Here is a 102,124-nt window from a genome sequence, read left to right on the forward strand (position 1 = left end):
CTTGCCGCCTTCGACGCCCATGCGGAACATCTTCATGGAGTCCGACAGCGACTCGACGTCGCCGCCGATCTTCTTGTGCATGGCGTCGCGCGCGTCGGCGCTGCCCAGGTGCGTCAGGCCCGTGCCGGTGACGTAGGTGTGGGCGGCGTCCGGGTGGTCGATCGGGGCCAGCACGCGGCCTGCCTGCGCGATCGCTTCGTAGGAATCTTTGTCGCCGGTGGCGGATGCGTCGGCCAGCGCGGCGAGGCTCTTGCCCTGCGCGATGGCGGCCTTGGCCAGTTCCAGCGTGGTGGCGTAGCCGGTGATGGCGGTGACGGTGTCGCCGTTCAGGATGCCGACGCGGCGGTCGCCGGCGGCGGATTTGTATTGGATGAGCAGCATGGTGGAATCCGTTCGTTCAGAATGAACAGGACGCGGGAACGGCCAAACCGTTCACGCGTCCAACGTCGATCAATCAATGGGAATGCTTGGGCACAGCCGAACCGCGGCAGCCGACGAGGAAGTCGAAGTCGCAACCCTCGTCCGCCTGCAGCACGTGATCCAGGTACAGGCCCGCGTAACCGGTACGCGGCGCTTCCTTCTGGTTCTCGGCGCGGTCCGCGAGACGGGTCTTGATCTCGTCTTCCGGCACGTCCAGGTGCAGGCGTCCGGCCTTGCAATCGAGTTCGATGAAGTCGCCGTCCTTGACGATGCCCAGCGGGCCGCCGGCCATCGCTTCCGGCGCCACGTGCAGCACGACGGTGCCGTAGGCGGTGCCGCTCATGCGCGCGTCGGAGATGCGGACCATGTCGGTGATGCCCTTCGCCAGCAGCTTCGGCGGCAGCCCCATGTTGCCCACTTCGGCCATGCCCGGGTAACCCTTCGGACCGCAGTTCTTCATCACGAGGATCGAGTTCTCGTCGACGTCCAGGTCCGGATCGACGATGCGCGCCTTGTAGTGGTCGAAGTCCTCGAACACGACGGCCTTGCCGCGGTGCTTCATCAGGTGCGGCGATGCGGCCGACGGCTTCAGCACGGCGCCGCGCGGGGCCAGGTTGCCGCGCAGGATGCAGATGCCGCCGTCGTCGATCAGCGGGTTGTCGATCTTGCGGATCACTTCGTCGTTGTAGATCGGCGCGTCCTGGACGTTTTCCCAGATCGTCTTGCCGTTCACGGTCAGCGCGTCCTTGTGCGGCAGCAGGTTGCTTTCGCCCAGGCGGCGCAGCACGCCCGGCAGGCCGCCGGCGTAATAGAACTCTTCCATCAGGTAGCGGCCGGACGGCTGCAGGTCGACGATGGTCGGGGTGCCCTTGCCGACGGCGGTCCAGTCTTCCAGTTCCAGCGGCACGCCCATGCGGCCGGCGATGGCTTTCAGGTGGATCACGGCATTGGTCGAGCCGCCGATCGCGGCGTTCGTGCGGATCGCGTTCTCGAAGTTCTCGCGCTTGAGGATCTTCGACAGCTTCAGGTCTTCGTTGACCATCTCGACGATGCGCATGCCCGACATGTGCGCCAGCACGTAGCGGCGCGCATCCACGGCGGGGATCGCGGCATTGTGCGGCAGCGAGACGCCGAGCGATTCGGCCATGCAGGCCATCGTCGACGCAGTGCCCATCGTGTTGCAGGTGCCGGCCGAGCGCGCATGGCCGGCTTCGGCGGCGAGGAAGTCGTGCATCGAGATCTGGCCGCCCTTGGCCTGCTCGTGCAGTTTCCAGACGGCGGTGCCGGAGCCGATGTCCTGTCCGTTCAGCTTACCGTTCAGCATCGGGCCGCCGGTGACGACGATGGCTGGAATGTCGACGCTCGCGGCGCCCATCAGCAGGGCCGGCGTGGTCTTGTCGCAGCCGACCAGCAGGACGACGCCGTCCATCGGGTTGCCGCGAATCGATTCTTCGACGTCCATGCTGGCCAGGTTACGGGTCAGCATGGCGGTCGGGCGCAGGTTCGACTCGCCGTTCGAGAAGACGGGGAATTCGACCGGGAAGCCGCCCGCCTCCAGGATGCCGCGTTTGACGTGCTCGGCCAGCTTGCGGAAATGGGCGTTGCAGGGCGTGAGTTCGGACCAGGTGTTGCAGATGCCGATGATCGGCTTGCCCTGGAATTCATGATCGGGGATACCCTGGTTCTTCATCCAGCTCCGGTACATGAAGCCGTTCTTGTCCTGGGTACCGAACCACGCTGCGGAACGCAGGGTGGGCTTCTTTTTTGTCTCGGACATTCTTCCTCCGTCGTTTTTGTAATCTGAGCGACCCTTGTCGTCGTCCAGCTCAGCGATGAAGGAAGTCTAAAGGCCGCTAAGATAACTTTCCAATCAATTTTTAGCAGCAATCGATATCGTTATCGACATCGCTGTTACCGCTATCGGCGCCGACCAGCGAATTTAACCTCTGCCAAGCCCTTAATTGTTAGCAATTTTGCAAACACACCGCCCGATTTTGGTGCATCCGCCAGTTGGCCGGCGCGCAGGCCGACTGTTGCGGAAGTGACATACAACATGTCCAGGCCGGGGCCGCCGAACGCCGGGCAGGTCGGCTGCGGCGCCGGCAGCGTCAATACGCGGTCGACGGTGCCGTCCGGGGCGAAGCGCACGACCTGCCCCGCGCCCCAGCGCGTGCTCCACAAATAGCCGTCCGCATCGATCGTCGAGCCGTCCGGATCGCCCGGGGCCCCGTCGGCCGCCGCGAATTCGCGCAGGTTAGCCACTGCGCCGGTGTCCGGGTCGTAGTCGCAGCAACGGATCTCGCGCGTGCCGGAGTCCGCGTAATACATCGTGCGGCCGTCCGGGCTGAAGCAGATGCTGTTGGCGATGGCGACGCCGCCCAGCGGCAGGCGCTCCAGCGACAGGTCGTGGTTCAGCCGGTAGAAGCCGCCGATGGGATTCTTCGGGTTCTCGGCCTGGTTGAACACGCCGAACACGAAGCGGCCCTGGCGGTCGGTGCGGCCGTCGTTGAGACGCGTGGTGGGCAGTTCTGCCTCGACGTCGCAGATGCGGTCGAGGTCTCCGCTGGCGAGATCGAAGAACGCGAGGCCGGAGGCGAGGCCCAGCAGCAGGCGGCCGTCGTCGTGCGTCAGCGCCATCGAGCACAGGCGCTCGGGCAGCGGCCAGCGCTGCAACGCGCCTGTCGCGGGGGCGTGCGACCACAGTTCGCTGCTTTCGATATCGGTCCAGAACAGGCGCGCGCCCTTGTCGTCCCAGATGATGCCCTCGCCGAGTACATTTCGGCCATCCACCGCCAGTTCCATCATGTAGCGTCTCTCCTGATTGACTTATTGCGCCACCGAGAAGCGGAAGCGCGATTCCGTTTCATAGACCTCGCCCGGACGCAGGATCGTGTTCGGGTACGTCGGCTGGTTCGGCGAATCCGGGTAGTGTTCCGGCTCGATGCAGAAGCCGCTGCGGAAAATCCAGGGATGGCCCTTGCCGCTCAGCGAGCCGTCGAGGAAGTTACCGCTGTAGAACTGCACGCCCGGTTCCTGCGTGAACAGTTCGAGCACGCGGCCCGTCGTGGGCTCGAACACGTGGACGGCGCGCTTCAGGCCCTTGTCGCCCAGGTGCTTGTTCAGCACCCAGCAATGGTCGTAGCCGGTGCCGTGGCGCAGTTGCTTGTCCGGTTGCGTGATGCGCTCGCCGATCGCGCGCGGCTTGCGGAAATCGAACGGCGTGCCCGTCACGGGGGCCAGTTCGCCGAACGGGATGGATTCCGCATCGATGGGCACGAATTTATCCGCGTCGATCGTGATCTCGTGGGCGAGGATGTCGCCCTGCCCTGCTCCGGCCAGGTTGAAATAGCTGTGCTGGGTGAGGTTGACGGGGGTCGGCTGGTCGGTGACGGCGTGGAAGCGCACGACGATCTCGTTGTCGTCGGTCAGCACATACGTGGCGGTGGCGTCGAGGTTGCCGGGATAGCCCTGCTCGCCGTCCGGGCTGTGGTAGCGCAGGACGAGGCTGTCGCCTTCGGCAGCGGCCGTCCACAGCACCTTGTCGTAGCCCGGGTCGCCGCCATGCAGGTGGTTGTTGCCGTTGTTGGTCGTCAGCTGGACCTCCTTGCCGTCGAGCGTGAAGCGGCCCTTGCCGATGCGGTTGCCGTAGCGGCCGATCAGCGCGCCGAAATACGGGCTGTCCTTGACATAGGGCCCGAGCGTTTCGAAGCCGAGCGCGACGTCGGCAAAGACGCCATCGCGGTCCGGGACGTGGATCTCGGTGATGATGCCGCCGAAGTCCAGCACCTTGACGACCATGCCGTTATTGTTCTTGAGCGTGTACTGGTTGACTTGCCGACCGTCGGGCAAGGTCCCGAACGGCGCTTGGGTAATTCCGTTTTGCACGTTGTTATTCCTCAGAGGGTAGATGGCCGCCCGAATACCGGCATGCCGTTCTCGTCCCAACGCAGCGGTTTGACGAAGGTATGGCGGTCCGGGTTCCACAACGGATCGCCGACGATTTCCGTATAAGTGCGCGCGTGGTAGACGAGCATGACGGTGTCGCCATCTTCAGCATAGGTAAAGCTGTTGTGGCCGGGTCCGTAGATGCCGTGATCGTAGCATGTACGGAACACGGGCTCGCGCGACTTTGTCCATACGGCCGGATCGAGCAGGTCCGCATTCTCGTCGGCCCACAGCAGGCCCATCGCGTAATTCTCGTCGGTGGCGCTGGCGGAATACGAGATGAAGATCTTGCCGTTGCGGCGCAGGACGGACGGGCCTTCGTTGACCCAGAAGCCGCGGATCTCCCAATCGTGTTCGGGCTTCGACAGCAGCACGGGCTTGCCTTCGATCTGCCACGGCGTCTTCATCTTCGCGATGTACAGGTTCGAATTGCCTTCGATCTCCTTGTCCTTCTGCGCCCACAGGTAGTACAGCTGGCCGTTGTGGTTGAACGTGGTCGCGTCCAGGCAGAACGTGTCGATGCCCGTGTCGACCTGGCCCATGAATTCCCACGTGCCTTCGAGCGGATTCGCGTTGGTATTGCGGATCGCGTACATGCGGTGCTGGAACAGCTTGTACTTGATCTCGCGGCTCGGCGCGGCGGCGAAATAGACGTACCACGCGCCCATGTTGAAGTGCAGTTCGGGCGCCCAGATCAGCTCGCTGTACGGGCCCGTGTCCGGCTTGATCCACGCGTCGACGGTGGGCGCGGCGGCCAGTTCCGCGATCGTCTTCGCGCGGCGCAGCTCGATGCGGTCGTATTGCGGGACCGAGGCGGTGAAGTAGTAATAGCCGTCCGTGTGCTTGTAGATGTACGGGTCGGCGCGTTGTTCGATGAGGGGTTTCAGTACGGTGTCTTGCATGATGTTTTCTCAGAGTTTGCTTCAAGACCGTCGTTCCCGCAAAGGAGGGAACCCAAGTTTTGCGGCCTGGCCGAGGAACTTGGGTCCCTGCCTGCGCAGGGACGACGTCGGTTAAGTCGCCTGGCTCGCCCGCAAATCTTCCTTGACGGTAGAGTAATACTCATCGCTGATACGGTACTTGAACATCAGCGCGCCCATCAGAAAATGGAAGAAGCCGGGAATGACGGACAGCATCAGCGCGATGCCTTGCAGCGCCAGCGCGCTCTGTTCCTGGTTCGGCTGGTAATGGAAATAGTTCAGCAGCAGGCCCACCATGCCGCCCGCGAGTCCCATGCCCGCCTTCTGCGCGACCGAGATGCCGCCGAACGCGAAGCCCGATACGCGCTTGCCCGTTTTCACTTGACCATAGTCGATGGTCTCAGCGATCGCGGACCAGAACACCGGCGCGTGCAGGTCGACGACGAGCGACAGCAGGAAGTACAGGAAGAAAGCCAGCGCCGTGTCGCCCGGCTTGACCAGGAAATAGATCATCACGGACAGCACCGCCACCATCAGCTGCGTGTAGCGGAACAGTTTGACCTTGCAATAGAACTTGGTCACCCACGTCGACACGACCATCGCGATGATCGCTGCCGCGACGCCCGTCGACAGGAAGGCGGACACGGTCTCCGTGTCGCCGTGCAGATAATACTTGGCGTAATAGATCGCGACGGAGCCGCGGATCACGTAGCCGATGGTGCCCGTCACGCAGACCGCGCACAGGATCAGCCACTGATCGTTCCGGGCCAGCACCGCGATCTGTTCCAGCAGCGGCTGGCGCTTCGTTTTATAGACGACGCGTTCGGTCGTCGTGAAGAACGTGAACAGGAACAGCACGACGCCCAGCACCGCCATCAGGGCCATCGCCGCCTGGTAGCCGGCGGCCTGGTTGCCGTGGCCCCAGCGCTGCGCGAGGATCGGCACGACGATCGTGACCATGAACGCGCCGACCTTCGCGAGGAACAGCCGGTAGCCGTTGGCCGACAGGCGCTCCTGCGGGTCGCTCGTCAGGCCGCTGATCAGCGAGATGTACGGCACGCCCACGCCCGACGTCATCAGCGTCATGATGACGTAGGTGGAATAGGCCCACACGAGCTTGGCGTCGTAATTCCAGTCCGGCGTGCTGAACACGGCGTACACGGACAGGCCGTACGGGATCGCGAGGAACAGGAAATACGGCCGATAGCGGCCCCAGCGGGACAGGAAACTGTCCGTCATCTGGCCGACGACCAGGTCGGACATCGCGCCCACGATCTTGACGAGCACGAACAGCAGCGCGAGGTCGGTCGTCTTGAGTCCATAGACGTCCGTGTAGAAGAAAGTGATGATCAGCATCATCGATGAGATCACCACGTTGAGCGCCATGTCGCCGGCGCCGAAGCCGACTTTTTCGAGCGTGGAGAGTTTCTGGGTGTGCATACGGACCTCTTTCCAAACGACGAAGGTGCTACCCGGATTCGTTCCGCGCAGCACCCTGATTATTGCCTAGTGATTAGAAACCTGAATCAGTGTTTCCAACGGAGGGCAAAGCCCACGATTCTGTCGTAACGGCCCGATGCAAAGGTGCGGGCGGCGGGCGCGAAACGGCCCGATGCGGAGGGTTCCATATCGTCTCCAATTTCCATATAAGTATTGTTATGTTTTCGAAGCCCTGAACGGCTTCTGAACTGGCATGCTCATCGGTAATGTTAGGCGCAACATCGAGAACGATCCAATCAATTTTTCCGCAACTTCGATATCGTTTTTTATATGTGTAGGCGCGGATCGGGCAGTATGACAACGATTTCACGTGGCACAATGCGAGGTATCCTCACTTTTGACAATTTCATGCAGGCGACCTTTTCCACGTTCCGCGACCTCATCCTGGACACCGATCCCGACCTCGCGACCACGCCCGCCCAGATCCCGGCCGGCTTCCTGCTGGCGCGCGCGGGCACCATCAGCGCGCACTACATCCCGTTCGATTACGTGAACCACGGGGCGCGGCTCGTCCTTGTCGGCATCTCGCCCGGCTTCGTGCAATGGAAGAACGCCGTGCGCGAGGCGCGGCGCCTGCTGGCGCAAGGTGCCGCGCAGGACGAGGTGCTGAAGGCGGCCAAGTACACCGGCGCGTTTTCCGGGGCGATCCGGCCGAACCTCGTCGCCCTGCTCGACCACGTGGGCCTGCAGCGCTGGCTCGGCATCGCCAGTTGCGCGTCGCTGTTCGGCGCGCACGCGCACCTGATGCACGTGACGGCCGTGCTGCGCCACCCCGTGTTCGTCAAGGACAAGAACTACAACGGCGCGGCGCCGAACATGCTGACGACGCCGCTGCTGCAGGCCCAGCTGCTCGACTATTTCGCGGCCGAAGCGGCGTCGCTGCCCGATGCGGTGTACGTGCCGCTGGGCCCGAAAGTCGGCCTCGCGCTCGACTGGCTCGCGGCGCGCGGCGTGCTGGATGCGGACCGGATCCTGCACGGCATCCCGCACCCGTCCGGCGCCAACGCCGAGCGCATCGCGTACTTCCTCGGCCGCAAGGACAAGGCCGCGCTGTCGCGCCAGACGAACGGCGCGCAGATCGATGCGGACCGGCTGGCGCTACGGGCGAAAATGGCGGCGCTTGGCGTGGATTGAACCGGTCCCATCCCATAGGCAACAACCTGCGGACGCCGCTGTCTTTCGTGCTGCATGCCGGCCTCAGGCGGCGTTACACTGGTAACGTCCAGCGCCAAGGTAGACGATCATGCAGAATTGTTCTCCCGAAGAAGTCCGCTCCCTCCTCGACAAGATCGAACAGTTGCCGGTGCCGTTCTTCAAGCGACTGATCGAGGCGAGCAACACGGGCATCATCATTTCCGACGCGAGCCTGCCGGACAATCCCATCGCCTACGTCAACCCCGCGTTCGAACGGATGACGGGTTACGCGCTGTACGAAGTCGTCGGCCGCAACTGCCGCTTCCTGCAGCGCGACGACCGCGACCAGCCCGAGATCGCGCTGATCCGCCACTGCGTCGAGCGCGCCGAGATCTGCACCGCGCTGCTGCGCAACTACCGCAAGGACGGCACCCCGTTCTGGTGCCGCATGCACCTGTTTCCCGTGCGCGAGAACGGGGACACGCCCACCCACTTCGTCGCCTTCCTGCAGGACGTGACGGAAGTCGTCGAAGCCGAGCAGGCCGCCGTGCAGGCGCGCGAACGCCTGAGCACCGTCCTGGAGAGCATCTCCGACGGCTGCGTGTCGCTCGACCGCGAGTGGCGCTTCACGTACGTCAACGCGCGCGGCGCGGCCTGGATCGACCGTCGCCCGGAAGACCTGGTCGGCAAGAACATGTGGACTGAGTTCCCGGAAGCCGTCGGCGGCCCGTTCTACGACGCCTACCAGCACGCGATGCACGACCGCGAAGTCGCCCGTTGCGAGAACTTCTACGCGCCGCTGGGCATCTGGCTCGAATTGCGCGTGTACCCGTCGCGCGAAGGCGTCACCGCGTTCTTCGCCGACGTCACCGAGCGCAAGGAAGCGGAGACGCGGCTGCTGCACCTGGCCACGCACGACAGCCTGACGGGCCTGCACAACCGCCTCAGTTGCCTGCGCGCGCTCGACGAGGCGCTGGCACGTTCGGTCGAGGACGAGCGCCCGGTCGGCGTCCTGTTCGTCGACCTCGACCACTTCAAGGAAGTCAACGACGCCCATGGCCACCGCGCGGGCGACATGGCCTTGCAGGAAATCGGACGGCGCCTGGGCAGCCTCGCCGGCGCCGGCATCACGGTCGCGCGCATCAGCGGCGACGAGTTCGTGGTCGTCCTCGAAGGCATGAACGCCGATGGCGCGAAGGGTGTGGCCGCGGCCGTGCTGCAGCACCTCGCGACGCCCATCGCCGTCGACGGCCATTACGTGACGGTGGGCGGCAGCATCGGCATCGCGATCGGCAACGGCCGCGAGTATTCGGCCGACGAGCTGCTCAACAACGCGGACGCCGCGATGTACGAGGCCAAGGACAATGGCCGCCACACATACGCCATCTTCTCGACGGCCGCGCGCCACCTGCTCAAGCAGCGCCTGGAACTGCGCCAGGACGTGTTCTCCGCCCTCGAACGCCGCCAGTTCGTGCTGTTCTACCAGCCGCAGGTGAGCGCCGTGAACGGCGCCGTCGTCGGTGCGGAGGCGCTGCTGCGCTGGCAACATCCGCGCCTCGGGCTGCTCGCCCCCGACCTGTTCCTGCCGATGCTGGAAGGCTCGCCCGCCATCACGGCCGTCGGCGCCTGGGTGTGCGAAGAAGCGTGCCGCCAGGCGCGCGAATGGGAATTGCTGGGCTACCGGCTGCGCATGGCGGTGAACGTCTCGCCGCGCCAGCTGACGGACGAAAACCTGCCGCCGCTGCTGAAGAACCTCGTCAACCGCTACGACCTGGACCCCGAGTGCATCAAGCTGGAAGTCACCGAGAGCATGCTGATGCAGGACATCGACAAGGCGGCGGCGGTGCTGCGCTCACTGCAGCGCGACGGTTTCCGCATCGCGCTCGACGACTTCGGCACCGGCTATTCGAACCTGTCGTACCTGCGCACCTTGCCGATCACCGCGATCAAGATCGACCGCTCGTTCGTGCGCGAGATCGAGCAGGACCGGCGCTGCCTGGACATCGTCAACGGTGTCATCGCCTTCGCCAAGTCGCTCAAGCTGGACGTGATCTGCGAGGGGATCGAGACGGAGCTGCAGAAGGAAGCGATCCGCTCGACCGGATGCGACGTGTTGCAGGGCTATTTGATCGGCAAGCCGATGCGGTCGGACGATTTCCGGGCGCTGCTGCTGGCGCAGACCGCGGCGCCAAACCAGGCCGGTCCAGGATGTAAGCCCTAGGACCATGAAAAAGGGCGTTGCGGGTATGAACCGAGCAACGCCCTGTCCGGCTGGCGGGGTCGTTCGACCCCAGGGTCTTACAACTTCCAGCGCAGGCCAACCGCGACCGAACGTCCAATCTGGAGCGTACCGAAATTGGTCAGCTGCGCGTTACCCGCGGTACCGAAGTGGTAATAGGCCTGCTGCACTTCGTTGGTCAGGTTGACACCACTGATGTCGAGCGTCGTGTTGTCGTTGATCTTGTAGGAGATCTGCATGTCCACGCTCTTCTCCGGATGACGCCAGATACCGATCGGATTGGCAAACAACGCGGCTTCGTTGCTGGCCAGGAAGCCGGAGCGCCAGACCTGCGACAGGCGCGCGCTGACCGGGCCTTTTTCGTACGCCAGCGTGGCGTTGTAGGACTTGTTGGACACGCCGAAGAACGGTGTCTCGAGCTGCGAGACGATGTCGCCGGCATCATTAACCTCGGGCACGTTCTGCGACGAGGTGAGGCGCGTATAGCTGGCCTGGATGCCGAAGCCGTCCAGCGCGCTCGGCAGCCACTTCGGGAAGTAGATCAAGCCGAGTTCGGCGCCCTTCATGGTGCCGTTCGAGGCGTTGGTCGGCGAGTTGATGACGTAGTCATAGCCGTTCGTATGGTCGCCACCCGAGGTCGAGTTGCGGAACGGATCGTTCGCCGGATCGACGTGGACCTTGCGACGCAGGGGCACGACCAGGCCGTCGATCTTGCGCTTGAACAGCGTGCCGTAGAGTGCACTGTCCTTCTGGAAATACCACTCAGCCGTCAGGTCGAGGTTCTTGGACTGCGTCGGTTTCAGGTCGGGATTGCCGCCGCTGCCCGAGCCGTAACCCACCTTCGACACGTCGTCGGCGAGTTGATAGACAGGATTCAAATCACCGAAGCCCGGGCGGCGCAGGGTTTCGCCATAGTTGAAGCGCAGCACGACGTCCTTGGTCGGATCGTAAATCAGGGTCATGCTCGGCAGCAGCTTGCTGGTCGACTTGCTGGCGCCGGTCGCGGTGACCGCCTTCGTGGTGGGATCGACCTTGTAGAAGCTCATGTCGGTCTTGACCTTGACGTAGCGCACGCCGAAATTGCCGCGCAGGCGATGGCCGAACAGGTCGTTCTGGGTATTCCCCATCAGGAAGAGGTTGGTCGTCTTTTCATCGACATCGAACGTCTTCTGCAGGCGCAGCTGGTCCGTCGTCTGGAAGTTCGCATCGACCGAGTTGTAGAGCTTGCGCCAGTCATCGATATGATCGCGGATGTAGTAGGCATTGGGCTCCACCCACGAGCGCGGAACGTCCGAGATCGCCGTACCGAAGCTCGAGTTGACGATGGAATACTCCGGCCCCAGCGAGGCGAGGTTGCGGTTCAAGGCGGCCGATTGCGTCCGGTTGGCTTCCGACGCCTTGCGGTCGTCGAAGCGTGCACCGAACTGGATCGTCTGCAGCGCGCCCCAGTCGGCATCGAAGACGCCCGCCAGGCTGGCCGTCGCGGCGCTGCCCTTGTTGCGGTTGGCGTTATCGAAGAACTGCGCGACATTCCACTTGCTCGGGTCGGTCAGGTCGGCATCGTTGTTGAAATGGAACGCCGTGTTGTTGTTGCCGTCATTGAACTTGACGTTGATGGACGGTGCGACCCGATCGATCCGGGTGGCCGTGAATTCCGAGTGATACGTACTCGTCTGGTATGACACGTCACCTTCCAGCTTCAGGCGGTCGCCAAGGTCCCATTTGCCGTTCAGGGCATACACGTAGGAATCGGTTGCCGAGGTGGTGTAGTCGCCGCTGTTGAAGCCATAGACGTTGTTGACCGTACGGCTCTGGATGATGTTGGTTCCCGGGAACGTCGTGATCGAGCCCGCAGGATTGCTGCCGAGATCACCCCACCAGTCGACAAAGCTGAACAGCAACTTGTTGAAGGCCTTGTTACGATAACCGTTGTACATCGATTCGAAGGTGTAGACCGAATCGCTGTTCGGTTTCCACTGCAAGGCGATATTGGCCGAAGGACGTTCCCGCTCGCCCTGAAGGTCGCTCTGGAAAACGGCGTCGCGCGACAGGTAGTACGGATACGCCTTGCCGTTGAAATCCAGCGTCGAACCCGCCGCGGTCGGCAAACCGGTACGCGTACCGGGCGTCCAGACACTGTTGTCGAAGATGCGCTGCAAGGGCGTATAACCTGCGGGATCTTCTGCGGCATTGGGGCTGGCGAACGGTACCATCGCACCCGGCGTCACGCTTTCATTGCGGTATTTCGTCTTGGTATCCGACAGATTGACCAGGGCACCGAATTCGCCGTAGCCGGTTTGCCAGCGGTTGCTCAACATGCCGCTGAGCTGCGGGTTCCCCTTTTTCGCGGGATCGAGATAGGTTTCACGCGCCGACAGCGAAATTTTCGAACCCTTGAAATCGAACGGCCGCAGCGACTTGACGTCGACCTGGCCGGCGATCCCGGTTTCCAGCTGGCTGGCGTCGCGCGTCTTGTAGACGTCGATCTGGCGCACCAGGGTCGACGGAATGTCCTGCAGCGCGACCTGCGTGCCGGAGGCGGTAAAAATGGTGCGGCCGTTCCAGGTGGTCTGCACGTCGGGCATGCCGCGGATGGACAGGGTGCCGACTTCGCCGCCGGCGCGGTCGGTGACCTGAATGCCCGTCACGCGCTGCAGCGCTTCGACGACATTGTTATCTGGCAGCTTGCCGATGTCGTCGGCAACGACCGATTCCACGACCTGGTCGTTGGTGCGCTTGATCGCCAGGCTCTTGATCAGCGAGGCCTTGACGCCGGTGACCACCACGGTCTCGACCGGCTCTGTCTTTTCGGGGGCCGCTTGCGCCCATACCGAGGCGCTGGTGAGCAGGCCGGCGCCCATCAACGCAGTCACGGACACCTTCAGGGCCAAAGGACGTGCAGATAATTGCGATTTCATACGTCTCCTGTGTTTCTAGTTATAGAAATATTGACTTCTCAACTGGCATGTTTTGAATGTTAGAGACCCGGCAATGATCGATCCAATGATTTTTTCTGGCTTTCCCATATCGGTTTTGATATCAAACCAAACTTAGTGACAACAAATTGGGACTCGATTTTGCGCGCGATCAAATGGCGCAGAAAGCTGTTTCCCATAGGGAAAACGTAGTGGAATGGGCGGGAAAGCGGAGACGATCAGCCGTACATGCGGGGGCGATCACGAGGCGGCACAGGAAATGCCGCCATCAGGAAAGGACAGGTCAGAACGTAGCGGATCAGCAACAAAGATGTTCTTGCGGATCCGTGAAGCAAGTCAAATCAACTCGTGCGGCCGGGCCGTCCAGGCCGCGCCGGCGGTCTTTTCCACCTGCCGCTTGAACGCATGCAGGCTCACCACCATCAGCACGATCGGCACGAGCGTCAGGTAGAACGCGAAGTGCCCGTTCACGTGCCCGAACACATACCCCGTGATCAGCGACCCCGTGGTGCCGCCGAGGGCCGAGAAAATCACGAGCAGGCCCGTCATCGGTGCGTGCTGGTGGCGCGGCAGGGAACTCAGCATCACGGAATTGATGCCCGGGTAGATCGGCGCCATGAACAGGCCGATGAGCGGGAACAGGAAAGCGGCGACAGGTGCCGTCGACCACGTCACGTTCGGATCGTGATTGACGCCGTGCGTGAGCGGCAGCGTAAGAAGAACCGTCGCGCCCATCGCCAGCATGCACGCGGTCAGCACGGGATACCAGTTCAGGCGGCGCATCACGACGCCGGCCAGCAGGCGTCCCACCGCGAGGCAGCCCGCGAAGATGCTCGTCACCTGCACGCTCATCGTGGCGGGCAGCATCAGGATCTCGTTGTTGAACGTGGGGAGCCAGGAACCGATCGCCTGCTCGACGAGGACGGACAGGAACGCCGTCAGCACGAACACGTACACGAGCGGCCGCACGAACAGGCGCAGCATCTGCAGGAAGTCGGCCGCCGGCCCGCGGCTGTCCGGCGGCGCGGCGCCGACTTCGTCGAAGGTCGTCGCCAGCACGAGCGCAAACGTGGCCGCGCACAGGACGGACAACAGCCAGTAGACGTTCAGCCAGCTCGTCGACGCGGGATGCTCGGCATCGATGAAGAAGCCGAAGATCCAGTACGCCGACAGCACGCCGACCATGAAGAAGCCCTCCAGCATGTTCGTGATGCCCGCATGGTGCTTGCGGTCGCGCGCGACGAGGCCAATGGTCGAGTACACGGACACCTTCACCAGCGCGAATGCGACGCCCACGCACAGGAACAGCAGTTTCGCCGTCGCGAAGGCCGGGATCAGCGGCATCGCGAGCGTGGCGGCGGCGACGATCGCCAGCGCCACCAGCATCGCCTTCTTGTAGCCGAAGCGCGGCAGGATCGACGCGACGAAGAACGACACGATCGCGATCGGCAGGTCCTTGAACCCTTCCAGCACGCTCGCCGCGCCCTTGTCGACGCCGTAGGTGTGAATGACCTGCAGGATCACCGTCCCCACGCTGTTGAGCAGGATGGCGAACACGAAATAAATCATGAACAGGGCGAGCAGGATGCGTCGTTGGTTCATGTTGTCTCCAGTTTTATAGTGGTTTTTTTAGTAGTCCTGCAGCCGGAACGCTTCCATCGACGGTATCACACGGTCGGCGCGATGCAGCACGTCCGGACTGCCGACACCGACGGCGAACATGCCCGCATCCTTGATCGACGCGACGCCCGCCGCGGCATCTTCCACGCCGAGGCAATCCCCGGGATCGACGCCCAGGTGCGCGGCCGCGGTGAGGAAAATCTCGGGATCGGGCTTGCCGTTGACGATGGTCGCGGCGTCGACGACGTCGTCGAAGCGGTCGCGGATGCCCAGGCGGTCCAGCACCGTGAACGCGTTGCGGCTGACCGACGCGAGGCCGATATGGAGTCCGGCCGCGCGCACCTCTTCCAGCGCGCGCAGGGCGCCCGGCAGCAAATCGTCCGGGGTCATCGTCGCGATCAGTTCCTGGTAATGCGTGTTCTTCGCATCGGCCAGCGCGCGCTTGTCCTCGGGCGTGTACGTGCGCGGTGCGCGCGCGAGGATCAGGTCCAGGGACCCCATGCGGTCGACGCCCTTCAGTTGTTCGTTGAACGCTTCGTCGAAGGGCGCATCGACGCTGTCCGCGAGGCGCTTCCACGCCAGGTAGTGGTAGTGCGCCGTGTCGGTGATGACGCCGTCGAGGTCGAAGATGACGGCTTTGAATCGTGAAGTCATTGTGGGTTCTCCATGCGGATGTGGGCGCGCTGCGCGTCCAGGGCGATCGTGGTGCCGGCGTGCGCGAAGGTGAGGCTGGCGCCGCGCAGCAGGCGGTAGTCGGTGCCGGTGCCGTCGACCGCGACTTCCAGCAGCGCACCGCGCACCTGCGCCTTGAAGCGGTAGCCCGTCCACCGGTCGGGAAGCGTCGGCGCGAAGCGCAGGCCCGCGTCGTCGAGACGCATGCCGGCGAAGCCGTAGGCGACGCCGAGCCACGTGCCGGCCATCGCGGCCGTGTGTACGCCGTACTGCGTGTTCGCGTGCGTGTTGTCGAGGTCCAGGCGCGCCGTCTCCATGAAGTAGCCGTACGCCTTGTCGCGGTAGCCGATCTCGCTCGCGACGATGCTGAAGATGCACGAGGACAGCGAGGAATCGTGCGTCGTCACGCCCTCATAGAAATCGAAGTCGCGGCGCTTGTCGTCGAGCGAGAACTGGTTCGACAGCAGCAGCAGCGCCAGCACGACGTCGGCCTGCTTGCACACTTGGTGGCGATAAATCACCAGCGGGTGGTAGTGCAGCAGCAACGGGTAATTCTCCTTCGGCGTGTTCGCGAAATCCCACGGTTTCTTGGACAGGAAGCTGTCGTCCTGCTCGTGGATGCCGAGCGCGTCGTCGTACGGCAGGCGCATCGCGGCGCTGGCCGCGCGCCAAGCCTGGATCTCGGCGTCCTCGAGGCCGATGGCGTGCGCCACGCGCGCGTAGTCGGCTGGACGCTCGGCACGCAGGCGCTCGGCGACGTCCGCCGCGAACGTCATGTGCATGCGCGCCATTGCGTTCGTGTAGTAGTTGTTGTTGACGATGGCCGTGTATTCGTCCGGTCCCGTCACCGCGTTGATGCAGAAGCGGTGCGCGCGGTCGTAGCTGCCGATGCCCGTCCAGATGCGCGCCGTTTCCAGCACGATCTCGGCGCCCTGCTCCGCCATGAAGTCGAAGTCGCCGGTCGCCAGCAGGTATAAACGGATCGAGTACGCGACGTCCGCGTTGATGTGGTATTGCGCCGTCCCGGCCGGGAAGTAGGCCGAGCATTCCTCGCCCGCGATCGTGCGCCACGGGTACAGCGCGCCTTTCGCATGCGCCATCTGGCGGGCGCGCTCGCGTGCCTTCGGCAGGCCGTTGTAGCGGTACTGCAGCAGCGCGCGCGCGATCTCGGGACGCGAGTACAGGAAGAACGGGAAGACATAGATTTCCGTGTCCCAGAAATAGTGGCCTTCGTAGCCTTCGCCGGTCACGCCCTTGGCCGCGATATTCGTCTTGCCGTCGCGGCCGACCGATTGCAGCAGGTGGAACTGGTTGAAGTGCACGCCCTGCTGCAGGGCGTCGTCGCCGGCGATGGCCACGTCGGCGTCTTCCCAGAAGCGCGCGAGGTACCCGGCCTGTTCGCGCGCCAGCGCATCGAAGCCGGCGGCGCGGGCCTGCGCCAGCTCGGCGCGCGCGTGCGGGCCGACGGCGTCGGCCGCCATGTCGCGCGAGCTCGCGTAGGCGACGTATTTGTGCACGGTGAACGTGGCGCCCTGCGCGACATCGGCATCGAACGCGTGGCCCAGTCCGACCTGCTCGACGCGGGCGGCGCTGGACGGCACGGCATCCGTCGCCGTGGCCAGCGTAAAACCGCTGTGGCGCGTGCGCTGCAGCAGCAGCACGTCGTGTGCGCCGGGCTCGCTGCCCACCTTGCGCTGCGTCTCGATCAGCGACGCCCCCGTCAGCGCGGAACCGACGCGCGGGTCGTCGCCGGCCTGCAGGTTCGTCACGTCCGCATCGATGTCGGCGACGATGCGCACGGCGCCCGAGAAATTCAGTGGCGTGACGGCGTATTCGATCGCGGCGACGTGCTTGCGGCCGAGGGACACGAGACGGCGGCTGGCGATGCGCACGCGCTTGCCGCTGGCGGTCTCCCATTCGACCGTGCGCTCGAGCAGGCCGGTGCGGAAGTCGAGCGTACGTTCCCACGCGAGCACGTTGCAGGCGTCCAGCGCAAAGCGTTCGCCATCGATGACGGCCGCGATGCGCTTGGCGTTCGGCACGTTCAGCATGAATTCGTTGATGCGGGCGAGGCCGTAGGCGTTTTCCGGATAGCGGATCGCTTCGGTGTCGTGGAAGCCGTTCAGGTACGTGCCTTCCAGGGTGTCGCCCGCGCCGCCGACGGTGCCCTCGTCCGGCGTGCCGCGCATGCCGATCCAGCCATTCCCCAGGGTGAACAGGGTCTCGTGCAGGAAGGCGCGCGAAGACTCCAGCGTATCTTCGCGGATGCGCCACGGCTCGGCCGCCAGTCCGCTATTGTTATCGATGTCATTAGTGTTATCGATGTCATCTTTCACTTCAGTTTCCTCGTCTCGTGCGCGGAGCGCGTTCTTCAAGCTTATGGGTGATGTAGCGTGATCAGGTGTGGCGTACGATCAGCGTGGTCGGCAGCATTTCCGATTGCGCCGGCCGGCCTTCGATCATGGCCAGCATTTTTTTCGCGAGCAGCACGCCGCCGTCGCGCAGGTATTGGTGGACGCTCGTGAGCGGCGGCACGAAGCTGGCGGCGCCCGGCGTGTCGTCGTAGCCGATCACGGAAATATCGTCGGGCACGCGCAGGCCCGCTTCCGTCAGCGCGCGGATGGCGCCCATCGCCAGCAGGTCGCTGGCGGCGAACAGGCCGTCGATGCTGTGGCCGTTCTTCTTTTTCAGGATCGACGTCACGCAGTCGAAGCCCGCTTCGAACGTGAACGCCTTCGGACGCAGGATGTGCACGGTGGCGCGGCCGGACAGCGCGTCGATGAAGCCGGCGCAGCGTTCCTGCACCTCGGCGTGGTCGACGTCGCCGACGAAGATCAGCTTGCGCCGGCCCTGTTCCAGGAAGCGCTCGGCGACGCTGGCGCCGCCCTTGCGGTTGTCGGATCCGACGACCGTGTACGTGGCGCCCTCTTCCGGCGCGCCCCATACGACGAGCGGCAGCGTGGTCTGCTGCAAGGCCTTCACCGCCTCGCCGTGCGAGCCCTGGCCCAGCAGGATCAGGCCGTCGGCGCCCTGTACCGGGGCCGTGTCGAGCAGCTGCTTGGACGTGAGCACGACGCTGTAGCCGGCGGTGGTGAGTTCCTGGGTGATGCCGCCCAGGAGTTCGAGCGGATACGGGTCGGACATCGGCCGGCCCTTCACGGGCGTCATCTCGACGACGACGGCGACGGAATACGACCGGCGCATGCGCAGGTTGCGGGCGCTGATGTTGAAGCGGTAGCCCTGCTCCTGCGCGATCTTGCGGATCTTTTCCCGCGTGTTTTCCGTCACGAGCGGACTGTCGCGCAATGCCCGCGACACCGTGATCGTGGAGACCCCGGCGATCTTCGCCAGGTCTTCCATCGTCACGGCGGTATCGCCGGGCTGGTTTTTTTTCGCTTGCGCCATGTCGTTCGTGAGCAATAGGTCGTGAGAAATAAGCTTGGGGTAGCGGTAACAGATTACTTGAGCGGGATGGATTATGACAGATTTTTTTGTCGTGTCGACAAAAAATGACATCGATAGCATTTCGATTGACATCGATGTCAATCCGATGTTTCAATTGCCGCAGTTTCCTTGTCGAACCATCAATCGCCAGGAAAACCGGGGAGGAGACGCCCCGCAGCCGGTTCCCAATCACAAGAGAGCACAACATGAAAAACACCATGCAGTTCCCGCAACGGTCGGCAGTTGCCCTCGCTGTCCTCGCCCTCGTTGCCCAGTCCCAGGCGGTCGCTCAGGACAATGTCCAGAAAGAAATCCAGCAAGTCGTCGTGACCGGTACGGCATCGGCCTCCGGCACGCGCAAGATCGACACGAGCTTCTCGATCACGACCGCGACCGAAGAACAACTGAAGCAGGCCGCGCCGTCCAGCACGGCCGACGTGCTGAAGATCGTGCCGGGCGTGTATGCCGAAGCGACGGGCGGCCAGTCCGGCGCCAACATCGAAGTGCGCGGCTTCCCGTCGGGCAGCGACTCGCCGTTCGTCTCCGTGCAGATGAACGGCAACCCGATCTTCCCCGTGCCCGTGCTGTCGTTCTTCGAAGGCTCGTCCGCGTTCCGCCTGGATGACACGATCGAGCGCGTGGAAGTGCTGCGCGGCGGTCCGAGCACGATTTACTCGAGCGGCCAGCCGGGCGCCACGATGAACTTCATCATGAAGAAAGGCGGCGACGAGCCGGAAGGCAGCCTGCGCTTCACGACCGGTACCGGCAGCCTGCGCCGCTTCGACGGCGTCTACAGCGGCAAGATCGCCGACGGCTGGTACGGCATGATCGGCGGCTTCTACCGCACGACGAACGGCGTGCGCGACGCCGGCTTCCCGGCCGACGACGGCGGCCAGCTTTCCGCCTCGCTGACCCGCAAGCTGGACCAGGGCGAACTGACGGTCTACGCCCGCTCGACGTCGGACAAGAACGCCTTCTACACGGGCGTGCCGCTGATCTCGTCGAACAACGGCCACACGATCTCGTCGTTCCCCGGCTTCGACCCGCTGCGCGGCACCCTGATGAGCAACGAGATGCGTAACTTCACGGTGGAAGCGGGTCCGGGCAAGACCCTGACGTACGACCTGGGCGACGGCCGCGGCCTCTCGTCGAACCTGGTCGGCGCGGACTTCCAGCAAAAGCTCAACGGCTGGGACGTGTCGAACAAGTTCAACTACTTCAAGGGCGACCTGAACACGATCGCCATGTTCACGGGTAACAACCCGCTGAGCGCGGCCGACTACGTGAGCCAGGCCATCACGTCCGCCAACGGCAATGCGGCCGTGGTCGCGGCAGCAGGCGCGCCGGCTACCAGCGGCGCCATCACCTACACGAACGGCGGCGGGACCGTCGCGGGCAACCAGCAGGTGGTGCAGGCGGGCCTGTGGGCCGTCGAGAAGAAGCTGCGCTCGTTCACGGACGAGTTCCGCGTCTCGAAAGACATCGGCAACGACAACACGATCACCGCCGGCGCTTACATCGCGAACTACTCGTCGCACGACGTCTGGTATCTGGGCAACAGCCACCTGATGACGGCGACGCCGAACGCGCGCCTCATCGACGTCAAGCTGAACAACGGTGCCGTCGTCTCCAGGAACGGCACGGACGGCAACGTGTTCTACGCGCCGATCGCCTCGTACGACGGCCGCAACACGGCGGTGTTCATCGCCGACGAATGGCGCATCAACGACCGCATCAAGGTCGACGCCGGCATGCGCCACGAGAAGCAGCACATCTCGGGCTCGATCTCGAACCTGACCTCGGTCGATCCGGACAACAATGCGCTGACGGTCTACAACAACGGCACGTCGACGCCGAGCGGCAGCTTCACGGGCCTGTCGCGCGACGACACCGCGAACTCGTTCACCGCGGGCGGCCTGTACAAGCTGACCAAGGATTCCAGCGTGTTCGTGCGCGCCAACCAGGGCCACACGTTCATCTACTTCGACGACCTGCGCAACGCCGGCACGCAGGATGTCGTGAACGACCGCAACCGCGTCCCGACGCCGAAAGTCACGCAGTACGAGATCGGCTACAAGACGGCGACGCCGCTGTACAGCGCCTACGTGAACGCATTCTTCACGGACTTCACGGGCATCTCGTTCCAGCAGATCACGACGTCGGGCGTGCTGTATTCGGTGAGCGGCTCGCACGGCAAGGGCGTGGAATTCGAACTGGCCCTCCGTCCGCTCAAGGGCCTGCAACTGCAGCTGACGGGCGACTGGCAGGATTCGACGTACAAGGACAATCCGACCATCGCCGGCAACCAGGTGCAGCGCCAGCCGAAGTTCCAGTACCGCTTCTCGCCGAGCTACCGCCTGCCGATCGGCGACTACGCGCTGCGCTTCTACGGCACCTACTCGCACATCGGCGCGCGCTGGGCGGACCAGCAGAACACCCAGTACCTGCCGTCGTATAACACGCTGGACCTGGGCATCCTGGCCGAGCTCTCCGACAAGCTGGAATTCCGCGTCACGGGCACCAACGTGAACAATTCGCTGGGCCTGACGGAAGGTAACTCGCGCCTCGTCGGCGCCAGCACCGGCCCGATCAACGCCCGTCCGATCTTCGGACGCGCGTGGGAGGCGTCGCTGACCTACCGCTTCTGATGTAACGCTTTACCTCCTCTTCTGCTGTACCCTCTTGGCGGGACTTCGGTCCCGCCCTTTTTATGGCTGCGCGCCCCGGCAATAGGTCCGAGGCAGTTATCGTGCAGGCTGAAAAGTCCGTTGGCTTTCATGAGCATCCATGCTCGTTTGCCAGATTGCGTCGAAGCGTTTTCGCGCGCGTGCGATTTCATCCGGGCTGAGATTTGCAAATTGATTCGTGTTGCCGCCCCATACTGGGTTATCGCTATCGCCGACTTTTTCCGCTACCAGCCGCCAGGCGTAAGCTTCCACAAGATCGTTCTCGTCAAAACTGTGTTTCGCGAGTACAGATGCAGCGCGGCTGAAACCAGCGCCAAAGGCATCGGTCAAATACTGCTTGGCGATGACTTTGGGATCCCCGTTCTTCGGAAACTCGGGATCGGAATAGATGATATTTGCCTCGTTATAATATTGCTCAGCGAGTTGCAGCATGGCATCGCCATCGTGCAGCGTGGCCAGCTTTTTTAACGTCTTCAAATCCATCTCGTAGTATTCGGGAGGCGACCCATATCCAAGGCTTTCCATCTTCTTTTGGCGGGCGTGGATATGAGCGGGTTGCGGTGGTGCGCTCGTTGCATCGGCCTGGCCGAATCGTGCGTCCAACCAGGCCAGCGATCCATGGTCTGTCGAACGTGGTTGCTCGACATTGCGTGGGGCTACCGCTGCGATATCCGCATCGGCAGCGGCGCGTTGCGGCGCGTCCGTCCCATGAAAGAACCATGCGATAAGTGCTACGAACAGGGCGCCTGCACAATAGATTTTCTTTGATGTCATGGCGGTTTGACACATGTGTTGCAAACGGCAGGCCACATGGCAATCGCCGGGCCTGCATCGTCGATCTGACCGCGAGCGGGTCGCAGATCAGTGGCACGTCCCCATCACGGCACCGGCGTTCACAAACTGGCTGGCCAATACTTGCGCCTGTGCATAGGTACATGCGTAGACATAGCTGTTGGACTGATAATTCGTCCCTGGACGCATGCAGATCGGGTAAGCCGTCTTGGCATTACCGTCCGGACACACAGTACTGTCACCAGGCGTGGACCAGTAAGGCACGCCCTGCGAAGTCGATGTCATCAGCGTCAGCTTTCCGTCCGGCCAAATCGTCAATCGTGCACTGGGGTCGTTAACGCCCGCCTGGCCCGTGCCGGATGACCATGCGGCCGTCCCAAAAGCCGGGTAAGGACCGCTATACACGACAAAATTCTTGTCGGTCTGAACGACGGCCCAGGCGCCAGCGCCGGCCGGCTTTCCGGTCGTCCAGATCACTTTCCCGTCCGCCTTGCGGTAGACGACCAGGTTGCCGTCCGTGCCCTGCATGACGAGCATGTATTTTCCGTTGCCGGATTCCAGCGTCTGACCAGCCGTCAGGGGGACGAGCGCACTCAGCGAATCACCTGCTTGAGCAAAACCGGTAGCGGCCATGGCAGCGGCGAAAACGCCCCCCAAAATTAAGCGTTTCATAAATCTCACTTTCAAATCGCGGTTGAATAAATGTGTCCAGTCCGACCAAAGTCGGCGCCGAGATTGTTACACAAAAATATGAATTTCTTCCGCAATTTGATTCATGGATTTTACGTTTTTATTCGCTGTCCGCGATTATTTGTGAGATTCAGGAATACCTTTTTCAATCTGAATTTCACATTATCCAATAGCACAGGCGCGATTATCGACTACAGCGACATTCACAAATAGTTTCAGTTGCCAGACAAATGGGAATACAGCCTTTTTTTGTCTTTCAGGATTCGCGCGTCAGCGCCACGGCCGCGGCCAGCACGACGATCGCCGCCACCGCATACGGCGCACTCGCCGCGACGCCGTACAGCCAGGCCGACGCCAGCGGACCCGCCGTCCGGGCGATGGCCTGCTGCGCCTGGTTTGCGCCCTGCACTTCGCCCTGCCGTTCCGCCGGCGCGGCATTGGCGATCAACGCGCTCGCGGATGGCTGGAACAGGCCGTCGCCGAACGTGAAGATCGCGATCCCGGCCGCGAGCAGCGGCACGATGGCGTGCAGCGGCAGCAGCGCGACGATGGCGAGGCCGAGTCCATTGATCGCGAGGCCGGCAGCGGCGACGCGGCGCTCGCCGAAGCGGGTTTGCAGCCGCGGCGCGGCGAAGCCCTGGCTGACGATGTCCATCGCGCCGACGCCGGCCAGCACCAGCCCGATGCTGCCGGGCTGGAAGGCCAGCAAGTCCTTGAGCAGCACCGTCAGGTTCGCCTGCAGCACCGTGCCGCCCAGCGCGAAGCAGAACACGACCGCGAACAGCAGGCGCAGGCGCGATTCGCGCAGCGCGCGCAGCAGTTGGCCCACGGCGTTGAACTGGCCCCAATGCAGGCGTGCGCTGCGGCGCGCGTGCGGATGGCTTTCCGGCATGCAGGACCAGACGAGCACACAATTCAGCAGCGCCACGGCGGCAGCGCCATACAGCGGCGCCGCCAGCGACACCTGGCCGAGCGCCCCGCCGAGGATGGGCCCCACCATGAATCCAAGCCCCCCGGCAGCGCCGAGCATGCCGAACGCCGGGCCGCGTTCGGCGGGGCCGTGGGTGTCGGCGACATACGCATACAGTGCCGAGATGCTGCCGGCCGTCAGGCCTTCGATCACGCGGCCCAGTACCAGCACCCATAACGCGCCGCCGACGCCGAACACGGCGAAGCCCAGGGCGGAACCGCACAGCGACACCAGCATCACCGGCCGCCGCCCGAAGCGATCGCTCAGCGCGCCCAGCACGGGCGCGGCGACGAACGAACAGAGCGCGTACAGGGCGAGGATCAGCGACACCCACCAGGCGACGTCCGGTGCCGCGACGTAACGCGCCACCGAAAACGGCAGCACGGGAATGATCAGGGTAAAGCCGGCGAAATTGAAGAAGACGGACACGGCGATGATGCCGGTACGTCCGGTGAAACGGGGGATGATTGAGGATGACGATGCGTCCATGGACTGCTCCTTGATCGTCTGTTCGACCGGAGCAGTGCATCGACATGACGACCACACGGACGAACAGTTGGCGCCAACCGGCGCCAGTGTTCGTCGAGGGTTCGCATGCGCGGACGCATGAAACAGAGCTTTCGTTTCCGAAAGGACTTGGGCCTACCTATAACCAAGTCTGCCTTTTCCGACTCTGCGAGTCTAACGTGGTTTTGCTTACCCGGCAATCAGAAGCCGACCTTCACCCCCGCCGACCACACGCCCGCGCGCGCGCCGAAGTCCTTGCGCTTGCCGTAGTTCTCGTACTCGCCGACGAGGGACAGCGTGTCGTTCAGCTTGTACTGCGCGCCCACGCCGGCATACACGTCGTTGTCGTTCTCCGTTGCCGAGTAGCCGATGTCGTTGTTCCACTTGCGCTGGCTGTGCGCGAGGCCCAGCTTGCCGTACGCGGAAAAGCGGTCGGTGATGGGCACCGTGTACTTCGCGGCGACGTACGCGCCGTATCCCTTCGTCGTCGTCTTCACGCCGCCCGGGACGCCCGTCAACGCTTCCGAATACTGGCGGTCGCGGCTGGAGAAATTGACGTAGCCCGCTTCCACGCCCAGGTTGTTCGAGAAGTCCACGCCGCCGAAGATTTTCGCGTCGGCATTACGGCTGTCGGTATCCCGGTTGCTGGTGCTCGCGACGCCCGCGCCGATATACGGCCTGAACGTCGTCGACTGCTGCGCGTGGGCGGCGGTGCCGGCAACAAGCGTGGCAGTGGCGAGGGCGAAGGTCAGTGCTTTCATTGCTATCTCCTGTGGTGGTGTGAGGCCGCCACGATAGCAATGTGTTCAAGAACGAAATATTGGGGATTGGTAAGGATCTGTTACCGCTGTGCATATAGATGACCCGCAGATCAAATATGCATGCAGACAAGCAAAAGTGCGTTGCAAGCCGTAGCGCGGCGTTGGCTGCACGATCCCAGCCATACGCCGACGCTACTTCTGTTTCACTTGCTTACGATTGTGAGGATCATTTAACGCCATTGCTCACGTTAATGAACGGGACCGCGCCACTGGCCACGCTGGGCAGCTTGCCATCCCACTTCTCGATGGCCATGCGCTGGTTTTCCATCTCGCGCAGGCGGATCAGTTCCGGCGTCACCTGCTGGCGCTGCACGGCCAGCGATTCGGCTTCGGCCCTGGCCTGGGCGACGCGCTGCTTCGCCTCCACCTCGATGCGCTGCAGGTCGCGTTCCGCCTTCAGCTTGAGCTGTTCGGCCGTCGTCTTCGCTTCGATCGCCTCATTGAACGAGCGCGAGAAATTGAAGTTCACGATCGAGAACTCGTCCACCACGATGCCGTGGCGCGCCAGCCGTTCGCGCAGCTGGGTGACGATCTGGTCGCGCACCTCGGTACGCTTGGCGATCAGTTCCTCGGCCGTGAAGCGGGCCGTGACGGCCTTCACCGCTTCCTGCACGGCGGGGATGATGATGCGCTGGCCCGGCTCGTTGCCCAGGTCGCGGAACACCGTCATCGCGGCATCCGGACGGACATGGTAGTTCAGCGCCACGCGGGTGTGCACGGTCTGCAGGTCGCGCGAGGCGGCATCGCCATCGCCTTCGCCCTTCTGGATCGAAACGTTGACGAGGTTGAGCTTCTGCGCGATCGGCACGCGGAAGTGGATGCCCTCGCTCAGCACCTGGTCGCTCGGGCTGCCGAACGTCGTCATCACGCCGCGATGGCCGGCCGGCACCGTCCCGAACGGCGCCAGCGCGAACAGCAGGATCAGCACGACGACGGCGATGACAAGCTTCACGCCCGCGTTCAATGACACTCGATTCATTTCAATTCCCTTTCAGCTCTGGTTCCGCCGATCGACTCTGGATCGGCAGGTCGTCTTATATTGACGACGGACAAAGTGTAAAGCTGTCAGAGGAACAATAGAATCAGAAATATCAGAAGCAGAAGTTCGGGAAAGCCGAAGCGCTGGATTCAGGCCGCCGCGATGGCAGCGGCGAAGGCGCGATAGCTGCGCAGCGGACGGCCCAGCAGCGCGGTCAGTCGTGCGACGTCGCCGGCTTCCGGCACCATGCCGTCGGTGGCGAAGCGCTCGCTCATCAGGCGCATGTCGTAGGCCATCCAGGCCGGCATGAACTGGCGCAGGTTCTGTTCGAAGGCGGCCGTGTCGTCGCCGCCGTACGCGATCGGACGCTGCAACACGTCGGACCAGATCGCGGCGATGTCGGTCCCCGTCAGCGTGTCCGGGCCGACGACGTTGATGCGTTCGAGCGGCAACGGCTGCGCGGCATCGTGGCGGCGGATCAGCTCGATGGCGGCCACCTCCGCGATGTCGCGCGCATCGACCATCGCGAGGCCCCTGGCGCCGACCGGCATCGGATACACGCCGTAGCCCAGCACCACGTCCTTGATCGTGACGTCGTTGTCGATGAAATAGGCCGGACGCAGGATGGTGGCGGCAAAGCCCATCTGCTCGATCATCCGCTCGACGCCGAATTTACCGGCGAAGTGCGGCACGTTCACGTACAGGTCGCTGTGGATGACGGACAGGTAGACGACGCGCTGCACGCCCGCTTCCCGCGCCACGTTCAGCGTCACGAGCGCCTGCGTGAATTCGTCGGGGACGACGGCGTTCAGCAGGAACAGGGTCGATACGCCGTCGAATGCGCGGCGCAGGGCATCCACGTCGAGGAGGTCGCCCTGGACGACGTCGACGCCGGCCGGAAAGTCGGCCTTGGCGGGATTGCGGACGAGTGCGCGCACGGGGGCGCCGCGCTGCACGAGCTGGTTGACGACGTGGTGGCCGATGTTGCCGGTGGCGCCGGTGACGAGAATGGTCATGATGTGTGCTCCTGTTGGGTTGTGAAAAGTGTCGGTTGACGCTTCACAGATTAACCATCCCGCAGGCGGACCGATAGACGGTAATATTGGACATCCGGTCTCACAGGTGGAACACATGGACTTGCTTGCCCTCGCCGATTTCAATCTCGTCGCCCGCCACGGCGGCTTCGGCCGCGCCGCCCGGGAGACGGGCCGGCCGAAGGCGACCCTGTCGCGCCGCGTCGCGGAGCTGGAAGCGGATCTCGGCCTGCGCCTGTTCGAACGGGGCGCGCGCCTGCTGAAGCTGACGCAGGAAGGACGCGCGCTGTACGAGCGGACCGGGGCACTCCTCGCGGAGATCGACGAGACGGCGGCAGCCCTCGCCTCGGGCGGCGACCGGCCGCGCGGCCGGCTGCGCATCAGCGCCCCGCTGCTGTTCTCGCAGACGGCGATGGGCACGCTGGCCGCAGGCTTCGCGCGGGCGTATCCCGACGTGCGGCTGGAGGTGACGACGGAAGACCGGCCGGTGGACATGGTCGAGGAAGGCTACGACCTCGTCATCCGCGTGAATCCCGATCCGGACGAAAACCTCGTCGGCCGCATCTTCCTGCGCGACCGGCTCGTCGTCGTGGCGGCACCGCATCTGGCGCGGCCGGCCGATGGGGCGCCCGTGCCCGCCGTCGTGCGGCCCGTGGGCGACCAGGCGACGTGGCAAGTGGCGGGCGCGCCGGACATCGCGATCGACCCGATACTGCGCCTGTCGTCGCTCGTCATGGTGCGCGACGCGGTGCGGGCCGGCGTCGGTGCGGGCTGTTTGCCCGCGTCGGTCGTCAGTCACGATCTCGCGGCGGGGCGGCTGGTGCGCTGGGGCGACGTGGCCGGGCCCGAGATCGCGCTGTGGGCGCTGTACCCGTCGCGCAGGCTGCTGAGCGCGCGCGTGTCGGCCTTCCTCGATTTTCTGAAAGCGGCGTTTCCGAAAGGGACGCCGGACGAACTGGCTGCCTATCTCGCGCCGTGATCAGCGCACGAGCCGCGGTGCCACGCCTTCGTTCGTCATGACCACGGGCCGGATCGTGCCGTCGTCGTTGAAGTAGAGGCGCTCGACGGCCAGCTCGCGATGGTTGCCGTCGGTCTCGCCCAGCGGGCGGCGGTGGTAGGCGATGTACCACTCGTCGGTGCCGGGCACGTTGACGATCGAGTGGTGGCCCGCGCCACGCGCGATCTTGCCATCCTGCGCGAGGATCGTGCCGATGCGCTTGAACGGTCCGAATGGCGACGGGCCCATCGCATACGCGACGCGGTAGTCCGGCCCGGTCCACTCCCCTTCCGACCACATGAAGTAGTACACGCCACGGCGCTTGGCCATGAACGGACCTTCCACGTAGTCCGGATCGGGCGTGATGTCCTTGTACGTGGTCCCGTCCGGGAGCGGCACGACACCGAGCAGGTCCGGCGCGAGTTTCACGACGTTGGCGTGCTTCCAGCCGCCGTAGACCATGTACGCCTGGCCGTCGTCGTCCTTGAACACCATCTGGTCGATCGGCTGCGCGCCATTGTGGATCCGGCCGATCAGCGGCTTGCCGAGGGCATCCTTGAACGGACCATCGGGCCGGTCGCTGACGGCCACGCCGATGCCGCCCAGCTGGTCGTTGCTCTTGATGTCGTTCGCGCCGAAGAACAGGTAGTACTTGCCGTCGTGCGCGATGGCCGACGGTGCCCACACGGCGTACGCGGCCCAGGCCACGTGCGCGACGTCGAGCACGCGCTCGTGCCGCGCCCAGTGCACGAGGTCGCGCGACGAGAACGCGTCGAGGAAGGTCTGCTTCAGGAACGGCGCCCAGATCAGGTCCGAGCGGGCCCGCATCCGTTGCTGGTCCGGCGTGAAGGCCGTCGGCCGCGCCGGTTGTTCGTAGTCCGCGGAATACGTCGGATAGATCCAGTACGTGTCGCCGAACAGGCGGATTTCCGGATCGGCATACCAGCCCTTGACGATCGGGTTGGCCGCCTGCGCGTGCAGCGCGACGGCGGCGGCCGTGGCCAGCAAGGCGCGCTTCATCGCGGCAGCGTGAAGCGGAACGTGGGTTCGATGCCGCGCGCGTGCAGGACGCGAACGATGTCTTCCAGCGTCGCGTCCTCCAGCAGCAGGCCGTCGGCGGCAAGAGGCGGCGGCGCGGCGGCAGGTGCAGCGGGGGTCTCGAGCCGCGCCAGCGCGGCGCTGAACTGGCCGGGCGCGATGCTGTCCAGGCTTTCCAGGAACGCGACCTGCCCCGCCGCGGGCGGCGCCATGTCGAGCCCGGACTCGTCCGCGAACGACGCGCCCATGCCCGGATGGATGAACGCGGCCCACGTCCCGGCCGCCGCGTTCGGGCACGGCGGCAGTTCCACGGGGACGCCGATGGTGTCGGCGGGCGGCAGCGTGTCCGGCCACAACAGGCCCAGGCCGGCGACGAAGCGGCGCGCGTCGGCGACTGGCACGGGCGCCGCCAGCGACAGCCACAGCATGAAGCCGCCGGTGCTCGTCACGCTCACCGCGGGGGCCGGGAAGCCGAAGTCGGCCTGCAGTCCGTTCGCGACGGTGCACAGGTGTTCCCAGTGCTGGGCGTCCGCGCCGGGCGCCTTGCGGAACGGGATCGCGATGGCGCGCACGAGGCCCGCGCCGGAGACGAGGTCCGCGGCCGGGCCGGGGCCGCGCTGCGCGGCCGGGCTGTCCGGCAGCAGGTACAGGCGGTTCAATTCAGAGAGCAGTTTATCCATGCCCGCGATTGTGACACAGGCTCAGAAACCCATCTTGAACCTGGCCTGCAGGCCCGAGTTATTGGTCTCGCTGCCCCATTTCTTCGCGCTGTTGCCGTACTGCTCGTAGCCCGCCGTCACGGACGCCTTCTCGCTGACCCGGTAGCGCGCGCCCATGCCCACGTACGGGCCCAAGTCCGTGTCCGACACGGTATTGCGGAGACTCTTGTCGTGGGCCACCCGCTCGCTGACGGCGACGCCCAGCTTGCCGTAGGCGGAGAACTGGTCGTTGACGGGCACGTTGAGCCGCGCCGCCAGGTAGCTGTTCGCGCCCTTGGTGCCGAGCGCGCCGTTCACCTCGTCGGGCCGGGCGTAATCGGCGAAGTGGAAGCCGCGCGTGTACAGGTTCGCGTAGCCCGTCTCGATGGCGAAGTTCGGCGCCAGGTTGACGCCCGCGAACAGCTTGGGATCGGAGACGTAGACGCCGAACGCGCTCTTGTCCCGGTGGCGCAGGCCATCGGTTTCCGCCGCATTGCCCATGTACGTGCGCGGGACGGGCTGGATCTTCGCGAACGGCGGGGACAGCGTGCGCGTGGCCGACAAGTCCTTCGATGCCGCCGCGCCGTCCAGCAGCTGCGCGTGCGCGCCGCCGGCGGCGAGCAGCCCAGCGGCCAATGCGAGATGGATGGTGTTCATGCGTGTCCCCTTTGTCATGGAAGCCTCCGATCAGGATAGCAGTCCGTGTTCAAGATCGCATCATCCGGCGCGTAAGCGTTTGTGACTAAAAATATGCATTATTCAAGGGTGGTCGGCCAGTTTGCCGCGCAGCATGTCCAGCTGCCGCTTGAGCGCAGCGAGATCGGACGGTTCGCACGCGGTGGCGCACAGCACGCCGTCGTGGATCGCGGCGGCTTCCTGCTCCAGCGCGCGGCCGGCGGGACTCAGGGCCACGACGACCTGCCGTTCGTCGGCGGCGGAACGGGTCCGGTTCACCAGGCCGGCCGCCTCCAGCCGCTTGAGCAGCGGCGTCAGCGTGGCCGAGTCCAGGAACAGCCGGGCGCCGATCTCGGACACCGTCTGCTCGTCCTTTTCCCACAGCACCAGCATGACGAGGTATTGCGGGTAAGTCAGGTCCAGCTTGCGCAGCAGCTTGCGGTACACCTTGTTCATCGCCAGACCGGTCGAATACAGCGCAAAGCACAACTGGTCGTCGAGCAGCGGGGTCCGCTTGCCTTGCTTGGTCGATGTGTCGTTCGCTTCCATGGTTTGCCTATCGGATCGAGGCAGCCTCCACATCAGTGTAGACCTTTTACGGCCGGCCAGCGCACGGCATCACGCGGCCGCCTCGTGTCCCTCGCGCGACACGACGCGGTTGCGGCCGGCATCCTTGGCCTCGTACAACAGTCGGTCGGCCACGTCGACCCAGGCCAGCGGATCGTCGCGCTCGGCCAGCGCCGGATGGCCCACGTACAGGCCCATGCTGAGGGTGACGCGGCCGGTCGGGTTGTCCGCGTGGCGCAGGTCCAGGTCCACCACGGCCGCGCGGATCGTGTCGGCCACCGCGTTGGCGCCGGTGAGGTCGGTGTCGGCGAGGATGATGGCGAATTCCTCGCCGCCGTAGCGCGCGGCCAGGTCGCCCGGCCGCCGCGCTCCGCTCTCGATGGCACCGGCCACCTTGCGCAGGCACTCGTCGCCGGCGGGGTGGCCGTAGCGGTCGTTGTACTGCTTGAAGTGGTCGACGTCGGCCAGGATGAGGGCGAACGGCGCCCCGTTGCGGCGCGCGCGCTCGTATTCGCGCACGAGGCGGTCTTCGAACAGGCGGCGATTGGCCAGGCCCGTCAGCGCGTCGCTGTCGGCCAGGTTCTGCAGCGACGCGTTGTGGCGCCTGAGCGAGACGCCCACGCGGACCAGGTCGCGCTCGAGCCGTTCGCGGACGCGGATCTGGCGCACGAGGATCACGCCGCCGCACGCCAGCAGGAGCATTGCCGCCGCGCCCAGGATCGCCGTCTGCACCGTGGTGCGGCGCCATCCGGACAGGATCTCGTCCGTCGCCTGGCCGCTGGCGACGAACAGCGGATAGCCCACCAGGTGCCGGTAACTGTACAGGCGCTCGACGTTGTCGATCCGGGGCGTCGCCACGATCGAGCCGGCCTGGCCGTCGCGCTGGATCTGCTGCCAGATGGTGCCGTTGCGGATGTCCATGCCGACCTGGTCGTCGTGGAACGGCCGGCGGTAGATCAGCGTGCCGTTGTCGAGCGCGAACAGGATCGTGCCGTTCTCGCCGACATCGAAACTGTCGTAGAAGCGGCCGAACCACGCCAGGTTCAGCGTGGCCAGCACCACGCCGGCAAAGCTGCCGTCGGGTGCTTCGAGGCGGCGCGACAGTGGCAGGATCCACACCCCGGTCGACCGGCTGCGCACGGGCACGCCCACGTGCGTCCCGCGCCCGCTGTGCAGCAGGTGGAACTGGAAGTATTCGCGGTCGAAATTATTGCCCTGCATGGGGCGCGGCAGCGACGATGTCAGCCACTTGCCGTCCGGCCCGTACACGAACAGGCCGTGCAGTTCGCCCATGTCGTGCGTGATCGCGCGCAGCCGTCCCGTCAGGCGTGCCGTGGCGGCCTCGCCCAGGCCATCGTGCTCGACGCGCTCGACCATCTCGGTCAGCACGGCGTCCCCCAACCGGATCGACGTCTCCGCATGCGTCGCGAGCGCCCGCGCCATATTGGCCGTGGCGACGCGGCTGTCTTCCCGTTCGGCCTCATAGGCATGCCAGGCGCTCCAGCCCTGCAGGCCGCCCAGCAGCAGGCAGAAGCAGGCGAGCAGCCCGACAGCCAGCGCGACCAGCGGCCGGCGCTGGCCGTCGGGCGCGGACAATCCCTGGCCGTCGTGGTCGGCGGCGCTGTGGTTGGCATCGTGCATGGTGCGGACTCCCCTCCGGCTCCAGCTTATCCGCGTCGGCGCCCGCCGTCCACATTCGCACGAGCGGCGCCGCTAGATTTCCACCTGCGTGCCCAGCTCGATGACCCGATTGGTCGGAATGCGGTAGTAGTCGGCGGCATCGCGGGCGTTGCGCTGCATCGCGACGAACAGGTGCTCGCGCCACGGCGCCATACCCCCGCCCGGCGTCGAGATCACGGTCTGGCGCGCGACGAAGAACGAGGTCTGCATCATGTCGAACGCCAGGCCATGCGCCGCGCACTGGTCGAGGATGCCGGGGATGTCCGGCTCGTCCTTGAAACCGAATTTCACGTCGACCTGGTGGCAGCCGTGTCCAAGATCGGTAATGCGGATCCGGGACGCCGCATCGACGTACGGCTCGTCGGCGATGTACACGGTGAGAAACACGACGCGCTCGTGCAGCACCTTGTTGTGCAGCAGGTTGTGCAGCATCGCATGCGGCACGCCATCGCTTTCGCCGCGCAGGAAGATGGCCGTGCCGGCGACCCGCGTCGGCGGCGCGATAAACAATGATTCGAGGAAAGCGTCGAGCGGGATGGCGTGCTTCTGCAGGTTCTCGAACATCTGCGCGCGGCCGCGGCGCCACGTGAGCATCAACGTGAACAGCAGCACGCCCAGCGTCAGCGGGAACCAGCCGCCGTGCAGCAGTTTCAGCACGTTGGCCGAAAAGAACGCCGCGTCGATCACGAAGAAGAAGCCGGTCGCGCCCAGGCACAGCAGCAGATTCATGCGCCAGCGGTAGCGGATCACGAAGTAAGTGAGGATCGTCGTCGCCAGCATCGTCGCCGTGACCGCGATGCCGTAGGCGGACGCCAGCGCGTCGGACGAGCCGAACCCGACGACGGCCAGCAGCACGGCGATCAGTTGCAGCCAGTTGATGACGGGGAGATAAACCTGGCCGATCTCGCGCTCCGACGTGTGCACGGTGCGCATGCGCGGCAGGAAGCCGAGCGCGATCGCTTCCTTCGTCATCGAGAACGTGCCCGAGATCGTCGCCTGCGACGCGATCACGGTGGCGATGGTGGACAGCACGACGAGCGGATAGACGCTCCAGCTGCCCAGTTGCTGGTAGAACGGATTGGCGATCGCGTCCGGCCGCGCGAGCAGCAGCCCGCCCTGGCCGAGATAGTTCAGCGCGAGGGCCGGAAAGGCGACGGCGAACCACGCGAGCCGGATCGGTGTCCTGCCGAAATGGCCCATGTCCGCATACAGCGCCTCGGCGCCCGTGAAGGCCAGCACGACCGCGCCCAGCGCCAGGAAGCCGAGGCCGCGGTTGTCGAGGAAGAAGCGCACCGCGTGCCACGGATTGAGCGCGACGAGGATGCCGGGATTGCGCACGATGTTCAGCACGCCCATCGCCGCCAGCGCCGCGAACCACACCAGCATGACGGGGCCGAACCAGCGGCCGATGCCGGCCGTGCCGTGGCGCTGCGCCGCGTACAGGCAGATCAGGACGACGATCGTCAGCGGCACGACATAGGGCTGCAGCGCCGGGGTCGCGACTTCGAGCCCCTCGATGGCGGACAGCACCGAGATCGCGGGCGTGATCACGCTGTCGCCGTAGAACAGCGACGCGCCGAACACGCCGATCAGCAGCAGCCCGAGGTGCATCCGCCTGCGGTCGCCGACGGCGCCCAGCGCGAGCGCCAGCAGGGCCATGATGCCGCCCTCGCCGCGGTTGTCGGCGCGCAGCACGAGCGTCACGTACTTGAACGAGACGATGACGGACAGGCCCCAGAAGATCAGCGACACGACGCCGACCAGGTTGGCGGGCGTGAGGGGCAGTCCGTGCGCCGGGTCGAAGACGGTCTTCAGCGAATACAACGGACTCGTGCCGATGTCGCCGTACACGATGCCGACGGCGGCCAGCGCGAGGCCGGCGATGTTCTTGTTCTGCGTATCCAACCAGGTTCTCCAGCAATGATCGTGCTGGCATCGTACCGGCGGGGCCGTAAAGATTTTGTAAAAAGGGCGCCGCCCGGCCTAATGCCGGTCAGTTAGGCGCTGCTGAATCGATCGCAGGGTGGACTCCCGAGCCCATAAAGCGCATGCGATCCGCAAACGTGTGGCGGGCACGGGGTGCCCACCCTACGGCTCTCCTTAACTGACTGGCATTGGCCGCCCAGCCCCATAAACGACGCCTTTATCCAGACCCGTCGTCTTTTTAGAAAATTTTTACGTGGCGTTTTCTACACTTCCTGCATCGCAATCGACGCCCAAGGAGCTCACATGCACGCCGTGCGGTCCAACGTGGACAGACATCCGATCGGAGCGCCACGGCCATGAACGTCACGATCGTTCCCGCCGCTCTGCGCGCCGTACGCGGCCCCGGTTTTTCCGCAGAAGGAGAGCGCATCGCCCCGCCCCGTCCATGCGGCGGGACGGGTCGCTATTGGAAAAATAAGACAAGAACAAGGAATCAACGTCAATCATGAAAAACATAGTCTTCACCCTGGCTTCGCCATTCATCCTCGCGGCGCTGGCGGCACCGCTGCACGCCCAGGAAACCCAGGCGGCCCGGACTGCCCAGCCGGACGACACCGTGACATTCAACGCCGCGCTCACGTCCGATTACCGCTACCGCGGCATCTCGCAGACGCGCCTGCAGCCCGCGCTGCAGGGCGGCGCGGACTGGACGCACGATCCGACCGGCGTGTACGCCGGCACGTGGCTGTCCACCATCAAGTGGACGAAGGACGCGGGCGGCGGCGGCGGCGTCGAGTGGGACTTGTATGCCGGCAAGCGCGGCCAGCTGACCACCGACGTGAGCTACGACGTCGGCGTGCTGGGCTACGTCTATCCGGCCAACGGCCTGAAGGACGTGCCCGGTTCGGCCGACGCGAACACGGCGGAACTCTACGGCCAGCTCGGCTACGGTCCCGCGTACGTGAAGTATTCGTCGGCGCTCACTAACCTGTTCGGCTTCACCGACAGCCGGCATAGCGGCTACCTGGACGTCGGCGCCAACGTCGACCTGGGCAACACCTTCACGCTGAACCTGCACGCCGGCCGCCAGGACGTGCGCCACCACGACGCCGCCAGCTACACGGACTACAAGATCGGCGTCACGAAGGACTTCGGCATCGCGAGCGTGACGGCGGCCCTCGTCGGCACGAACGCCGGCGAGGCGGCCTACGCGTCGCCCGCGAACGGCAGGTTCCTCGGCCGGAAGGCGCTCGTCGCCAGCGTCGGCAAGACATTCTGATCAACCCACACGAGGTCACCATGGATATCGTCTTCATCGGCGCGATCGTCCTGTTCGCCGTGCTGATCGCCGGCATGGCGAACGGCTGCGCCAAACTGGGAGAACGAAAATGACACTGTTCTACTTGATCGGCGCGCTCGCATCGGGCGCGCTGCTCGCGTACCTGCTGTACGCCATGTTCTGCGCGGAGGATTTGTGATGGACATGCATTCGCTGGCGCTATTGGCGCTGTTTTTCGTGATCCTGCTTGCCCTGTCGTGGCCGCTCGGCATCCTGCTCGCGCGCGTGGCCGAAGGCGGTCGCGTGCCCGGCGTCGGCTGGCTGTATCGCATCGAGGCCGCCTTGTACCGCGCCGCCGGCGTCGCCGCGGGCACGGGCATGCACTGGAAAACCTATGCGCTGTCCCTGCTCGCATTCAACGCGCTCGGCACGCTGGTCGTCTACCTGCTGCAGCGGGTCCAGGGCTGGCTGCCCTTCAATCCCCAGGGCCTCGCCAACATCGGCCCCGATTCGGCGTTCAACACCGCCGTCAGCTTCGCCAGCAACACCAATTGGCAGGGCTATGGCGGCGAACAGACGATGAGCTACCTCACGCAGATGCTCGCCTTCACGTGCCAGAACTTCTTCTCGGCCGCCACCGGCATCGCCGTCGTGTTCGCGCTGATCCGCGGCTTCTCGTCGAAGTCGGCGCGCGCCATCGGCAATTTCTGGGTCGACCTCGTGCGCACCACCCTGTACGTGCTGCTGCCGCTGTCGCTCGTGTTCGCCGTGTTCCTGATGGGCCAGGGCGTCATCCAGAATTTCTCGGGCTACCAGGAGGTGCAGTTGCTCGAACCGCTCACCTACACGCAGCCGAAGGCGGGCACGCACGGCCAGCCCGTGCTCGATGCGCAAGGCCAGCCCGTGACGGAGTCCGTGACCACGACGACGCAGACGATCGCGATGGGCCCGGTCGCCTCGCAGGAAGCGATCAAGATGCTGGGCACGAACGGCGGCGGCTTCCTCAACGCGAACTCCGCGCACCCGTATGAAAACCCGACCCCGCTGTCGAACCTGTTCCAGATGGTGTCGATCTTCCTGATCCCGGCCGCCCTGTGCTTCGCGTTCGGCCGCCTCGTCGGCGACCGCCGCCAGGGCTGGGCGATCCTGGCGGCGATGACGGTGCTGTTCGTCGTGATGACGGCCGGCGTGATGACGGCCGAGCACCAGGCCCACCCGGCGCTGGCCGCGCTGGGCGTCGACCAGAACGCCGGCGCCCTGCAGGCGGGCGGCAACATGGAGGGCAAGGAAACGCGCTTCGGCATCGACGCCTCCGCGCTGTTCGCCGCCGTCACCACGGCCGCGTCGTGCGGCGCGGTCAACGCGATGCACGACTCGTTCACGCCGCTGGGCGGCGCGGTGCCGCTCATGCTGATGCAGTTCGGCGAGGTCATCTTCGGCGGCGTCGGCTCCGGCCTGTACGGCATGCTGGTCTTCGCGATCATGGCCGTGTTCATCGCCGGGCTGATGATCGGCCGCACGCCGGAATACCTCGGCAAGAAGATCCAGGCCTACGAGATGAAGATGACGTCGGTCGCCATCCTCGTCACGCCCGTGCTGGTACTGGCCGGCACCGCCATCGCCGTGCTGGCGGCCGCGGGCAGGGCCGGCGTCGCCAATCCCGGCGCGCACGGCTTCTCGGAAATCCTGTACGCGTTCAGCTCGGCCGCCAACAACAACGGCAGCGCGTTCGCGGGCCTGTCCGCCAACACCCCGTTCTACAACTGGATGCTGGCGATCGCGATGTGGTTCGGACGCTTCGGCGTGATCGTGCCGGTGCTGGCGATCGCCGGTTCGCTCGCGGCCAAGCAGCGCCTGCAGACGACGGCCGGCACCATGCCCACGCACGGCCCGATGTTCGTGGGCCTGCTGGTCGGCGTGGTCGTGCTGGTCGGCGTGCTCAACTACGTGCCGGCGCTCGCGCTCGGCCCCGTCGTCGAACACCTGCAACTGTTTACCAAATAACCCGGAGTCGCCATGAACCAAATGAAATCCCCGGCGACGGCGCCCATCGCCGCGCCGGCCGACGCGGCGCCGGGCCGGCACCTGTCGATGTTCGACACGACGCTGGCCGGCCCCGCCCTCGTCGACGCCTTCAGGAAGCTCGGCGTGCGCACCCAGCTGCGCAGCCCCGTCATGTTCGTTGTGTACGTCGGCAGCATCATCACGACGCTGCTGTACGTGCAGGCCCTGGCCGGCACGGGCGAAGCGCCTTCCGGCTTCATCCTCGCCTGCGCCGTGTGGCTGTGGTTCACGGTGCTGTTCGCGAACTTCGCGGAAGCGCTGGCCGAAGGCCGCAGCAAGGCCCAGGCGGCCTCGCTGCGCGGCCTGAAGGAAGCCGTCACGGCGAAGAAGCTGGCGGTGCCGAAGCACGGCACCACATGGCTGCCCTGCCCCGCCGGCGACCTGCGCAAGGGTAACCACGTGCTGATCGAAGCCGGCGACGTCGTGCCCATCGACGGCGAGGTCGTCGAAGGTGTCGCATCGGTGGACGAGAGCGCGATCACGGGCGAATCCGCCCCGGTGATCCGCGAATCCGGCGGCGACTTTTCCGCCGTCACGGGCGGCACCCGCGTGCTGTCCGACTGGCTCGTCGTGAAGGTGACGACGAACCCGGGCGAGACCTTCCTCGACCGCATGATCGCGATGGTCGAAGGCGCCAAGCGTAAGAAGACGCCCAACGAGATCGCGCTGACGATCCTGCTGGTGGCGCTCACCATCGTGTTCCTCGTCGTGACGGTGACCCTGCTGCCGTTCTCGCTGTACGCGGTCGACGTCGCCAAGGCCGGCACACCGGTTACGATCACCGTGCTGATCGCGCTGCTCGTGTGCCTGATCCCGACGACCATCGGCGGCCTGCTGTCGGCCATCGGCGTCGCGGGCATGAGCCGCATGATGCGCGCCAACGTGATCGCGACGTCGGGCCGCGCCGTGGAAGCGGCCGGCGACGTCGACGTCCTGCTGCTCGACAAGACCGGCACCATCACGCTCGGCAACCGCCAGGCGGCCGCGTTCCTGCCCGCTACCGGCGTGGCCGAGCGCGACCTGGCCGACGTGGCGCAACTCGCGTCGCTGGCGGACGAGACGCCGGAAGGCCGCAGCATCGTCGTGCTCGCCAAGCGCTTCGGCATCCGGCAGCGCGAGCTGGAAAGCCTGCACGCCGTGTTCGTGCCGTTTTCCGCGCAGACCCGCATGAGCGGCGTCGATTGCGGCGAGCGCCGCATCCGCAAGGGCGCCTACGACGCCGTGCGCCGCCACGTCGAATCGCTCGGCGAAACGTTCCCGGCCGACGTCGTGCGCAGCGCGGAAGACGCCGCGCGCCGCGGCAGCACCCCGCTCGTCGTGGCCGAGGACGGCCGGGTGCTGGGCGTCGTGGAGCTGAAGGACATCGTCAAGGGCGGCATCAAGGAACGCTTCGCGGAACTGCGCCGCATGGGCATCAAGACCGTCATGATCACGGGCGACAACAAGCTCACGGCCGCCGCCATCGCCGCCGAGGCCGGGGTCGACGACTTCCTCGCCGAGGCCACGCCGGAGGACAAGCTGAAGCTGATCCGCACTTACCAGTCGGAAGGCCGCATGGTGGCGATGACGGGCGACGGCACCAACGACGCCCCGGCGCTCGCGCAGGCCGACGTGGCCGTGGCGATGAACTCGGGCACGCAGGCGGCCAAGGAAGCGGGCAACATGGTGGACCTCGACTCGAATCCGACCAAGCTGCTGGAGATCGTCGAGATCGGCAAGCAGATGCTCATGACGCGCGGCGCGCTGACCACGTTCTCGATCGCGAACGACGTGGCCAAGTATTTCGCGATCATCCCCGCCGCCTTCGTCGGCACCTATCCGCAGCTGCGGGCGCTCGACGTGATGCACCTCGCGAGTCCGGCGTCGGCGATCATGTCCGCGCTGATCTTCAATGCGCTGATCATCGTGTTCCTGATCCCGCTCGCGCTGCGCGGCGTGCGCTTCCGCGCGATCGGCGCCACCGCCCTGCTGCGCCGCAACCTGCTCGTCTACGGCGTCGGCGGTATCATTCTGCCGTTCATCGGCATCAAGCTGATCGACATGCTGCTCGCGGCGCTGAACCTCGTCTGAACCTGGAGACCACCATGACCTCCCTGTTTCGTCCCACGCTCGTCCTGTTCGGCGCCCTGACGCTGCTGTGCGGCGTGCTCTACCCGGCCGCCGTCACCGGTATCGGCCGCGCCGTCTTCCCGCACCAGGCCGGCGGCAGCCTGATCGAAGCGAACGGCAAGGCCGTCGGCTCGACCCTGATCGGCCAGCCGTTCTCCGCGCCCGGCCATTTCTGGGGCCGCCCGTCGGCCACTGCGCCGATGGCGGACAATGCGGCCGGCTCCGGCGGCTCCAACCAGGGGCCGACCAATCCCGCGCTGCTGGACGCCGTCAAGGCCCGCATCGACGCGCTCACGGCGCTCGCCCCCGGCAACCATGCGCCCATCCCCGTCGACCTCGTCACCGCGTCCGCCAGCGGCCTCGATCCCGAGATCAGCGTGGCGGCCGCCGAATACCAGGCCGCGCGCGTCGCCGCGGCGCGCAGGCTGCCCGTGGCGCAGGTGCGCGCCCTGATCGACCGCTACCGGCAGGACCCGGCCCTGGGCTTCCTCGGCGAGGCGCGCGTCAACGTGCTGGCGCTGAACCTCGCTCTGGACGGCAAGGCACCATGAGGACGAAAGCGTGAGCGTGCCCGGGGACGAGGTGCGGCGCGATCCGGACGCGTTGCTGGCCCGCGTGCAGGAAGAAGAACTGCGCGCGGCGCGCGGCCGGCTGCGCATCTACTTCGGCGCGTCGGCCGGCGTCGGCAAGACGTACGCGATGCTGTCCGCGGCGCGCCAGCTCGCCGCCACGCGCGCCGTGCTGGTCGGCGTCGTCGAGACGCATGGCCGCGCCGAAACGGAAGCGCTGCTGGACGGCCTGGAGGTCCTGCCCCGCCGCCAGATTGCCTACCGCGGCAAAGTGCTGCCGGAATTCGACATCGACGCTGCGCTGGACCGGCGCCCGGCACTGGTGCTCGTCGACGAGCTGGCGCATTCGAATGTCCCCGGCTCGCGCCATCCGAAGCGCTGGCAGGACGTCGACGAGCTGCTGGCCGCGGGCATCGACGTGTTCACGACGGTGAACGTGCAGCACCTGGAGAGCCTGAACGACGTGGTCGGCGGCATCACGGGCGTGCGCGTAGGCGAGACGGTGCCGGATTCCGTGTTCGACGCGGCCGACGAGGTCGTGCTGGTCGACCTGCCGGCGGACGAGCTGCTGGCGCGCCTGAAACTCGGCAAGGTGTACCAGCCGGCCCAGGCCGAGCGGGCGGGCCGCAATTTCTTCCGCAAGGGGAACCTCATCGCGTTACGCGAACTGGCGTTGCGGCGCACGGCGGAGCGCATCGGCGACGACGTGCGCGCCTACCGCGTCGAACAGTCGATCGATGCCGTGTGGCGCACCGGGACGGCATTCCTCGCCTGCGTCGGCCCCGGACCGGGCGCGGAAGGGATCGTGCGCAGCGCCGCGCGCCTCGCGGCCCAGTTGGGCGCCGACTGGCACTTGGTCTACGTCGAGACGCCGGCCCTGCAACGTCTCGACGCGGCCCGGCGCGAGCGCATCCTGGACACGTTCAAGCTGGCGCGCAGCCTCGGCGCGGTCACCGCGGTCCTGTCGGGCGACAGTGTGGAAGCCACGGTCGTCGACTACGCGCGCGACCACAACCTGGCCCGCATCGCGCTCGGCCGGAGCCAGGCGCGCTGGCCGTGGCAGGTCGCGTGCGGCCGGCGCATCGCCCGGCTGGCGCCCGACGTCGAACTGCTCGAAGTCGCCGTGCTGCCGGCACCGACGCCGGACACCGTCCGGCCGGTCCCCGTCGCGCGTTCCGCCGACGTCCGCGCCGCCGTCGCGGCCCATGGCGCGGCGGTCCTGTCCAGCCTCGGCATGGCGCTCGCGTTGACGCCCGCCGTGGGCCACCTGGACCTGGCCAACATCGCCATGCTGTTCCTGCTCGTCGTGCTGCTGGTGGCGGTGCGCCTCGGACGCGGTCCGTCCGTCACCGCGACCTGCGTCAGCGTGGCCTGCTTCGACTTCTTCTTTGTCCCGCCGCGCTTCACGTTCGCGATCTCGGACATCCAGTACCTGGTGGCGTTCGGCGTGATGCTGGCGGTCGGCCTGATCACGGGACACCTCACGGCCGGCCTGCGCTTCCAGGCGCACGTCGCCGCGCGGCGCGAAAGCCGCACGCGCGCGTTGTACGAATTCGCCCGTGCCCTGTCCGGCGTGCTGCAGACGGAGCAGATCCAGGAGGCGACGCGCGACGCCATCGGACGCACGTTCGGCGCACGCACGGTCCTGCTGGTGCCGGACGCGGCCGGTCGCATGACCGTGTCCGGCGGCGACGCCATCGCGGCGCTCGACACCGGCATCGCGCAATGGGCGTTCGACCACGGCGCCAGCGCGGGCATGGGCACCGACACCCTGCCCGGCAGCCCCGTCTTCTACATGCCGCTGGTCGCGCCCATGCGCACGCGGGGCGTGCTCGCGATCGAGGCGGCCACGCCGCACTGGCTGACGGCGCCGGAGCAACGCCAGCAGCTCGACACGTTCGCGGCGCTGGCCGCCATCGCGCTGGAACGGGTGCACTACATCGAGGTCGCTCAGGACGCGCTGGTCCGCATCGAATCGGAGCGGCTGCGCAATTCGCTGCTGGCGGCGCTGTCGCACGACCTGCGCACGCCGCTCACGTCGCTGATGGCGCAGGCCGAGGCGCTGGCGGGCTCCGCGCCACCGCTGGCGCCCGGACAGCGCGCGATGGCGGACGCGTTGCGCGAGGAAACGGTGCGCATGGGGCGGCTCGTCACGAATCTGCTCGACATGGCGCGCATCGAGAGCGGCGACGTGAAGCTGAGGCTCCAGTGGCAGCCGGTCGAGGAAGTCATCGGCAGCGCCCTGGCGGCCAGCCGCGGCGCGCTGGCCGGCCGCGTCGTGGAAACGCACGTGCCGGCCGACCTCCCGCTCGTGCAGTACGATGCCGTGCTGGTCGAACGCGTGCTGTCCAACCTGCTGGAAAACGCGGGCAAGTACACGCCACCCGGCAGCACGGTGGCCGTGTCCGCGGAACGGCACGGGCAGTGGCTGAACGTCGCGGTGACGGACGACGGCCCGGGCCTGCCGCCCGGCCAGGAGGACGCCGTGTTCGAGAAATTCACGCGCGGCGAACGGGAATCGGCCAAGCCCGGCGTGGGGCTCGGCCTGGCCATCTGCCGTGCGATCGTGGGCGCGCACGGCGGCACGATCCGCGCGGCCAACCGCCCCGGAGGCGGCGTCGCGTTCACGTTCGCGCTGCCGCTCGGGACGCCCCCGGCACTGCCGCCGGACGACGACATGGAGGACGGCGATGAGTGATTTTACCGGCACGGCCCTGCTCGTGGAAGACGAGCCCCACATCCGCCGCTTCGTGCGCGGCGCGCTGGAACGGGAAGGCTGGCAGGTGCACGAGGCCGCGACGCTCGAACGCGGCCTGACGGAGGCCGGCACGCGCAAGCCGGACGTGGTCATCCTCGACCTCGGCCTGCCGGACGGCGACGGCACCGACTTCATCGCCGACCTGCGCAAGTGGTCGGGGGTGCCGGTCATCGTGCTGTCGGCCCGCGTGAACGAGGACGAAAAGATCCGCGCGCTCGACCGCGGCGCCGACGACTATCTGACGAAACCGTTCGGGGTCGGCGAACTGCTGGCGCGCGTGCGCGCGTCGCAACGGCGCCTGCGCGGCCCCGCGACGGGCGGCGACGGCAAGGTGAGGTTCGGGGATGTCGTGGTGGACGTGCAGAACCGGCGCGTCACGAAGGGCGGCGCCGCCGTCAGATTGACGCCGACGGAGCATCGCCTGCTGGCCGTCCTCGTGGCCAACGCGGGCAAGGTCATGACGACGCCGCAGCTGCTGCGCAGCGTGTGGGGACCGAACCAGTCCGACCATGCACACTACCTGCGGATCTACATGGGCCACCTGCGCCACAAGCTGGAAGACAATCCGGCCCAGCCCCGCTACCTCGTCACCGAGACCGGCGTCGGCTACCGGTTCCAGCTGCCGTGATTCAGGCGCCCGCGACGAGCACCGACGCCGTATCGCGTCCCGCATGCTTCGAGCGGTACAACCCGTCGTCCGCCGCATGGGCCATTGCGGCCTGCTCCGGCCGCGCGCTCCACGCGATGCCGATGCTGCTCGTGACCGAAAGCAGATGCCCGTCCAGCGCGAACGGGGCGCGGATCGCGTCGAGCAGCTTGGCCGCGATGCGCTCGCACTCCAGCGGCGAGCCGACCTGCTCCAGCACGATGACGAATTCGTCGCCGGCCAGGCGCGCCACCGTGTCCGTGGCGCGCACCGTGGCGCCGAGGCGGCGCGCGAACTCGCGCAGCACGGCGTCGCCCACCGCGTGGCCGAGGCTGTCGTTGATCTGCTTGAAGTGGTCGATGTCGAGGTAGGCCAGCGCCAGCGGCGTGGCGCCGCGGCGCGCGCGCGCGATGGCCTGCGCGAAGCGCTCCTCGTAGCTGCGCCGGTTCGGCAGGCCGGTCAGGTGGTCGGAATGGGCGAGCGCGTGCAGCTGGCGCTCGTATTCGCGCGCGGAGGTCGCATCCGTCGACAGCACGTAGATGCCCTGCACGATGCCGTCGCGGATGTGCGGCAGATAAGTCGAGCTGATCACGCGCGTGCGGCCGCGGCGCTGCTCCTCGATCTCCAGGTGCGACGCGTGCCCGGCCAGGCAGCGCTCCAGCGCTTCGCGGCGTGATGCGTAGAACCCCTCTCCCATCGCGTCCAGCACCGTCCTGCCGATCATGTCGCTGGTCTTCACGCCGAACCATTCGCGATAGCGTTCGTTGGCGAAGCGGTAGCGCATGTCGGTGTCGACGTAGGCGATCAGCGCCGGCACGTTGTCGGCGATGGTGCGCAGCCATTCGCCGCTTTCGGCCAGGCGTGCGCGCGACGCATCCAGTTCCGTCACGTCCTTCATCGCGACGACGGCGCCCAGCGGCTCGCCGGTGGTGCCGTGCAGCGCGCGGCCGCTCGCGAGCAGGCGGCGCGGCGCCTCGCCCGCCACGTGGATCGTCATGCCGGCGTCCTTCACGCGCTCGCCACGCAGCGCGCGCACCAGCGGGACGTCGTCCGCTGCCAGCGGCGTGAGGCCATCCTCGCCGTACAGATCGTAGTGCGCGGGCCAGGCGGCCTGCGGCAACGCGCTGTCCGCGTCGAGGCCGTGGAAAGCGCGCGCCGCGCGGTTGAACAGCATCAGGTGGCCGTCGGCGTCGCACGCGACCACGCCCACGTCCACCGTTTCCAGCACGGCGTCCAGCAGTTCCTGCTTCTGGCGCAGGGCCTGCTCGGCCGTCTCGCGCAGCCGCATCGTCAGTTCGAGCGTGGCGTTCTTGTCCTGCAGTTCGCGCGTGCGGTTGGCGACCAGCACGTCGCGGTTCAATTCGTCCTGCACCAGTTGCGCGAGGTCGCGCAGCATGCGCCGGTCGGCGTCGCCGAAGGTGCGGGGACGCCTGTCGATGATGCACAGGGTGCCGAGCGGCTGGCCGTCCACGCTGTGCAGCGGCTGGCCGGCATAGAAGCGGATGCGGGGCGCGCCCGTCACGTGCGGGTGCGCGGCGAACCGCTCGTCGAGGAGCGTGTCCGGCACGACCAGCATGTCGTTCAGGGCGATGGCGTGGCTGCAGAAGGCGAGCGAGCGCGGCGTCTCGCAGTAGTCGAGGCCCGCCTGCGACTTGAACCACTGGCGCTCGCGGTCGACGAGCGACACGAGGGCGATCGGGACGTCGAACGCGGCGGTGGCGAGGCGGGTGAACCGGTCGAACCGGTCTTCGCGGGGCGTGTCGAGCAACCCCAGCGCATGAAGGGCCTGGAGGCGTGCTTCTTCAGCGAGATCTTGTTGACTGAGCATGGGCATCCTTGATCGGCGAAGCACGCAGCCTGTGCAGCAAATTCTATCCGATTATCACCAATCTGTGCGGTAGAGCCACATCCGTTGCATTCCGGGTACATCCCGTGCCGCTGTAAAATTTTGAAAACATTCTACTTCGAAATAATTGATGAGAATTCACCTTTTATGCAAAAACCATGCTGACTGCTGCACAAATGACACACCACATTTCCAGATCGATCATATTGTGTGTGACCTAACCGAACGGTGGTGGCCGGAACCGTAAGGTGTGGCCTTTGCCCCGACAAGGACGGCCATGGACGCTTACCGGCAGTACCCCATCCGCCTGCGCATCAACGGCGAAGACCGCGCATTCGACGTCGAATCCACGGTGACGCTGCTCGACCTGCTGCGCGACCGCGCCGGCCTCACCGGCACCAAGAAGGGCTGCGACCACGGCCAGTGCGGCGCCTGCACGGTGCTGCTGGACGGCCGCCGCATCAACGCCTGCCTCACCCTCGCCGTCATGCAGGACGGCCACGAGGTCACGACGATCGAGGGCCTGGCCGACGGCGACACGCTGCATCCGCTGCAGCAGGCCTTCATCGACCACGATGCCTTCCAGTGCGGCTACTGCACACCCGGCCAGATCTGTTCGGCCGCCGGCCTCGTCGCCGAGGGCCAGGCGCAGACGGTCGACGACGTGCGCGAACTGATGAGCGGGAACGTGTGCCGCTGCGGCGCGTATCCGCAGATCGCGCAGGCCGTGTGCGAAGTGATGGGGATCGCCAAATGAATCCGTTCGACTTCACCCAGCCCGCCGACGTCGACGCCGCGCTGGCCGCCCTCGCCGCGCCGGGCGCGCGTCCCATCGCCGGCGGCACCAACCTGCTCGACCTGATCAAGGAAGGCGTGATGACGCCCGCACACCTCGTCGACATCAACCCGATCGCGGGCCTCGACACGATCGAGGAAGACGGCACGGGCCTGCGCCTGGGCGCCCTCGCCCGCAACGCGGACACGGCCTGTCACCCGCTCGTGCGCGAGCGCTATCCGCTGCTGGCCGCCGCGATCCTGGCCGGCGCGTCGCCCCAGTTGCGCAACATGGCGACGAACGGCGGCAACCTGCTGCAGCGCACCCGCTGCGTCTATTTCTACGACGTGGGCACGCCGTGCAACAAGCGCGAGCCGGGTACGGGCTGTCCCGCCAAGGCCGGCATCAACCGCCAGCTCGCGATCCTCGGCACGAGCGCGCAGTGCATCGCCACGCATCCGTCCGACATGTGCGTGGCCCTGCGCGCGCTCGACGCGACCGTGCACGTGCGCGCGGCGAACGGCGAGCGGACGATCCCCTTCGCCGGCTTCCACCGCCTGCCGGGCGACACGCCCGACGTCGACACGACGCTGCAGCCCGGCGAACTGATCACGCATATCACCCTGCCCGATGCGCGCCGCTTCGCGCAGCGCTGCGAGTACGTGAAGGTGCGCGACCGGCTGTCGTATGCGTTCGCGCTCGTCTCGGTGGCCGCCGCGCTGGACCTCGCCGCCGACGGCACCGTGCGCGCGGCCCGCATCGCGCTGGGCGGCGTCGCGCACAAGCCGTGGCGGGTCGAGGAAGCGGAAGAGCTGCTCGTGGGCCGCCCCGCCGGCGAGACCGCGTTCGAACAGGCCGCGGAGCGCATCCTGCGCGGCGCGCGCGGCTACGGTCAGAACGATTTCAAGATACCGTTGGCGCGGAACGCCATCGTGCAGGCGTTGACGAACGCCGCGAGGAAGGGAGACAAGCCATGACCGACCTGATCCCCGACCTGCGCACGCCGACGGCCCCCGAAGGCACGGGCCGCGTGCACAGCGGCATGGCCGTGTCGCGCACCGACGGCCGCGCCAAGGTGACGGGCACCGCGCACTACGCGGCCGAGATCCCGGCGCCGGACCTCGCGTATGGCGTCGTCGTCAGCGGCACCGTCGCGCGCGGCCACATCAAGGCCATCGATACGGAAGCGGCACGCGGCGTGCCCGGCGTGATCGACGTGATCACGCACGAGAACCGGCCTAAGATGCGCGGCAACGACCTCGCGTACAAGGACATGACGGCGCCCGGCGGCTCGCCGTTCCGTCCCCTGTTTTCAAGCCGCGTGTTCTGGAGCGGCCAGCCGGTGGCGCTCGTCGTGGCCGAGACCTTCGAGGCGGCGCGCCATGCGGCGAGCCTCGTGCGCGTCACGTACGACATCGAGGAGCACGACACGAACCTGCTCGCGACCTTGAACAGGGCCTACAAGCCGCGCCCGATGAAGGCCGGGTTCACGCCGCCAGGCTCGAAAGGCGACGCGGACCAGGCGTTCGCCACGGCACCCGTAAAGATCGAGGCGGAGTACTACAACGCCGTCGAGCACCACAACCCGATGGAGATGTTCGCCTCCACCGTCGTCTACGGCGAGGACGGCCACCTGATCATCTACGACAAGACCCAGAGTTCGCAGAACAGCCGCTGGTACGTGTCGCACGTGTTCGGGCTGTCGAAGAACAAGGTCACGGTGCGCAACCCGTACGTGGGCGGCGCGTTCGGGTCCGGGCTGCGTCCGCAATACCAGTTGCCGCTCGCGGTGATGGGCGCCTTGAAACTGAAGCGTTCCGTGCGCGTCGTGCTCACGCGCCAGCAGATGTTCAGCTTCGGCCACCGGCCCGAGACGTGGCACAAGATCAAACTGGCGGCCGACAGGGACGGCAAGTTGCAGGCGGTGTGGCACGAGGCGATCCAGGAGACATCGCGCCTGGAAGATTACGTGGAGGTCGTCGTCAACTGGTCCGGGCAGCTGTACGCGTGCGACAACATCCACCTCGGCTACCAGCTCGTCGAGCAGGACCGCGCGACGCCCATCGACATGCGCGCGCCGGGCGCCGCGCACGGCGTGCATGCGCTGGAAGTGGCGATGGACGAACTGGCGTACGAACTGCGCATGGACCCGCTCGCGTTCCGCCTGAAGAACTACGCGGAGCACAACCACCTGGAGGACAAGCCGTTCTCCAGCAAGGAACTGCGCCAGTGCTACCGGCTCGGGGCCGAGCGCTTCGGCTGGAAGGACCGGCCCGTCGAGCCCCGTTCGATGCGCGACGGCGATGAACTCGTCGGCTGGGGCATGGCGACCGGCATCTGGGATTCGCTCGTGATGATCGCGCGCGTGTCGGCCGTGCTGCATGCGGACGGGCGCCTCGTCGTGTCGAGCGCGGCATCCGACATCGGCACCGGTACGTACACCGTGATGGCGATGATCGCGGCGGAGCGTCTCGGCCTGCCGCTCGAACGGGTGACGTTCCAGCTGGGCGATTCCACCCTGCCGCTCGCCCCCGTGGAAGGCGGCTCGTCGCACGTGACGACGGTAGGCGGCGGCGTGGCCGGCGCCTGCGACAAGCTGAAAGCCACGCTGCTGAAGCTCGCACAGAAGGCCCCTGCGTTCAAGGGCCTCAAGTTGAAGGACGTCGAATTCAACGACGGCCGCATCCACCCGCACGGGCAGCCGGAGCAAGGCATCCTGCTGTCCGACCTGCTGGCGCAGGCGGGGCGCGAGCGCATCGAGGAAAAATACCTCATGACGCCGCAGATGCTCAAGCAGCGCAAGTTTTCGCGCGCCGTGCACTCGGCCGTGTTCGTCGAGGTGCGCGTGAACGAGCGGCTCGGCATGGTGCGCGTCACGCGGGCCGTGTCCGCCGTCGCGGCCGGCCGCATCATCAATGCGAAGACGGCCGCGAGCCAGGTCAGCGGCGCCGTCGTGTGGGGCATCAGCCAGGCGCTGCACGAGGAGACGTTCACGGACCACCGCCTCGGCCGCTTCATGAACCATAACTACGCCGAGTACCACGTCGCGGTCAACAAGGACATCCCCGCCATCGAGGTGATCTTCGCGGACGAGGAAGACCGCATCGTCAGCAAGCAGCTCGGCGCCAAGGGCGTGGGGGAAATCGGCATCGTGGGCGTGGCGGCGGCCGTCGCGAACGCCGTGTTCCACGCGACCGGCAAGCGCCTGCGCACGACGCCGATCACGCCCGACAAAGTGCTGCTGGGGGATCACGAAGTGCCTGTCGGCAAGTAAAAATTTTCCACTCGGAATTTGAATCGTCGCATCGGCAACACGGGGCAAACGAAATCTCACGAAAACTCATCTTTCGCTTGCCCAGCGAAACAATCTGACCCTATTCTTCCCGTTCGCGGTTCAGCCGCGGAGAGTCTGCCCGGAATGACAACGGACGAGAAGACATGACGCATAACGACACGGGCAATGTCGAGGTGACCCTCGACGAAGTCTTGATCACGCACGAACTCGCACGCCGCCCGGTGCGTGCACCCGATCACCGCGCGGAGAGCCGCGCCCTCACGCTGCTCGGCCAGGAGCTCGTGACCCATCCGCGCGGCGTCGTGCAGCGGCTCGCCGAACTCGCGTTGCAGCTGTGCCGTGCCGGCACGGCCGGCGTCAGCATCCTGGAGTCCGGCCCCCATGGCGACGTGTTCCGCTGGCACGCGCTGGCCGGCGCGCACGCCGCGGCGCTCGGCGGCGCGGTGCCGCGCGGAGACAGCCCGTGCGGCGTCGTCATCGAACGCAATACGACCTTGCTGTTCGATGGGCCGGCACGCCGCTTCGCCTCTTTGCGCTGCGACGGCCCGCCGCTGCTCGAATGCCTGCTCGTGCCCTGGGCGATCGACGACCAGCCGATCGGCACCGTCTGGGTCATCGCCCACGATCCCGAGCGGCGGTTCGATGCCGAGGATGCGCGCCTGCTGGCGGAACTGTCGTCGTTCGCCGCGGCCGCGCACCAGGTCGTGAAGGCGCTGGACGAGGCGCAGCCGGCAAGCCAGGTCGAGCGCGGCCTCGCGACGCTGCGCCATCACATCGAGACGCGCGCCGGGGGCACCGCCGAAGCCGCGCTGCTGGCCAGTCCCGCAATCCTGCGACCGCTGCTCGAACTGCACGTGGCGCCGCCCAGCGAGGTCGGCCTGCCCGCGGCATTGGCCCCGGTGCTGAACCGCGCCTGCGCGCTGGCGGGCGCCGCCTACGGCCGCATCGAACTTGCCGCCGGCGCGGATGCGGGGCGCGCCATCGTGGCCCAGCGCATGCACGGCGCCGCCGCCGGCTACCGCAACGACGTCGTGGCCGGCCCGCGTGCCGCCGCGACGGATGCGCCGTATGCGCTCCCCCTGACGGCCCACGACGGCACCGTGCTCGGCACCTTGCGCCTCGCGCTCGTGCGGCCGCCCGCGGCGGACGGCACGGGCCTGCTCGACCTGCTCGTGCGCACGGCGGCCGGCGCCATCGAACGCCACCGCAGCCATGCGGCAAGGCGTGACGACGAGCGGCACCAGGCCTTCCTGCTGCGCCTGAACGATGCCCTGCGCCCGCTGGCCGACCCGCGCCGCATCCAGGAACAAGCCGCGCGCGTGCTGCGCGCCCATCTCGGCGTCGACCGGATCGGCTACGCGGCCGACTGCGGCGACGGCGAGCACCTGATCGTCACCCATGCGGACGGCTCGAGTGCGTCCGCGTTCGGCAGCAAGATGCGTTACGCCGACTTCGGTCCCGGCCTGCTGGCCGCGCTGCGCAAGGGCCGGCCGGTCGTGCGGGCGGATATCCTGTCCGATCCCGAGCTCGACGCGGCCGCACGCGGCGCGCATGCCGCGCTCGGCGCCCTCTCCGTGGCCGACGTGCCGCTCGTGAAGGACGGCCGCCTCGTCGCGATCCTGTTCGCGCACCACGGCCAGGCGCGCGCCTGGAGCGCCCCCGACCTGGCCGTCATGCAGGAGACGGCCGAGCGCACCTGGGCCGCCGTCGAGCGCGCGCAGGCGCAGGCCGAGCGCGAGGCGGCCTACGCGGAACTGATGCGCCAGTCGCGCTTCGTCGCGACGACGATGGATGCGCTGCCCGACTTCGTCTACGCGTTCGACCGCGCGCACCGCTTCGTCTACGTCAACCGCGCGATGGAAGAACTGTACGGCATGGCAGCGGGCGCGCTCGTGGGCCGCAGCTTCGCCGACCTGGACTTCCCGTCCGACCTGGCCGCGCGCCTGGACGGCCACCTCGACACCATCTTCCGCACCGGCGTCACCATCCAGGACGAGGTGTATTTCACGAGCCCCACCGGCACCAGCGCCTATTTCCAGTTCCGCTGGGGGCCCGTGCTGGCCGAGGACGGAACGGTCGAGCAGGTCGTGGGCGTCTCGCGCGACACGACCGGCCGGCGCATGCTGGAAGCGCGCCTGCGCGAGAGCGAGGAACGGGCGGCCTTCCTGCTGCGCCTGTCCGACGCGATGCGCTCGCTGGACGATGCCGACGCGATCGAGACGACGGCCACGCGCATGGTGGCCGCGCACCTGGGCGCAAGCCGCGTGCTGATCGGCGAATTCGAGGAAGGCCGCGTCCACATCCGGCGCGACCACGTGGAGGGCGTCGCGTCGCTGGCCGGCACGTATCCGATGCCGTCGCTGGGCGCGCGGGCGCTCGCCGCGTTCGAGCGGGGCGAACCGTTCGTCGTCGAGGATACGGCGCGCGACCCGCACACGGACAGCGCCACGCGCGCCGGCTGGATCGGCGTCGGCATCGCATCCCACGTCGGCGTCGGGCTGTATTCCGGCGGGCGCATCGCCGGCGTGTTCTGCGTGCACCACGCGGCGCCGCGGCACTGGAACGCGGCCGAAGTGAACCTCGTGCGCGAAGCGGCCGAACGCACGTGGGCCGCGATCGAGCGCGTGCGCGCCGAGCAGGCGCTGAAGGACGCGGACCGGCGCAAGGACGAATTCCTGGCCACGCTGGCGCACGAGCTGCGCAATCCGCTCGCGCCGATCAGCAACGCGATCCAGCTGATGCGCCGCGCCGACAGCCGCGATGCCGCCGATCGTCTCACGGGCATCGTCGAGCGCCAGGTGCGGCAGATCGTCAAGCTCGTCGACGACTTGATGGAGATCGCGCGCATCTCGCGCGGCAAGATCGAACTGGACCGGCGCGCGCTGGCGCTGGCCGACATCGTGCGCGACGCCGTCGAGGCGAGCCGCCCGCAGATCGACCGCGCCGGCCACGTCCTCGACGTGACGGAGCCCGACGCATCCCTCGTCGTGCACGGCGACGCCGTGCGCCTCACGCAGGTGCTCACGAATTTGATCAACAACGCCGCCAAGTACACCGGCGCGGGCGGCCGCATCGACCTGCTCGCCGGGCGCGAAGGCAGCGCCGTCGCGCTGCGGGTGCGCGACAACGGCCGCGGCATCCCGGCCGCGCAGCTGCCCCACGTGTTCGACATGTTCGCGCAGCCGCACCTGGGCGACCGGGGCGATGGCGACGGCCTGGGCATCGGCCTCGCCATCGTGCGCAAGCTCGTCGAGATGCACGACGGGACGGTGGAAGCCCACAGCGCGGGACCGGGCTGCGGCAGCGAATTCGTCGTGCGGTTACCCCTGCTGCACGGCACGGCGCCGGACGGTGAGGCGGGGACGACGTGTGCGGCGCTGGCCGGCCAGCGCGTCCTCGTCGTGGACGACAATGCCGACGCGGCCGACACGCTGGCCCTGCTGCTGGACACGCACGGGGCGCGGGCGCGCGCCGTGTACGGCGGCCCGGCCGCGCTGGCGGCACTGTCCGGGTTCGCGCCCACCGTCGTGCTGCTCGACCTGGGCATGCCGGAGATGGACGGCTTCGACGTCGCGCGCGCCATCCGCGCCGAAGGCCACGCGCACGTGCGTATCGTCGCCCTCACGGGCTGGGGCCAGCAGGCCGACCGCGAGCGCACGCGCGCGGCCGGGTTCGATCATCACATGACCAAGCCGGTGGACCTGGCGGCGCTAGCCGCGTGGCTCGGCGCGTAACTCGGCCACCAGCTGCGCGTGCAGGCGCCGGTCGCCGCACGCCAGCACCGTGCCGCCATGCTGCACGTCGCCGCCATCCCACGCCGTGATGACGCCGCCCGCCCCTTCGATGATGGGCACCAGTGCCTGCACGTCCCACGGCTGCAGGCCCGCCTCGATGACGGCGTCGACGAGGCCGGACGCCAGCATGCAGTAGGCGTAGCAGTCGCCACCATAGCGCAGCAGCCGCGCCCGGCCCGCGACCGCGTCGAACGCCACGCGCTGGATCGGATCGAAGATGTCGGGCGACGTGCACATCACGTGCGCGTCCGCCAGTTGCGCGCACGGGCGCGTGTGCAGCACGTGGCCGCCGTTCCATGCGCAGTGCGCCGTGCCGACGAAGCGCTCGCGCGTAAAAGGCTGGTTCATGAGACCCAGTACCGGGCGCGTGCCGTCGTTCAGCGCGATCAGCGTGCCCCACAGCGGCAGGCCGAGGAGGAAGGCCCTGGTGCCGTCGATGGGATCGAGCACCCACGTCAGGCCCTCCCCCCGCCCGCATTGACTCTCTTCCTTGCCCTCCTCTTCACCGAGGATGCCGTGGTGCGGGTAGCGGGCGCGGATCAGCGCGCGCATCACGCGCTCGGCGCCGCGGTCGGCCGCGGTCACGGGATCGAAGCCGTGCGCGCTCTTGTTCTCGGCGCCGCTGCCGGCGCGGAAATGCGGCAGGATGGCGCCGGCGGCCGCGTCGGCCAGCTCGTTGGCGAACTGCAGGTACTCGTCGAATTCGGTGGCATCGATGGGCATCGGCTATCTCGCAGGAAGGCGGCACGGCGCCGCCTCCGCCATCCTACCGCGAACCCGCGGCGGCTTGGTGAAATACGCACGCTTCGCCATCGTCGGGCACGCGCACCCGCGCCACCAGGTCGTGCGTCTCCACCCACGCCCGCAGCTCGGCCCGCGACAGCATGCAGTGATTCACGGCCTCCAGGTGGCTCGCGACGATGGCCGCCCGCGGCGCCGCCTGCACCACGCTGGCCACGTCGTCCAGGTCCATGATGATCGGCCCCAGGCCCGGCACCTGCGCGTCGCCGCAGTTCAGCACGACGACGTCCGGATCGTACGTTTCCAGCGCGGCCGCCACGTGCACGTTCCACACCGTGTCGCCGGCGATGTACAGCGTGGGCTCGTCCGGATGACGCAGCACGAGGCCGCTCACTTCGCCCATGCGCGCGCCGATGGCGGCCATGACGGTGTCGCTGCCGTGCTGGCCGCGCGTCTGGGCGATGCGGATGCCGTCGAACGGCGTGTCGCCTTGCGCCGACAGCGTGCGCACATCCGTGAAGCCGTCGGCGCGGATGGCCTGCGCATCGGCGTCGTTCTGCGCGAACACGGTCAATGCGCGCGGCAGCTCGCGCCGCGCGGCGTCGTCCCAATGGTCGGCGTGCAGGTGCGTGACGAGCACGGCGTCCACGTCGAACAGCGTCGCCAACGGCACGGGCAGGTCGACGAGCGGATTCGCCAGGTGGCTGTTGGCCGTGCCGGCAAAGCCGGGGTAGGCGCCCTTGTCGGCCAGCAGCGGATCGACGAGGAAAGTCTTGCCGGCGTATTCGATGAGCAGGGTGGCGTTGCGGATCTGGGTCACTTGCATGGTGTCTCTCCTTGGTGTGTGTGACGCCATTCTCGCGGTGCGGACGGTTGCCCGACAGTGGCCCGGAGGACAACCTTCGATATAATCGGGCCATGTCCCGAACCGAACCGTCCACCTGGCGTGTCGCCGTCATTGCCTTCGACGGCATGACGCCCTTCCACCTGTCCGTGCCCTGCCTCGTGTTCAGCGGCCGTCCCGGCGCGGATGCGAGATCGCACTTCGCGCTGACGGTGTGCGGCGCCGGCACGGATGCGCCGCTGGCCACGAGCGCCGGCTTCGGCATCGTGCCGAGCCACGGCCTGGAAGCGCTGCGGGATGCCGACATCGTCGTCATGCCCGCCTGGTACGACGACTGCCGCCCCGCGCCGCCCGCGCTGCTGGACGCGCTGCGTGCGGCGCATGCGCGCGGCGCCTGCATCGTCGCGCTGTGCCTCGGCGCGTTCCCGGTGGCCGAGGCGGGCCTGCTGGACGGCCGCACGGTCGCCACGCACTGGGCCCTCGCCGCCGAGCTGGCGCGGCGCCACCCGCGCGTGAAAGTCGATCCGGACGTGCTGTACGTGGACGATGGCGACGTGCTGACGTCGGCGGGCGTGGCGGCGGGCATCGACTGCTGCCTGCACCTGATGCGCCGGCTGTGCGGTGCGGACGCGGCGAACCACGTGGCGCGCATGCTCGTCGTGGCGCCGCACCGGCAAGGGGGCCAGGCCCAGTTCATCGAACGGCCGCTGCCCGCGTCGCCCAGCGACGGCCGCCTGTCCGCGGTGCTGGAGTGGGTGACGCGCCACCTCCGCGAGGAACACGGCATCGACGACCTGGCCCAGCGCGCCGCCATGAGCCGGCGTAACTTCACGCGCCACTTCCGCCAGGCGACGGGCACGTCGTTCAAGCAATGGCTGCTGGCCCAGCGGCTGGCGCACGCGCGCTGGATGCTGGAGACATCGGATGCGGCCGTCGAGGTCGTGGCGCAGGAGGCCGGCTTCGGCTCCGCGCTGTCGCTGCGCCAGCACTTCCGCGCCGCGCTGCAGACGTCGCCGGCGGCGTACCGCAAGGCCTTTCGGCGTGGTGCGGACGGCTAGCCGTCCATCCTACGCACGGCCCGCGCCCAGCCACGCGCGCAGCACATTCAGGTCGACCGGCTTGGTAAGGTGAAAATCGAACCCGGCCCCGCGCGTGCGTTCGCGGTCGCTCTCCTGTCCCCACCCCGTCAGCGCGACGATGCGCACGCCGGACCAGGCGGGATCGGCGCGGATGCGGCGCGTCACTTCGAGGCCGTCCATGTCCGGCATGCCCAGGTCGAGCAGCACCGTGTGCGGCCGCAGGACCGGCAACGCGGCCAGCGCGGACGGGCCGTCGTACACGGCGCGCGCCTGGGCGCCGTCCGCGTCCAGCAGCATCGCGAGCGTGTCGGCGGCGTCCTGGTTGTCGTCCACGACGAGGATGCGCTGCCCCGCCAGCGGCGCCGCGCCCGCCCCCGCGGCGGCGCCGTCGTGGGCGGCGTCGGGCGGTTCGGCCAGCGGCAGGCGCACGATGAATTCGCTGCCCAGCCCCGTCCCGGCACTCTTCGCCTCCACGGTCCCGCCATGCATCAGCACGAGGCTGCGCACCATCGCGAGGCCGATCCCGAGCCCGCCCTGCCCGCGCCCGGCCGCGCGGTGCGCCTGCGTGAACATGTCGAACACCGCGGGCAGGTGGCCGGCCGGGATGCCGATGCCGTTGTCGCGCACCGCGATCTCGACTTCCAGGCCGTCGCGTCGCGCCTCCAGCGCGATCCTGCCGCCCTGGTCCGTGTACTTGGCCGCGTTGTTCAGGAGGTTCGCGAGCACCTGCGTGAGGCGCACGCTGTCCGCGTTCAGCGTCAGCGCTTCGTCGGGCAGGCGCACGTCCAGCTGGTGGTGGTGCTGGTCGATCAGCGGCCGGCTCGTCTCGACGGCGCCGTGCACGACGTCGGCCAGCAGCAGCGGCTGCCGGTGCAGCTCGATCTTGTCGCGCGTGATGCGCGAGATCTCGAGCAGGTCGTCGACGAGCTTGATCATCTGGCGCACCTGGCGGCCCAGCATCTCGACGAGGCGGTCGGCGCGGCGGCGGCCGTCCGGGTGGCGCAGCAGGTGCACCGCGTTGCTGATCGGCGCGAGCGGGTTGCGCAGCTCGTGCGCCAGCACGGCCAGGAATTCGTCCTTGCGGCGGTCCGTTTCCTTCAACGCCTGCTCGGCCAGCACGGCGTCCGTGATGTCGAGCGAAGCGCCGACGTGGCCCGCGTAGCTGCCGTCCGGCGCGAACAGCGGCTGCGCATAACTGTCGAACCAGCGCCACTGCCCGTCGTGGCGGCGCACGCGGTCGACGTTGCGCCAGGGCCGGCGCGTGCGCACGGCATCCATGTAGTCGGCGATGTACGCGGGCGCGTCGTCCGGATGCACCAGTTCGTGCCAGCCCATGCCCATCACGTCCTCGAATGCCTTGCCCGTGAAATCGAGGTAGTACTGGTTGACGAACACGTTGCGGCCAGCTTCGTCGTTCTGCCAGATCAGCACGGGCACGGTATTCGCCAGCGTGCGGAAGCGCTGTTCCGACACCCGCAGCTCGTCCTCGACGCGCTTGCGCGCCGTGATGTCCTGCACGATGTTGACGGCGCCGGCGATACGCCCCGCATGGTCGCGCAGCGGCGTGATGTTGAGCAGGACGTCGATGCGGCTGCCGTCCGGCCGTTCGATCGTCAGCTCGCGGTCGACGACGGAATGTCCCCCGGCCAGCACCTCGCGCAGCGGCGCAGTGAAGTTTTCCAGCCGGTGGCCGTTGTGCGCGCACGCCTCCGGCCCCCAGCATGCGGGCGCCTCGCCGGGCGGGCCGCCGCACAGCGCGTCGGCGCAGGCGTTGTGGAACACGACCGTTCCCGCCGCATCGCAGGCGACGACGCCGGCCGGGATCGCGCCGATCAGGTCGCGGTAGCGCTGCTCGCTGGCGCGCAGCGCGTCGTCGGCCTGGCGGCGCTGCGCGATCTCGTGTTCGAGCATGCGGTTGTGCCCCGCCAGCACGCGCGTGCGTTCCTCGGCCGCCTGCATCAGTTCGCGCCGGCCCTCGGCCGTTTCCTCGAGCGCGACGATGGTCTGGTAGGCGGCGGCCGCGAAGTCGGCCAGGTTGCGCAGCACGCGCGCATCCTCGGCATCGAATTCCCGGTCGGGGCGATGGCTGATCACCCACACCGTGCCCACCGCGCGGCCCTGGGCCGTCCACGGCACGAGCAGGTTTTCGATCATCGGCGGGTCGAAGCCGGCCATCGCCGCGAAGCAGCGCTCGCCGTACCGCATGAGCATGGTTTGATTGCGGTCGACTACGACGCCGCACGGGCTGACGTCGAAAGCGATCGTGCCGCCAAGATGCTCCGCGAACAGCCCCGCCGCCGCGTGCCAGCGGAAATAGCGGCCCCCGTCCTGTTCCTCGAGGAGGCTGATGCCGGCCGAACCGGCATTGCACAATTCGAGCACCAGTTCGGCGAGTTTCTGCGGAACACCGTGCGGATCGGCGGCCAGTTGCCGGGCGAGCGCAGCCATCGCGCGGTTTTCGGCCGCGTAGTCCGGCGCCCGGCGCGGACGCCGCGCCAGTTCCTCCGTGATGAGCACGTCGTCCACGCAGGAGGCGGCAGGGGTTGGGATCTCCATCGGCACGGTATCGCTCGTATTGACACCCCATGCTACCGAAAAGCACGCCGCCGTGGCGCGCTAATGCATTGCAGGTGCAATCAAGCTGTGCCGGGTTTCCCCGGACTCAACAACCGCCGGTATTCGCCTTGACGGTGGGGACGCCGGTGCCGTCATACGAATACTGCACGGAACATTGCGTGGGATTCGGCGCGCTCTCGATGCGCCATCCGGCATCGCCGTTCGGGATCTTGTTGTTGCCGTAGCCATAGAACGTGTAGCCGTCGGCCTCGACCGCCGCCGAGGACAGGTAGCAGCCGTTGGCCGGCACCGTCAGGCCTTGCACCACCGAGCCGATGCCGTCGCACCACCGGTCGGGGTAGCCGCTCCAGACACGGATGTTGGTGCCGTCCATGTCGACGTTCGTCAGGTTCGCGATGGCGAGCGGCGTGCCGGCGCCGCGGATCGCGGTCAGCGACTTGACCAGCTTGATGCCCGTGTTGACGGAGCCGGTCAGCGCCTGGATCGACGCCTTGCGGCTGTCGCCCCCGAGGTCGGCGAATTTCGGCAACGCGACCGCGGACAGGACGCCCAGGATGACGATGACGACGATCAGTTCGATCAGCGTGAAGCCCCGGGTCCGTCCGGCAGTCGGGACGTGAATTCCATTTTGATGTCGATACATGGCGCGCGCTCGATAGATAAGCTGGTTACATTCTTTTCCACAAAGAATTGTTTCAGTATATCAATACACTCGCCACATTTCTATCATTTGGTTGGCCGACCGTTGTAACCTTGCGTCTCTACGGCTTGGCCAGGCCCATCTTGGCCAGGGTCAGCGTCTCGTCCGCCCTGCCCCAGCCGCCGTCGGCGACCTCTTCCACCAGCACCATCGAATAAGGCCGGGCCTGCTCGCCGAAATACTCGACGAACATGGCCGTCGTGCGGTGGATGATCTCTTCCTTGCGCGCCGCGTCGACGACGCCTGCGGGGAATTTGAAATTTGCGAATGGCATGATCTCTCCTTGTCGTGAATGGCGACGGATGTCGCCGATGCACGCATTGTCGGCGTTCGCGCCGATGCGATAAACGTGGAGAAATGGCGAAGTCCGTTCAACCTCGCCCAACAATGATACTCACAGGGCCGCGTCCAGCGCGAGCCGCAGCGGTCCCGGCGTGATGCCCGTCCAGCGCTTGAACGAACGGCGGAAATTGGCGGCGTCGTGGAAGCCCAGGTAGGCCGCGGCCGCTTCATTGTCGAGCCGGCGGGCCTGGAACAGCCACAGCGCGACGTGCGTGCGCACCTGGTCCAGCTCGGCCTGGAAATGCGTGTGATGGCGCAGCAGCTGGCGCTTCAGCGTGGCCGGGCTGACGCCGAAATCGTGGGCCGTGCGCTCCAGCGTGGGCGCGGCGCGCACCCGCTCCAGCAGGTAGTCGTACAGCGCGGCCAGCAGGCCAGGCGGCCGTTCGGGTTCCGCGGCGGCTGCCGCCTGCGCGAGGCCGGCCGCGACGCCGTTTCCGCGCGGCCAGGGGCGGTCGAGCCAGGCCGCATCGATCAGCATGGCGTCCAGCTGGCAGTCGAACCGCAGCGCGCTCCCCAGGTGGACGTGGTGCTGCTCGACGTGACGCGGGGCCGCGCGGTTGAAGCAGAAGCGCCACGGCAGCCTGTCCCCGCCGAGCCAGCGGCACAGCGCGACGACGGCCGTCATGTGCATCTCGACCAGCGCGGGACGCAGCCCCGGCGCGCCGTGGCTGTCCACCCAGTACAGCAGCGCCACGTCGCCCCACGTCTCCAGGCGCGGACGCAGCAGGGGCGTGAAGCGCGCATGCCAGCGGCACAGCGTCTCGAGCAGCGCGCGCAACGTGGGCGCCTGCACGAGCGCGTGGCTGGCCGCGCCGTCGTGGCCCGGCAGCAGCTGCTGGCCCAGCATGAACGACGTGTCCGGGCTGTCCAGTGCGCGCAATGTGTTCGCGAGCAGGCGCAGGAGCTGGCTCGCCGACACCGGCGCCGCCGGGTCGAGCGGATCGGCCAGGCCCGTGTCGCGCAGCAGGACGGCGTCGTCCGCATCGGCCGCGCGGCCGTATTCGAGCACGAGGGCCGGCTGCAGATAGCCCGGGATAGCCGGGTCGGCCGCCGCGCACCAGGCGATCACGCCGCGTCCATCCGGCGGCACAGGTCCGCCAGCAGGATCTCGGGCGCGCCGTCGGCCGGCGCGCACTCGTGGCGCAGGCTCAGTGCCACGCGGCGCGCGCCCGCATGATGACGCATGGCGCCGACCATCGCGCACAGGTGGCGCGCGGCGTCCGCGGCGGCGTCCGCGGCGAGGTCCGGCATCAGCACGGCGAAGCGGTCGCCCGCGTAGCGGCACAGCAGGTCGTCGTTGCGCAGGTTCAGCAGCAGCATGTGCGCGACGGCCTGCAGCACCCGGTCGCCTTCCGCCCTTCCGTGCTCGCGGTTGATGCGGTGGAAGCCGTCGATGTCGAGCAGGACCACGGTCCCTGTCGTGCGGCGCAGCTGCTCGCGCAGGTAGCCGGCGTCGGCCAGCTGCGTGACGCGGTCGAACGGCCGGTGGCTGCGGAACAGGCGCTCGCGCTTGCGCAGGTGGTTCGCCAGCAGCGCCTGCTCGCGGCGCCAGTAGTACAGCCCCGCCGTCAGCACGAGCATCCCGAACGGCACGAGACCTTCCAGTGCGTTGTCCCACAGCGCGTCCTTGTCGATGCGCCAGAACTCGTCCAGGCAGTCGGCCCACGAGCCGAGCGTGATGCACGCAAGGCCGCCGGCCAGCAGCCGCGTCACGCGTCCGTCCGGCCGGCTCGCCAGCACGATCAGGCACCACACGAGCGCCATCAGCGCGGTGCCGCCCTCGTCGACGATGTCCATCCAGTGCCAGCTCGCGAACGGTTTAAACGTCCCGGCGGACGCGTACATCGCGGCGAATGCGGCCAATGCGCAGGCGAGGACGAGGAGCGGACGGACGAAGGCAGGCATGGCGGCGCGGTTGCGAAAAATGACGGCCGAAGGTAGCGCGGGCGTGTGACAGGTTGATGACAGGCGCACGGGTCCGAACGGCTCATGCCGCACGCGTTTCCCGAGCGCCGCGGACGGTCTGGCCGCGGGCGTGCCGGGTCAATTCGGCTCATTCCGCGGTCGTACGGCCTAGCGCGGCGCCGGACGTCACCGACCCGTCATATTCGGTGCCGAGAATGCGCCGCATTCCAACCACGTCCTGACAGAACAACAATGCGACCTCTCGATCTTCCCAAGACTTTGACAGCGCTCGGCGCGGGCCTGCTGGCCGCCGGCGGCGTGCATGCGGCCGACACCGTCGTCGTGACCGGCCAGCGCGCCAGCCTCGCGCACGCCATCGCGGCGCAGGAAAAGGCCGACAACATCGTCTCCGTCGTCAGCAGCGACGACATCGGCGGCCTGCCTGACAAGAACGCCGCCGAGGCGCTGGCCCGCCTGCCGGGTGTCGCCGTGCAGCGCGACCAGGGCGAAGGCCGCTACGTCGTCGTGCGCGGCCTGGATGCCGACTACAACAGCGTCACCATCAACGGCGCGACCGTGCCGTCGCCGGAAGCGTCGCGCCGCGCCGTCGCGCTGGACGTGCTGCCGGCAGGCCTGATCCGCGAACTGGCCGTCACCAAGACCCTCACGCCCGACCAGGACGCGAACGCGCTGGGCGGCAGCATCGACGTCAAGACCCTGTCCGCGTTCGACCTGCCGGGCCGCATGCTCAGCGTGGGCGCGGCCGCCAGCCACGACGACCTCACGCACCGCACCAGCCCATCCGCCAACGCGCTGTGGGCGCAGCGCTTCGCGGGCGGCACGCTCGGCATCGCGGCCGGCCTGTCGGGAGAAAAGCGCAGGTTCGGCTCGGACAACGTGGAGACGGGCGGCGCGTGGAGCGGCAACCGTTTGTCCGGCTTCGAATTGCGCGACTACCTGCCGGCGCGCACGCGCCGCGCGGGCGCGCTGAACGTCGACTGGCGTCCCGATGCAGGCACCAGCGTCGCGCTGCGCAGCTTCCTGTCGCGCTTTTCGGACGACGAGGTGCGCGACCGCCTGACCGTCGGCAACGTCAAGGGCGGCGCGCTGGCCGAAGGCGCGACGGATACGGCCCGCGTGGAACGCCGCATCCGCCAGCGCAAGTACACGCAGGAGATCCGCTCCGTCAGCCTCGCCGCCGATCACCGCATCGACGCGTGGAAGATCCACGCGGAAGCGGCCGGCACGCGCGCCAGCGAAGACACGCCCGAATCGCTGAACGACGGCCGTTTCCGCGGCACGTCCAGCTTTGCCGGCATCGGCTTCACGGACGGCATGCAGCCGCACCTGATCGCGCCCGCGGCCGTGTTCGATCCGGCCAGCTATGCGCTGAACGCCATCACGCTGCAGCAGCGTTATTCGTCCGACCGCACGCACCAGCTGCGCGTGGACCTCGCGCGCGACGTCGACGCGGGCGACTGGCGCGGCACCGTGAAATTCGGCACCAAGGCGATCCGGCGCGACAAGGACAACGACACGAACCAGTGGGCCTACAGCAGCAACAAGGCCACGAGCGGCAATTACTGGGGCCCGGGCTCGACGTCGATGTCGGCGTTCACGAGCGGCGCCAGCGTGGACCATGCGCTGGGCACGATCGGCGCCGCGCTCGATCCGGTGCTGATCCGGGCCCGCGTGGCGGGGCTCGATCGCGCCGCGGCGCGCCTGGTCGCCGAATCGGCACTGAACGACTACGGCATGCGCGAAGACATCGATGCCGGCTATGTGCAGGCGAGCTTCATGCGCGGTCCGTGGACGATCCTGGCCGGCGTGCGCGCCGAACGGACGCGCTTCGCGGCCGACGGCAACGAGGTGGCAGGCAGCACGATCACGCCGCGCCACGCAGATCGCAATTACACCAACTGGCTGCCCGGCGTGCAGCTGCGCTACGACATCGACCGCGCGACGAGCGTGCGTGCCGCGTGGACTAACGCCGTCGTGCGCGCCAACTTCAGCCAGCTGGCGCCCGGCATCAGCCTGGCCAGCGCCACCGAGGCGACGATCGGCAACCCGGACCTCGCGCCGCTGAAGGCCCACAATCTCGACATCGGCATCGAGCGCATCCTGGGCAGCGGCGGCGTCGTATCGGCCTATGCGTTCTACAAGGACATCCGCAATTTCACGTATGCCGCCAACCTCGCGGGCACCGGCCGGTGGGTGGGCTATACGACCGCCACGTCGTACGCGAACGGCGACGACGCCGACGTGCGCGGCCTCGAACTGGCCTGGCAGCAGCCGCTGCGCATGCTGCCCGCGCCGTTCAACGGCCTGCTCGTCGGCGCCAACGCGACGCTCACATCGTCCAGCGCGGACATCGGCGGTCGCAGCATCCGCATGCCGGGCCAGGCGACGCGCATGGCGAACGTGATGCTGGGGTACGAGGCGGGTCCGCTGTCCACGCGCATCGCCGTCAACTACAAGTCGCCGTATCTGCTGGAGCTGGGCGGGGACGTGAGCGACCCGATGCAGGACCATATCGTCGACGCGCAGAAGCAGGTCGACTTCTCGCTCGCCTGGCAACTGGGCAAGCGCTGGCAGCTGTCGTTCGACGCCGCGAACCTGAACAACGAAACCTATTACGTGTACCAGGGCGTGAAGGGCCACAACGTCCAGTACGAACGCTACGGCCGCACGTACAAGATCGGCCTGAAAGCGAGCCTGTTCTGATGAAAGCAATCTTCCTGTACGCCGCCCTGCTCGCCACGACGGCCCACGCGCAAGTCATCCCGCCCGCGCTGCACGGTGCGAACGAGCTGGCCGCGCTGCCCGGCGGCGGCTGGCTTGCGCTGGACAAGCACGCGCTGCGCCTCGTCGATGGCAGCGGTAACGAGCGCGCCGGCGTCGCCGTGCGCGGCCGCCAGTTCGACGTGCGCGACGGCCTGGCGCTCGTCGTCGATGCGAACGCCGAACGCGCGGTCCCCGTCCGCATCGATGCGAAGGGCCTGCACGCCCTGCCCCCGCTGCCCGAGACCGGCTTCGGCATCGAAGCGGCCTGCCTGTACCGCGACGCGCAGCACCTCGACCACGCGTTCCTGATCGCGAAGGATGGCCAGGCGCAGCAATGGCTGCTGGGCGAGCCGGCCCGCCTCGTGCGCCACATGGCGCTGCCGCCGCACGTGAAGCACTGCCGCGTGGACGATACCGAGGCGACGCTGTACGTGGCCGAAAGTGGCCTGGGCCTGTGGGCCTACGACGCCGCTCCGGAAAGCGCCGGCGCCCGCGTGCCGGTCGCACTGGCGGCGCCGTTCGGCAAGCTGGCCAAGGGTGCGGGCGCCATCGCCGTATTGCCCGGCGGCGTGGCCGCGCTGGACGGGCGCGGCACGCTGCACGCATGGCGGCGCGCGGGCGACACGTGGCGCGAACACGCTGCGCTGCCTTTGAATGCACACGCGCTGGCATCCGGCGCGCGCCTGCTCGCGCGCACGGACGCCGGCTGGAAGGATGCCGGCCTGGCATGGAAAGCGTCGGCATCGAAGCAGGCGGCGCTGCCGATCGTGCTGCCGCGCGCGCAGACTGCGCCCGTCGCGCGCGCCGGCGACGCCGCCGACGATCCCGCGCTCTGGATCCACCCGGCGGACCCGGACGGCGCGCGCATCCTCGGCACGAACAAGAAACAGGGCCTGCTCGTGTACGACCTCGCGGGCCGCCAGACGCAGCTGCTGGAAGCGGGCCGCCTGAACAACGTGGACGTGCGCCAGGACCTCGCGTTCGGCGCCGGCGTCCGCGTCGATCTCGCGATGGCCACGCAGCGCGACGAGAACGCGATCGTGCTGTTCGCCATCGACGGCAACGGCACCGTCAAGGAAGCCGCGCGCCTGCCCACGACGCTGTCCGACATCTACGGCGCCTGCCTCTATCGCACGCCGCAAGGCGGGCTGGATGCCATCGTCAACGACAAGGACGGACGCTTCCAGCAATACCGAATCACGCGTACGGACGGCCGGTTCGGCGCGACCCTGGCGCGCAGTTGGCGCCTCGCGAGCCAGCCGGAGGGTTGCGTGGCGGACGAACGCACCGGATTGCTGTTCATGGGCGAGGAAAAGCGCGGCCTGTGGGTGGCGGATGCCGACGCAGCGAAGCCGATGACGCCGCGCCTCGTGCTGCCGGTGGGCGGCCTGCTGCATGCGGACGTCGAAGGCATGGGCGTTTATCACGGCAAGACGGGCAGCTGGGTCGTCGTGTCGAGCCAGGGCAACGACAGCTATGTCGTGCTCGATGCCACGGCGCCGTTCACGGTGCGCGGCGCGTTCCGGATCGGCATCGACGCGGCCAGGGGTATCGACGGGACGTCCGAGACGGATGGACTGGACGTCACGTCCGCGCGCTTGGGCGGGCCGTATGGCAAAGGCCTGCTCGTCGTGCAGGATGGCCACAAGCGGCTGCCGGACGGGCCGCAGAACTTCAAGCTGGTGGCGTGGGAGGACGTCGCGAAGGCGTTGAGGCTCGGCGACTGAAGTGACCGTCGTCCCCGCGCAGGCGGGGACCCATACTGAGGTGATCAGGACGCTCTGCATGGGTTCCCGCTTCCGCGGGAACGACAGTATTACATGGTCATGACGTTTGCGCTACCATACAGTCGAGAGCGACTCACGACGACCGCATGGAACTCGAACTGATCACGCGCCGCCCGGCGGCGCCCCGTCCGGACAGTCCGCGCCTGCTGCTGGTGCACGGCATCTGCGTGGGGGCCTGGGTGTGGGACGAACACGTCCTGCCCTGGTTCGCCGACGCCGGCTTCGAAGTGCATGCGCTCAGCCTGCGCGGCCATGGCGGCAGCGGCGGGCGCGAACGGCTGAACGACTGGCGCCTGGCCGACTACACCGAGGACCTGCGCACGACCATCGCGCGGCTGGGCGACGGGCCGCTGGTCGTCGTCGGCCACTCGCTCGGCGGCGCCGTCGTGCAGGACTGGATCCGCAGCGGCGGGCACGCGGCCGGCGTCGCGCTGCTCGCGTCCGTGCCGCCGTGGGGCCTCGCGTATTCGGCGTGGCAGATGATGCTGTCCTCGCCCGACCTGTTCCAGCAACTGGCGCGCCTCTCCTTGGCCGAACCGCGGACGCTCGACCCGGACGTCATGCGCCGCCACCTCTTTTCCGACGACCTGCCCGATGCCGACTATGCCCGCTTCGCGCGCCGCGTGCAGGGCGAGTCGCGCCACGTGGGCATCGAACTGCAGGGCTGGCGGCCGTTCGCGCCGATGCCCTGGCAGGCGCCGCCCGTGTTCGTGCTGGGCGGCGAGGACGACCGCTTCATCCGTCCCGACGCCGTGCGCGGCACCGCGACCTACTTCGGCGTGAAACCGCACCTCGTGCCGCAGCTGGCGCATGCGCTGATGCTCGATCCGCACTGGGAAGACGCGGCCCGGCCGCTGCTGGACTGGATCCTGAAGCTGCCTGCATGATAAAACCATGACCCACCCGCTCGACAACATTTTCTGGAACTGCCTCGACGGCCCGCACCGCCATCTTTCCACCGGCACCGACCGGGCGCGCCGCTATGCGTCCGGATTGTCGCCCATCGTCGGATTTCCGGATCCCGAGCGGCCCGATTTCGCCGCGCTGCGCCCGTTCTGTACGCCCGGCGAGCAGTTCTATTGCGACGTCTGGTCCGGTCCCGCGCCGGACGGCTGGCGCATCGAGGTCGATGCGAAGATGTTCCGCCTCGCGTGGGATGGCCGCCCGGGCCCGGCCGACGATCCCGCGCCGGACGCCCTGCCGCTGGGCCCCGCCCACGCGGAAGAGGCACTGGCGCTGGCCCGGCTGACGCGTCCCGGCCCGTTCGGCCTGCGCACGATCGAGATGGGCGAATACTTCGGCTGCTTCGAGAATGGCCGCCTCGTCGCGATGGCCGGCGAACGCACGACGGCCGGCCGCTATCGCGAGATCAGCGGGGTCTGCACGCACCCCGGCCACCAGGGCCGCGGCTACGCGAAGCGCCTGATGCAAAAGCTCATCATGCGCCAGCTCGCGCGCGGCGAGATCCCGTTCCTGCACGTGATGAGCGCCAACCAGGCCGCCCACGACTTCTACCTGCGCATGGGCTTCCGCGACTATGGCGAGACGGTGGTGCGGGTCGTCACGCCCGTCTGAGTATTGTCTTTTTGCTGTCATCGAACGGTAGTTTTCGTTTGTTTTAATGCATGAGCACGTGCCATCCCGGCACGCAAACCGGCCGCGAAGTGCCGGTGCAATCCATCCCTATGGAGAAAGCTCAGCATGACTCACAACGACATCTCGCCGTCGCGACGCAACCTGCTCAAGGGCATGGGTACGTTACCGTTCGTCGGCGCCTTCGCCGCCCTGCAGGCGCGCGAAGCACTGGCCGCGGGCGGCGCCAGCGCCCTGATCGACAGCCCGTACGGCCCCATCGCCCCCGTCAACGACCTGACCACCGGCCTGCCGCTGCTGCAGCTGCCGGCCGGCTTCACGTACAAGAGCTTCGGCTGGACCGGCGACACCATGACCGACGGTAAACCCTGCCCCGCCGCGCACGACGGCATGGGCGTCGTCCTGGCGCGCAAGGTGGGCCGCAGCACGGAGCTCGTCCTGATCCGCAACCACGAGGCGCATGCCGTCAGCCCGAACAAATTCATCAACGCGTTCGGCGCGTACGACACGGGCGCGAGCAGCGCCGGCGCCAGCACGGTGCTGGGCGGCGGCACGACGAACCTGCTGTTCCGCGACGGTGCCTGGGTCAGCGTGACCCCGAGCCTGGGCGGCACGGACGGCAACTGCGCCGGCGGCATCACGCCGTGGGGCACGTGGCTGTCGTGCGAGGAGATCGGCTCCGACAACGTCACGGCATCGGGCAAGAAGCACGGCTATGTGTTCGAAGTGTCGCCGGACACCACGCAGACGACGGGCCAGCCGATCGTCGGCATGGGCCGCTTCGCGCACGAGGCGGCGGCCGTCGATCCGGCCACGAGCATCGTCTACATGACGGAGGATTCGTCGGGCAAGTCGGGCTTCTACCGCTATATCCCGGACGATAAAAATGGCGGCTACGGCGCGCTGGCGCGCGGCGGCGTGCTGCAGATGGCGCGAGTCAAAGGCACGCCGAACGCCAACGTGGCGGGCGCGCTGAAGGGCGATGCCTACGTGCTGGAATGGGTCCCGATCGCCAATCCCGACCAGAACCGCGGCAACGCGACGGGGCCGTCCGGCACGACGATCAACAACGCGGCCGGCCCGTTCGTGCAGGGCTGGCTGCAGGGTGCGCTGCGCATGAACCGCGGCGAAGGCATCTGGTACGCGCAGGGCAAGATGTACGTGATGGACACGTCGGGCGGCAGCGTGGCGCGCGGCGCGATCTGGGAACTGGACCTCGCCACGCAGGTCTTCCGCTGCATCTATTCGAGCCCGAACACGACGGTGGGCAATATGGGGGACAACCTCACGGTCAGCCCGCGCAACGCCATCCTGATCTGCGAGGATGCGTCCACGGCCACGACCGACGCATTCGGCTACGGCCAGCGCCTGATGGGCATCACGCAGGGCGGCGACGCCTACATCTTCGCCAAGAACAACGTGCAGCTGACGACGTCGCAACTGAATGTGGCCGGCAAGCTGGATGCGCTGGCGGGCGACCACCGCGGCAACGAGTTCGCGGGCGCCTGCTTCGACCCGACGGGCCGCTACCTGTTCGTGAACATCCAGACGCCGGGCATCACGTTCGCGATCTCCGGTCCGTGGGCCAAGGGCCCGCTCTGATCCGCCATCGAAAGGAATCGACATGAACAACAAACTGATGGGCGCATTCGCCCTGGCGGCCGCGCTGGCACTGCCGCAACTGTCCCAGGCCGCGATCCTGGCCGGCACCGCGGGATCGAATACCGTGACGGATTACAGCGGCGCGGGCCTGGCCTCGTTCGACCTCGACCTCGCCACGTTCACGCCGACGACGTTCAGCTTCGTGCTGGAAGCCGGCGACCTGGCCGGCCCCCTCGCCTTCAACGCCCTCGTGCGCAACCTGGCCGGCACCGCGCTCGATGAATTCAGCTTTTCGTTGAACGGCATCGCCTTCTTCGCGGCCGGCAGCGTGACGCCGGCGTTCGGCACGGTCGGCTCGACGACGTCCGGCGCGCACACGGCGAACGTCGTGTTCAGCGCGCCGGAGTGGGCCGAGTTCCAGTTCGGGAATGCGCTGGGCATGCCGGGTGCTGCCGACTGGCTGCTGGATACGAACGGCCTGCGCGCGGGCGACACGTTCACGATCACCGCGGCCACCGTGGCGGCGGCCGAGGTGCCGGAGCCGTCGACCGCATTGCTCGCGATGACGGCGCTGCTGGGCATGGCGGCGGCGTACAAGCGCAAGCGCGGCTGAGCGTCATCCCCGCGAACGCGGGGATCCATGCTGAGCTGAATTCTGATGCTCAGTATGGGTTCCCCGCTTTCGCGGGAACGACGAGTCATACAAGTCCCGTGACGTAATAAAACGCGATCACGAAGAACACCGCCAGCGTCTTGATGACGGTCACCGCGAAAATCTCGCGATACGATTCCTTGTGCGTCAGCCCCGTCACCGCGAGCAAGGTGATGACGGCGCCGTTGTGCGGCAACGTGTCCATGCCGCCGCTCGCCATCGACACCACGCGGTGCAGCACTTCCAGCGGGATCTGCGCGGCCTGCGCGCCCTTGATGAACAGGTCCGACATCGCGGCCAGTGCGATGCTCATGCCGCCCGATGCGGACCCCGTGATGCCGGCCAGGGAGCTGACCGACACGGCCGCGTTCACGAGCGGATTCGGGATGCTTTTGAGCGCATCGCCGACCACGATAAAACCCGGCAGCGCGGCGATCACGCCGCCGAAGCCATACTCCGACGCCGTGTTCATCGCGGCCAGCAGCGCGCCGCCGACAGCGGCTTTCGAGCCGTCCGCGAAACGGGCGCTCACGCGCCGGAACGCGGTCAGGATCACGACGACGATCCCCAGCAGCAGCGCCGCTTCCACCGCCCAGATCGCGACGACGGTCTTGATCGTGGCCGTCACCGGCGTGTGCACGCCCGGCAGGATCTCGGCCGGCACCGTGAACGAATCGCCATACCATTGCGGGATCATGCGCGTGAGGACGAAGTTGGCCACGCCCACGACGATCAGCGGCAGGATCGCCAGCGCCGGATGCGGCAGCGACGTCGCCGGCGTGCGTTCCGGCTCGTTGACCAGCGACGTGCCGTAGCCCTCGCCGCGCGCCAGCGCCGCGCGGCGGCGCCACTCCAGGTACGACAGGCCCACGACGATGATGAACAGCGAGCCGACGGTGCCCAGCACGGGCGCGGCCCACGACGTCGTCTTGAAGAACGTCGTCGGGATGATGTTCTGGATTTGCGGCGTACCCGGCAGCGAATCCATCGTGAACGAGAACGCGCCCAGCGCGATGGCGCCCGGCATCAGCCGTTTCGGGATGTTGCTCTGGCGGTAGAGCTCGGCCGCGAACGGGTACACCGCGAACACGACGACGAACAGCGACACGCCGCCATAGGTCAGCAGCGCGCACACGGCCACGATCACCGCGTTCGCGCGCGAGCGGCCGATATAGCGGATGGCGGCATTGACGATCGATTCCGAAAAGCCGGACAGCTCGATCACCTTGCCGAACACGGCGCCCAGCATGAACACGGGGAAGTACAGCTTGACGAAGCCGACCATCTTTTCCATGAAGATGCCGGTGAATACGGGTGCGACGGCGTCCGGCGCGGTGAGCAGCACCGCGCCCAGGGCGGCGATCGGGGCGAACAGGATGACGCTGTAGCCGCGGTAGGCGGCGAACATCAGGAACGCCAGCGCGGCGAGAACGATCAGAAATGACATAGGCCTCCTCTTTCTTCTTGATGCAGCCGATTATTATTGATCGGGCAAATCTTTGAAATACGTAAAATTACTGTTACAGAATTCAGGGGTGATGTTGCGTTGCCACATATGGAAAGGTTTGCATTTCCACTTCCCTCGTTCAGCGTCGCCAATCGGTGTACATACATTAGGAATTTCGCAAAAGAAATGATATTTTGTAAAACACCTATCGATGTATTGCGGAGACCGACGTGCCTGTTGTCAGTGCAGAACTGCTGTTGATGTTGATGCCGCTCGCGGCAGTCATCGCCATCCTGCTGGGATGGCAGCAGCAGCGTCTGGCCGACGCCCGGCGCGACAGCCTGGACACGCACCGCGCCATCCTGACCCTGGAAGCCGCGTTCGCCCACGTGCCGGTCGGACTGGCGGTGCTGGACCTCGACCTGCGCTTCATGCGCATCAACCGCCAGCTCGCCGAGATCAACGGCCTGCCGGCCGAGGACCACATCGGCAAATCGATCCACGACGTCATTCCCGACATCGCCCCCGCCGCCGAAGTGCGCATCCGCCAGGTCATGGCGCGCAGCGCGCCCCTCCTCGGTTTCGTGTTCGAAGGCGCGACGCCGGCCCAGGCGCATGTACGCCGCGTATGGCGCGAAAGCATCTACCCGGTCGTCGACCGCAATGGCGCCATGCTGGGCGTGACCGTCGTCGTCGAGGAGATCACCGAACAGCAGCGCCTCGCCGGCGCCCTGAAGGACAGCCAGCGGCGCGAACAGCGCCGCACGAACGAGCTGGAAGGTTTGATGAAGGCGGCGCCCGCCGCGCTGTTCGTCGCCAGCGACCGCGAATGCCGGCGCATCAAGGCGAATCCCGCCGCCGAGCGCCTGCTGCGCCTGCGCCGCGGCGAGAACCCCGCGGCGGACGCGCCCGGCCACCGCGCCTTCGCCGTGTATGCGGGCGGCACGCTGCTGGCCCTCGACCAGCTGCCGCTGCAGCGCGCCGCCGCCACCGGCGAGGAAGTGCGCGACGAGCCGCTGACGGTGCGCTTTGCCGACGACGAGCGGCTGCACGTCGTCATCAACGCCCTGCCCCTGCGCGACGAAGCGGGCGAAGTCGTGGGCGCCGTCGCCGGCTTCGTCGAGGCACCCGCCGCCACGGCAAACGCGGAGATTGACGGGTAAACCGGACGATGTTCAGTAAATGAAACGGCAAGCTTGCAGCGATAATACCGAGCCATGACGACCACCATTTCATCGAGGACGACGGCGAACGCCAACCAGGGCCTGGCCGACCTGTATGGCGCCGCCGTGAAGTCGCTGAGCGCCCGCAACACGGGCCTGCAGGGCATCGACGCGCAAATCAAACGCGACGACGCGCGCCTGTCCACGCTGGGGCGCCTGGCCAACGTGCTGGACGACGTCAGGTCCGTCGCCGGCACCCTCGCCGCGAGCGGCCTGAAACTCGCGACGCAGGTCGACGGCAAGATCCTCGACGCGCGCATCACCGCTTCCGGCGCGGCCGCCGGCACGCACAAGATCGACGTGAAGCAGCTGGCCCAGGCCCAGCAACTGGTCACGATCCGGGTGCCCACGGCCACGACGACGATCGGCAGCGGCGCGCCGACCGTCGTCAGGATCGAAGCGGGCGGCAGCACGCGGACCATCCGCATCGGCGCGCCCGACAACACGCCGGACGGCATCGCCGCCGCGTTCAAGGCGGCCGGCATCGATGCGAAGCTCGTCTCCGACGACAAGGGCGTCGCGCTGAGCCTCACCAGCCAGCCCGGCGCCGCGAATGCCATGCGCATCGGCGTGTCCGGCGACCCGGCCCTGCAGGCGCTGCTGTCTTACCAGCCGGGCACGCGCGGCGCGGTGACGCAGGCGAGTGCCGCGCAGGATGCGGTCGTCAACATCGACGGCAAGACCGTCACCAGCGGCAGCAACAAGCTCACGGGCGCCATCGCCGGCGTCACGCTCGACCTCAAGACCAAGGGTGCCGGCACCGTGACGCTGGCCGGCGACAACACGGCCATCGCGAAGAACGTCAAGGCGTTCGCCGACGCCGTCAACGCGCTGCCCGGCCGCCTGGCCGCGCTGAAGACGGGAGACCCCGCCTCCGACCGCACGCTCGCCCAGATCCAGGACCAGGTCACGCGCCTCGTCGGCGGCGTCGATCCGGCCGCGCTGGCGGCCATCGGCGTGAGCGCGAAGAACGGCAAGCTGGCGGTCGACGCGGCGAAGCTGGACGCCGCCATCGCCGCCGACCCGGACCGCGTGGCCAAGCTGTTCGCGAACGGCGGCTCGGGCCTCGCCGACAAGGTGGGCACCGGCATCGCGCAGCAGCTGGCGACGGGCGGCACGCTGGCCGGCCAGGCCGCGGCCGTGGCGAAGGACCGCGACACGCTCGCCGACAAGAAGACGCAAATGACGCAGGCGGTCAACGCGCAGGCCAGCAGCCTGGTGCAGCAGTACGCGAATGCCGGCAGCAATTCGCTGTTCGGCCTGATGAACGGCGGCCGCCCGATGTCCGCGTTCGACTTCCTCGCCTGACGTCCAGGCGACCGCAGTTCAAGCGACAGTACGCAGGGCGAACTCCGCGAGCCAGTGCTCGAACTGCGCCGCCGTCATCGGCCGGCCGATACCGTAGCCCTGCGCGATGTCGCAGCCGTGCTCGCGCAACCAGCGCAGTTCCGCCGGCGTTTCCACGCCTTCCGCGACGACCGTCAATCCCAGCGCGTGGCTCAGCATGATGGTCGATTCGACGATGGCCGCGTTGCGCGGCGACTCCGTGATCGCGGTGATGAAGCTGCGGTCGAGCTTCAGTTCGTCCACGGGCAGGCTTTTCAGGTAGGCCAGCGACGCCTGGCCCACGCCGTAGTCGTCGATCGACAGCTTGATGCCGAGGCCCGCCAGTTCGTCGAGGTGGGCCTGCGCCAGCGCCGGATCGTCCATCAGCGCGCTTTCCGTGATCTCCAGGCACAGGCGGCGCGCCGGCACCGCATGCGCCTCCAGCAGGTCGCGCACGCGCCGGCCCAGGTGCGGATCGAGCAGGTCCAGGGTCGACAGGTTCGCCGACACGGCGATGTCCAGCCCCGCCGCATGCCACGCGGCGGCCTGGCGCACCGCGGATTCCAGCACCCACGGCGTGATCTCGCGGATGAACCCCGTCTGCTCGGCGAACGGGATGAAGCGTGCCGGCGCGATGTTGCCGCGCTCCGGATGCTGCCAGCGCAGCAGCGCTTCCACCGCCACGATGCGCCCGCTTCCCAGCGCCAGCTTGGGTTGATAAGCGAGCGTGAATTCGCCGGCCGCCAGCGCACGGCGCATGTCGCCGATCAGGGACAGCTGCTCGTGCGCGGGCTCGCCGCCGGTCTCCTGCGCGAATGCGATACCGGCATGGCGCCGCTTGGCGGTGGCCAGCGCCAGCTCGGCACGGCGCAGCAGCGTGGCCGCATCGAGGCCGTCGTCCGGAAACAGCGCGATGCCGACGCTGGCCCCGATGTCGAGGCGCTGGCCGTCCAGCGTGACCGGGTCGCGCAGCGCGGCCAGCACGGTGTCGGCGAAGCGGCGCGCGGCCTCGGGGCCGGCGCTCTCCAGCAGGAACGCGAACTGGTCGCCCCACAGGCGCGCCAGCATGCCGCCCTCCGGCACCAGCGGCTGCAACTGGCCCGCGACGGCGCGCAGCAGGCGGTCGCCGACGACGTGGCCCAGCGCATTGTTGATGAGGGCGAAGCGGTCGACGTTCACGACCAGTACGGCGCCGCCCGCGCCCGGTGAGAGGCGGCCGAACGCTTCCAGGAAGCGCGTGCGGTTGGGCAGGTCCGTCAAGGCGTCGACATAGGCCAGCCGGGCGATGCGCTCCTCGCGGCTCGCGATCTCCGTGCGCATCTGCTCGAAACTGCCGGCCAGCTGGCCGATCTCGTCGCGCGGCGCGGGTGGGAGCGGCTGCGCGTAATCGCCCTGCGCGATGCGGCGCGCGGCGGCGGACAATTCGTGCAGGGGCCGGACGATGCGCCCGGCCAGCATCACGCTGCCCGCCGCGAACACCGCGACGGCCGCGACGATCACGCCCAGCAGCCGTCCCTGCAACTGTTCGAACGGCGCCTGCACCTGCGCGACGGGCAGCCGCAGCACGGCCTGCAGGCCGCCGTCCAGCGGCACCTCCACGGACGCATCCTGCGTGCCGACGGATGCGCCGGAGGACGCGAGCACGCCGGGCGCCCCGGTCCGCACGATCTGCACGCCGAGGCCCGTGATGCCGGCCATGTCGGCCGCCCAGCGGTCGTCCACGTGGAAGCCCATCGCCACCCAGGCGATGCGCGTGGGCGCCTGGATCGGCACGAGTACGACTTGATAAAGTTGGCCACTGAGCTGGCCGTTGCGCATCTGGCGCAAGCCCGCGCTGCGCCCGGACACCTCGGCGGCGGCGATAAGGTCGGGGAACGGGAACGGATCGCCCGCCGCGCTGGCGCGCTGCGTGGTGGCGATCAGCCTGCCGTCGGTGCCCGCGACCATCATCACCTGCGCGTGGATGCGCTGGCCGTGGTTGCGGATCACGGAGCGCACGGTGGGCTGGTCCTGCGTGGCGATCGCCTCGCGGAACGCGAAGTCGGCGGACAGCACGGCCGCTGCCGTCTCGAGCTGGCGCTGGTTCTGTTCCAGCAGGCGCTGGAACACCTTGGCGCCGACGGCCAGTTCGCGCCGCGTCTCGCGCTCCACGATGCGCGTGCTGCTGTGGTGGACGAGCGCCAGCACGAGCCCCATGACCAGCACGAGCAGGCCCACGAAGACGATGGCGATCCGATGCCGCAGCGATCTCGATGACATGTCAGTAACGGTCCGGGTCGTCCTCGGTGTGCGGCTTCGGTTGACGGGCGCGCGCGTCCAGCACGAGCGTCATGCGCACCGGCGCCTCCTCGATCTCGATGTCTTGCGGCGCCACGGCCGCCTTCTGCAGTGGATGCCACGGCCGCACGCGATAATGGCCCGCCGGGACATTCGTGACGGCGGCACGGCCGTCCGCGCCCGTACGGGCAAAGTACGGCGTGTCGACGACCAGCACGTGCGCCTCCATCCAGTCGTGGATATTGCAGCCGATGTCGACCTGGCCCGGCTTGTCGAACACGACGGGCTGGCCCGGCTTGCCGGCATACAGCTTGATCTCGAAGCGCTTCGGCTCGGAGAACGAATACACGTGGTGGCGCATCGTGTCGTTGTTGGGGAAGTCGACGCTGGTGCCGGTCTGCACGACGGTCATCCACGGGATGAATTCGCGGCCCCGCTGCTCGATTGCTACCCCTTTCGCGGCGGGGGCGCGTGCACGTGGGCGCGCCGGCGTGCCCGCGAGGGGCTCGACGAGCACGGCGGCGTCGGCCAGCGGCGTACCGGCCGGCGTCTGCACGAGCACCTCGACGGTCGCGGCGCGCGCGCTAACCGCCGCCAGGGCCGCTGCGAACGACAGCGGCAGCAGCGCGCGTCTCACGGTTCGATCTGCAGCGCGGGCGCGATCTGCCATACCTCGGTGGTCAAATCGCCGTCGCGGTAGGTCAGCGCATGCCAGACTTTCACGGGAACGGTGCCGCCATAGTCGGCCTTCGCCTGCAGCGACGTGCCGCGCGGATTGCCGAGCGCCGTCAGCTTGCCGAACGACGCGGGACGGGGCTTGCCGGCATTCGCCGCGATGAACTTCTGCCAGACGGCGCGGATCGCGGCCTTGCCGCGGTAGCGGCCGTCGAGCGGTCCGCCGACCCACTCCATATAGGCGTCATCGGCATAGTCGCGCATCAGCGCTTCCAGGTCGCCGGCGGCGACGGCATCGAGGTGGGCCTTCGCCTTCGCCTCGTCCAGCGGTCCGGCCACGGCCTGGCCGCCGCACACGGGCAGCAATGCGCATGCCAGCAGCAGGGATGCAACCTTCGTCTTGCGGATCATGGTGTCTCCTCCACGTATATTTATTGCCGGAGCAAAAGTTTCCTGTCCGAAAATCATAATTACATGGAAACCCAGCCGTGGCAACACGGAAGAAGAACGGTGTGGCGGATCAGCTTTCGACGGTGCCCAGCTTGCCGAGGCAGCGGCGCTGGAAGTTGTCCAGACCGTCGGTGACGAAATCGTCGTCGTCGTCGATCACATGGCCGTCGATCAGCATGCGCAGCTTGGCGATGCGGTCGCCCAGCGCGAGCGCCTGCGCCAGGTTCTCCTCGCCCGGATCGCCCGCGTGCGCGATCGCGTCGGCGACCTCCTGCGGGAAGTCCCAGTGCTTCGCGATGGCGGCCGACAGCAGGCGGCCTTCGGCCAGCAACCGCGCCCCGAATTCGCTGGAACCAGGCACCTTGTTCTCTTCGCACAGGCGGTCGGCCAGGCGGAAGCCGACGACGAGACCCAGGTTCTGCATCAGGCCGGCGAGGTAGGCTTCAAACGCCCCCGCCGTCAGGCCCGGCGCCATCAGGCTGGCGGCCAGCGCGCATTTCTCGGACTGGGCCCAGACGTGCGGCGCCGCCAGGCGCGTGAAACCGGTCGTCTGCAGCTTGATGATCGGCCGGAAGGCGATACGCGCCAGCAGCATGCGCAAGCCGTTCTGGCCCAGCATCATGAGCGCCGCTTCGACCGTCTTCACGGGCGACATCGGCCGGTAATACGCGCTGTTCGCCTCGCGGATCACCTCGGCCACGAGGACGACGTCCTGCGCGACCTGGCGCGCCAGTTCGGCGTTCGACGCTTCATCCTGGAGGCTGCGCAGCAGTTGCGGGATCACTTCCGGCACGCGCGGCACCAGCTCGGCCGCACTGGCCGGATCGCGCGCGAGTGCGCGCACCTGGTCGAGGATCGCCGTCTGGACGGCCTCCGAGGCGTCGTAGCCGGAGGACGCGGTCAGCCAGCGGTAATACGTGGCCTCGATTTCGGCGGGAATGCCGCCAGGGTGTTCGTCCGCCTCCGCCGCGGCGGGAGCCGCCTTGGTGTCGGCCGTGTTGTCGGAACCGCCCCGGAGGCGGCTGATCCAGTTTTTCATAGGCGTTGGGACTGCGCTGCGATGATGGCTTCATTGTAGCCTGACGGGTGTCATCCAGGCATTGCGCGCACGATCATTTTTCCGGAGCCGCCCACTCCGGGAACTCCCTCCCATGTAAAAAAAACAAATATTGACTGTCGCAATCGATCTCGCATGAACAACTCGTGCGTCGACATCAGGTTCACTTGTGTTAGTTTTCGTACCGACAGAGGGCTGCGGAGTTTATTCGATGAAAATAATTCTCGGCATGATCGGAGTCGGCAGCGCGTTCCTGGCAAGCCACGTGAACGCGCAGGCAACGGCGGCCGACCGTATTCCCGATACGATGGAAGCGCGGGTGCAAGCCTGTACCGGATGCCATGGCGCCCAGGGCCGCGGCGTGGAAAACGTCTATTTCCCGCGTCTCGCGGGCAAGCCGGCCGGTTATCTCTACAACCAGCTGGTGGCATTCCGCGACGGCCGGCGCAAGTACGTGCCGATGAATTACCTGCTGGCCTACCTGCCCGACGACTACCTGATGCGCATGGCCGAGCACTTCGCGTCGCTCAATCCGCCACCCCTCGTGCAACCGGCGGTGCAGCGGTCGCCGGAGCAGGTGCGCGCCGGCCAGCGCATCGTCACGCAGGGCATCCCCGCCAAGAAGATCCCCGCCTGCGTCACTTGCCACGGCGCGGAACTGGGCGGCCGCGAACCCGGCATCCCAGGCCTGCTGGGCCTGCGCGCGGACTACGTCAGTGCGCAACTGGGCGCGTGGCGCTTCGGCGTGCGCACGGCGCTGGCGCCGGACTGCATGCAGCTCATCGCCTCGAGCCTCTCCGAGCCCGAAGTCGCCGCGGTGTCGGCGTATCTCGCATCGCTGCCCGTGACGGCGGCCAGGCCGCTGCGCCAGCCCGGCATGAAGCTGCCGCTCGCGTGCGGCAGCCAGCCGCAGAAAGGAGGCCAGCCATGAACGCCGTGATCCGCAGGATCGCGCTCGCCGCCGTCCCCTTGGCGCTGCTCGCGGCGGCCGCGTGGGCGCAGACCAATGCGGCAAAAGCACCCGCGCAACAGTCGATCGTGGAACGGGGCCGCTACCTCGCGCAGGCCGGCGACTGCATCGCGTGCCACACGGTCCCGGGTGCGAAGATCTTTTCCGGCAACCGGGCGATGCCAACGCCGTTCGGCACCCTGTACGCCCCGAACATCACGCCCGACCGCGACACGGGCATCGGCAGCTGGAGCGCGGACGACTTCTACAACATGATGCACACGGGCCGCTCGCCGAAAGGCTATCTGCTGTATCCGGCGATGCCGTTCGCGTCGTACACCAAGGTCACGCGCGCCGACAGCGACGCCATCTTCGCCTACCTGCGCTCGGTGCCGCCGGTACGCCTGGCGTCACGCGAGCACGACCTGCGCTTCCCGTACAACAACCGCTCGCTGCTGATCGGCTGGCGCACCCTGTACTTCAAGGAAGGAGAGTACCAGCCGGACCGCGGCAAGTCGGTCGAATGGAACCGCGGCGCCTACCTCGTGCAGGGCCTCGGCCACTGCGCGATGTGCCACACGCCGATCAACGCGCTGGGCGGCTCGTCGCAGGAAAAGGCGTTCCAGGGCGGCCTGATCCCGATGCAGAACTGGTACGCCCCGTCGCTGACGTCGAACCGCGAGGCGGGGCTGGGCGACTGGGCGCTGCAGGACATCGTCGACCTGCTGCAGAAAGGCGTGTCGAACCGCGGCACCGTGTACGGGCCGATGGCCGAGGTCACGTTCAACAGCCTGCAGTACATGACGGACGACGACGTGCGCGCGATGGCCGTCTACCTGAAGAGTCTTCCGGCCGACCAGGGCCCCGCGTCCGATCCGGCCGGCGCGCCGGCGCGCGCGGACGTGGGCCAGGCCTTCACGGAAGGCCGCCGCATCTACGCCGCGCGCTGCGCGTCGTGCCACGGTGCGGAAGGCCGCGGCAAGTTGCCCCACTACCCGCCGCTGGCGCGCAACCAGTCGATCGGCATGAGCTCCGCCGTGAATCCGATCCGCATGGTGCTCAACGGCGGCTACCCGCCCGGCACGAAGCGCAATCCGATGCCGTACGGGATGCCGCCGTTCGCGCAAGACCTGAACGACAACGAGATCGCATCGGTGGTGACGTTCATCCGCACCGCCTGGGGCAACCGGGGCGCGCCCGTGACGGCACGCGAAGTCAACCAGCTGCGCTCGGCCACGGTCGAGTAAAAGGGGAAGGCATGTTTCTGGAACCGACAGACCAAGACCTGGACGGCGGGGAGCAGCAGCGCCGCGTCGACGCCATCGTCGCGCGCGGCCCCGGCGGCGCATTCGCCCTGGCCGGTATCGCGGTGGCGATCGTGATGGCGATCTGGCTCGCCTTCTACTTCCTCGTGTTCGTCGCACGCGGAGGCGATTGACATGGCAGGTACCGCACACGACATCGCCGCGAAAGCGGAAGCGCGCTGGGCGTGGATCGTCGGCGGCATCATCGCCTTCCTCGTCGCGATGATGGCGTACATGAGCCTCCACTGGGCCGCGATGCCGCCCGTGCGCACGGAAACCATCGACCCGACCACGCTGCACATCGCCGGCGAATTCGTCGAGACGAACCTGGGCAGCGCCGCGGAGCCGGACGGCTCCGTCACGGTGCGCGTGCTCGCGAACCAATACTCGTTCACGCCGCAATGCCTCGTCGTCCCCGCCAACACCTGGCTGCACTTCCGCGGCACGGCGGCCGACGTCGTGCACGGCTTCTCGGTCAGTCACAGCAACGTGAACCTGATGCTGATCCCGGGGTACATCTCGAACTTCCAGACCCGGTTCGAAACGCCCGGCGAGCACGTCATGCCGTGCCACGAATTCTGCGGCAACGGCCACGCCGCGATGTGGGCCCATGTGCAGGTCATCCCGCGCGAAGAATTCATGCGCAGGGCGAACTCCCAGCCAGGAAGGAGGTTGAGCTGTGTTCAGTAACGATTCCCGCCGCCTCGTGCTGGCCCACTTCTGGGTCGCCTTCGCCGCCTTCTTCGCCGCCCTGCTGCTGGGCGAATGGCAGATGGTGATCCGCAGCCCGCTGATCGACTGGATCGGCAACCCCGAGCTGTACTACCGCTCCGTCACCGCGCACGGCTCCGCGATGGGCTATGTGTTCCCCACGCTGGTGGCGATGGGCTTCGGCTACGCCATCGTCGAACTCGCGCTGAAGCAGCCGCTCGCGGGCAAGCGCTGGGCCTGGATCGGTTTTACCCTCGTCGTCCTCGGCACGGTCGTCGCGATGATCCCCGTCTCGCTGGGCAAGGCCTCGGTGCTGTACACGTTCTACCCGCCGCTGATCGCGCACTGGGCCTACTACATCGGCATCGTGCTGGTCGTCGTCGGCTCGTGGATCTGGGTCGCGCTCATGTCGATCAATCTGCGCGTGTGGAAGAAAGCGCATCCCGGCGCAGCCGTGCCGCTGCCGATGTTCGCCAATCTCGCAGGGGCGTATTTGTGGGCATGGACGTCGGTCGGCGCCGCCGTCGAGATCCTGTTCCTGATCCTGCCCGTGGCCCTCGGCTTCAAGTCGACGATCGATGCCGGCCTGTCGCGCGTGTTCTTCTCGTGGACCCTGCACGCGATCGTCTACTTCTGGCTGATGCCGGCCTACATCGCCTTCTACACGCTGGTGCCGCGCGCCATCGGCGGGCGCCTGTACAGCGACATGATGGGCCGCATCTCGTTCGTGCTGTTCCTCGTGTTCTCGATGCCGATCGGTATCCACCACCTGTTCCAGGACCCGCAGGTCGGCGCGGGCGTGAAATTCCTGCACGCCGTGTTCACCGCGATGGTCTCGGTCCCCACCTTGCTGACCGTCTTCACGATCACCGCGTCGGTCGAAATCGCGGGACGCCTGCGCGGCGGCACGGGCGCCCTCGGCTGGGTCAAGGCCCTGCCCTGGCATAACCCGATGATGCTCGCCGTCGCGTTCTCGTTCATCCTGCTGGGCTTCGGCGGCGCGGGTGGCCTCATCAACATGAGCTACCAGCTCGACTTCGCCATCCACAACACGCAGTGGATCACGGGCCACTTCCACCTGATCTTCGCGGGCGCCATCGTCATCATGTACTTCGCCGTCGCGTACGACCTGTGGCCGCACCTGACGGGCCGCACACTCGTCCAGGGCGGCATGATGAAGGCGCAGCTGTGGCTGTGGTTCACCGGCATGATCATCCTGACGTTCCCCTGGCACGTCGTCGGCGTGATGGGCATGCCGCGCCGCATGGCCTACTTCGACTACACCAACCCGGAGATCGCGCCGCAGGCAATTACCGTGATCCTCAGCGCCATCGGCGGTTTGCTGCTCGTGATCTCGGGCGTGCTGTTTTTGCTCGTCCTGCTGCGCGGCCATCGCGGCAGCCTCGTCGAGCTGCCCGAGTTCCGCTTCAGCCAGCCGGTGCACGCCGTCGCGCGCGTGCCCGTCGCCCTGAACAGCTACGCGTTATGGCTCGCGCTGATGATCGGCCTGTCGCTCGTCAACTACGGCTACCCGATCGCGCAGCTGATCGCGCTGAAGCAGACGTCCGTGCCCGCCGTCCCGATCGGAGGTACGCCATGAACGAGCCCCTGTTTTCGACGAAGAACCGCTGGTTCACGATCAGCGTCGCGGCCGTCGTGATCATCGCCGCCGCCGCCGCCGCCATCGGCTTCGTGTGGCTCCCGCGCGCCCACGCGCGCGACGCGATGGCGTCGATCTGGGAATCGATCTGCAGCGCGGCCGGCGCGCCGGCGCCCTACCGCAGTCCGGACCAGCCGGACGAGAAGGCCGTCTACCCGACGAGCGTGATCGTGAGCAGCGAATTCACGGGTCCGATCGACAACGTGGCCGTCGGCCGCGGCGCCACGCTGGCCCTGCAATGCAGCATGTGCCACGGCGCGCGCGGCACGGCATCGGCCGGCACGAACGCGCCGCACCTGGCGGGCCAGCCCCCGTCGTCCACCTACAAGCAGCTGCGCGACTTCAAGTCCGGCCACCGCCCGAGCGCCGTCATGCAGCCGCTGGCGACGAATCTCTCCGACCAGGACATGCGCGACCTGGCCGCGTTCTACTCGCAGCAGCAGCGCGAGACCCTGGTGGCGCATGCGGGCATCCAGGTCGAGGTGCCGCGCATCGTCAGCAACGGCTCGCCGATGCGCAACGTGGGGGCATGCGCGACCTGCCACAGCCCGGGCGTGGCGCGCGTGGCGACGCCGATCATCGACGGGCTGCCGGCGGCGTACATCGTCGACCAGCTGAATGCCTTCAAATCGGGGCGGCGCGCCAACGACATCAACCAGCAGATGCGCAATGCTGTGCATGGGCTGACGGACCAGGAGATCGAGGTGGTGGCGAAGTATTACGCCAGCCGCTGATCAGAGCGACGCCGCCAGCGCCTCGGCATCCGCCCCGGCGGGAATGCGCATCGGCGCCGCGGGATCCGTCACGGCCTGCCAAACGCCCCGCGCGACGTCTTGCGCCTGCGTGACCGGTCCCGGCTCGCGCATGCGCTTGAACACATCGTCCATCAGCGGCGCGTACGCCGCCGGAATCTCGCCCTGCATGAGCGGGCGGGCGTTCTCGCCGAAGCGCGTGTCCGGCGCGCGGCCCGGCAGCACGAGGCGTGTCCGGATACCCAGCGGTGCCAGTTCCAGCGCGAGCGATTCCGTGAACGCGTTCACGGCTGCCTTGCTGGCCCTGTAGACCGACAGTAGCGGCAGCGGCACGAGCGTGACGGTCGACGTGACGTTCACGATCACGCCCGCGCCCCGCGCGCGCATCGCCGGCAGCACGGCCTGCGTCATGGCGATCGTGCCGAGCGTGTTCGTCTCGAACACCGCACGGACCGTGTCCGTCGACACGGCTTCCAGCGGATTGATCAGGCCGATGCCCGCATTGTTGACGAGCGCATCGATCGGCCCCGCGGCGGCGATGGCCGCGCGGACGCTGTCCGCGTCCGTCACGTCCAGCGCGACGACGCGCAGGCGATCGGATGCCGGCAGCAGGTCGGTGCGCGGCGTGCGCATCGTGGCGACGACCTGCCAGTCGCGGTCGAGGAAATGGCGGGCGATTTCGAGGCCGAAGCCGGACGAGCAGCCGGTGATCATGACGGTTTTCATGTGAACTCCTGTGTGGGTTGGCGATACCGTTACGATAGCTGCCGGCGCCCGGACGCGCTACAATCGTCAGTCCACATATCTTTTGCGGGAGTCCGGAATGATCGATCCCTTGGCCGACGTGGTCGGCCTGCTGCGGCCGGGCGTGCGCTACACGAAGATCGTCGGCGCGGCAGGCCGCTGGGGCGTGCGGCGCACGGAAACGGGCGAGCCGTCGTATTGCGTCGTACTCGACGGCGCCTGCCTGCTCACGGCCGCGGACATGGATCCCATCGCGCTCGAGCCGGGCGACTTCGTGCTGATCCCTGCCACGTACGACTTCTCGATGTCCAGCCTGCGCCCGCCGCCCGCACGCGACTTCGACAAGCCACCCGCGCAGGTCGCGCCCGGCGAAGTCCGCCACGGCACGCGCGAGGGCCCGCCGGACGTGCGCTTCCTCATCGGCCACTGCGAGTTCGCGGCGCCCGATGCGGCCCTGCTCGTGTCGCTGCTGCCGCGCGTCGTGCACGTGCGCGGCGAGGCACGCTTGGCCACACTCGTGCAGTTGGTGAACGACGAAGCGCGCGCTGGACGTCCCGCACGCGACGTCGTGCTGGCGCGCCTGCTGGAAGTGCTGCTGATCGAAGCGTTGCGCGGGGCCGGCGGCACGGACGCATCGCCGGGGCTCGTGCGCGGTCTCGCGGACCCGCGCCTGGCGCACGCGTTGCGCGCGCTGCACGCGGCGCCGGAACGCGCGTGGACGGTGGCCGACCTCGCGCGGGAAGCGGCCCTGTCGCGCTCCACGTTCTTCGAGCGTTTCAGCCGCACCGTGGGCATGGCGCCGATGGCCTACCTGCTGACCTGGCGGATGGCGCTGGCGCAGGACCTGCTGCGCCGCGGCGCGGGCAGCATCGCCGAGGTGGCCGAGCGCGTGGGCTACAGTTCGGCGAGCACGTTCACCGTCGCGTTCGCGCGGCATGTGGGGGAGCCGCCGGGGCGGTATGCGCGGGCGGCATGATCGGATTCGAACCGACTTACCGCATGCCTACCGCTGCTTCATCGTGTTTCTTGTGCACGAGATCCCATTGCTGCTGCAAGGCAGACACCGCTGGATGCTGGGCGGGATGCGATGGATGCTTCAGCGGTTGTCCCGACAGCATACGATAAGTCGGATCGTCGACGTCGGGGCTGACCCATACCTCACCTGTATCGGGCTCGACGGCCAATAAGCCCAAGTCCCATAACGTATGGATGTCGGCACGCAGCAGTATGCCATTCTTGATCGTGTTGGTATCCGGGCCGAGATAGGGCGTAATATGCGCAGCTTCCAGCAGGGGGACCACGGGACAGCCCGTGATCGCGCAGCGGCCGCCATACGCTTCAAGCAGCTTCTCTCTGAACTTGCGCTGTCCGCGTCGCTGGACGACGTCGCGCAGGACACGCGTGCGCGCGTCCTTGAGGCCGGTCGGATCGAACGGCTCGTCGGTGTCCGCTGCGAGTTCTTCAACTTGCTGTCGATACGGCCCGTAATCGTTCGGCTTTCCGTGATATTGGGCCTGCAGGTATTTTTGATAGTTGCTGAGGGCTGCAGCGTGCATGCCCTTCCCTGTCGCGTTCCGATTGATGAACTCGGTGGTTCGGCTTAGCCGCTCGATGAGGACAGTGAGTTCGTCCACATCCGAGATGTCGGAAATCGGTTTCGTCGTCAACTTGTGCCTGATCGCCCAGTTGGTCAAGCTTCCCTTGATGGCGTTGAGGTAGTTATTGGCCGACTTTTCGGATAAGCCACTTGCTCGCATCCATTCCACGAAATCCATATCGCCTCTTCAATAGATATTGAACAGGCAAGATAGCATTGATTTTGAACAGAGAGATCTGGACGGGGCGCCTTTTAGTGGGGCGTAACATGACACCCTTGTACAGCCGAGAATCCTTGCTATAATAGGCGGCTTCGCGAGCAACTGGCTCGCGAACCCATCAGGAGAGATGGATGAGTGGTTTAAGTCGCACGCCTGGAAAGCGTGTATAGGTTCATAGCCTATCCGGGGTTCGAATCCCCGTCTCTCCGCCAGAACACGAAAGATAGGCCACCTCGAGTGGCCTATTTTTTTGTGCCCACCGCCGTAATTGTTGCGCGACCACAAAGGTTAAGTTTTCGTTAGCAAAAGTCACGCCGTTAGTGATATTGTTGCCGCGATATAACTTTTTCAACACCGCCGTGAAACGCAAAGCCCTTTACCTCGTCATCTTCGCCATCGCCGCAGCCGGCGCCGCCAGCGGCACCTGGCTCGCCAACCGCAAGCCGGCTCCACCACCGCAGGTAGCGCAGGCCACAGGGCCGACTAAAGAAGCCACCGCCATCGCCGCCGACATGCAGCAGGTGCTGGCGGCCTACCGCAAGATGATCGTGCTGACCCAGGACGAAGCCGGGCTCTCCTCGACAGGCCAGGAAGAGGTCAACCGCGTCGGCCAGCAGCTGTTCCATGAAAACCAGGAACGCATCAACAAGATCGACGATGCGCTGGAAAGCCTCGTCGGGTCGCAGAACCCGCGCCGCTTCGAGGCGGTCGGCGGCCTGCTCGATTACGTCGAGTCGGGCGAAGGGCTGTACGACGCGGACCGTCTCGCGTTCCGCGAACTGATGCAGTCGCTGCTGGCCAGCGTGGCGAAGGATTCGTCGCTCCCGGCCATCAAGCTGCACAAGCGGATCTCGGAAGACGTCGACGCGCTGGCCGAAATCGAGCGCAATTACGAGAACGAGATCCGTGCCGTCTTCGGGCGCTTCGAGACGCGCTCCATCACGCTCAAGCGCGAGAAGTGGGACAGCTACGTCGCCTACCTGAAGACGCTCTACCAGCGCGACCGCATCCTCAAGGATTACGGCGTCGTGCTGCCCTACCCCGCCAAGCCGGAACCGCCGAACCAGGACAACAGCCCGACCGCGCAAAAGGAAGAGGACGAGATCTTCGGCAAGGGCCTGCCCAGGAAGACGATCGTGCTGACCTTCGACGACGGTCCGCATCGCCGCTACAGCGAGGAGATCGCCGCGATCCTCAAGCAGTACGACGCGCCGGCCGTGTTCTTCAGCGTCGGCCGCAACCTCGGTACGCTCGACGCGCACGGCGCCGCGCGGCTCAATGCGGGCGCGGAAGTCAGCCGCAAGCTGAAGGCCGCGGGCTATGTGCTCGCGAACCACAGCTTCTCGCACGCGCAGTTGTCGAAGGAGAGTGGCGCCAGCCTGAAGGCCGAGATCCTCGATACGGACACGCTGCTGAAGGCCGTCGATCCGCAACGCTCCGCGCTGTTCCGCTTTCCCTACGGCGCGCGCAACAAGGAGGGCATGCACCTGCTGGCCGACGCGCACCTGAAGTCCGTCATGTGGAACATCGATTCGCTGGACTGGGCCGATCCGGTGCCCTCGTCCATCGCCGATCGCGTGCTGCGCGCGGTCGACAAGGAAGGCCGCGGCATCATCCTGTTCCACGACATCCACGAGCGCACCGTGAAGGCGCTGCCGGCGATCCTCGACCGGCTCGTCGCCGAGGGCTACCAGTTCGCCGGCTGGGATGGCAATACGTTCCGCGTGAGCGGCGGCGCGCATGCGGCGCCGGCACCCGTCGCACGTGCGGCCGCGACCGGGTATGCGTCCTCGTGGGCGATCGTCGTCGGCGTCGACGGTTATCCGAAATGGCCGCGCCTGCAGTACGCCGTGCGCGATGCGGAAGGCGTCGGGCAGGCGCTCGTGCAGAAGTTCGGTTTCGCGCCCGATCACGTGGTCACGCTGAAGAACGAGCAGGCCACGCGCCGCGGGATCCTCGCCGCGTTCCACGATCTCGTCGGCCATGGGGGCACGAGCGGCCTGCAGCCGAACGACCGCGTGTTCGTGTTCTTCGCCGGCCACGGCGCCACGCGCAAGCTGAGTTCCGGCCGCGATCTGGGCTACATCGTGCCGTACGACGCCGATCCGGAGAATCTCGCCAGCGACGCCATCCCGATGACGGAAATCCAGAATATCGCCGAGAGCCTGCCCGCGAAGCACGTGCTGTTCGTGATGGACGCCTGCTACAGCGGCCTCGGACTGACGCGCGGCGGCGCCAACGCGGCCTTTTTGCGCGATAACGCGAAGCGCCTCGGCCGCCAGATGCTGACGGCGGGCGGCACGGACCAGATGGTGTCCGACGGCGGCCCGAACGGCCATTCCGTGTTCACGTGGACGCTGCTGCAGGGCCTCGGCGGCAAGGCCGACCTGAACGGCGACGGCCTGATCACCGCGACGGAGCTGGCGGCGTACGTGGCACCGGCGGTGGCCAGCGTGTCGCAGCAGACGCCCGCCTTCGGCAGCCTGCCCGGTTCCGAAGGCGGCGACTTCGTGTTCGAACTGCCAGAGGAAAGCGAATTCCTGAATACGAACACGGCGCAGCTGTCGAACGATGCCATCGCGCTCAACACGAAGCTGGACGCGAAGGCGTCGGCGCCGACCGCGCCCGTCGTCGTGAAAGACCTGCAGGGTGGCGAGCAGATGATCAAGGCGCCGGCCGCGGTGCCGGTCTCCAGCCGCCAGCAGGCGCAGCGCGCCAACGACCACGGGCTGCAGCTGTACAAGGAAAAACAGTACGCGCAGGCCGAGGCGCAGTTCACCGAAGCGCTGAAGCTGCGTCCGAACTTCGCGCTGGCGGCGAACAATCTCGGTTTCGTCTTCTACAAGCAGGACAAGTTTGCCGAGGCGGCGCGCTGGTTCGAGAACGCGATCAAGATGGACCCGTCGCGCGCGATCGCGTACATGAACCTGGGCGACGCGTATGCGCGCGCGGGCGATGGCGAGAAGGCGAAGGCGGCATACAAGACTTATCTCGAGCTGGCGCCGAGTGGGTCGGGGGTCGGATATGCGAAGGGCCAGATCGAGAAGCTGTAGACACCAACCGTCATTTCCGCGCAGGCGGGAACCCAAGTCAGGCCGGCACGCTGCTTGAACTTGGGTCCCCGCCTTCGCGCACTGCTGTCCGGAATAATTTTTACCGTCGAAAATAGGCCCGCCATAGGGAAATACCGTCGTTCCCGCGAAAGCGGGAACCCATGCTGACTGCTCGAAGTCGACTCTTTGTAGCCAACGAGGTGGAAATGAAGAACGTAGTTAGCATACTCAGTATGGATTCCCGCTTGCGCGGGAATGACGATGCTATTTCTGACGGTTTTTGAAAACAATATTCCGGACACTAGTGCGCCTTCGCGGGGACGACGGTGTTAAGGTTGCGGGCCGCCCTCATACGCCCCCAGCCTGCGCTGCTCATCCTCGCTGAACATGCGATTGCGCAGCGCCGTCACGGCCGCCTCGTCGTTCAATCCGAGGCGCTGAACCAGATACGCATCGATCCGCCGTCTCCACGCCGCCTCCTCCCGATCCACTTCCGCCAGCCGCTGCGCCGCATCCACACCAAACGCGTCCGCGCGCAGGCGGAAGACATCTTCCTCGCCCGCGCCGCCGGCCCGCAGCCGTTCCGCCTCCTCCTGCACGCGCACGATTTTCAGAGGCGCCTCGCGCGCCGCACGCACATCGGCCGGCAGGCCGGCATCCAGCGCGGCCAGGCGCGCCCGCTTCTCCTGCGCGTCCAAGGTGCGGTCGTCGCGGATCTCCATGCGTGCCAGGGCCTCCGCATTGGCGGCATCCTCGCGGCCGAAGATCGCGGCGATCTCGCGCTGGCTGAAATACTGCGCACGCAAGCCGCGCAGCGCGTCGAGCCGGCGCTTCAGGGCCGCGGCGTCCTGACCGGCCAGCCTGCGGTCGGCGCCGACGCCCGCCAGCGCCAGCCGGTACGCGCTGTAGCGCGTCAGCACGCGCTTCGCTGCCGCGGCGGCGGCCGGGCGCAAGGTGCGGTCCAGTTCACGCTCGATTTCCGCCCGCACCGCGGCGGGCGATTTCTCGCCCACGGTGCTCAGGTAGTAGTCGAACAGTTCGATCAGCCGGGCGTCCGCGACGATGCTGTCGTCCGGCGCCACGTGCACGGCGCCGTCCGGCCGCGTGCCCTGCAGCGATGGCGCGAACGCCTTCGCTGGCGGGGTGACGGTCACGGTTTGCAGTGCCGGTGCTGGCCGCCCGGCCAGCATGGCCAGCCACAGCGTGCCGGCCGCGCCGAGCGCCAGGACGATGTTCGGACTGCGGTTCACAGGCCCATCTCGCGCAGGCGGTTGGCGTGCTGGCGGTACAGCGTGACGGGATTCGTCTCGAACAGGTTCACGAGGCCCGCGACCTGGTTCACTTCGTCCAGGTGGTTCAGCGCGTAGTCGTCGCGGATCACGCGGCCCAGGTGGCTGGAGCAGCTGCCGACGAGGCCATCGTTCTTCTCGCCGCGGAACGCCAGCGACACGAGGCTGAGCGGCGCGTCGATCGGGTCGAGCAAATTCGTGAACGGTTGCGCGCCGCTCCACGAGAAGTAATACACGCCGCGGGTCTGCCAGGCGCCTTCGCCGCACGCGGTCGTCGGCACGCCTTCCGGATGCGCCGCATTGAACTTTGCGGCACCCGCAGTCGTCAGCGAATCCAGCGCCGCCGTCGACACCTGCGCGCTGCTGTCGCCGGACAGGAAGGCGATGGTGCCGGCCAGCCCATCGACGATGGAGCCCAGCACGGCCTCCGACAACGTCCCCGGCGCGACCGTGCCGCGGATGACGTCCGCCACCGCCGAACCTTTATTGACGCCGCCGACGCTCGTCACGGACGCGACGAGGTTCGGCGCCACCGAGGCGACGTAGCGGATGGTCGGACCGCCGTGGCTGTGGCCGATCAGGTTGACCTTCTGGGCGCCGGTCGCGGCCAGCACCTGCTTGACGTAGCTGAGCAGCTGTTCGCCGCGCACTTCCGTGCTGTTGGCGGCGCTCACCTGGGCGACGTAGACCTGGGCGCCGTCGCGGCGCAGCGCGTCCGTGATGCCGAACCAGTAATCGAAGGGGCCGATGCTGTCCCAGCCGAGCAGGCCGTGCACGAGCACGATCGGGTAGCGGGTCTGGGTATAACCGGCGGCGGATGCGGACAGCGGCAGGACCGACAGCGCGAACAAGAGTGCGGCGAGCCAGCGGGAGAAACGTTTCATCGGTGGGTCTCCTTTTTAATGATTGTCGTACGGCTGAGCCAGAGTACGTACAAGCGGAGGACGCAACAAGGCATGCACGGCCGCACAAGACGGATTGGCTTGCCGAATCAGGTGAATGTCCCAATAATCCATGCATCGTCAGGGGAGAAAACCACACATGGACATGAAACGCATCAACGCGGGCAAGCTGCGCGCGATCGGCTACGACGCGCGCGAGCGCATCCTGCGCGTGGAATTCGACGACGGCAGTGCGATCGATTACTCGGGGGTCGGCAGCGAAGTGTGGCGGCGGTTCTCGACGTCGGGCGCGGCCTGGAGTTTCTATCGCGATAATATCGAGGAAGAGTTTGCGGGCAAGCGCGGCCGCGCGGCCGTGGACAGCAAACGGGCGGAGCTGGAAGCGTTGTTCAGGCAAGCCGGCGAGCAATGACGGCGCCAGGACGCATGCTGGGCTACAATAGGTCTCTTCGGTCTCATCCATGAACCTGTTCAGCATACTCATCGCCGACCAGCCGCCCGATGCCCCGCCGCGCCTGCCGCCGGCGGTCGCACGCAACATCGGTTCGTTCAAGGAACACCATCCGGGACTGCCGCATCGCCTGTACGACCAGCCGGCCATCCGCGCCTTCCTGCGCGCGCACATGGAAGCGGACGTGTGCAGGGCCTACGAGGAACTGCTTCCGTATGCATACCGGGCCGACCTGGCGCGCCTGTGCCTGTTGCACGAGTTCGGCGGCGCCTATGCCGACCTGTCCGTGTTCTTCCATGAAGGGCTGCCGCTCGAGTCCGGCAAGCTCGTCGTGTTTCGCGACCGCGCGGTGGATGCCCCGTGGATCGTCAGCAACACGATCATCGCGGCGCCGGCCCGCCTGCCCGCGTTCGAAGCCGCGATCCGCATGATCGTCGCCCATTGCCGCCGGCGCTACCGCGGCGTGTCGTCGCTGTGCCCGACCGGTCCCGTCCTGTTCGGCAAAGCCATCGCGTTGCACTGCGAGCCGGAGCAGATCCACTTGGGCGAGGTGATCAACGTCGCCCAGCGCGAGACAACCGAGACGCTCGCGTTCGTCGACGCGACGAACGGCAGGCTGGTCGCGTACCGCGCCAAGTCCGCAGCCGGCCTGGACGTCCTCGGCATGGACGCGGGCGTCAACAACTACAACGACTTCTACAACGCCCACCTGGTGTACGCCAGCGACTTTCCGGTCATCATCAAAGCGGACTTCCTCGCCGCCCATGGCGCTCCCGGCGGCCGGCTCGAGGGCACGCATTGGCTCCTCGCGCGCGACGGGGGCGACGGCGCGCTCGCCGCCGCCGGCCGGTGTCGCCTGCCGTTCCCGTTCGCGGCCGGCCGCCACCGCGTGCTGCTCGACCTGGCCTGGGCGACGCCCGGCGAGGTCGGCCTGGCCGCCACGGCGCACGGCTCCGGGGCGACGCTGGCCTGCGCGCGCCGGCGCATCGACGAGACCGGCCCGGCCAGCGTGACGCTCGACCTCGATGTCGAAGCGAGCCGCAAGGACATCGTCGTCGCCATCCTCGCCGCGCCCGGCGCCCGCGTCGCGGTGGCCGGGCTGCGCGTCGAGCGGTTGCAAGGAGACATACCGACATGATCAAGTATATTTCCTATGGCGACACGACCGGCTATGGGCTGGCGGGACTCGCCTACCTGCGCGGCCTGGTGAACCTCGGGCTGGACGTCCACTGGCAGCCGATGTTCTGGGGCGCCAACGGCCTGCAGCGCTGGCTGCCGGCCATGCCCCCGCAACTGCTCGAGGTCGTGCGCGCCGCCGGCGCCGACCCCGCGCTGCGCGATCTCGGCCCGCTGCTGCAGCGCACCGCCGCCCCGCGCGACTACCGCATCGTCGTCGCCCACCTGGTGCCGGAATACCTGCCCGCGTGCGTGGAACCCGGCAAGGCGAACTTCGCCTACTGCACCTGGGAATCGGATCGCATACCGGCGCACTGGCCGGCCATCCTGAACCGGTTCGACGGCGTCCTGGTACCGTCGACGTTCAATGCCGAGGTGTTCCGGGCCGGCGGCGTGACCGTTCCGCTGCATGTGGTGCCGCACATCCGCCGCCACGCGCACGACGACGTCGCGCCCGGCCAGCTCGACGACATGCGCCGCCAGCTCGGCATCCCCGCCGGGCACCACGTGTTCTACACGATCGGGGCCTGGATGCTGCGCAAGGACTTGCCGCGCCTCATCGAAGCGTTCGTCGAGGAATTCGACGCCGACGAGCCGGCCGCGCTCTGCATCAAGACCTCGACCCGGCCCGTCCATTTCCCGCTGCCGCACGAAGCCGGCAGGACGTCGCTGCAACTCGTCGAGGCGCAGCTGGCGGCCCTGCGCGCGCGACTCGGGCGGCCCCGCCTGCCGCCCGTCGCGGTGCTGGCCGGCGACGGCATCAGCGGCGCCTGGATCGACCGCCTGCACCGGCTCGGCGACACCTATGTCTCGCTGACGCGGGCCGAAGGCTGGGGCATGGGCGCGTTCGACGCCGCCGCGCTCGGGCGTCCGGTACTCATGACCGGCTGGAGCGGCCACCTGGACTTCCTCGGGCGCGACCACCCCGGCCTGATCGGCGGCACGCTGGCGCCGATCGACTGGCCCGGCACCTCGTACGGCCCCGACCACCACTGGGCCGTCGCCGACGTCGCCGACGCGCGCAGCAAGATGCGCTACCGCTTCGTGCACCGCGGCCAACCCGATCCGCACGCCCGCCTGCTCGGCGAACGGATCGCCAACCTGTACGCCGAGGGGCCGGTGATGCGGCGCTTCCGGCACGCGATCGGAGCATGAGCATGGTGCCGCGCCTGTTTCACTTCGTATTCGGCCTGAAGGAACAGACCGAGCCCTTCCACCTGGCGCATTACCTGTGCCTGGAATCGTGCCGGCGGATCAATCGTCCGGACGCGATCTGGTTTCATTACGCCAACGAACCCCATGGACCGCTGTGGGAACGGATCAAGCCGCACCTGACGCTGCGCCCGGTGGCCCGCACCGCGCTGCCGCTGGCCGCCTATGCCGCCTCGGAAGAAGGCCGCGGCATCGCCGCCGCCGGCTGGAGCTATGCGCACGAGGCCGACTTCATCCGCCTCCAGGTCTTGCGCGAGCATGGCGGCGTGTATGCCGACATCGACACGCTGTTCGTCGCGCCCATGCCCGACCACCTGTACGGCCACGCCTGCGTGCTCGGCGACGAAGGCGCGCTGCCCGACGAACGCGGCATCCTGCGGCCGTCGCTGTGCAATGCGCTGATCCTCGCCGCGCCGGGGGCGCCGTTCGTCGCGCGCTGGCTCGACGCCTCGTACGGCGCGTTCGACGGCAAATGGACCAGCCACTCCTGCCAGCTCGCGAGCCGCCTGTGGGAACGGCATCCGGAACTGGTCCACGTGGTGCCGCGCCAGTACTTCTACCGTCACCCCTGGACGCCGGACGGCATGTGCAACCTGTTCGAGCGGCTCGACCCGGACGTGCGCGACGTCTTCAGTCTGCACTTGTGCAGCCACCTGTGGTGGAGCGCCGAGCGCACCGATTTCACCCGCTTCCACGCCGGCCTGCTGACCGAGGACTACGTGCGCGCCGGCGCCACCACCTACGCCATGCTGGCGCGGCCGTTCCTGCCATGAGCGGCGCCGCCCTGGCCGACTTCCTGCCGCAACCCGGCCGCGGCGTCGACTTCAGGCTGGGGCAGGACGGCGTCCTGGTCCAGCAAGGCCGGCTCGACCTGGTGGCGTTTCCGCAGCGGCCGCTCGTATCGTGCCTGATGGTCACGCGCGGCCGCCTGTTCCCGGCGCGCTTCGCCGTCGACGCCTTCCGCAGCCAGACGTGGCCGGAGCGCGAACTGGTGCTCGTCTGCGACGCGCCGGGCACGCCGATCGAGGCGCATTGCCGCGCGCTCGACGATCCGCGCATCCGCGTGGTGACGCCGGACCGGCCTGCCGGCAGCCTGGGCGAACTGCGCAACCTCTCGCTCAGGGCCGCGCGCGGCGACTGGATCTGCCAGTGGGACGACGACGACCTCTACCACCCGCAGCGGCTCGAACTCGGCATGCTCCTGCTGCAGTCGATGCAGGCCGACGCCATGTTCCTCAGCCGCTGGCTGCTGTGGTCGCCGGGGGCGCGGCGCCTCGGCGTGTCCGGCGCGCGCGAATGGGAAGGGTCGATGCTGGCGCGGCGCGCCGCTGTCCCCGACTATCCCGGGCTGGCGCGCGGCGAGGACACGGAAGTGATGCACGCCATGCTGCGGCGCGGCCGCATCGCGCTGGTGGACGCACCCTGGCTGTACACCTACGTGCAGACCGGCGCGAACACCTGGACGGCCCGGCATTTCGAGGCAATCTGGGAGGCGGCCACGCTGGTGGAAACGGCAGCGCGCTACGACGCCGCGCTGGCCGCCCTCGAGACCCAGGGCCCGTATCGCGCGTACGCGACGGCGGCCGCGCAGCGGCCGGACTAGGCGCCGCGGCTCGAGCCGGCCTTCGGCGCGACGTGGGCCTCGACGCCGTGCGCGCGCATGAATTCGACGCGGCGCGCATGCAGCGCATCGTTCGGGTCGAGCGCGCAACACACGGTCGCCGCCCCGGTGCAGCCGTGTGGCTCGCGACGCAACTGTTCGAACACCAGCCGGTCCTCACCGTCGCCGCTCGCGAACGCCGCGCACGACCACAGGTGCACCACGTGCAGCAGCTCCAGCTTGTCGATCGCCAGCCCGCTCGGGCGCACGAAGCCGCCGAAGGCCTCGGCGTAGATGCCGCGCCCGACGCCCACGCTCTCGAGCCCGTCCACGCAGAGTTCCTGTCCGGTATTGCCGTCCGCGTAGATCGAATACGAGTACGCCCATTTCTTGCCCTCGATCGCTTGCAGGATGCGGGCGCAATGGTCTTCCTTCAGCCAGTCGTCGTCGTCGAGGTAGACGACCACGCGGCTGTCGGCGAGCAGCGTCAGCGCGGAGCGCAGCGAGCCGCCGTAGTACGAGGCGTGCGGTCCGCCGTGGCGCTGCGACGTCGAGTAGCCGAGGTTGATCAGCGTGACCGTCACGTGGGGCGGGCATTCGGGCGCCAGCTCGTCCAGCAGCGCCGCCAGGCGCCCGTCCGGGTCGCAGTCGACGCCCAGCAAGACCTGGATGCGGCCGCCCTGCCCGTCCGCGAGACGTTGGCGGAACACCGAGCGCACCGCGCGCGCCAGCGAGGCGCGGCAGGTGGTGACGATCGCCACGGCGACGGCATGGCGGCTCGGGTTCATAGCGGCCGCAGGGCGAACGGATAGGCGTCCGCGCCGGCGCGCCGGGCAACGCGCAGGCGCACGTCCTCGGCGCCCTGCGCGCCCGGCCGGTGATGGGTCTCGTCGCGCTGCGGGGCGTGGGTCGAGGCCAGCCCGACGTCGTTGAAAAACAGCGGCAGCGTGGCCGTATAGCAGATGGCGCGGCGGTACAGCAGGTGGTCGGCCACCAGCTTGCCGCAGGCATGCACGCCCGTCAGGTCGAGGGCGACGCCGTCCGGGCAGTAGCGCGCCAGCAGGGACTGCATGCCCCGGCGCGACACCACGTAGGCGCCCGCCGAATAACATGCCGGCTCCCATTCGTGCCACAGGATGCCGTGCCGCAGGTACAGCTCGCCCAGCGCCAGCACGACCGGCGCATGGCTCACGTGCAGTTGCAGGATCTCCCAGTCGGGCGGCGCGCTGGCCAGCAGGGCGGCGCCGTCGAACAGGTGGTGCGAGCGGACGTCGTCCTCCAGCACCAGCGCAGCGGCGGCGCCCGCGCGGTACGCGGTGCCGACGGCGCGCAGGTGCGACGCCATGATCGCCAGCTCCGGCAGCGAATTGACGAAGGGTTCGCGCACGCGCACCGGCGGCAGCGTGTCGGGCGTCACGGCGTCGATGCGCGCGTGGACGACGCCGGCGCGGTCCAGGAACGCCTGCGCCAGCGCGCGCCGCTGCGCGTCGGCGGCGCGGTTGATCCAGAAATGCGGTAGTCCTTCGAGCATGCGCAGCAGTCTATCCCAAATGCGCCGCCCGCTGTCAGAACACCGCGCGCACGCCGGCGTTGCCGCCGACCTGGTAATAGCCGCCGCGGCCTTCGCCGGTGACGCCGTAGTACAGGTAAGCGCCCTTCCCGACGTGCAGCGTGCCGCTCACGCCGCCCTGCACGAAGGCGCGGCCCACGCCCGGCGCACCGATGGCGATGCGCTCTCCCGCCAGCCAGGCCGATTGGGTCGGCCGCAGCAGGCCGCCGGCATCGACGCCCGCGCCCAGGTTGACGCGATAGGTCGAGGCCCGCAACGGATCGGCGTTGCGGGACGCCGCCGCCAGGCCCGCCTGCAGGCGGGTGCCGGTCGCGGTGTCGCCGTCCACCGTCAGGGCCGCCGCCGATGCCGGCGTTTCCGCCAGCCCGTCCCGTTCGACCCGCTGCGCGGTCAACCGGGCGAACGGCTCCACCTTGGCGCCCAGGAGTTCGCGCTCGGCGCGCACGCCCACGCCGAGCAGCGCCGCATTGCCGCCGGCATGCGCGCTCAGCCCGGACGCCGTGGCCAACGGATCGGCGCGCCGGCTGTCGGCCTTGTCGCGGCCGACGCTGCCGATGCCGTCGAACGTCAGGCCGTCGACGGTGGTTTCGCCATACACGAATACCTTGTTCTGGCGCAACTTGCCCGTATCGTCGCCGGCCGACACGTCGGTATGCGCGTAGCTGGCGCCGACACCGAGGCGATAATCGGCGCCGCGCAGCACGTCCAGGCCCGCGGTGACCTGCAGGCGATCGGCCTTGAAACCCGAGGCGTCGGCGTCGCCGCTCCACTTGCCGCGGGTGCCCGCGAGGTCGAGCCAGAGCGCGCGCTCGCCATCGTCGGCGGTATGCTTGAGCACGCTGCGCTGCAGGTTCCAGCCGGCCTGCGGCGCCGCGGCGGCCAGGCTGCCGTGCACTTCGCCGGACAGCCCGCGCAGCAGGCCGCCGAGCCGGTCCGCGGTCGCGGAACCGACCTGGTACAGCAGCAGGTCCTGCCGTTCGCCGGCGCGGCCCGACTGGTCGAGGTCGACGATCCGGTCGAGCGCGCCCGCCACCGCGCGGCTGTTCGCGTTGCCGCCACGGCTCCAGTCCGCGTACGACGCCGGCAGCACCTTCAACTCGATGCTGTTGTTGCCGCCGACGTTGTAGAACGCGGCCATGCGGGTACCGTCCATGCCGTCCGGCTGCGCCAGCGTGTCGAAGCGTCCGGCGATGCCGCCGTCGGCGGTCACGATGCGGAAGCTCTGGCCCAGTTCGGGCTTGAGCGGCGCCGAACCATAGCCCGCCTCGTCGGCCGAATACAGGTTCTTCAGCGTCGGCGCCAGCGTGGCGCCCGGTTCGATCGTGAAGCGCTTGCCGCCGACGACGTGCAGGTAGGAGTAATACCCGGACGCGCCGACCGGCGACGTGGGCGTGGCTTGCGCGGTGCCGCCGATGTCTTCCTTGTACGTGCTGCCGGCGGCCATCGTGATATTCGAATCGGCCGTCAGCATGCCCGGCGAATTGCCCGGCGAGAGCGTGCCCTGCACCAGCAGGTCGCCCTTGACGGTGCCGCTGCCGCCCAGCGTGGCGCCGTGCGCCACCGTCACTCGACTGTTGAAGAGGCCGTTCGCGAGCAGCTTGCCTTCCAGGACGCAGGTGGCGTCGATATTGGCGTTGCCGGTGACGTTCAGCGTGCCCTGGCCGGTCTTGGTGAAGCAGCCGTCGCCCGCGCCGGTCGACAGCAGGTCGCCCGCCAGCGTGGTCGTGGTATTGGCCTCGGTGTTGATGTTGGTCGAGCGGCCCATGCGGATGTCCTGGCCGGTCGCGATATCGACGGTCGCGTAGATCGTGCCGGCGTTGAACGTCATCACGCTGCCCCATCCGAGGCCGTAGGCGTTCGTCACCTTCACCAGCCCGTCGTTGATGGTCAGGCCGCCGGTCCATCCATCGCCCGGCGCGTTGGCGCTGCCCTGGCCGCCGCCGTTGTCGCCGCCGAGCACCAGCGTGCCCTGGCCTTCCTTGACCAGCCGGCCGTCGCCGCCGATGTTGCCGTTCAGCGTGACGACGCTGTCGGCGCCCTCGGCGTCGAGCACCCCGTTGCGCGTCGTGATCGTGAAGGCGCGGTCCGACGTCATGCTGCCGGTGGTCTGCAACGTGCCGCCGTCGAGGACAAGCCGGTTGCCGGCGGCGCCCAGGTTGGCGTCGCTGTCGATGCGCAGGACGCCGTCGCGCGACACGGCCGTATCGCCGGTATAGGTGTTGGCCGCGTGCAGCGCCACCGTTCCATGCTCCACCTGCAGGCCGCCGTTGGCGAGCACGCCGCGCAGGATCAGCGTACCGGTGCCCTGCTTGACCAGCGTGCCGCTGCCGCCGACCGTACCGTTCTCGGTGGTCACGGTGCCGGCGTCGACATCGACCGTACCCCGGCCCGTCAGCGCCAGGCCGCGCGCGTGCGTCAGGTCGGCGCCGGTCTGCCAGGTACCGTTGTCGAGCTCGAGTGCGGCGCTACCCTTGCCGAGGTTGGCGTCGGCGTAGGTCCGCAGCGTGCCGCCGCTGACCACGGTCTTGCCGGTATAGCCGTTGACGCCGTCGAGCGTGAGCGTGCCGCCCGTGACCTTCAGGCTGCCGCTGCCGGCAATATTGCCGCCGAAGCGGCCGTCGGCGGCGGTGACGGTCAGGTCGTTCGCGCCCAGCAGGACGCTGCCCGAGCCGCTCAGGCCCTTGATCGCCACGCCGTGGGCCGCGCCCGAGACGTCGAACACGCCATCGTCGCGCACCGCGCTGCCGGCAATGCTGCCGGCGCCGGACAGCGCCAGCGCCGCCCCGCCGGCGATCGAGGTCGTGCCGGTGTATTCGTTGACGCCGCCGAGCGCCATGCTGCCGCCGTCGACGGACAGGCCGCCCGCGCCCACGATGGTGCCGGCAAACAGGCCGGCCGCCCGGCTCAGCGCCAGCGTCTGCGCGCCCAGATAAATGGTGCCCGCACCCGAGACGGTGCTGACCGTGGCCCCGTGGTCGGTGCCGCTGATGTCGAACCTGCCGTCCACGTTCACGCCGCTCGAGCTGGCGACGCTGCCCTGCCCGCTCAGCGCCAGCGTGGCGCCGCCGCCGATGTAGGTGGCGCCGCGGTAGGTATTGTTCCCGGCCAGGGTCGCCGTGCCGCCCGTGAGGTTCAGGGCGCCGTCGCCGGCGATCGTGCCGGCGAAGACGTCGCGGGCGGCGGTCAGCGTGAGCGTCTGGCTGCCGAGCTGGACCAGGCCACCGCCGGCGAGCGACTGGATGGTCGCGCCGGCGTCAGCCACATTCAGCGTGCCGTCCGTCACGACCCGGCTCGATGCGGCGATCAAGCCGTTGCCCGCCAGCGTCAGCGTGGCGCCCGTCCCGATCGAGGTCGCGCCGGTGTAGGCCTGCGTGGTCGTCAGCGCCTGGCTGCCGCCGGCGATGGCGATACCGCCCGAGCCGCTGATGCGGCCGTTGAAGGCGCCGGCGGCATCGGTCAGCGTCAGGGTCTGGCCGCCCAGCAGCACGGCGCCGGAGCCGCCGAGGCTCTGGACCGCCGCGCCGCCCGTGCTGGCCGATACGTCCAGCGTGCCATCGGTCTGCACGCGGCTGTTGCCGATGCTGCCGTTGCCGGCCAGGGCCAATGTCGCGCCTTGCGATACGGCCGTGGCGCCGGTGTGCGTATTCACGCCCGTCAGGGTTTCGGTGCCGGCCGCGATCGCCAGGCCGCCCGAGCCGTGGATACTGCCGGCGAACGTATCGCCGGCATGGGTCAGCGTCAGAGTCTGGCCGCCCAGCAGCACGGCACCCGAGCCGCCGAGGCTCTGGACCGCCGCGCCGCCCGTGCTGGCCGATACGTCCAGCGTGCCATCGGTCTGCACGCGGCT

General features: G+C 67.7%; 80 protein-coding genes and 1 tRNA gene (1 of these 81 running past the window's edge). 38 read left to right on the forward strand and 43 right to left on the reverse strand.

Annotated features, from left to right (window positions below; all coding sequences use genetic code 11):
- The 6 genes from araD1 to QPK29_RS24320 all read right to left on the reverse strand — a co-directional run.
- On the reverse strand, positions 1 to 381 hold the 5' end (the start) of the coding sequence (araD1, locus tag QPK29_RS24295; RefSeq protein ID WP_056126363.1) for an AraD1 family protein. It extends 612 nt beyond the left edge of the window; the window shows 381 of its 993 coding nt (coding positions 1–381); the start codon lies at positions 379 to 381; its stop codon lies beyond the left edge, outside the window.
- 73 nt (positions 382 to 454) lie between these two features.
- A complete protein-coding gene (locus QPK29_RS24300) occupies positions 455 to 2,197 on the reverse strand; it encodes an IlvD/Edd family dehydratase (RefSeq protein ID WP_371768473.1) in 1,743 nt (580 codons plus the stop codon).
- Between the two features lie 140 nt (positions 2,198 to 2,337).
- Positions 2,338 to 3,225: an SMP-30/gluconolactonase/LRE family protein gene (locus tag QPK29_RS24305; RefSeq protein WP_371768474.1), complete on the reverse strand. Its 888-nt coding sequence runs from the start codon at positions 3,223 to 3,225 to the stop codon at positions 2,338 to 2,340.
- 21 nt (positions 3,226 to 3,246) lie between these two features.
- Entirely contained in the window at positions 3,247 to 4,305 is a 1,059-nt protein-coding gene (locus QPK29_RS24310) for an aldose epimerase family protein (protein ID WP_056126357.1), read from the reverse strand.
- 11 nt (positions 4,306 to 4,316) lie between these two features.
- Positions 4,317 to 5,267 (reverse strand): glycoside hydrolase family 43 protein, encoded by a 951-nt coding sequence (locus QPK29_RS24315; RefSeq protein WP_371768475.1) that lies wholly within the window; start codon positions 5,265 to 5,267, stop codon positions 4,317 to 4,319.
- Between the two features lie 111 nt (positions 5,268 to 5,378).
- Positions 5,379 to 6,725: an MFS transporter gene (locus tag QPK29_RS24320; protein ID WP_371768476.1), complete on the reverse strand. Its 1,347-nt coding sequence runs from the start codon at positions 6,723 to 6,725 to the stop codon at positions 5,379 to 5,381.
- A gap of 408 nt (positions 6,726 to 7,133) precedes the next feature.
- Between QPK29_RS24320 and QPK29_RS24325 the strand changes: the two genes are divergently transcribed.
- Together QPK29_RS24325 and QPK29_RS24330 are read left to right on the forward strand one after the other, a co-directional pair.
- On the forward strand, positions 7,134 to 7,919 hold the full coding sequence (locus QPK29_RS24325; RefSeq protein WP_056126351.1) for a hypothetical protein: 786 nt from the start codon (positions 7,134 to 7,136) through the stop codon (positions 7,917 to 7,919).
- Between the two features lie 109 nt (positions 7,920 to 8,028).
- On the forward strand, positions 8,029 to 10,140 hold the full coding sequence (locus tag QPK29_RS24330) for an EAL domain-containing protein (RefSeq protein WP_371768477.1): 2,112 nt from the start codon (positions 8,029 to 8,031) through the stop codon (positions 10,138 to 10,140).
- A 77-nt stretch (positions 10,141 to 10,217) separates the two neighbouring features.
- Here QPK29_RS24330 and QPK29_RS24335 read toward each other — a convergent pair whose 3' ends face one another.
- The 5 genes from QPK29_RS24335 to QPK29_RS24355 all read right to left on the reverse strand — a co-directional run bounded on the left by QPK29_RS24335 (position 10,218) and on the right by QPK29_RS24355 (position 18,791).
- Entirely contained in the window at positions 10,218 to 13,076 is a 2,859-nt protein-coding gene (locus QPK29_RS24335; protein WP_160410579.1) for a TonB-dependent receptor, read from the reverse strand.
- A 354-nt stretch (positions 13,077 to 13,430) separates the two neighbouring features.
- Positions 13,431 to 14,696 (reverse strand): MFS transporter, encoded by a 1,266-nt coding sequence (locus QPK29_RS24340; protein WP_371768478.1) that lies wholly within the window; start codon positions 14,694 to 14,696, stop codon positions 13,431 to 13,433.
- Positions 14,697 to 14,723: 27 nt separating this feature from the next.
- A complete protein-coding gene (gene pgmB, locus QPK29_RS24345; protein WP_371768479.1) occupies positions 14,724 to 15,368 on the reverse strand; it encodes a beta-phosphoglucomutase in 645 nt (214 codons plus the stop codon).
- Complete coding sequence (locus QPK29_RS24350) at positions 15,365 to 17,722, reverse strand: glycoside hydrolase family 65 protein (protein ID WP_371768480.1); 2,358 nt, start codon at positions 17,720 to 17,722, stop codon at positions 15,365 to 15,367. The genes pgmB and QPK29_RS24350 overlap by 4 nt, the downstream gene beginning before the upstream one ends.
- A 61-nt stretch (positions 17,723 to 17,783) precedes the next feature.
- A complete protein-coding gene (locus tag QPK29_RS24355; protein WP_160410582.1) occupies positions 17,784 to 18,791 on the reverse strand; it encodes a LacI family DNA-binding transcriptional regulator in 1,008 nt (335 codons plus the stop codon).
- 245 nt (positions 18,792 to 19,036) lie between these two features.
- On the opposite strand from QPK29_RS24355, the gene QPK29_RS24360 reads away from it, so the two are divergent.
- A complete protein-coding gene (locus QPK29_RS24360) occupies positions 19,037 to 21,478 on the forward strand; it encodes a TonB-dependent receptor (protein WP_371768481.1) in 2,442 nt (813 codons plus the stop codon).
- Between the two features lie 96 nt (positions 21,479 to 21,574).
- Here the strand turns inward: QPK29_RS24360 and QPK29_RS24365 are convergent, their stop codons facing one another.
- The 6 genes from QPK29_RS24365 to QPK29_RS24390 all read right to left on the reverse strand — a co-directional run bounded on the left by QPK29_RS24365 (position 21,575) and on the right by QPK29_RS24390 (position 27,292).
- The gene (locus QPK29_RS24365) at positions 21,575 to 22,291 is read right to left on the reverse strand and encodes a hypothetical protein (protein WP_371768482.1); all 717 of its coding nucleotides are present in this window, start codon (positions 22,289 to 22,291) and stop codon (positions 21,575 to 21,577) included.
- 87 nt (positions 22,292 to 22,378) lie between these two features.
- Positions 22,379 to 22,981, reverse strand: coding sequence for a hypothetical protein (locus tag QPK29_RS24370; protein WP_160410585.1), 603 nt, complete (start codon positions 22,979 to 22,981; stop codon positions 22,379 to 22,381).
- Positions 22,982 to 23,255: 274 nt separating this feature from the next.
- Positions 23,256 to 24,458 carry an MFS transporter gene (locus tag QPK29_RS24375; RefSeq protein ID WP_371768483.1) on the reverse strand — a complete coding sequence of 401 codons (1,203 nt, stop codon included), beginning with the start codon at positions 24,456 to 24,458 and terminating at the stop codon, positions 23,256 to 23,258.
- 218 nt (positions 24,459 to 24,676) lie between these two features.
- Positions 24,677 to 25,237, reverse strand: coding sequence for a porin family protein (locus tag QPK29_RS24380; protein WP_056126331.1), 561 nt, complete (start codon positions 25,235 to 25,237; stop codon positions 24,677 to 24,679).
- A gap of 226 nt (positions 25,238 to 25,463) precedes the next feature.
- The gene (locus tag QPK29_RS24385) at positions 25,464 to 26,276 is read right to left on the reverse strand and encodes a prohibitin family protein (protein WP_371768484.1); all 813 of its coding nucleotides are present in this window, start codon (positions 26,274 to 26,276) and stop codon (positions 25,464 to 25,466) included.
- A gap of 149 nt (positions 26,277 to 26,425) precedes the next feature.
- Positions 26,426 to 27,292: an SDR family oxidoreductase gene (locus QPK29_RS24390; RefSeq protein ID WP_371768485.1), complete on the reverse strand. Its 867-nt coding sequence runs from the start codon at positions 27,290 to 27,292 to the stop codon at positions 26,426 to 26,428.
- A gap of 115 nt (positions 27,293 to 27,407) precedes the next feature.
- Between QPK29_RS24390 and QPK29_RS24395 the strand changes: the two genes are divergently transcribed.
- Positions 27,408 to 28,289 carry a LysR family transcriptional regulator gene (locus tag QPK29_RS24395; RefSeq protein WP_056126327.1) on the forward strand — a complete coding sequence of 294 codons (882 nt, stop codon included), beginning with the start codon at positions 27,408 to 27,410 and terminating at the stop codon, positions 28,287 to 28,289.
- On the opposite strand, the gene QPK29_RS24400 is transcribed toward QPK29_RS24395, so the two are convergent.
- The 6 genes from QPK29_RS24400 to QPK29_RS24425 form a co-directional block, all read right to left on the reverse strand.
- Positions 28,290 to 29,327 (reverse strand): glycoside hydrolase family 43 protein, encoded by a 1,038-nt coding sequence (locus QPK29_RS24400; protein WP_371768486.1) that lies wholly within the window; start codon positions 29,325 to 29,327, stop codon positions 28,290 to 28,292.
- Positions 29,324 to 30,025, reverse strand: coding sequence for a hypothetical protein (locus QPK29_RS24405; RefSeq protein ID WP_056330176.1), 702 nt, complete (start codon positions 30,023 to 30,025; stop codon positions 29,324 to 29,326). Before QPK29_RS24405 ends, QPK29_RS24400 begins: the two co-directional genes overlap by 4 nt.
- Before the next feature lie 21 nt (positions 30,026 to 30,046).
- Entirely contained in the window at positions 30,047 to 30,700 is a 654-nt protein-coding gene (locus tag QPK29_RS24410; RefSeq protein WP_371768487.1) for an outer membrane beta-barrel protein, read from the reverse strand.
- A 102-nt stretch (positions 30,701 to 30,802) separates the two neighbouring features.
- On the reverse strand, positions 30,803 to 31,267 hold the full coding sequence (locus QPK29_RS24415) for a MarR family winged helix-turn-helix transcriptional regulator (RefSeq protein WP_371768488.1): 465 nt from the start codon (positions 31,265 to 31,267) through the stop codon (positions 30,803 to 30,805).
- Between the two features lie 69 nt (positions 31,268 to 31,336).
- Positions 31,337 to 32,926, reverse strand: coding sequence for a sensor domain-containing diguanylate cyclase (locus QPK29_RS24420; protein WP_056330182.1), 1,590 nt, complete (start codon positions 32,924 to 32,926; stop codon positions 31,337 to 31,339).
- Between the two features lie 72 nt (positions 32,927 to 32,998).
- Positions 32,999 to 34,870 (reverse strand): potassium transporter Kup, encoded by a 1,872-nt coding sequence (locus QPK29_RS24425; protein WP_056126315.1) that lies wholly within the window; start codon positions 34,868 to 34,870, stop codon positions 32,999 to 33,001.
- A gap of 526 nt (positions 34,871 to 35,396) precedes the next feature.
- On the opposite strand from QPK29_RS24425, the gene QPK29_RS24430 reads away from it, so the two are divergent.
- The 7 genes from QPK29_RS24430 to kdpE all read left to right on the forward strand — a co-directional run bounded on the left by QPK29_RS24430 (position 35,397) and on the right by kdpE (position 44,298).
- Positions 35,397 to 36,170: a TorF family putative porin gene (locus QPK29_RS24430; protein WP_371768489.1), complete on the forward strand. Its 774-nt coding sequence runs from the start codon at positions 35,397 to 35,399 to the stop codon at positions 36,168 to 36,170.
- A 109-nt stretch (positions 36,171 to 36,279) separates the two neighbouring features.
- Positions 36,280 to 36,369, forward strand: a complete 90-nt coding sequence (locus QPK29_RS24435) for a potassium-transporting ATPase subunit F (protein WP_056126308.1) — start codon at positions 36,280 to 36,282, stop codon at positions 36,367 to 36,369.
- Positions 36,369 to 38,174 (forward strand): potassium-transporting ATPase subunit KdpA, encoded by a 1,806-nt coding sequence (gene kdpA / locus QPK29_RS24440; protein WP_371768490.1) that lies wholly within the window; start codon positions 36,369 to 36,371, stop codon positions 38,172 to 38,174. Before QPK29_RS24435 ends, kdpA begins: the two co-directional genes overlap by 1 nt.
- Positions 38,175 to 38,195: 21 nt before the next feature.
- Complete coding sequence (kdpB, locus tag QPK29_RS24445) at positions 38,196 to 40,304, forward strand: potassium-transporting ATPase subunit KdpB (protein ID WP_056126304.1); 2,109 nt, start codon at positions 38,196 to 38,198, stop codon at positions 40,302 to 40,304.
- A 14-nt stretch (positions 40,305 to 40,318) separates the two neighbouring features.
- Positions 40,319 to 40,894 carry a potassium-transporting ATPase subunit KdpC gene (kdpC, locus tag QPK29_RS24450; RefSeq protein WP_371768491.1) on the forward strand — a complete coding sequence of 192 codons (576 nt, stop codon included), beginning with the start codon at positions 40,319 to 40,321 and terminating at the stop codon, positions 40,892 to 40,894.
- 10 nt (positions 40,895 to 40,904) lie between these two features.
- A complete protein-coding gene (locus QPK29_RS24455) occupies positions 40,905 to 43,610 on the forward strand; it encodes a DUF4118 domain-containing protein (RefSeq protein ID WP_371768492.1) in 2,706 nt (901 codons plus the stop codon).
- Entirely contained in the window at positions 43,603 to 44,298 is a 696-nt protein-coding gene (kdpE, locus tag QPK29_RS24460; RefSeq protein ID WP_371768493.1) for a two-component system response regulator KdpE, read from the forward strand. Before QPK29_RS24455 ends, kdpE begins: the two co-directional genes overlap by 8 nt.
- Position 44,299: 1 nt before the next feature.
- Here the strand turns inward: kdpE and QPK29_RS24465 are convergent, their stop codons facing one another.
- The gene (locus QPK29_RS24465; RefSeq protein ID WP_371768494.1) at positions 44,300 to 46,144 is read right to left on the reverse strand and encodes a sensor domain-containing diguanylate cyclase; all 1,845 of its coding nucleotides are present in this window, start codon (positions 46,142 to 46,144) and stop codon (positions 44,300 to 44,302) included.
- Positions 46,145 to 46,439: 295 nt separating this feature from the next.
- Between QPK29_RS24465 and QPK29_RS24470 the strand changes: the two genes are divergently transcribed.
- The 4 genes from QPK29_RS24470 (at position 46,440) to QPK29_RS24485 (ending at position 53,966) form a co-directional block, all read left to right on the forward strand.
- Positions 46,440 to 46,919, forward strand: coding sequence for a (2Fe-2S)-binding protein (locus QPK29_RS24470; protein ID WP_371768495.1), 480 nt, complete (start codon positions 46,440 to 46,442; stop codon positions 46,917 to 46,919).
- On the forward strand, positions 46,916 to 47,914 hold the full coding sequence (locus tag QPK29_RS24475) for an FAD binding domain-containing protein (protein ID WP_160410597.1): 999 nt from the start codon (positions 46,916 to 46,918) through the stop codon (positions 47,912 to 47,914). The genes QPK29_RS24470 and QPK29_RS24475 overlap by 4 nt, the downstream gene beginning before the upstream one ends.
- Entirely contained in the window at positions 47,911 to 50,211 is a 2,301-nt protein-coding gene (locus tag QPK29_RS24480; RefSeq protein ID WP_371768496.1) for a xanthine dehydrogenase family protein molybdopterin-binding subunit, read from the forward strand. Before QPK29_RS24475 ends, QPK29_RS24480 begins: the two co-directional genes overlap by 4 nt.
- A 164-nt stretch (positions 50,212 to 50,375) precedes the next feature.
- Positions 50,376 to 53,966, forward strand: a complete 3,591-nt coding sequence (locus tag QPK29_RS24485; protein ID WP_371768497.1) for a GAF domain-containing protein — start codon at positions 50,376 to 50,378, stop codon at positions 53,964 to 53,966.
- On the opposite strand, the gene hisN is transcribed toward QPK29_RS24485, so the two are convergent.
- On the reverse strand, positions 53,943 to 54,749 hold the full coding sequence (hisN, locus tag QPK29_RS24490) for a histidinol-phosphatase (protein ID WP_371768498.1): 807 nt from the start codon (positions 54,747 to 54,749) through the stop codon (positions 53,943 to 53,945). The genes QPK29_RS24485 and hisN overlap by 24 nt on opposite strands.
- Positions 54,750 to 54,792: 43 nt before the next feature.
- A complete protein-coding gene (locus tag QPK29_RS24495) occupies positions 54,793 to 55,593 on the reverse strand; it encodes an MBL fold metallo-hydrolase (RefSeq protein ID WP_371768499.1) in 801 nt (266 codons plus the stop codon).
- A gap of 92 nt (positions 55,594 to 55,685) precedes the next feature.
- Here QPK29_RS24495 and QPK29_RS24500 point away from each other — a divergent pair, with 92 nt between their 5' ends.
- A complete protein-coding gene (locus QPK29_RS24500; protein ID WP_371768500.1) occupies positions 55,686 to 56,669 on the forward strand; it encodes a GlxA family transcriptional regulator in 984 nt (327 codons plus the stop codon).
- A 9-nt stretch (positions 56,670 to 56,678) separates the two neighbouring features.
- On the opposite strand, the gene QPK29_RS24505 is transcribed toward QPK29_RS24500, so the two are convergent.
- The 5 genes from QPK29_RS24505 to QPK29_RS24525 all read right to left on the reverse strand — a co-directional run bounded on the left by QPK29_RS24505 (position 56,679) and on the right by QPK29_RS24525 (position 62,214).
- Positions 56,679 to 59,246 carry a PAS domain S-box protein gene (locus tag QPK29_RS24505; protein WP_371768501.1) on the reverse strand — a complete coding sequence of 856 codons (2,568 nt, stop codon included), beginning with the start codon at positions 59,244 to 59,246 and terminating at the stop codon, positions 56,679 to 56,681.
- Between the two features lie 106 nt (positions 59,247 to 59,352).
- Complete coding sequence (locus tag QPK29_RS24510) at positions 59,353 to 59,910, reverse strand: pilus assembly FimT family protein (protein ID WP_371768502.1); 558 nt, start codon at positions 59,908 to 59,910, stop codon at positions 59,353 to 59,355.
- Positions 59,911 to 60,028: 118 nt separating this feature from the next.
- Positions 60,029 to 60,241, reverse strand: coding sequence for a tautomerase family protein (locus tag QPK29_RS24515; protein ID WP_056126276.1), 213 nt, complete (start codon positions 60,239 to 60,241; stop codon positions 60,029 to 60,031).
- 120 nt (positions 60,242 to 60,361) lie between these two features.
- A complete protein-coding gene (locus QPK29_RS24520; protein WP_371768503.1) occupies positions 60,362 to 61,378 on the reverse strand; it encodes an AraC family transcriptional regulator ligand-binding domain-containing protein in 1,017 nt (338 codons plus the stop codon).
- Entirely contained in the window at positions 61,375 to 62,214 is an 840-nt protein-coding gene (locus tag QPK29_RS24525; protein ID WP_371768504.1) for a GGDEF domain-containing protein, read from the reverse strand. Before QPK29_RS24525 ends, QPK29_RS24520 begins: the two co-directional genes overlap by 4 nt.
- A 279-nt stretch (positions 62,215 to 62,493) precedes the next feature.
- Between QPK29_RS24525 and QPK29_RS24530 the strand changes: the two genes are divergently transcribed.
- The 6 genes from QPK29_RS24530 to QPK29_RS24555 all read left to right on the forward strand — a co-directional run bounded on the left by QPK29_RS24530 (position 62,494) and on the right by QPK29_RS24555 (position 70,593).
- Positions 62,494 to 64,938, forward strand: a complete 2,445-nt coding sequence (locus QPK29_RS24530; RefSeq protein ID WP_400189847.1) for a TonB-dependent receptor — start codon at positions 62,494 to 62,496, stop codon at positions 64,936 to 64,938.
- A complete protein-coding gene (locus QPK29_RS24535) occupies positions 64,938 to 66,725 on the forward strand; it encodes a phytase (RefSeq protein ID WP_371768506.1) in 1,788 nt (595 codons plus the stop codon). Before QPK29_RS24530 ends, QPK29_RS24535 begins: the two co-directional genes overlap by 1 nt.
- A 146-nt stretch (positions 66,726 to 66,871) precedes the next feature.
- Positions 66,872 to 67,672 (forward strand): alpha/beta hydrolase, encoded by an 801-nt coding sequence (locus QPK29_RS24540; protein ID WP_056126268.1) that lies wholly within the window; start codon positions 66,872 to 66,874, stop codon positions 67,670 to 67,672.
- Positions 67,673 to 67,679: 7 nt separating this feature from the next.
- Positions 67,680 to 68,360: a GNAT family N-acetyltransferase gene (locus tag QPK29_RS24545; protein WP_056126266.1), complete on the forward strand. Its 681-nt coding sequence runs from the start codon at positions 67,680 to 67,682 to the stop codon at positions 68,358 to 68,360.
- Between the two features lie 126 nt (positions 68,361 to 68,486).
- Positions 68,487 to 69,980: a PhoX family protein gene (locus QPK29_RS24550; protein ID WP_056126264.1), complete on the forward strand. Its 1,494-nt coding sequence runs from the start codon at positions 68,487 to 68,489 to the stop codon at positions 69,978 to 69,980.
- A 22-nt stretch (positions 69,981 to 70,002) separates the two neighbouring features.
- Complete coding sequence (locus QPK29_RS24555; RefSeq protein WP_371768507.1) at positions 70,003 to 70,593, forward strand: PEP-CTERM sorting domain-containing protein; 591 nt, start codon at positions 70,003 to 70,005, stop codon at positions 70,591 to 70,593.
- A gap of 85 nt (positions 70,594 to 70,678) precedes the next feature.
- Here QPK29_RS24555 and QPK29_RS24560 read toward each other — a convergent pair whose 3' ends face one another.
- Positions 70,679 to 72,079, reverse strand: coding sequence for a GntP family permease (locus QPK29_RS24560; protein WP_056126260.1), 1,401 nt, complete (start codon positions 72,077 to 72,079; stop codon positions 70,679 to 70,681).
- Positions 72,080 to 72,309: 230 nt separating this feature from the next.
- On the opposite strand from QPK29_RS24560, the gene QPK29_RS24565 reads away from it, so the two are divergent.
- Positions 72,310 to 73,242 (forward strand): PAS domain-containing protein, encoded by a 933-nt coding sequence (locus QPK29_RS24565; RefSeq protein ID WP_160410611.1) that lies wholly within the window; start codon positions 72,310 to 72,312, stop codon positions 73,240 to 73,242.
- A 54-nt stretch (positions 73,243 to 73,296) separates the two neighbouring features.
- Positions 73,297 to 74,610 carry a flagellar filament capping protein FliD gene (gene fliD, locus QPK29_RS24570; protein WP_371768508.1) on the forward strand — a complete coding sequence of 438 codons (1,314 nt, stop codon included), beginning with the start codon at positions 73,297 to 73,299 and terminating at the stop codon, positions 74,608 to 74,610.
- An 18-nt stretch (positions 74,611 to 74,628) separates the two neighbouring features.
- Here fliD and QPK29_RS24575 read toward each other — a convergent pair whose 3' ends face one another.
- The 4 genes from QPK29_RS24575 to QPK29_RS24590 form a co-directional block, all read right to left on the reverse strand.
- On the reverse strand, positions 74,629 to 76,887 hold the full coding sequence (locus QPK29_RS24575; RefSeq protein WP_371768509.1) for a putative bifunctional diguanylate cyclase/phosphodiesterase: 2,259 nt from the start codon (positions 76,885 to 76,887) through the stop codon (positions 74,629 to 74,631).
- 1 nt (position 76,888) lies between these two features.
- Complete coding sequence (locus QPK29_RS24580; RefSeq protein ID WP_371768510.1) at positions 76,889 to 77,542, reverse strand: methylamine utilization protein; 654 nt, start codon at positions 77,540 to 77,542, stop codon at positions 76,889 to 76,891.
- Positions 77,539 to 77,991, reverse strand: a complete 453-nt coding sequence (locus QPK29_RS24585; RefSeq protein ID WP_082577593.1) for a nuclear transport factor 2 family protein — start codon at positions 77,989 to 77,991, stop codon at positions 77,539 to 77,541. The genes QPK29_RS24580 and QPK29_RS24585 overlap by 4 nt, the downstream gene beginning before the upstream one ends.
- A 109-nt stretch (positions 77,992 to 78,100) precedes the next feature.
- Positions 78,101 to 79,069 carry an HDOD domain-containing protein gene (locus QPK29_RS24590; protein WP_371768511.1) on the reverse strand — a complete coding sequence of 323 codons (969 nt, stop codon included), beginning with the start codon at positions 79,067 to 79,069 and terminating at the stop codon, positions 78,101 to 78,103.
- A gap of 247 nt (positions 79,070 to 79,316) precedes the next feature.
- On the opposite strand from QPK29_RS24590, the gene QPK29_RS24595 reads away from it, so the two are divergent.
- Genes QPK29_RS24595 through QPK29_RS24620 form a run of 6 tightly spaced genes read left to right on the forward strand, consistent with a single transcriptional unit; the run spans position 79,317 to position 84,445 of the window.
- On the forward strand, positions 79,317 to 80,018 hold the full coding sequence (locus QPK29_RS24595) for a c-type cytochrome (protein ID WP_400189848.1): 702 nt from the start codon (positions 79,317 to 79,319) through the stop codon (positions 80,016 to 80,018).
- Positions 80,015 to 81,283 carry a c-type cytochrome gene (locus tag QPK29_RS24600; protein WP_371768513.1) on the forward strand — a complete coding sequence of 423 codons (1,269 nt, stop codon included), beginning with the start codon at positions 80,015 to 80,017 and terminating at the stop codon, positions 81,281 to 81,283. Before QPK29_RS24595 ends, QPK29_RS24600 begins: the two co-directional genes overlap by 4 nt.
- A gap of 11 nt (positions 81,284 to 81,294) precedes the next feature.
- Positions 81,295 to 81,474, forward strand: a complete 180-nt coding sequence (locus tag QPK29_RS24605; protein WP_160410615.1) for a hypothetical protein — start codon at positions 81,295 to 81,297, stop codon at positions 81,472 to 81,474.
- Position 81,475: 1 nt separating this feature from the next.
- Positions 81,476 to 82,030, forward strand: a complete 555-nt coding sequence (locus tag QPK29_RS24610) for a cupredoxin domain-containing protein (RefSeq protein ID WP_156403961.1) — start codon at positions 81,476 to 81,478, stop codon at positions 82,028 to 82,030.
- Between the two features lie 16 nt (positions 82,031 to 82,046).
- Positions 82,047 to 83,651, forward strand: coding sequence for a cbb3-type cytochrome c oxidase subunit I (locus QPK29_RS24615; RefSeq protein WP_371768838.1), 1,605 nt, complete (start codon positions 82,047 to 82,049; stop codon positions 83,649 to 83,651).
- Entirely contained in the window at positions 83,648 to 84,445 is a 798-nt protein-coding gene (locus QPK29_RS24620; protein WP_371768514.1) for a c-type cytochrome, read from the forward strand. Before QPK29_RS24615 ends, QPK29_RS24620 begins: the two co-directional genes overlap by 4 nt.
- On the opposite strand, the gene QPK29_RS24625 is transcribed toward QPK29_RS24620, so the two are convergent.
- The gene (locus QPK29_RS24625) at positions 84,446 to 85,189 is read right to left on the reverse strand and encodes an SDR family oxidoreductase (protein ID WP_371768515.1); all 744 of its coding nucleotides are present in this window, start codon (positions 85,187 to 85,189) and stop codon (positions 84,446 to 84,448) included.
- Between the two features lie 97 nt (positions 85,190 to 85,286).
- On the opposite strand from QPK29_RS24625, the gene QPK29_RS24630 reads away from it, so the two are divergent.
- Positions 85,287 to 86,183, forward strand: a complete 897-nt coding sequence (locus QPK29_RS24630; protein WP_371768516.1) for an AraC family transcriptional regulator — start codon at positions 85,287 to 85,289, stop codon at positions 86,181 to 86,183.
- A 16-nt stretch (positions 86,184 to 86,199) separates the two neighbouring features.
- Here QPK29_RS24630 and QPK29_RS24635 read toward each other — a convergent pair whose 3' ends face one another.
- Positions 86,200 to 86,982, reverse strand: a complete 783-nt coding sequence (locus tag QPK29_RS24635; protein ID WP_056126235.1) for an HNH endonuclease — start codon at positions 86,980 to 86,982, stop codon at positions 86,200 to 86,202.
- A gap of 163 nt (positions 86,983 to 87,145) precedes the next feature.
- Between QPK29_RS24635 and QPK29_RS24640 the strand changes: the two genes are divergently transcribed.
- A tRNA-Ser gene (locus QPK29_RS24640) sits at positions 87,146 to 87,236 on the forward strand.
- A gap of 147 nt (positions 87,237 to 87,383) precedes the next feature.
- Positions 87,384 to 90,077 (forward strand): polysaccharide deacetylase family protein, encoded by a 2,694-nt coding sequence (locus tag QPK29_RS24645; protein WP_371768517.1) that lies wholly within the window; start codon positions 87,384 to 87,386, stop codon positions 90,075 to 90,077.
- Positions 90,078 to 90,406: 329 nt separating this feature from the next.
- Here QPK29_RS24645 and QPK29_RS24650 read toward each other — a convergent pair whose 3' ends face one another.
- On the reverse strand, positions 90,407 to 91,327 hold the full coding sequence (locus tag QPK29_RS24650; RefSeq protein WP_371768518.1) for a lipase secretion chaperone: 921 nt from the start codon (positions 91,325 to 91,327) through the stop codon (positions 90,407 to 90,409).
- Positions 91,324 to 92,250 carry a lipase family alpha/beta hydrolase gene (locus QPK29_RS24655; RefSeq protein ID WP_371768519.1) on the reverse strand — a complete coding sequence of 309 codons (927 nt, stop codon included), beginning with the start codon at positions 92,248 to 92,250 and terminating at the stop codon, positions 91,324 to 91,326. The genes QPK29_RS24650 and QPK29_RS24655 overlap by 4 nt, the downstream gene beginning before the upstream one ends.
- Positions 92,251 to 92,413: 163 nt before the next feature.
- Between QPK29_RS24655 and QPK29_RS24660 the strand changes: the two genes are divergently transcribed.
- Genes QPK29_RS24660 through QPK29_RS24680 form a run of 5 tightly spaced genes read left to right on the forward strand, consistent with a single transcriptional unit; the run spans position 92,414 to position 96,710 of the window.
- Positions 92,414 to 92,680, forward strand: coding sequence for a KTSC domain-containing protein (locus QPK29_RS24660; protein ID WP_400189849.1), 267 nt, complete (start codon positions 92,414 to 92,416; stop codon positions 92,678 to 92,680).
- 49 nt (positions 92,681 to 92,729) lie between these two features.
- Entirely contained in the window at positions 92,730 to 93,857 is a 1,128-nt protein-coding gene (locus tag QPK29_RS24665) for a glycosyltransferase family 32 protein (protein WP_371768520.1), read from the forward strand.
- On the forward strand, positions 93,854 to 95,050 hold the full coding sequence (locus QPK29_RS24670) for a glycosyltransferase family protein (RefSeq protein WP_371768521.1): 1,197 nt from the start codon (positions 93,854 to 93,856) through the stop codon (positions 95,048 to 95,050). Before QPK29_RS24665 ends, QPK29_RS24670 begins: the two co-directional genes overlap by 4 nt.
- 2 nt (positions 95,051 to 95,052) lie before the next feature.
- Complete coding sequence (locus QPK29_RS24675; protein ID WP_400189850.1) at positions 95,053 to 95,880, forward strand: glycosyltransferase; 828 nt, start codon at positions 95,053 to 95,055, stop codon at positions 95,878 to 95,880.
- On the forward strand, positions 95,877 to 96,710 hold the full coding sequence (locus QPK29_RS24680; RefSeq protein ID WP_056126222.1) for a glycosyltransferase family 2 protein: 834 nt from the start codon (positions 95,877 to 95,879) through the stop codon (positions 96,708 to 96,710). Before QPK29_RS24675 ends, QPK29_RS24680 begins: the two co-directional genes overlap by 4 nt.
- On the opposite strand, the gene QPK29_RS24685 is transcribed toward QPK29_RS24680, so the two are convergent.
- The 3 genes from QPK29_RS24685 to QPK29_RS24695 form a co-directional block, all read right to left on the reverse strand.
- Positions 96,707 to 97,495 (reverse strand): hypothetical protein, encoded by a 789-nt coding sequence (locus tag QPK29_RS24685; RefSeq protein WP_371768523.1) that lies wholly within the window; start codon positions 97,493 to 97,495, stop codon positions 96,707 to 96,709. The genes QPK29_RS24680 and QPK29_RS24685 overlap by 4 nt on opposite strands.
- Positions 97,492 to 98,238: a hypothetical protein gene (locus tag QPK29_RS24690; protein WP_371768524.1), complete on the reverse strand. Its 747-nt coding sequence runs from the start codon at positions 98,236 to 98,238 to the stop codon at positions 97,492 to 97,494. Before QPK29_RS24690 ends, QPK29_RS24685 begins: the two co-directional genes overlap by 4 nt.
- Before the next feature lie 34 nt (positions 98,239 to 98,272).
- The coding region (locus QPK29_RS24695) for an autotransporter domain-containing protein (protein ID WP_400189851.1) at positions 98,273 to 102,124 on the reverse strand (3,852 nt) is incomplete at its 5' end.

The organism is Massilia orientalis (assembly GCF_030411975.2).
In the GTDB taxonomy this organism is placed as follows: Bacteria; Pseudomonadota; Gammaproteobacteria; order Burkholderiales; family Burkholderiaceae_D; genus Telluria; species Telluria orientalis.

Coding starts and splice junctions, on each gene's coding strand:
- QPK29_RS24300 (WP_371768473.1), bottom strand. CDS start 2,197: ATGTCCGAGACAAAAAAGAAGCCCACCCTGCGTTCCGCAGCGTGGTTC.
- QPK29_RS24305 (WP_371768474.1), bottom strand. CDS start 3,225: ATGATGGAACTGGCGGTGGATGGCCGAAATGTACTCGGCGAGGGCATC.
- QPK29_RS24315 (WP_371768475.1), bottom strand. CDS start 5,267: ATGCAAGACACCGTACTGAAACCCCTCATCGAACAACGCGCCGACCCG.
- QPK29_RS24320 (WP_371768476.1), bottom strand. CDS start 6,725: ATGCACACCCAGAAACTCTCCACGCTCGAAAAAGTCGGCTTCGGCGCC.
- QPK29_RS24325 (WP_056126351.1), top strand. CDS start 7,134: ATGCAGGCGACCTTTTCCACGTTCCGCGACCTCATCCTGGACACCGAT.
- QPK29_RS24330 (WP_371768477.1), top strand. CDS start 8,029: ATGCAGAATTGTTCTCCCGAAGAAGTCCGCTCCCTCCTCGACAAGATC.
- QPK29_RS24335 (WP_160410579.1), bottom strand. CDS start 13,076: ATGAAATCGCAATTATCTGCACGTCCTTTGGCCCTGAAGGTGTCCGTG.
- QPK29_RS24340 (WP_371768478.1), bottom strand. CDS start 14,696: ATGAACCAACGACGCATCCTGCTCGCCCTGTTCATGATTTATTTCGTG.
- pgmB (WP_371768479.1), bottom strand. CDS start 15,368: ATGACTTCACGATTCAAAGCCGTCATCTTCGACCTCGACGGCGTCATC.
- QPK29_RS24355 (WP_160410582.1), bottom strand. CDS start 18,791: ATGGCGCAAGCGAAAAAAAACCAGCCCGGCGATACCGCCGTGACGATG.
- QPK29_RS24360 (WP_371768481.1), top strand. CDS start 19,037: ATGAAAAACACCATGCAGTTCCCGCAACGGTCGGCAGTTGCCCTCGCT.
- QPK29_RS24365 (WP_371768482.1), bottom strand. CDS start 22,291: ATGACATCAAAGAAAATCTATTGTGCAGGCGCCCTGTTCGTAGCACTT.
- QPK29_RS24370 (WP_160410585.1), bottom strand. CDS start 22,981: ATGAAACGCTTAATTTTGGGGGGCGTTTTCGCCGCTGCCATGGCCGCT.
- QPK29_RS24375 (WP_371768483.1), bottom strand. CDS start 24,458: ATGGACGCATCGTCATCCTCAATCATCCCCCGTTTCACCGGACGTACC.
- QPK29_RS24380 (WP_056126331.1), bottom strand. CDS start 25,237: ATGAAAGCACTGACCTTCGCCCTCGCCACTGCCACGCTTGTTGCCGGC.
- QPK29_RS24385 (WP_371768484.1), bottom strand. CDS start 26,276: ATGAATCGAGTGTCATTGAACGCGGGCGTGAAGCTTGTCATCGCCGTC.
- QPK29_RS24390 (WP_371768485.1), bottom strand. CDS start 27,292: ATGACCATTCTCGTCACCGGCGCCACCGGCAACATCGGCCACCACGTC.
- QPK29_RS24395 (WP_056126327.1), top strand. CDS start 27,408: ATGGACTTGCTTGCCCTCGCCGATTTCAATCTCGTCGCCCGCCACGGC.
- QPK29_RS24400 (WP_371768486.1), bottom strand. CDS start 29,327: ATGAAGCGCGCCTTGCTGGCCACGGCCGCCGCCGTCGCGCTGCACGCG.
- QPK29_RS24405 (WP_056330176.1), bottom strand. CDS start 30,025: ATGGATAAACTGCTCTCTGAATTGAACCGCCTGTACCTGCTGCCGGAC.
- QPK29_RS24410 (WP_371768487.1), bottom strand. CDS start 30,700: ATGAACACCATCCATCTCGCATTGGCCGCTGGGCTGCTCGCCGCCGGC.
- QPK29_RS24415 (WP_371768488.1), bottom strand. CDS start 31,267: ATGGAAGCGAACGACACATCGACCAAGCAAGGCAAGCGGACCCCGCTG.
- QPK29_RS24420 (WP_056330182.1), bottom strand. CDS start 32,926: ATGCACGATGCCAACCACAGCGCCGCCGACCACGACGGCCAGGGATTG.
- QPK29_RS24430 (WP_371768489.1), top strand. CDS start 35,397: ATGAAAAACATAGTCTTCACCCTGGCTTCGCCATTCATCCTCGCGGCG.
- QPK29_RS24435 (WP_056126308.1), top strand. CDS start 36,280: ATGACACTGTTCTACTTGATCGGCGCGCTCGCATCGGGCGCGCTGCTC.
- kdpA (WP_371768490.1), top strand. CDS start 36,369: ATGGACATGCATTCGCTGGCGCTATTGGCGCTGTTTTTCGTGATCCTG.
- kdpB (WP_056126304.1), top strand. CDS start 38,196: ATGAAATCCCCGGCGACGGCGCCCATCGCCGCGCCGGCCGACGCGGCG.
- kdpC (WP_371768491.1), top strand. CDS start 40,319: ATGACCTCCCTGTTTCGTCCCACGCTCGTCCTGTTCGGCGCCCTGACG.
- kdpE (WP_371768493.1), top strand. CDS start 43,603: ATGAGTGATTTTACCGGCACGGCCCTGCTCGTGGAAGACGAGCCCCAC.
- QPK29_RS24465 (WP_371768494.1), bottom strand. CDS start 46,144: ATGCTCAGTCAACAAGATCTCGCTGAAGAAGCACGCCTCCAGGCCCTT.
- QPK29_RS24470 (WP_371768495.1), top strand. CDS start 46,440: ATGGACGCTTACCGGCAGTACCCCATCCGCCTGCGCATCAACGGCGAA.
- QPK29_RS24475 (WP_160410597.1), top strand. CDS start 46,916: ATGAATCCGTTCGACTTCACCCAGCCCGCCGACGTCGACGCCGCGCTG.
- QPK29_RS24480 (WP_371768496.1), top strand. CDS start 47,911: ATGACCGACCTGATCCCCGACCTGCGCACGCCGACGGCCCCCGAAGGC.
- QPK29_RS24485 (WP_371768497.1), top strand. CDS start 50,376: ATGACGCATAACGACACGGGCAATGTCGAGGTGACCCTCGACGAAGTC.
- hisN (WP_371768498.1), bottom strand. CDS start 54,749: ATGCCCATCGATGCCACCGAATTCGACGAGTACCTGCAGTTCGCCAAC.
- QPK29_RS24495 (WP_371768499.1), bottom strand. CDS start 55,593: ATGCAAGTGACCCAGATCCGCAACGCCACCCTGCTCATCGAATACGCC.
- QPK29_RS24500 (WP_371768500.1), top strand. CDS start 55,686: ATGTCCCGAACCGAACCGTCCACCTGGCGTGTCGCCGTCATTGCCTTC.
- QPK29_RS24505 (WP_371768501.1), bottom strand. CDS start 59,246: ATGGAGATCCCAACCCCTGCCGCCTCCTGCGTGGACGACGTGCTCATC.
- QPK29_RS24510 (WP_371768502.1), bottom strand. CDS start 59,910: ATGTATCGACATCAAAATGGAATTCACGTCCCGACTGCCGGACGGACC.
- QPK29_RS24515 (WP_056126276.1), bottom strand. CDS start 60,241: ATGCCATTCGCAAATTTCAAATTCCCCGCAGGCGTCGTCGACGCGGCG.
- QPK29_RS24525 (WP_371768504.1), bottom strand. CDS start 62,214: ATGCCTGCCTTCGTCCGTCCGCTCCTCGTCCTCGCCTGCGCATTGGCC.
- QPK29_RS24535 (WP_371768506.1), top strand. CDS start 64,938: ATGAAAGCAATCTTCCTGTACGCCGCCCTGCTCGCCACGACGGCCCAC.
- QPK29_RS24540 (WP_056126268.1), top strand. CDS start 66,872: ATGGAACTCGAACTGATCACGCGCCGCCCGGCGGCGCCCCGTCCGGAC.
- QPK29_RS24545 (WP_056126266.1), top strand. CDS start 67,680: ATGACCCACCCGCTCGACAACATTTTCTGGAACTGCCTCGACGGCCCG.
- QPK29_RS24550 (WP_056126264.1), top strand. CDS start 68,487: ATGACTCACAACGACATCTCGCCGTCGCGACGCAACCTGCTCAAGGGC.
- QPK29_RS24555 (WP_371768507.1), top strand. CDS start 70,003: ATGAACAACAAACTGATGGGCGCATTCGCCCTGGCGGCCGCGCTGGCA.
- QPK29_RS24560 (WP_056126260.1), bottom strand. CDS start 72,079: ATGTCATTTCTGATCGTTCTCGCCGCGCTGGCGTTCCTGATGTTCGCC.
- fliD (WP_371768508.1), top strand. CDS start 73,297: ATGACGACCACCATTTCATCGAGGACGACGGCGAACGCCAACCAGGGC.
- QPK29_RS24575 (WP_371768509.1), bottom strand. CDS start 76,887: ATGTCATCGAGATCGCTGCGGCATCGGATCGCCATCGTCTTCGTGGGC.
- QPK29_RS24585 (WP_082577593.1), bottom strand. CDS start 77,991: ATGATCCGCAAGACGAAGGTTGCATCCCTGCTGCTGGCATGCGCATTG.
- QPK29_RS24590 (WP_371768511.1), bottom strand. CDS start 79,069: ATGAAAAACTGGATCAGCCGCCTCCGGGGCGGTTCCGACAACACGGCC.
- QPK29_RS24595 (WP_400189848.1), top strand. CDS start 79,317: ATGATCGGAGTCGGCAGCGCGTTCCTGGCAAGCCACGTGAACGCGCAG.
- QPK29_RS24600 (WP_371768513.1), top strand. CDS start 80,015: ATGAACGCCGTGATCCGCAGGATCGCGCTCGCCGCCGTCCCCTTGGCG.
- QPK29_RS24605 (WP_160410615.1), top strand. CDS start 81,295: ATGTTTCTGGAACCGACAGACCAAGACCTGGACGGCGGGGAGCAGCAG.
- QPK29_RS24610 (WP_156403961.1), top strand. CDS start 81,476: ATGGCAGGTACCGCACACGACATCGCCGCGAAAGCGGAAGCGCGCTGG.
- QPK29_RS24620 (WP_371768514.1), top strand. CDS start 83,648: ATGAACGAGCCCCTGTTTTCGACGAAGAACCGCTGGTTCACGATCAGC.
- QPK29_RS24625 (WP_371768515.1), bottom strand. CDS start 85,189: ATGAAAACCGTCATGATCACCGGCTGCTCGTCCGGCTTCGGCCTCGAA.
- QPK29_RS24630 (WP_371768516.1), top strand. CDS start 85,287: ATGATCGATCCCTTGGCCGACGTGGTCGGCCTGCTGCGGCCGGGCGTG.
- QPK29_RS24635 (WP_056126235.1), bottom strand. CDS start 86,982: ATGGATTTCGTGGAATGGATGCGAGCAAGTGGCTTATCCGAAAAGTCG.
- QPK29_RS24655 (WP_371768519.1), bottom strand. CDS start 92,250: ATGAAACGTTTCTCCCGCTGGCTCGCCGCACTCTTGTTCGCGCTGTCG.
- QPK29_RS24660 (WP_400189849.1), top strand. CDS start 92,414: ATGAAACGCATCAACGCGGGCAAGCTGCGCGCGATCGGCTACGACGCG.
- QPK29_RS24665 (WP_371768520.1), top strand. CDS start 92,730: ATGAACCTGTTCAGCATACTCATCGCCGACCAGCCGCCCGATGCCCCG.
- QPK29_RS24670 (WP_371768521.1), top strand. CDS start 93,854: ATGATCAAGTATATTTCCTATGGCGACACGACCGGCTATGGGCTGGCG.
- QPK29_RS24675 (WP_400189850.1), top strand. CDS start 95,053: ATGGTGCCGCGCCTGTTTCACTTCGTATTCGGCCTGAAGGAACAGACC.
- QPK29_RS24680 (WP_056126222.1), top strand. CDS start 95,877: ATGAGCGGCGCCGCCCTGGCCGACTTCCTGCCGCAACCCGGCCGCGGC.
- QPK29_RS24685 (WP_371768523.1), bottom strand. CDS start 97,495: ATGAACCCGAGCCGCCATGCCGTCGCCGTGGCGATCGTCACCACCTGC.
- QPK29_RS24690 (WP_371768524.1), bottom strand. CDS start 98,238: ATGCTCGAAGGACTACCGCATTTCTGGATCAACCGCGCCGCCGACGCG.